General features: G+C 70.1%; 115 protein-coding genes, 3 tRNA genes, 2 pseudogenes and 1 riboswitch (2 of these 121 only partly in view). Of the genes and pseudogenes, 62 read left to right on the top strand and 58 right to left on the bottom strand.

The window, feature by feature from the left end; genetic code table 11:
- Positions 1-232 carry the 3' end of a MarR family transcriptional regulator gene (locus AB0C28_RS03525; protein ID WP_357839092.1) on the top strand. The gene continues 302 nt to the left of window position 1, outside the view, so only the last 232 of its 534 coding nucleotides appear in the window; its start codon lies beyond the left edge, outside the window; it ends in the stop codon at positions 230-232.
- A gap of 29 nt (positions 233-261) precedes the next feature.
- Here the strand turns inward: AB0C28_RS03525 and AB0C28_RS03520 are convergent, their stop codons facing one another.
- A complete protein-coding gene (locus AB0C28_RS03520; RefSeq protein WP_357839094.1) occupies positions 262-753 on the bottom strand; it encodes a SigE family RNA polymerase sigma factor in 492 nt (163 codons plus the stop codon).
- A 217-nt stretch (positions 754-970) separates the two neighbouring features.
- Here AB0C28_RS03520 and AB0C28_RS03515 point away from each other — a divergent pair, with 217 nt between their 5' ends.
- Both AB0C28_RS03515 and AB0C28_RS03510 read left to right on the top strand, forming a co-directional pair.
- Positions 971-1,918 carry a hypothetical protein gene (locus AB0C28_RS03515; RefSeq protein WP_357839097.1) on the top strand — a complete coding sequence of 316 codons (948 nt, stop codon included), beginning with the start codon at positions 971-973 and terminating at the stop codon, positions 1,916-1,918.
- A 5-nt stretch (positions 1,919-1,923) separates the two neighbouring features.
- The gene (locus tag AB0C28_RS03510) at positions 1,924-2,730 is read left to right on the top strand and encodes a MauE/DoxX family redox-associated membrane protein (RefSeq protein WP_357839100.1); all 807 of its coding nucleotides are present in this window, start codon (positions 1,924-1,926) and stop codon (positions 2,728-2,730) included.
- Between the two features lie 103 nt (positions 2,731-2,833).
- Here AB0C28_RS03510 and AB0C28_RS03505 read toward each other — a convergent pair whose 3' ends face one another.
- Positions 2,834-4,015: an ATP-binding protein gene (locus tag AB0C28_RS03505; protein ID WP_106247498.1), complete on the bottom strand. Its 1,182-nt coding sequence runs from the start codon at positions 4,013-4,015 to the stop codon at positions 2,834-2,836.
- 265 nt (positions 4,016-4,280) lie between these two features.
- Here AB0C28_RS03505 and AB0C28_RS03500 point away from each other — a divergent pair, with 265 nt between their 5' ends.
- The 3 genes from AB0C28_RS03500 to AB0C28_RS03490 all read left to right on the top strand — a co-directional run bounded on the left by AB0C28_RS03500 (position 4,281) and on the right by AB0C28_RS03490 (position 6,426).
- On the top strand, positions 4,281-4,739 hold the full coding sequence (locus AB0C28_RS03500) for a MaoC family dehydratase (protein ID WP_357839103.1): 459 nt from the start codon (positions 4,281-4,283) through the stop codon (positions 4,737-4,739).
- A gap of 71 nt (positions 4,740-4,810) precedes the next feature.
- Positions 4,811-5,296, top strand: a complete 486-nt coding sequence (locus AB0C28_RS03495) for a SigE family RNA polymerase sigma factor (RefSeq protein WP_358073180.1) — start codon at positions 4,811-4,813, stop codon at positions 5,294-5,296.
- Entirely contained in the window at positions 5,293-6,426 is a 1,134-nt protein-coding gene (locus AB0C28_RS03490; RefSeq protein ID WP_358072991.1) for a hypothetical protein, read from the top strand. The genes AB0C28_RS03495 and AB0C28_RS03490 overlap by 4 nt, the downstream gene beginning before the upstream one ends.
- Here AB0C28_RS03490 and AB0C28_RS03485 read toward each other — a convergent pair.
- The 5 genes from AB0C28_RS03485 to AB0C28_RS03465 all read right to left on the bottom strand — a co-directional run bounded on the left by AB0C28_RS03485 (position 6,407) and on the right by AB0C28_RS03465 (position 10,498).
- Positions 6,407-6,679: a hypothetical protein gene (locus tag AB0C28_RS03485; protein ID WP_358072990.1), complete on the bottom strand. Its 273-nt coding sequence runs from the start codon at positions 6,677-6,679 to the stop codon at positions 6,407-6,409. The genes AB0C28_RS03490 and AB0C28_RS03485 overlap by 20 nt on opposite strands.
- Positions 6,676-8,223, bottom strand: coding sequence for a radical SAM protein (locus tag AB0C28_RS03480; protein ID WP_358072989.1), 1,548 nt, complete (start codon positions 8,221-8,223; stop codon positions 6,676-6,678). Before AB0C28_RS03480 ends, AB0C28_RS03485 begins: the two co-directional genes overlap by 4 nt.
- Positions 8,220-8,951 carry a prolipoprotein diacylglyceryl transferase family protein gene (locus tag AB0C28_RS03475; protein WP_357839119.1) on the bottom strand — a complete coding sequence of 244 codons (732 nt, stop codon included), beginning with the start codon at positions 8,949-8,951 and terminating at the stop codon, positions 8,220-8,222. Before AB0C28_RS03475 ends, AB0C28_RS03480 begins: the two co-directional genes overlap by 4 nt.
- A 1-nt stretch (position 8,952) precedes the next feature.
- On the bottom strand, positions 8,953-9,159 hold the full coding sequence (locus AB0C28_RS03470; RefSeq protein ID WP_357839121.1) for a hypothetical protein: 207 nt from the start codon (positions 9,157-9,159) through the stop codon (positions 8,953-8,955).
- Between the two features lie 985 nt (positions 9,160-10,144).
- Complete coding sequence (locus AB0C28_RS03465) at positions 10,145-10,498, bottom strand: hypothetical protein (protein WP_358072988.1); 354 nt, start codon at positions 10,496-10,498, stop codon at positions 10,145-10,147.
- A 532-nt stretch (positions 10,499-11,030) separates the two neighbouring features.
- On the opposite strand from AB0C28_RS03465, the gene AB0C28_RS03460 reads away from it, so the two are divergent.
- From AB0C28_RS03460 to AB0C28_RS03440, 5 genes are all read left to right on the top strand, one after another.
- Positions 11,031-12,233, top strand: coding sequence for a histidine kinase (locus AB0C28_RS03460; RefSeq protein WP_358072987.1), 1,203 nt, complete (start codon positions 11,031-11,033; stop codon positions 12,231-12,233).
- Positions 12,230-12,862 carry a response regulator transcription factor gene (locus AB0C28_RS03455; RefSeq protein ID WP_357839130.1) on the top strand — a complete coding sequence of 211 codons (633 nt, stop codon included), beginning with the start codon at positions 12,230-12,232 and terminating at the stop codon, positions 12,860-12,862. The genes AB0C28_RS03460 and AB0C28_RS03455 overlap by 4 nt, the downstream gene beginning before the upstream one ends.
- A gap of 310 nt (positions 12,863-13,172) precedes the next feature.
- Positions 13,173-13,532 (top strand): hypothetical protein, encoded by a 360-nt coding sequence (locus AB0C28_RS03450; RefSeq protein WP_358072986.1) that lies wholly within the window; start codon positions 13,173-13,175, stop codon positions 13,530-13,532.
- Between the two features lie 147 nt (positions 13,533-13,679).
- Positions 13,680-13,752 (top strand) — tRNA-Arg (locus tag AB0C28_RS03445).
- 272 nt (positions 13,753-14,024) lie between these two features.
- On the top strand, positions 14,025-14,987 hold the full coding sequence (locus AB0C28_RS03440) for a metallophosphoesterase (protein WP_358072985.1): 963 nt from the start codon (positions 14,025-14,027) through the stop codon (positions 14,985-14,987).
- A gap of 10 nt (positions 14,988-14,997) precedes the next feature.
- Here the strand turns inward: AB0C28_RS03440 and AB0C28_RS03435 are convergent, their stop codons facing one another.
- On the bottom strand, positions 14,998-15,138 hold the full coding sequence (locus AB0C28_RS03435; RefSeq protein WP_358072984.1) for a hypothetical protein: 141 nt from the start codon (positions 15,136-15,138) through the stop codon (positions 14,998-15,000).
- A 179-nt stretch (positions 15,139-15,317) separates the two neighbouring features.
- Here AB0C28_RS03435 and AB0C28_RS03430 point away from each other — a divergent pair, with 179 nt between their 5' ends.
- Positions 15,318-16,397: a questin oxidase family protein gene (locus AB0C28_RS03430; protein WP_357839137.1), complete on the top strand. Its 1,080-nt coding sequence runs from the start codon at positions 15,318-15,320 to the stop codon at positions 16,395-16,397.
- On the opposite strand, the gene AB0C28_RS03425 is transcribed toward AB0C28_RS03430, so the two are convergent.
- Positions 16,381-17,217, bottom strand: a complete 837-nt coding sequence (locus AB0C28_RS03425; protein WP_357839140.1) for an LLM class flavin-dependent oxidoreductase — start codon at positions 17,215-17,217, stop codon at positions 16,381-16,383. The genes AB0C28_RS03430 and AB0C28_RS03425 overlap by 17 nt on opposite strands.
- 107 nt (positions 17,218-17,324) lie before the next feature.
- Here AB0C28_RS03425 and AB0C28_RS03420 point away from each other — a divergent pair, with 107 nt between their 5' ends.
- Positions 17,325-18,191: a LysR family transcriptional regulator gene (locus tag AB0C28_RS03420; protein WP_357839143.1), complete on the top strand. Its 867-nt coding sequence runs from the start codon at positions 17,325-17,327 to the stop codon at positions 18,189-18,191.
- Between the two features lie 9 nt (positions 18,192-18,200).
- Here AB0C28_RS03420 and AB0C28_RS03415 read toward each other — a convergent pair whose 3' ends face one another.
- Positions 18,201-18,536, bottom strand: a complete 336-nt coding sequence (locus AB0C28_RS03415; RefSeq protein ID WP_357839146.1) for a helix-turn-helix domain-containing protein — start codon at positions 18,534-18,536, stop codon at positions 18,201-18,203.
- 86 nt (positions 18,537-18,622) lie between these two features.
- Between AB0C28_RS03415 and AB0C28_RS03410 the strand changes: the two genes are divergently transcribed.
- From AB0C28_RS03410 to AB0C28_RS03395, 4 genes are all read left to right on the top strand, one after another.
- The gene (locus AB0C28_RS03410; RefSeq protein ID WP_357839149.1) at positions 18,623-19,504 is read left to right on the top strand and encodes a pirin family protein; all 882 of its coding nucleotides are present in this window, start codon (positions 18,623-18,625) and stop codon (positions 19,502-19,504) included.
- 191 nt (positions 19,505-19,695) lie between these two features.
- Positions 19,696-22,449 (top strand): BTAD domain-containing putative transcriptional regulator, encoded by a 2,754-nt coding sequence (locus AB0C28_RS03405; RefSeq protein WP_358072983.1) that lies wholly within the window; start codon positions 19,696-19,698, stop codon positions 22,447-22,449.
- 180 nt (positions 22,450-22,629) lie between these two features.
- The gene (locus AB0C28_RS03400) at positions 22,630-22,947 is read left to right on the top strand and encodes a hypothetical protein (RefSeq protein WP_358072982.1); all 318 of its coding nucleotides are present in this window, start codon (positions 22,630-22,632) and stop codon (positions 22,945-22,947) included.
- Positions 22,948-23,249: 302 nt separating this feature from the next.
- The gene (locus AB0C28_RS03395; protein WP_358072981.1) at positions 23,250-23,633 is read left to right on the top strand and encodes a VOC family protein; all 384 of its coding nucleotides are present in this window, start codon (positions 23,250-23,252) and stop codon (positions 23,631-23,633) included.
- A 73-nt stretch (positions 23,634-23,706) separates the two neighbouring features.
- Here the strand turns inward: AB0C28_RS03395 and AB0C28_RS03390 are convergent, their stop codons facing one another.
- Positions 23,707-24,840 (bottom strand): hypothetical protein, encoded by a 1,134-nt coding sequence (locus AB0C28_RS03390; RefSeq protein ID WP_358072980.1) that lies wholly within the window; start codon positions 24,838-24,840, stop codon positions 23,707-23,709.
- 267 nt (positions 24,841-25,107) lie between these two features.
- On the opposite strand from AB0C28_RS03390, the gene AB0C28_RS03385 reads away from it, so the two are divergent.
- The 3 genes and pseudogenes from AB0C28_RS03385 to AB0C28_RS03375 form a co-directional block, all read left to right on the top strand.
- The gene (locus AB0C28_RS03385) at positions 25,108-25,308 is read left to right on the top strand and encodes a DUF3037 domain-containing protein (protein ID WP_358072979.1); all 201 of its coding nucleotides are present in this window, start codon (positions 25,108-25,110) and stop codon (positions 25,306-25,308) included.
- The gene (locus AB0C28_RS03380) at positions 25,274-25,498 is read left to right on the top strand and encodes a hypothetical protein (protein WP_357840716.1); all 225 of its coding nucleotides are present in this window, start codon (positions 25,274-25,276) and stop codon (positions 25,496-25,498) included. Before AB0C28_RS03385 ends, AB0C28_RS03380 begins: the two co-directional genes overlap by 35 nt.
- A 93-nt stretch (positions 25,499-25,591) precedes the next feature.
- Positions 25,592-27,157 (top strand): annotated as a pseudogene (locus AB0C28_RS03375) (BTAD domain-containing putative transcriptional regulator); the annotation flags it as partial.
- A 1,683-nt stretch (positions 27,158-28,840) separates the two neighbouring features.
- Here the strand turns inward: AB0C28_RS03375 and AB0C28_RS03370 are convergent.
- Entirely contained in the window at positions 28,841-29,677 is an 837-nt protein-coding gene (locus tag AB0C28_RS03370; RefSeq protein ID WP_357839166.1) for an ABC transporter permease, read from the bottom strand.
- On the bottom strand, positions 29,674-30,672 hold the full coding sequence (locus AB0C28_RS03365; protein ID WP_357839168.1) for an ATP-binding cassette domain-containing protein: 999 nt from the start codon (positions 30,670-30,672) through the stop codon (positions 29,674-29,676). Before AB0C28_RS03365 ends, AB0C28_RS03370 begins: the two co-directional genes overlap by 4 nt.
- A 250-nt stretch (positions 30,673-30,922) precedes the next feature.
- Between AB0C28_RS03365 and AB0C28_RS03360 the strand changes: the two genes are divergently transcribed.
- Entirely contained in the window at positions 30,923-32,107 is a 1,185-nt protein-coding gene (locus tag AB0C28_RS03360; RefSeq protein WP_358072978.1) for a helix-turn-helix domain-containing protein, read from the top strand.
- A gap of 174 nt (positions 32,108-32,281) precedes the next feature.
- On the top strand, positions 32,282-32,671 hold the full coding sequence (locus tag AB0C28_RS03355) for a hypothetical protein (RefSeq protein ID WP_357839174.1): 390 nt from the start codon (positions 32,282-32,284) through the stop codon (positions 32,669-32,671).
- A 61-nt stretch (positions 32,672-32,732) separates the two neighbouring features.
- On the opposite strand, the gene AB0C28_RS03350 is transcribed toward AB0C28_RS03355, so the two are convergent.
- The 4 genes from AB0C28_RS03350 to AB0C28_RS03335 all read right to left on the bottom strand — a co-directional run bounded on the left by AB0C28_RS03350 (position 32,733) and on the right by AB0C28_RS03335 (position 34,734).
- A complete protein-coding gene (locus AB0C28_RS03350; protein WP_357839177.1) occupies positions 32,733-33,575 on the bottom strand; it encodes an alpha/beta hydrolase in 843 nt (280 codons plus the stop codon).
- A gap of 35 nt (positions 33,576-33,610) precedes the next feature.
- Positions 33,611-34,195 (bottom strand): TetR/AcrR family transcriptional regulator, encoded by a 585-nt coding sequence (locus AB0C28_RS03345; protein WP_358072977.1) that lies wholly within the window; start codon positions 34,193-34,195, stop codon positions 33,611-33,613.
- Between the two features lie 61 nt (positions 34,196-34,256).
- Positions 34,257-34,421: a hypothetical protein gene (locus tag AB0C28_RS03340; RefSeq protein WP_357839182.1), complete on the bottom strand. Its 165-nt coding sequence runs from the start codon at positions 34,419-34,421 to the stop codon at positions 34,257-34,259.
- 97 nt (positions 34,422-34,518) lie between these two features.
- Positions 34,519-34,734: a hypothetical protein gene (locus tag AB0C28_RS03335; RefSeq protein ID WP_346102210.1), complete on the bottom strand. Its 216-nt coding sequence runs from the start codon at positions 34,732-34,734 to the stop codon at positions 34,519-34,521.
- Positions 34,735-34,868: 134 nt separating this feature from the next.
- Here AB0C28_RS03335 and AB0C28_RS03330 point away from each other — a divergent pair, with 134 nt between their 5' ends.
- The 4 genes from AB0C28_RS03330 (at position 34,869) to AB0C28_RS03315 (ending at position 37,712) form a co-directional block, all read left to right on the top strand.
- Positions 34,869-35,663, top strand: coding sequence for a PAS domain S-box protein (locus AB0C28_RS03330; protein WP_358072976.1), 795 nt, complete (start codon positions 34,869-34,871; stop codon positions 35,661-35,663).
- Positions 35,647-36,102 (top strand): hypothetical protein, encoded by a 456-nt coding sequence (locus AB0C28_RS03325; RefSeq protein ID WP_357839187.1) that lies wholly within the window; start codon positions 35,647-35,649, stop codon positions 36,100-36,102. Before AB0C28_RS03330 ends, AB0C28_RS03325 begins: the two co-directional genes overlap by 17 nt.
- A gap of 104 nt (positions 36,103-36,206) precedes the next feature.
- Positions 36,207-37,265 (top strand): DUF6745 domain-containing protein, encoded by a 1,059-nt coding sequence (locus AB0C28_RS03320; protein WP_358072975.1) that lies wholly within the window; start codon positions 36,207-36,209, stop codon positions 37,263-37,265.
- A gap of 9 nt (positions 37,266-37,274) precedes the next feature.
- Positions 37,275-37,712 carry a hypothetical protein gene (locus AB0C28_RS03315; RefSeq protein ID WP_358072974.1) on the top strand — a complete coding sequence of 146 codons (438 nt, stop codon included), beginning with the start codon at positions 37,275-37,277 and terminating at the stop codon, positions 37,710-37,712.
- Positions 37,713-37,715: 3 nt separating this feature from the next.
- On the opposite strand, the gene AB0C28_RS03310 is transcribed toward AB0C28_RS03315, so the two are convergent.
- From AB0C28_RS03310 to AB0C28_RS03300, 3 genes are all read right to left on the bottom strand, one after another.
- Positions 37,716-38,696, bottom strand: coding sequence for an LLM class flavin-dependent oxidoreductase (locus AB0C28_RS03310; protein ID WP_358072973.1), 981 nt, complete (start codon positions 38,694-38,696; stop codon positions 37,716-37,718).
- A 111-nt stretch (positions 38,697-38,807) separates the two neighbouring features.
- A complete protein-coding gene (locus AB0C28_RS03305) occupies positions 38,808-40,136 on the bottom strand; it encodes a glycoside hydrolase family 6 protein (RefSeq protein WP_358072972.1) in 1,329 nt (442 codons plus the stop codon).
- A gap of 138 nt (positions 40,137-40,274) precedes the next feature.
- Positions 40,275-40,835: a TetR family transcriptional regulator gene (locus AB0C28_RS03300; protein ID WP_357839202.1), complete on the bottom strand. Its 561-nt coding sequence runs from the start codon at positions 40,833-40,835 to the stop codon at positions 40,275-40,277.
- Between the two features lie 89 nt (positions 40,836-40,924).
- On the opposite strand from AB0C28_RS03300, the gene AB0C28_RS03295 reads away from it, so the two are divergent.
- Genes AB0C28_RS03295 through AB0C28_RS03270 form a run of 6 tightly spaced genes read left to right on the top strand, consistent with a single transcriptional unit; the run spans position 40,925 to position 45,524 of the window.
- The gene (locus AB0C28_RS03295) at positions 40,925-42,742 is read left to right on the top strand and encodes an MDR family MFS transporter (RefSeq protein ID WP_357839205.1); all 1,818 of its coding nucleotides are present in this window, start codon (positions 40,925-40,927) and stop codon (positions 42,740-42,742) included.
- On the top strand, positions 42,739-43,170 hold the full coding sequence (locus AB0C28_RS03290; RefSeq protein WP_357839208.1) for a hypothetical protein: 432 nt from the start codon (positions 42,739-42,741) through the stop codon (positions 43,168-43,170). The genes AB0C28_RS03295 and AB0C28_RS03290 overlap by 4 nt, the downstream gene beginning before the upstream one ends.
- Positions 43,167-43,403 carry a hypothetical protein gene (locus tag AB0C28_RS03285; protein WP_358072971.1) on the top strand — a complete coding sequence of 79 codons (237 nt, stop codon included), beginning with the start codon at positions 43,167-43,169 and terminating at the stop codon, positions 43,401-43,403. Before AB0C28_RS03290 ends, AB0C28_RS03285 begins: the two co-directional genes overlap by 4 nt.
- Positions 43,404-43,416: 13 nt before the next feature.
- The gene (locus AB0C28_RS03280) at positions 43,417-43,893 is read left to right on the top strand and encodes a universal stress protein (RefSeq protein WP_357839214.1); all 477 of its coding nucleotides are present in this window, start codon (positions 43,417-43,419) and stop codon (positions 43,891-43,893) included.
- Between the two features lie 47 nt (positions 43,894-43,940).
- The gene (locus AB0C28_RS03275; protein WP_358072970.1) at positions 43,941-44,666 is read left to right on the top strand and encodes a M15 family metallopeptidase; all 726 of its coding nucleotides are present in this window, start codon (positions 43,941-43,943) and stop codon (positions 44,664-44,666) included.
- A 12-nt stretch (positions 44,667-44,678) separates the two neighbouring features.
- Positions 44,679-45,524: an NUDIX domain-containing protein gene (locus tag AB0C28_RS03270; protein WP_358072969.1), complete on the top strand. Its 846-nt coding sequence runs from the start codon at positions 44,679-44,681 to the stop codon at positions 45,522-45,524.
- A 99-nt stretch (positions 45,525-45,623) separates the two neighbouring features.
- On the opposite strand, the gene AB0C28_RS03265 is transcribed toward AB0C28_RS03270, so the two are convergent.
- Positions 45,624-45,950, bottom strand: a complete 327-nt coding sequence (locus tag AB0C28_RS03265) for an STAS domain-containing protein (protein WP_357839222.1) — start codon at positions 45,948-45,950, stop codon at positions 45,624-45,626.
- Between the two features lie 51 nt (positions 45,951-46,001).
- Between AB0C28_RS03265 and AB0C28_RS03260 the strand changes: the two genes are divergently transcribed.
- A tRNA-Ser gene (locus tag AB0C28_RS03260) sits at positions 46,002-46,088 on the top strand.
- Position 46,089: 1 nt separating this feature from the next.
- Here AB0C28_RS03260 and AB0C28_RS03255 read toward each other — a convergent pair.
- On the bottom strand, positions 46,090-48,495 hold the full coding sequence (locus AB0C28_RS03255; RefSeq protein WP_358072968.1) for an AAA family ATPase: 2,406 nt from the start codon (positions 48,493-48,495) through the stop codon (positions 46,090-46,092).
- A gap of 114 nt (positions 48,496-48,609) precedes the next feature.
- Between AB0C28_RS03255 and AB0C28_RS03250 the strand changes: the two genes are divergently transcribed.
- Entirely contained in the window at positions 48,610-49,566 is a 957-nt protein-coding gene (locus AB0C28_RS03250; RefSeq protein WP_357839228.1) for an NAD(P)H-quinone oxidoreductase, read from the top strand.
- A 5-nt stretch (positions 49,567-49,571) separates the two neighbouring features.
- A complete protein-coding gene (locus AB0C28_RS03245; protein WP_106247429.1) occupies positions 49,572-50,093 on the top strand; it encodes a bacterial proteasome activator family protein in 522 nt (173 codons plus the stop codon).
- A 62-nt stretch (positions 50,094-50,155) separates the two neighbouring features.
- Here AB0C28_RS03245 and AB0C28_RS03240 read toward each other — a convergent pair whose 3' ends face one another.
- The gene (locus AB0C28_RS03240; protein ID WP_358072967.1) at positions 50,156-50,926 is read right to left on the bottom strand and encodes an HAD family hydrolase; all 771 of its coding nucleotides are present in this window, start codon (positions 50,924-50,926) and stop codon (positions 50,156-50,158) included.
- Between the two features lie 250 nt (positions 50,927-51,176).
- Between AB0C28_RS03240 and AB0C28_RS03235 the strand changes: the two genes are divergently transcribed.
- Together AB0C28_RS03235 and AB0C28_RS03230 are read left to right on the top strand one after the other, a co-directional pair.
- Positions 51,177-51,380, top strand: coding sequence for a cold-shock protein (locus AB0C28_RS03235; protein ID WP_080043977.1), 204 nt, complete (start codon positions 51,177-51,179; stop codon positions 51,378-51,380).
- Positions 51,381-52,197: 817 nt separating this feature from the next.
- Positions 52,198-53,520 (top strand): hypothetical protein, encoded by a 1,323-nt coding sequence (locus AB0C28_RS03230; RefSeq protein WP_358072966.1) that lies wholly within the window; start codon positions 52,198-52,200, stop codon positions 53,518-53,520.
- A 242-nt stretch (positions 53,521-53,762) separates the two neighbouring features.
- On the opposite strand, the gene serS is transcribed toward AB0C28_RS03230, so the two are convergent.
- The 4 genes from serS to AB0C28_RS03210 all read right to left on the bottom strand — a co-directional run bounded on the left by serS (position 53,763) and on the right by AB0C28_RS03210 (position 58,298).
- The gene (gene serS / locus AB0C28_RS03225) at positions 53,763-55,025 is read right to left on the bottom strand and encodes a serine--tRNA ligase (protein ID WP_358072965.1); all 1,263 of its coding nucleotides are present in this window, start codon (positions 55,023-55,025) and stop codon (positions 53,763-53,765) included.
- Positions 55,026-55,468: 443 nt separating this feature from the next.
- Complete coding sequence (pheA, locus tag AB0C28_RS03220) at positions 55,469-56,389, bottom strand: prephenate dehydratase (RefSeq protein ID WP_357839240.1); 921 nt, start codon at positions 56,387-56,389, stop codon at positions 55,469-55,471.
- A 261-nt stretch (positions 56,390-56,650) separates the two neighbouring features.
- Entirely contained in the window at positions 56,651-57,070 is a 420-nt protein-coding gene (locus AB0C28_RS03215) for a DUF4446 family protein (protein ID WP_357839243.1), read from the bottom strand.
- A gap of 22 nt (positions 57,071-57,092) precedes the next feature.
- Complete coding sequence (locus tag AB0C28_RS03210; protein ID WP_357839246.1) at positions 57,093-58,298, bottom strand: glycosyltransferase 87 family protein; 1,206 nt, start codon at positions 58,296-58,298, stop codon at positions 57,093-57,095.
- A gap of 625 nt (positions 58,299-58,923) precedes the next feature.
- On the opposite strand from AB0C28_RS03210, the gene AB0C28_RS03205 reads away from it, so the two are divergent.
- Positions 58,924-61,239, top strand: coding sequence for a hypothetical protein (locus tag AB0C28_RS03205; protein ID WP_358072964.1), 2,316 nt, complete (start codon positions 58,924-58,926; stop codon positions 61,237-61,239).
- A 328-nt stretch (positions 61,240-61,567) separates the two neighbouring features.
- Here AB0C28_RS03205 and mptB read toward each other — a convergent pair.
- From mptB to AB0C28_RS03185, 4 genes and pseudogenes are all read right to left on the bottom strand, one after another.
- A pseudogene (gene mptB / locus AB0C28_RS03200) lies at positions 61,568-62,671 on the bottom strand (polyprenol phosphomannose-dependent alpha 1,6 mannosyltransferase MptB); the annotation flags it as partial.
- Between the two features lie 607 nt (positions 62,672-63,278).
- Complete coding sequence (locus AB0C28_RS03195; protein WP_357839252.1) at positions 63,279-63,821, bottom strand: DinB family protein; 543 nt, start codon at positions 63,819-63,821, stop codon at positions 63,279-63,281.
- A gap of 41 nt (positions 63,822-63,862) precedes the next feature.
- Positions 63,863-64,594, bottom strand: a complete 732-nt coding sequence (locus AB0C28_RS03190) for a glycosyltransferase (RefSeq protein WP_357839254.1) — start codon at positions 64,592-64,594, stop codon at positions 63,863-63,865.
- 169 nt (positions 64,595-64,763) lie between these two features.
- On the bottom strand, positions 64,764-65,111 hold the full coding sequence (locus AB0C28_RS03185; RefSeq protein ID WP_106247413.1) for an STAS domain-containing protein: 348 nt from the start codon (positions 65,109-65,111) through the stop codon (positions 64,764-64,766).
- A 187-nt stretch (positions 65,112-65,298) separates the two neighbouring features.
- Here AB0C28_RS03185 and AB0C28_RS03180 point away from each other — a divergent pair, with 187 nt between their 5' ends.
- Positions 65,299-65,694, top strand: coding sequence for a hypothetical protein (locus AB0C28_RS03180; protein WP_357839258.1), 396 nt, complete (start codon positions 65,299-65,301; stop codon positions 65,692-65,694).
- A gap of 7 nt (positions 65,695-65,701) precedes the next feature.
- Here the strand turns inward: AB0C28_RS03180 and AB0C28_RS03175 are convergent, their stop codons facing one another.
- Positions 65,702-66,835, bottom strand: a complete 1,134-nt coding sequence (locus AB0C28_RS03175; RefSeq protein ID WP_357839260.1) for a HAMP domain-containing sensor histidine kinase — start codon at positions 66,833-66,835, stop codon at positions 65,702-65,704.
- The gene (locus tag AB0C28_RS03170; protein WP_346102159.1) at positions 66,835-67,530 is read right to left on the bottom strand and encodes a response regulator transcription factor; all 696 of its coding nucleotides are present in this window, start codon (positions 67,528-67,530) and stop codon (positions 66,835-66,837) included. Before AB0C28_RS03170 ends, AB0C28_RS03175 begins: the two co-directional genes overlap by 1 nt.
- Before the next feature lie 152 nt (positions 67,531-67,682).
- Between AB0C28_RS03170 and AB0C28_RS03165 the strand changes: the two genes are divergently transcribed.
- The 3 genes from AB0C28_RS03165 to yidC all read left to right on the top strand — a co-directional run bounded on the left by AB0C28_RS03165 (position 67,683) and on the right by yidC (position 68,813).
- Entirely contained in the window at positions 67,683-67,856 is a 174-nt protein-coding gene (locus AB0C28_RS03165) for a hypothetical protein (RefSeq protein ID WP_181308202.1), read from the top strand.
- On the top strand, positions 67,856-68,053 hold the full coding sequence (locus AB0C28_RS03160; RefSeq protein WP_357839265.1) for a DUF6412 domain-containing protein: 198 nt from the start codon (positions 67,856-67,858) through the stop codon (positions 68,051-68,053). Before AB0C28_RS03165 ends, AB0C28_RS03160 begins: the two co-directional genes overlap by 1 nt.
- 94 nt (positions 68,054-68,147) lie before the next feature.
- Positions 68,148-68,813, top strand: a complete 666-nt coding sequence (gene yidC, locus AB0C28_RS03155) for a membrane protein insertase YidC (protein WP_358072963.1) — start codon at positions 68,148-68,150, stop codon at positions 68,811-68,813.
- On the opposite strand, the gene AB0C28_RS03150 is transcribed toward yidC, so the two are convergent.
- Together AB0C28_RS03150 and AB0C28_RS03145 are read right to left on the bottom strand one after the other, a co-directional pair.
- Complete coding sequence (locus AB0C28_RS03150; protein ID WP_357839270.1) at positions 68,797-69,228, bottom strand: ATP-binding protein; 432 nt, start codon at positions 69,226-69,228, stop codon at positions 68,797-68,799. The two genes, yidC and AB0C28_RS03150, sit on opposite strands and share 17 nt — an antisense overlap.
- A 142-nt stretch (positions 69,229-69,370) precedes the next feature.
- A complete protein-coding gene (locus AB0C28_RS03145) occupies positions 69,371-71,239 on the bottom strand; it encodes a PAS domain S-box protein (RefSeq protein ID WP_358072962.1) in 1,869 nt (622 codons plus the stop codon).
- Between the two features lie 191 nt (positions 71,240-71,430).
- Here AB0C28_RS03145 and AB0C28_RS03140 point away from each other — a divergent pair, with 191 nt between their 5' ends.
- Complete coding sequence (locus AB0C28_RS03140; RefSeq protein WP_358072961.1) at positions 71,431-71,910, top strand: methylated-DNA--[protein]-cysteine S-methyltransferase; 480 nt, start codon at positions 71,431-71,433, stop codon at positions 71,908-71,910.
- Here AB0C28_RS03140 and AB0C28_RS03135 read toward each other — a convergent pair.
- From AB0C28_RS03135 to AB0C28_RS03125, 3 genes are all read right to left on the bottom strand, one after another.
- Positions 71,870-73,207, bottom strand: coding sequence for a cytosine permease (locus tag AB0C28_RS03135; protein ID WP_358072960.1), 1,338 nt, complete (start codon positions 73,205-73,207; stop codon positions 71,870-71,872). The genes AB0C28_RS03140 and AB0C28_RS03135 overlap by 41 nt on opposite strands.
- Positions 73,197-73,309, bottom strand: a riboswitch (TPP riboswitch). Its footprint overlaps the gene before it by 11 nt.
- 64 nt (positions 73,310-73,373) lie before the next feature.
- Positions 73,374-73,697 (bottom strand): rhodanese-like domain-containing protein, encoded by a 324-nt coding sequence (locus AB0C28_RS03130; protein WP_357839282.1) that lies wholly within the window; start codon positions 73,695-73,697, stop codon positions 73,374-73,376.
- Positions 73,694-74,125: a helix-turn-helix domain-containing protein gene (locus AB0C28_RS03125; protein ID WP_346102144.1), complete on the bottom strand. Its 432-nt coding sequence runs from the start codon at positions 74,123-74,125 to the stop codon at positions 73,694-73,696. Before AB0C28_RS03125 ends, AB0C28_RS03130 begins: the two co-directional genes overlap by 4 nt.
- 77 nt (positions 74,126-74,202) lie before the next feature.
- Here AB0C28_RS03125 and AB0C28_RS03120 point away from each other — a divergent pair, with 77 nt between their 5' ends.
- Positions 74,203-75,606 (top strand): MFS transporter, encoded by a 1,404-nt coding sequence (locus tag AB0C28_RS03120; protein WP_357839286.1) that lies wholly within the window; start codon positions 74,203-74,205, stop codon positions 75,604-75,606.
- A 42-nt stretch (positions 75,607-75,648) separates the two neighbouring features.
- Here AB0C28_RS03120 and AB0C28_RS03115 read toward each other — a convergent pair whose 3' ends face one another.
- From AB0C28_RS03115 to AB0C28_RS03105, 3 genes are read right to left on the bottom strand one after another with little or no spacing between them, the layout of a single operon-like run.
- Positions 75,649-76,527 carry a DNA-formamidopyrimidine glycosylase family protein gene (locus AB0C28_RS03115; RefSeq protein WP_358072959.1) on the bottom strand — a complete coding sequence of 293 codons (879 nt, stop codon included), beginning with the start codon at positions 76,525-76,527 and terminating at the stop codon, positions 75,649-75,651.
- A 31-nt stretch (positions 76,528-76,558) separates the two neighbouring features.
- A complete protein-coding gene (locus tag AB0C28_RS03110; RefSeq protein WP_358072958.1) occupies positions 76,559-77,164 on the bottom strand; it encodes a TenA family protein in 606 nt (201 codons plus the stop codon).
- 42 nt (positions 77,165-77,206) lie between these two features.
- Entirely contained in the window at positions 77,207-78,136 is a 930-nt protein-coding gene (locus AB0C28_RS03105; protein WP_357839295.1) for an LCP family protein, read from the bottom strand.
- Positions 78,137-78,800: 664 nt separating this feature from the next.
- Here AB0C28_RS03105 and AB0C28_RS03100 point away from each other — a divergent pair.
- Both AB0C28_RS03100 and AB0C28_RS03095 read left to right on the top strand, forming a co-directional pair.
- Entirely contained in the window at positions 78,801-80,153 is a 1,353-nt protein-coding gene (locus AB0C28_RS03100) for a hemolysin family protein (protein ID WP_357839298.1), read from the top strand.
- Positions 80,150-81,160 carry a hemolysin family protein gene (locus tag AB0C28_RS03095; RefSeq protein WP_357839301.1) on the top strand — a complete coding sequence of 337 codons (1,011 nt, stop codon included), beginning with the start codon at positions 80,150-80,152 and terminating at the stop codon, positions 81,158-81,160. Before AB0C28_RS03100 ends, AB0C28_RS03095 begins: the two co-directional genes overlap by 4 nt.
- 423 nt (positions 81,161-81,583) lie before the next feature.
- Here the strand turns inward: AB0C28_RS03095 and AB0C28_RS03090 are convergent.
- Positions 81,584-81,666, bottom strand: a tRNA-Leu gene (locus tag AB0C28_RS03090).
- A 199-nt stretch (positions 81,667-81,865) separates the two neighbouring features.
- Here AB0C28_RS03090 and AB0C28_RS03085 point away from each other — a divergent pair.
- The 7 genes from AB0C28_RS03085 to pknB all read left to right on the top strand — a co-directional run bounded on the left by AB0C28_RS03085 (position 81,866) and on the right by pknB (position 90,600).
- Positions 81,866-82,606 carry a DUF3662 and FHA domain-containing protein gene (locus AB0C28_RS03085; RefSeq protein WP_106247387.1) on the top strand — a complete coding sequence of 247 codons (741 nt, stop codon included), beginning with the start codon at positions 81,866-81,868 and terminating at the stop codon, positions 82,604-82,606.
- Between the two features lie 17 nt (positions 82,607-82,623).
- Positions 82,624-83,094: an FHA domain-containing protein gene (locus AB0C28_RS03080; RefSeq protein ID WP_346102131.1), complete on the top strand. Its 471-nt coding sequence runs from the start codon at positions 82,624-82,626 to the stop codon at positions 83,092-83,094.
- Positions 83,091-84,392, top strand: a complete 1,302-nt coding sequence (locus AB0C28_RS03075; RefSeq protein ID WP_357839305.1) for a Stp1/IreP family PP2C-type Ser/Thr phosphatase — start codon at positions 83,091-83,093, stop codon at positions 84,390-84,392. Before AB0C28_RS03080 ends, AB0C28_RS03075 begins: the two co-directional genes overlap by 4 nt.
- Entirely contained in the window at positions 84,393-85,811 is a 1,419-nt protein-coding gene (locus AB0C28_RS03070) for an FtsW/RodA/SpoVE family cell cycle protein (RefSeq protein WP_357839307.1), read from the top strand.
- Positions 85,808-87,268: a penicillin-binding protein 2 gene (locus tag AB0C28_RS03065; protein ID WP_357839311.1), complete on the top strand. Its 1,461-nt coding sequence runs from the start codon at positions 85,808-85,810 to the stop codon at positions 87,266-87,268. Before AB0C28_RS03070 ends, AB0C28_RS03065 begins: the two co-directional genes overlap by 4 nt.
- A 21-nt stretch (positions 87,269-87,289) precedes the next feature.
- On the top strand, positions 87,290-88,654 hold the full coding sequence (locus AB0C28_RS03060) for a serine/threonine-protein kinase (protein ID WP_357839314.1): 1,365 nt from the start codon (positions 87,290-87,292) through the stop codon (positions 88,652-88,654).
- Positions 88,655-88,737: 83 nt separating this feature from the next.
- Positions 88,738-90,600, top strand: a complete 1,863-nt coding sequence (gene pknB / locus AB0C28_RS03055; protein ID WP_357839317.1) for a Stk1 family PASTA domain-containing Ser/Thr kinase — start codon at positions 88,738-88,740, stop codon at positions 90,598-90,600.
- A gap of 161 nt (positions 90,601-90,761) precedes the next feature.
- Here the strand turns inward: pknB and AB0C28_RS03050 are convergent, their stop codons facing one another.
- From AB0C28_RS03050 to AB0C28_RS03040, 3 genes are read right to left on the bottom strand one after another with little or no spacing between them, the layout of a single operon-like run.
- Positions 90,762-91,334, bottom strand: coding sequence for a gamma-glutamyl-gamma-aminobutyrate hydrolase family protein (locus tag AB0C28_RS03050; protein ID WP_346102121.1), 573 nt, complete (start codon positions 91,332-91,334; stop codon positions 90,762-90,764).
- The gene (locus AB0C28_RS03045; protein WP_358072957.1) at positions 91,331-91,489 is read right to left on the bottom strand and encodes a hypothetical protein; all 159 of its coding nucleotides are present in this window, start codon (positions 91,487-91,489) and stop codon (positions 91,331-91,333) included. Before AB0C28_RS03045 ends, AB0C28_RS03050 begins: the two co-directional genes overlap by 4 nt.
- Position 91,490: 1 nt before the next feature.
- A complete protein-coding gene (locus tag AB0C28_RS03040; RefSeq protein WP_357839324.1) occupies positions 91,491-92,156 on the bottom strand; it encodes a class E sortase in 666 nt (221 codons plus the stop codon).
- Between the two features lie 99 nt (positions 92,157-92,255).
- On the opposite strand from AB0C28_RS03040, the gene AB0C28_RS03035 reads away from it, so the two are divergent.
- Complete coding sequence (locus AB0C28_RS03035) at positions 92,256-92,501, top strand: cell division protein CrgA (RefSeq protein ID WP_106247376.1); 246 nt, start codon at positions 92,256-92,258, stop codon at positions 92,499-92,501.
- A 34-nt stretch (positions 92,502-92,535) separates the two neighbouring features.
- Here AB0C28_RS03035 and AB0C28_RS03030 read toward each other — a convergent pair whose 3' ends face one another.
- Together AB0C28_RS03030 and AB0C28_RS03025 are read right to left on the bottom strand one after the other, a co-directional pair.
- On the bottom strand, positions 92,536-93,402 hold the full coding sequence (locus AB0C28_RS03030) for a rhomboid family intramembrane serine protease (RefSeq protein ID WP_357839327.1): 867 nt from the start codon (positions 93,400-93,402) through the stop codon (positions 92,536-92,538).
- Positions 93,403-93,502: 100 nt separating this feature from the next.
- Positions 93,503-94,027 carry a peptidylprolyl isomerase gene (locus AB0C28_RS03025; protein WP_357840651.1) on the bottom strand — a complete coding sequence of 175 codons (525 nt, stop codon included), beginning with the start codon at positions 94,025-94,027 and terminating at the stop codon, positions 93,503-93,505.
- Between the two features lie 249 nt (positions 94,028-94,276).
- Between AB0C28_RS03025 and AB0C28_RS03020 the strand changes: the two genes are divergently transcribed.
- Both AB0C28_RS03020 and AB0C28_RS03015 read left to right on the top strand, forming a co-directional pair.
- On the top strand, positions 94,277-94,699 hold the full coding sequence (locus tag AB0C28_RS03020; protein ID WP_357839330.1) for a YtxH domain-containing protein: 423 nt from the start codon (positions 94,277-94,279) through the stop codon (positions 94,697-94,699).
- A gap of 116 nt (positions 94,700-94,815) precedes the next feature.
- Positions 94,816-95,895: a hypothetical protein gene (locus AB0C28_RS03015; protein ID WP_357839335.1), complete on the top strand. Its 1,080-nt coding sequence runs from the start codon at positions 94,816-94,818 to the stop codon at positions 95,893-95,895.
- 4 nt (positions 95,896-95,899) lie between these two features.
- On the opposite strand, the gene AB0C28_RS03010 is transcribed toward AB0C28_RS03015, so the two are convergent.
- The gene (locus tag AB0C28_RS03010; RefSeq protein WP_357839338.1) at positions 95,900-96,361 is read right to left on the bottom strand and encodes a hypothetical protein; all 462 of its coding nucleotides are present in this window, start codon (positions 96,359-96,361) and stop codon (positions 95,900-95,902) included.
- A gap of 125 nt (positions 96,362-96,486) precedes the next feature.
- On the opposite strand from AB0C28_RS03010, the gene AB0C28_RS03005 reads away from it, so the two are divergent.
- Entirely contained in the window at positions 96,487-97,158 is a 672-nt protein-coding gene (locus tag AB0C28_RS03005) for a response regulator transcription factor (RefSeq protein ID WP_346102107.1), read from the top strand.
- The gene (locus tag AB0C28_RS03000; RefSeq protein WP_357839341.1) at positions 97,155-98,708 is read left to right on the top strand and encodes an ATP-binding protein; all 1,554 of its coding nucleotides are present in this window, start codon (positions 97,155-97,157) and stop codon (positions 98,706-98,708) included. The genes AB0C28_RS03005 and AB0C28_RS03000 overlap by 4 nt, the downstream gene beginning before the upstream one ends.
- On the opposite strand, the gene AB0C28_RS02995 is transcribed toward AB0C28_RS03000, so the two are convergent.
- From AB0C28_RS02995 to AB0C28_RS02965, 7 genes are all read right to left on the bottom strand, one after another.
- Entirely contained in the window at positions 98,652-99,650 is a 999-nt protein-coding gene (locus AB0C28_RS02995) for a GNAT family N-acetyltransferase (RefSeq protein ID WP_358072956.1), read from the bottom strand. The genes AB0C28_RS03000 and AB0C28_RS02995 overlap by 57 nt on opposite strands.
- A gap of 105 nt (positions 99,651-99,755) precedes the next feature.
- Positions 99,756-100,133, bottom strand: coding sequence for an SgcJ/EcaC family oxidoreductase (locus AB0C28_RS02990; protein WP_358072955.1), 378 nt, complete (start codon positions 100,131-100,133; stop codon positions 99,756-99,758).
- Positions 100,134-100,249: 116 nt separating this feature from the next.
- On the bottom strand, positions 100,250-101,044 hold the full coding sequence (locus tag AB0C28_RS02985; protein WP_358072953.1) for an MBL fold metallo-hydrolase: 795 nt from the start codon (positions 101,042-101,044) through the stop codon (positions 100,250-100,252).
- 59 nt (positions 101,045-101,103) lie between these two features.
- Positions 101,104-101,739, bottom strand: a complete 636-nt coding sequence (locus tag AB0C28_RS02980; protein ID WP_358072951.1) for a response regulator transcription factor — start codon at positions 101,737-101,739, stop codon at positions 101,104-101,106.
- A gap of 109 nt (positions 101,740-101,848) precedes the next feature.
- Positions 101,849-103,015: a sensor histidine kinase gene (locus AB0C28_RS02975; RefSeq protein WP_358072949.1), complete on the bottom strand. Its 1,167-nt coding sequence runs from the start codon at positions 103,013-103,015 to the stop codon at positions 101,849-101,851.
- A gap of 136 nt (positions 103,016-103,151) precedes the next feature.
- Positions 103,152-103,604, bottom strand: a complete 453-nt coding sequence (locus tag AB0C28_RS02970; protein WP_358072947.1) for a hypothetical protein — start codon at positions 103,602-103,604, stop codon at positions 103,152-103,154.
- 35 nt (positions 103,605-103,639) lie between these two features.
- Positions 103,640-105,439, bottom strand: coding sequence for an NAD(P)/FAD-dependent oxidoreductase (locus tag AB0C28_RS02965; protein WP_358072945.1), 1,800 nt, complete (start codon positions 105,437-105,439; stop codon positions 103,640-103,642).
- Between the two features lie 217 nt (positions 105,440-105,656).
- On the opposite strand from AB0C28_RS02965, the gene AB0C28_RS02960 reads away from it, so the two are divergent.
- The 3 genes from AB0C28_RS02960 (at position 105,657) to AB0C28_RS02950 (ending at position 107,709) form a co-directional block, all read left to right on the top strand.
- Positions 105,657-107,003, top strand: a complete 1,347-nt coding sequence (locus AB0C28_RS02960; RefSeq protein WP_358072943.1) for a hypothetical protein — start codon at positions 105,657-105,659, stop codon at positions 107,001-107,003.
- 89 nt (positions 107,004-107,092) lie between these two features.
- Positions 107,093-107,431, top strand: a complete 339-nt coding sequence (locus AB0C28_RS02955) for a winged helix-turn-helix domain-containing protein (protein WP_357839368.1) — start codon at positions 107,093-107,095, stop codon at positions 107,429-107,431.
- 17 nt (positions 107,432-107,448) lie between these two features.
- On the top strand, positions 107,449-107,709 hold the full coding sequence (locus tag AB0C28_RS02950) for a hypothetical protein (protein WP_358072941.1): 261 nt from the start codon (positions 107,449-107,451) through the stop codon (positions 107,707-107,709).
- 15 nt (positions 107,710-107,724) lie between these two features.
- Here the strand turns inward: AB0C28_RS02950 and AB0C28_RS02945 are convergent, their stop codons facing one another.
- The 3 genes from AB0C28_RS02945 to AB0C28_RS02935 all read right to left on the bottom strand — a co-directional run bounded on the left by AB0C28_RS02945 (position 107,725) and on the right by AB0C28_RS02935 (position 109,576).
- Positions 107,725-108,168, bottom strand: coding sequence for a protein-tyrosine phosphatase family protein (locus AB0C28_RS02945; RefSeq protein ID WP_357839374.1), 444 nt, complete (start codon positions 108,166-108,168; stop codon positions 107,725-107,727).
- Between the two features lie 181 nt (positions 108,169-108,349).
- A complete protein-coding gene (locus AB0C28_RS02940; protein ID WP_357839376.1) occupies positions 108,350-108,577 on the bottom strand; it encodes a hypothetical protein in 228 nt (75 codons plus the stop codon).
- 123 nt (positions 108,578-108,700) lie between these two features.
- Complete coding sequence (locus AB0C28_RS02935) at positions 108,701-109,576, bottom strand: alpha/beta hydrolase (protein ID WP_357839379.1); 876 nt, start codon at positions 109,574-109,576, stop codon at positions 108,701-108,703.
- A gap of 522 nt (positions 109,577-110,098) precedes the next feature.
- Here AB0C28_RS02935 and AB0C28_RS02930 point away from each other — a divergent pair.
- Positions 110,099-110,245, top strand: the 5' end (the start) of a protein-coding gene (locus AB0C28_RS02930; protein WP_358072939.1) for a class I SAM-dependent methyltransferase. It continues 639 nt past the right edge of the window; only the first 147 of its 786 coding nucleotides appear in the window; its start codon is at positions 110,099-110,101; the stop codon falls past the right edge of the window.

Below are 110,245 nucleotides of genomic sequence, written 5' to 3'. Positions count from 1 at the left end.
CGCGACCGATCGGCGGACGTCCTACACCGTGCTCACCGCGGCGGGCGCCGAGCGCCTGGAGCGCGTGCTGCCGCAGCACCTCCAGGACATCGAGGACCTCTTCACCGGGCTGCTGAGCCCCGACGAGCTGGAGGCGTTCCTGGGCACGCTGCGCAAGATCAGGACCATCGTACGGCCGTGCGCCACCGCCGGGGCGGAGACCCCGCCGGAGACGTCCCCCTGCGAGTCCTAGGATCCCCCGTCTGGTCCCCCTGTGCAGCCCTAGGAGAGGCCCAGTGACGTCCGCAGTTTGGCCATGGCGCGCGACACCGTGCTCTTGACCGTCCCCACGCTGATCCCCAGCGTCCTCGCGATCTCCGGCTCCGTCATGTCCTCGTAGTACCGCAGCACGATCGCCGCCCGCATCCGCTCCGGCAGCTCGCGCAGGGCCTGTTCGAGCGCCTCGTGGATCTCCGGGGCCGGCAGCGCCTCGCGGGCGGCCGGCTCGGGCAGCTCGTCCGACGGGTACTCCTCCAGCTTCCGCCGCCGCCACTGCGAGATGTTGATGTTGACCATGGCCCGCCGCACGTATCCGTCCAGCGCGTTGCGGTCCTCGATGCGGTCCCAGGCCAGGTACGTCTTGGCCAGCGCGCTCTGCAGCAGGTCCTCGGCGTCGAGCGGATGGCCGGTGAGCTGATGGGCCGCGCGCAGCAGCGCGGGACCGCGCGCCGTGACGTACTCGCGGAACTCGTCTTCCCAGCTCGTGGTCTGCATCGTGGCCAGAATCGCAGCCTGATGCCCGTTTGTGCCGGAACCGCAATTCAGGTTTCGGCCCGCCGACGATAAAGGTCCGTATAGGTCGGTGGCGGTTTGTACGACGCCGTAGGTGAACTCCCTTCCCCGGGGATGGGTATTTTGCTCCCATCTGAACTACTACGGTGTGGCCCGCCCCCAAGTCATGTGAATCTAGTACCCGACGAGGGAGGGGTTCATGGGTCATCCGAGCGTCGAGCGCCGCCGGGTGCTCGCCGCGGCCGTGCTCGGCCGCGAGGGCCGCGTCCCCGGTGCCGATCCCGGCGACGCGGAGCCCCTGCGGGCCGTCGTCGGCGAGGTCCTGGACATCAGCCCGCACCTGATCACCATCGAGACTCCCGGCGGCGCCCAGGAGCGGCTCGTGATCGCGCCGTGGGCGACCGCGTGGAACGGCTCCGACACGACGCCGGGCGATCTGGACGTGGGCTCCATGGTGCTGATGCGAACGTTGCGCGACGGCCGCGTGGTCGAGCGCATCTGGGCCGACACCACCCGCATCACCGGGACGATCATCTCCATAGCCGGCAAGAAGGACCTGACGGTCGAGCTCGACTGCGGGCCCCATCGCGGCCACCGCTCGGTCGTCATCCCCTACCGCGCGTCGGGACGGCTCCAGGTGCGCCATCCCCAGTTCGAACCCGGCTACCTCTTCGACGCGATCGGCATCAGGCGCGACGGCGCCAGCCTGGCCCTGCTGCCCGCGACCTCGCAGCCGCCCTACCCGGCGCGGTCCGTGCCGCCCCCGCCACCCGCCTACGCGGGCACGCAGGCGCGCATCGCCGGCACCGCGACCTGGTCGGACACGTTCGACGAGGAAGAGCGGGGCGCGGCGTACCCCATGCTGGAACGTACCGACACCGGCTGTCCCATGACCGGCGTCTCGTGCGCCGGCCTGCCGTATCTGGCCGTCGGCTCGCTGCTCCAGGTCAGGAACGTCTGCTCCAACCGCTCCGCCAACGTGCCCGTGGTCGCCTGCGGATGCATGGCCGGGCGCTTCTGCGACCGCTGCGTCGAATGCGACACCTCGCCGCGCGGGCGGATCGCGGAGCTGTCGCCGTCCTCCTACGTGGAGCTCGGCGGCGAGTTGATCAAAGGGTGCTTCAACGCGCAGATCGGATTAGGGTGACGCTCGTGCTGGAATCGCAGCTCCCGCTCCTGATCGTCATGCTCATCCTGGGCACGGTGGCGAAGGTGCGCACCGTCGGCTCGGGAGGCGAACCGGGAGCGCTGTCCAGGCTGGGGCCCGCGGTGCTGGTGCCCGGGCGCATGCAGGCTCCCGCGCTGCTGGTGTGCGCGGCCGGCGAACTGATGCTGGCGGCGGGGTTGCTGTTCAGCACGCATCCGTTCTTCCGCTGGGGCACGGTCGCGTTCTTCGCGATGTCCACGTACGTGCTGCTGGAGCTGCGCCGGCGCGTGCCCGACGCGGGCTGCGGCTGCTTCGGCGAGGTGAGCTCGGCGCCGGTCGGGTGGCGTTCGATCGGCCGGACTGTCGCGCTGACCGGCCTGGCCGGCGTGTCGGTGTGGTCGCCGGTGACGGGGTGGGCGGCCGCGACCGGGTGGGTGGAGGCGGGGCCGCCGTGGTACGCCGCCGCGGGGGTGGCCCTGCTCGCGCTGCTCTCGCCCGAGATCGAGGAGCTGATCGACCGGGTACGGTATCGCGCCCCCTGCGAGCAGCGCCGCGGCCCGGCGGAGTCGGTGACCCTGTCGAGGCTGAGGTCGAGCGGCGCCTGGCGGGCCCACCGGCAGGAGCTGGCCTCGGCGGAGCCGTATGACAGCTGGCGGGAGCTGTGCTGGCGCTTCTTCGCCTTCAGAAACCACGAGGACGACGACGTGGTCTTCGCCGTCTATCTGAGCGGGCGCCGCCCGGCGGTGCGGATGGCCGTGGTCAGCAGGGAGGGCAGCGACTCTCTGCCGGACTATATCCCCGTATCGGCCTGACGCTAGAGAGCACTAGATTTCCCTCGACAGGCATGGCGATATAGCTCTATTGGGCTGTCTAGCTTCCCCACTAGACAGCCCAATAGAGGTCTAGGGGCGTCGCTCAGATCGGCTGAGCGCGCAGGAATCTCCCGAAATGCGGCACCGTGAACGCGATCAGGCCGCGCTCGGCGCTGTAGATGAGCCCTTTCTTGATCAGGCTGTCACGGGCGGGTGAGAGGCTGGACGGCTTACGCCCGAGGGCGTCGGCCACCTCGGCGGTCGCGACCGGCTCGTCGCCGATCTGCGCCATGGCGTGCATGTAGTCGCGCTCGGCCGGGGTGGCCCGCTCGTAGCGGCTTCCGAAGAAGCCGACCGCGAGCTCCTCCTCGGCCTCCGGCGCGGAGACCTTGACGTCGTCGATGGTGATCGGGCTGCGCGGGGCGAGGTCCCAGGCGACCTTGCCGTACGCCTGCACGAAGTAGGGGTAGCCGTCGGCCGCCTCGTAGAGGGCGTCGAGCGCCTCCTGGGTGAACTCCACCTCTTCCTCCCGCGCGGGAAGGATGAGCGCGAGGTCGGCCGCGTCACGGTCGAGCTTGTCGATGCGCGCGTAGCGGAAGAGCCGTTCGGAATAGCTCTTGCTGGCCGACAGCACGCTCGGCAGGTGCGGCAGGCCGGCCCCCACCACGATCAGCGGGCCGCCCGACTGCGACAGCTCGTGGCAGGCCGCGCAGAGCGCCGAGACATCGGCGGCCTGCACGTCCTGCATCTCGTCGATGAACAGTGCGATGCCCACCGCCAGGTCGGTGGCCACGCTCGCCGCGTCGACGAACAACTCGGTGAGGTCGATCTCCAGATCGCCGGAGTCGGCGCGCCCGCGGCTGGCGGGCACCTCGATGCCGGGCGACCAGTGGGAGGTGCCCTTGGCCGCGGCCGGATCGCGCATGGCGAACGCCTTGAGCACGCCGAGGAACTCCTCGATGCGCTCGGGCGCGCGATGACGCGGCGCCAGCTCGCGGATGGCCATGTGAAGGGCGGCCGCCACCGGCCGTCTGATCGACTGGTCGGGCCGGGCCTCGATCTTGCCCGTGCCCCACAGCCGCTGCATGGCCATGGACTTGAACGTGTTGAGCAGAACGGTCTTGCCGACGCCCCGCAGGCCGGTCACGACCATGCTGCGCTCGGGACGGCCGCGGGCCACCCGCTCCAGCACGACCTCGAACTGCTGCAGCTCGCGATCACGCCCGGCGAGCTCCGGCGGGCGCTGCCCGGCGCCGGGAGCGTAGGGGTTTCGCACAGGGTCCACGCTCTCGGACTTTATTGCCGGATATAGCGGCCGTCTTAGATTTGGGAAGAAAGTGCTACGGCGTGTCCGAGCAGGGGCGAGCGCGAGCACCGTCATCCGGACACACCCCCTCTCACCAGGCCGAACCTCTGTTCGATTGCGGTACCTAAGACTGTAGCGCGGACTCGAACACCTATGCGATGGTTTCGAGTAAAGATCTTCGTGACGAGTCCGGAAGAGACCCGAACTTGGCAGCCGTCCCGCGCGCGCAATAGCGTTCGACACCATGCGGACCTTCGCGAACGTTCAGGAGCTCAAGGCGGCCGTCGGCGAGTCGTTCGGCCCGACCGAGTGGCGCACCGTCACCCAGGATCAGGTCAACCTCTTCGCCGACGCCACCGACGACCATCAGTGGATCCACATCGACGTGGAGAAGGCCAAGGAGGGGCCGTTCGGCGGCACGATCGCCCACGGCTACCTGACGCTGTCGCTGCTGCCGTCGTTCATGTTCGCCCTGCTCAAGGTGGAGGGCATCGCGATGGGGGTCAACTACGGCCTCAACAAGGTCCGCTTCCCGCGGCCGGTGCCGGTCGGCGGGCGGATCAGGGCGCTCGGCGAGCTCACCGACGTCAAGGGCACGCCGGCCGGCTACCTGGCCAACCTCAAGGTGACGGTCGAGATCGAGGGCGAGAAGCGGCCCGCCTGCATCGCCGAGACGCTCAGCCTGTACGTCCCCGCCCCGTAACCTCGCCTGGGCAATCTCTCTCCCGCGCAATCTCTCGCCCGCGTGCAACAGAAGCCCGCGTGACGTGATCCCTGGGTTCGTGGAGGATTTCGACGAGTTCGTCCGGACCCGGGGCGACGCGCTTCTCCGGTACGGCTACGTGCTGGCCGGCCAACACGGAGGACGCGGCCGATCTCGTACAGGAGGCCCTGGCCCGGCTGGGTGACGCCTGGCCCCGCGTGCGCAACAAACACGACCCCGAGGGGTACGTGCGCACGACCATGGTCAGGCTGCACATCAGGTCGTGGCGCCGGCGGCGCCGGGAGGACCTGGTCGCCGCCGTGCCGGAGCGGGGCGAACCCGACCGCTACGGCGACGCGGACCTCTGGGCCGAACTCCAGGAGCTCCCCCGCAAGCAGCGGGCCGTCCTCGTGCTGCGGTACTACGAGGACCTGCCGGACCACGACATCGCCGAGATTCTCGGCGTTTCACGTGGAACCGTACGCAGCCAGGCGGCCCGCGCCCTGGACAAGCTCCGGATCAAGCGAGAGACACCTGTGCTGCGGGAGGCGCGATGAGAAGCGAAGAGGACCTGGTCCAGACCCTGCGGACGGCCGCCGCGCAGGCCGGTCCCGCGAACCTCGCGGACGGGGTGGCCGGACGGCGGCGGGCCCGGCGTACCAGGAGAAGGCTGGGGGCGGCGCTGGCGGCCGCCGCGGTGGTGATCGTCGCGGGCGGCACGACGGCGGTCCTGCGGGAGCCCCCACCGGTGGCGTCGCCGGTTCCCGGCGCCATCGAGCCGGTCGCCTCAGTGTGGCCGCGGGCGCTGTTCCAGGTGCCCACCGTGGACGCCGACGGCTGGCGGACGACGCCGGTGACCGCCGTCAGTGCCACCGAGCTGCTCATGTACGCCATGCCCGGGGAGGGCAAGGCCGAGCGGCTGGAGGTGTACGACGCGGCGACCGGCAGGACCCGGGTGCTGGGCGACGTGCCGTACCCGGAGAAGGACTACTACCCGCAGTCCCTCGACGTCGGCGAGAAGTACATCGCCTGGCACGCCGAGAAGGGCGCGAACGGCGACCGGGCCGACTTCTGGATCATGCCGAGGGAGGGCGGCCCGGCGCGGCGTGTCGGCGAGGTCGCCGCAGACGTGGACAGGACCGGCATCGCGGGCGACCACCTCGTCTGGTCGCTGGAGAAGGGCGGCGGCGTCTACCGGATGCCACTGACCGGCGGGACGCCTGAGCGGCTGCCGGGCAGCGACGGACTGCATCTGTCGGCCTGGCCCTGGGCCCATGAAGGTGAAACCGGGCTGAACATGACCAAGATGGTCAACCTGGAGACCGGCCTGGCCACCACCGTGCCGATCCCGCAGGGTGTCGACATGATGCAGTGCCATCCACAGTGGTGCGCGGGGATGCGGGACAGCCGGCTGGTCGTGCAGCGGGTGGACGGATCGGCACGGCGCACGCTGCCCGGCACGCTCGTCCGGGTCGGGTTCCGGTGGTTGTACGGTGACCGTTTCGCGCTCTTCCTGCTGAACATGCCCGGCCGGCAGCAGCCCGTTCTGTACGACCTGAGCACCGGGACGATGGCCGCGATCGGGCCCGTCCAGTCGCACGACACCTCCTCCAGGCCGTCGAGCGTGCTCTTCTGGGGGGACGGGAAGCAGCAGACGGTGCTCAACCTCAAAGCCATCCCAGGATGATCGCGGTCAGTGCGGCGAGGCCGATGAGGCCGAGGTAGGCCAGCACGAGCCGGGTGTCGCGCAGGAAGCACTTGCTCCTGGTCAGCCCGGCTCGCCGCGCCCGCCAGTACCCGGCGAACCCGAGCGCCGCGAACCCCAGCACCGCCCACGGCCCGAGCAGCCAGGCGAGCAGCGCGACGGTCGCGTACACGCACAGGCGGAGCGGATCGTACGGCTCCTTCGCAGCACCACCTCGAACGGCCCCCTCCTTCACAGCACCACCTCGAACGGCCCCCTCGACTTGGAGGCCACCGCCGACAGCCGCTGCCCGGACAGCTGCGGCCACGCCTGCACGGCGCAGAACGGCGCGCACTGGTCCTGCTCGGCCCGCGTGCCCACGTGCACGCAGCACTGCGTGAGCCGTTCCTCGATCATGGTGGACAGGTCCATGAACGGTTTGACCGTGATGCGCACGACCCGCTCCCCGAGCATCGCGCGCAGCTTCCTGCGCCGGCCCGGCAGGGCCGAGGAGGCGAGGGTGAGCAGGGTGGAGACGCCGAGGTCGCAGTTCTCGCAGATGGTCCGCCACAGGTCTCCGACCTGCGGATGCGACAGCGACGACTGCTCGGACAGCAGGCCGAGCAGCGACTCCTGTACGGCCATGCGCAGCTCGCGCGGGATCTCGCTGTCGGCGATGCGGTTGGAGACCAGGCCGAGGTTCGCCTTGAGCCGGTCGTGGCCGATCAGCTCGGTGAGCGAGCGCCAGCGGGCGGAGTCGTCGCGGATGAGGTAGCCGACCGAGCAGCAGTGGGGGTGTGAGCAGGGCAGCGCGGTCAGGTCGCGCCAGGTCACCAAGCCGTCGGTCTGCGGGCCGAGGCGCTTGAGCACGCCGGTGTGGGTCAGCCGGTCCCGCTCGTCGATGGCGGCCGACCGGCCCGAGCCGAACTGGGGCTGCAGGGAGACGCCGCCGACGTACGGGGTGTCCAGGGCCAGGCGGACGACGTCGCCGATCTCGTCGTCGTTCACGCCGAGCGCGGCGGTCATGACGAGCGTGGTGAAGATCTCGCGCTCGGACAGGCGGCGTACGGCGCTCGCCTTGATCCTGGTCAGGTCGCCGCCCCGGTGGTGTCGCGACGCGTCGGCCGAGCTGCCGTCGTACTGGAGATAGACCTCGACCCGCTCCCTGTGCGCGGTGAGCAGGTCGAGCAGGGCGTCGTCCCTGGCGACGCGGACGCCGTTGGTGTTGATCAGGATGCGGGTGATCGGGCGTTCGGCCAGCTCGGCGAGGAGTCTGTCGAGCTCGGGGTGGAGGGTGGGCTCGCCGCCGCTCAGCATGAGGACGTCGAGCTTGCCGTTCTCCCTGGACAGGCGCTGGTCGACGTTCGCCAGGACGTCTTCGACGGGGACGATTCCGGTCAGGTCGGGCGAGCTGTCGGCGAAGCAGGTGGGGCAGCGCAGGTTGCAGGCTTCGGCGATGTCCTCAAGGAGGATGCAGGTGTGCTGGGTCTGGAGCTCGGGGAGGCCGCGCAGGTAGGCGGCGGGGACGGGGTCAAAATTTCCGGATATATCCGGTACGTGCTGCTTTGTCGGGGCGGTCCATTCCTCCAGGTACGCCAGGATCTCCGGGTCCTCGTCGTACAACGTGCTGATGAGACCGTGCTCGCGGCACCCGCGCTCCAGCCACACGAGTCCGTCGCGTTCGGCCAGATAGCCGCTCAGCCGCTCCACCTGCGACAGCTCGCGGTCGTGGCAGCGCGGGCAGAACGCGTTGACGTACCTGAGGATGCGGTCACCCCGCAATCCCATGCCTGCACTCATGTCATGACCTTCCGCTCGAAAAGGGGATCGTAGTAGCCGCGCCGCCAGCCGTACGCGAGCCGAGCGCCGAGCAGCAGCAGCCCCGGGATCAGGAACCACTGAGGCCTGGTCAGGTCGAGCCAGACCGTCTCGTTGGCCCGGGTGAACTCGACGAGGAAGCGGAAGGCGGCGTACCCGGCCAGGTAGAGCGTGAACAGCTCGCCCGGCTGCGTGAGCCGCTTGCGGGCCCAGAGCAGCGCGGCGAAGGCGGCCAACTGGAAGACGATCTCGTAGATGAACGACGGGTGCATGGCCTGCCCGGTGAGGCAGCCCGGGCACTCCGGGGTGGCCGGCGAGGCGTGCACGCCCCAGGGCAGGTCGGTGGGCCGGCCCGGCGCCTCCGTCAGATGGCAGCCGATCCTGCCCACGGCCATGCCCAGCGCCACCGCCGGGGCGAACAGGTCGCCGGTGCGCTCCTTGTAGCCGATGATCCGCTTGGCGACCAGGACGCCGACGTACGCGCCGGTCAGGCCGCCGAGGATGCTGCGGGAGCCGTACAGCCAGAGGTCGCGCAGCTCCAGCGTCTCCAGCCAGCCGGCCAGCCGCATCCCGATCGCGCCGCCGACCAGGGCGCCGGCCACCGCGATCAGGGACTGCTCGTTGAGCGCGCCACGCCTCCTGGCCTCCTTGACGAAGACGACGGAGGCCACGAAGACGCCCAGGCCGACGAAGATCTCGTGGTAGGGCATGTCAGCCGTACAGGCCCGGGTTGATGCCGGTGCAGAAGCCGGCGGACAGGATCGACCAGAGCGCCCAGCCGATCATCAGCCCCAGCCCCAGTCCTCGGCTCCAGGTCTTACGGACGAAGCACAGCCCGATCCCCGCGCCCAGTCCGGCCAGGGCCAGGGCTATGGCGCCGATGGCCAGGTAGGGGGTGGAGTTGGCGGGGGTGCTCATGGCGGCGAAGAAGACGAAGAAGCCTATGACGATGTTGAGGGCACTGTAGGCGGCGAGGCCCGCGAACAGGAAGCCGATCAGGGCGCCCGTGCCGCCGCCGCTTCCTGAGGAGGGGGCGGGGTGCGGGCCTGGAGGCGGGGGGCCGTACTGCGGGGGGCCTTGAGGAGGCGGGCCGCCGGACGGGCCGCCTTGAGCGGACGGGCCACCGTAAGGGGACGAACCGCCATGAGGCGGGCCACCGTAAGAAGGCTGGCCGCCGTGAGGAGGTGGGCCACCGTAACCGGCCGAGGGGCCGTAACCAGGCGGGGGACCATACTCCGGCGGGCCTCCGTGCCCGGGCGGCGGCCCCTGCGGCGATTGCCCCTGGCCTCCTGCGACATTTCCGGAATATCCGTACGGCGACTGCCCGTGCTGCGGACCTGCCTGGCCCGGCGTCTGCCCGCCCGAACCCGGCTGCCCCGCAGACGCGGGCTTCACCACGGGCGCGATGAAGGACGGCCGCCCCGCACCAGGCGGAACACCGGGCCCCTGCGCGGCCGACGAGGAACCACCCGACCGCCCGACCGACGGTGACGCTTCACCCGACTCCCCTCCACCCGCCGGCAACAGCTTCGTCGGGTCGGCAGGCGGCGGCAGGGACACCGGCCGTCCCGTCGGAGGCGGCGGCAGCAGCGACGGCTCACCGCTGGGAGGCGGCGCCGGCGCAGGAGCCCGCTCACCGGCCACAGGCGGCGCCACCCTCTCCCCGGTCGGAGGCGGCAGAAACTCCGGCTCCCCCTCCAGCTCCGACCCCGCTCCTTGGCCCGACTCCTCCGGATCCCCGGACGACGACGGTGGTGGTGGTGGTGTCGGTGGGGTCGGCGGCGTCGGTGGTCTCGTACTCATTCGTTTGCTCTACCCCCTAGTCGCGATCAGACCAGGAGCCGAGCCCTCGACCGACATCCGCTCAACACCGTCATCATCACACGCACAACAGTTCGTAGGCCTACGTATACATCTCAGGGTTGAGCCCCGTACAGAAGCCCGCCGACACGATCGACGCCAGCCCCCACCCGATCATCAACCCCAGCCCCAATCCCACCGACCACGACCTCCGCAGCCCGAGCAGCACCACCCCGGCCCCGATCCCCAGAACCGCCAGCACCCCCGCCCCCACCCCGATCGCCACCGTCGACTCCAGGCTCAGAACGACGACCCCCACGAATACGTTGACCACGAGATAGCCGAGAATCCCGACCAGCGCCAGCCCGACCACCACCCCCGTCCGCCGAGGCGGCGGCTCACCGCCCGACGACGAGGGAAAGGACGGCGGACCCGGCGGAGGCGGCAATTCGCTCACCCCCACACAGTACGACGCGCTCGCCCCCAAACCCCGAACAAACGCCATCGCGCTCGCACCAGACATACCAGAACGACTCTTCCCGAGACGCCAGCACACACAGATCCTCAACCTGTGGATACATCGAACGGTGTATCCACAGGCGGACCCACGCAGGAGGAAAACGCTGGCCAGAGGTGATGGGATGAAGCCTTGACGTCCTCCCCCCTCCTGAAGGAGGGGATCCCCACGGTCGCCCGTGAGGTTTCCTGCTTCATCGCCGGCCGCCCGCCCGAGAAAAGGATCTCTCGTTGAGGTCTTACACCAGCTCCACAGGCGTTTCACCTCTCCGCCAGCCCGGCGGCGAGGATATTTCCGATCGTTGCTCCGGCGGCTTGGTCATCGCCGCCGCCGAACACACTATCGAACCTCGCGGCATCGCACCGCGTTTCGACGACGGTCCGCCTGACGGCGAACCGCCTGCCCCTGTCCTGCCCCGCAGGGGCCCGATTCCTCCCCCGCCTGAAGGCGAGGGCTTCCTCGGAGATTTCTGATGAACCGGGTGACGCTGGGAGCGGCGCTGGCCTTCGCGGTGGGCGCGCTGCTCATCGCGGGCGGGTCGTACGTCCATCGTGGCACGCCCACCTGGCTCCTGTTCGTGCCGCTGGCGCTCACCTGCGCGGGAGTCGTGGTGCGCACGCGCGCCCCGCTGCTCTGCCTGGGCCTGGGCATCGTCGGGATCACGATCGACGGGTTCGTGGGCCCGTCCCTGGGGGCGGTGCTGATCTTCACCGACAACCTGTACGCGGCCGCGCTCTACGGCCCGGCCGGCCTGACCCGGATCCTGCTGGGCACCACCTCCGTGCTCGCGGTCGGGGCGGGGGCCACGGCCGGGTTCCTCGCCGCCGACTGGCGCGCGCTGGCCGTGATGGGAGTGCAGGCGGGGCTGGTGCTCGTCACGCCCGTTCTCACCGCGGTCTACCTGCGAGAGCAGCGAGATCGGGCGGCGGCCGAGCGGGCGCGGGCCGAGCAGGTGGCGCGCCTGGCGGAGCTCGACCGGCAGGCCGCCATCACCGCCGAACGCACCCGGATGGCCCGCGAGCTGCACGACATGATCGCCAACCACTTCAGCGCCATCGCCATCCAGTCCACCGCCGCCCTGTCCCGCCAGGATCTCGATCGGCAGACGGTGCGGAAGGTCATGGAGTCCGTACGGGAGAACAGTGTGGCGGGCATGTCCGAGATGCGAGCCATGATCGGCCTGCTGAGACAGGAAGGCGACGAGGCCGAGAGCGAGACGACCCGGCCCCGCCTTGGAGACGCCGATCCCCTGGTCGAGCGCGTACGGCAAGCAGGAATGGACGTACGGAGCCGAATCGAGGGCGAGCCACGCGAGCTGCCCCCGTCCGTCGATCTCGCCGGCTACCGCATTCTGCAGGAGGCCCTCACCAACGCCATGAAACACGGCGAGTCCCCGGTCTCCGTGGTGGTCGGCTACGAGCGTGACCAGGTCGTGCTCCGCGTCGACAACACGCTCAGCGCCGACCGGCGAGGCGGACTGCCCGGAGCCGGCGCCGGCCTGATCGGCATGCGTGAACGCGCCGCCCTGGTCGGAGGCCGGTTCGAGGCCGGAGCGGTCGACGGGCAAGGCTGGCGCGTCTCAGCAGCCCTCCCGACGACCGAACTGAACGCGAGCCCGAGCCGGGCCTGGTCCGACTCGGCCGCCGAGAAGAAGAACGCTGGAGGCGGACGGTGACCATCAGGGTGCTCGTGGCCGACGACCACGCCGCGGTCAGGACCGGAATCGTGCTGATCCTGGACGGGGCCGACGACATCGAGGTCGTGGGCGAGGCCGAGGACGGCGAACGCGCCGTCGCCATGGCGTCGGAGCTACGCCCCGACGTGGTCCTGATGGACGTACGCATGCCCCGGCTCGACGGCATCTCCGCCACGCGCGCACTGGCGGGAGTCTGCGACGTGCTCATCCTGACGACGTTCGACGTCGACGAATACGTCTTCGGCGCCCTGCGCGCCGGCGCGGCCGGCTTCCTGCTGAAGAACACCGACGCCCAGTCCCTGCTGGAGGCGGTCCGCGTGGTGGCCCGCGGCGAGGGGCTCATCTCCCCAGGCGTCACCCGCCGCCTGATAGCGGCCTTCGCCGAACAACTCCCCGCCCGCAGAGACCCGGCCACCGACCCAGCCGGGCTGACCCCCCGCGAACAAGAAGTCCTGGCCTGCATCGGACGGGGCCTGTCCAACGCCGAGATCGCCCGAGAACTCGACATGGCAGAAGCCACCACGAAGACCCACGTAAGCCGCGTACTCCACAAACTCGGCCTGAAAAGCCGCGTCCAAGCCGCCATCTACTACTCAGAGGGCACGTAGAAACGCCGCCCGAGGGCACGTAGGGATGCCCGACAAGCACCACCACCGGCGACGTCCAAGTCCTAGGCCTGAACCGGCGTTTTGCCAGCTCTCACCACAGATGCCACCTTCGCCACCCACCCCTCGAGCAGAGAACCAACCCCCACGGTGATCTCCACTACACCCCCAGGGGAAAGTCCTCACCCCGCCACACGCAGCTTGATTTCCCACCTCCCCCACTCCTTGCCACCATGTGCTCACAGAACGTGGGACCACTGGCAGACCGCCCTCGCAAGCGGATCCCTTCCAACGACCGCGAAGGTAGAGGTACGTGGATATAGAGACGGAGATTCGCCAACTGAAACTCCGCGCAGATGCCCTTGAGGCAAGCGTACGTACCGGCGACCCGGCCTCCACCCGCCTGAGAGCCCGCCGCCGACGCAGACACCCCCGAACACCGGCAGGAGACCCGCACCTCGACACCAAGACCCAGGTCAGATGCCTACAAGCGGAGCTCAACCAAGACTTCTCCGCACTCAACGACGAGATCGAAAGCTTCAGAAGGCACACGGCCGACGAGCTCACCAAGATCCGCATCCAGACTCACGACCAGTACGCCTTCATCCTCCGCAGACTGACCGACATGGCCATCCTGCTGGACGTCCTCCTGAATCAGACGGACACCACATAACGGCAAGGGAGCCCACACCCGGGCTCCCCAGCTCAAACCCCCACACACCACCCCACATCCACCCCCACCCCGGAACCAACCTCACCCCTGAGCCCGTATCCGGTTCGAGGCACTGCAGAAAACCCGCTATGCTTGCTTACGCAGCGAGCGGCCGTAGCTCAATGGATAGAGCATCTGACTACGGATCAGAAGGTTACGGGTTCGACTCCTGTCGGCCGCGCACAGCATGAAAGGCCCGCCACCAGGGATCCTCTGGAGCGGGCCTTTGTGCTTGTCAGGACAATTTCGCGATCTTGCCGGCACCCCTGCTTAACGCGGGTCCGCCTCACTCACCGATCGCCTCCGCGAAGACGCCGACGGCTGAGCCGCGCGGGCCAAGGTACTTTCCACCTCCCATCGAGCTGGGTCGACGTTGGAAATCGTCAGCCAAGGTTCGTCAGGGTGTCGGTTGGTTGTCGCCGGGTGGAGGCCGGAGGGGCAGGAAATGGTTACATGCGTAACGTCGTTCTCACTGCCACCATGGTTGCCGCGTCCCTCGCCGCCGGGCTCGTCTCACCTGGCCTGGCCTCTGCGGCTGACCGGGGTCCTTCCTTCACCTTCGCGTTGCTCGGTGACACGCCCTACGGTGAGGCGCAGGAGGCGGTGTTCCCCCAGCTGGTCAAGGACGTCAACGCCGCCAAGGACGTTCGGCTCGTCCTGCATGCGGGTGACGTCAAGAGCGGCTCCACCTCGTGCGAAGACGCCCACCTGACCGCGACAAAAGAGCTCTACCAGACCTTCGACGACCCCTTCGTGCTGACCCCGGGCGACAACGACTGGACCGACTGCCACCGTGCCGCGGCCGGTGGTTTCCTGCCCACGGAGCGGCTCGAAGCGATGCGCCGCATCTTCTACCCGGTGGCCGGGCGCACCATCGGCGGCCACCCGATGAAGGTCGAGACCCAGGCGCGCGACCGCAAGCACAGCGACTATGTGGAGAACACGCGCTTCACCGAGAAGCGTGTCGTCTTCGCCACCGCGCACGTGGTGGGCAGCGCCAACGGCCTGGCCCCGTGGAACGAGCTGCCCGGCGGCGACCGGCCCGAGCTCCGGCTCGCGGAGTATGAGGCGCGCAAGGCCGCCGCGCTCGATTGGATCGACGGCACCTTCGACGCGGCCGAACGTACCCATGCCCCCGGTGTGCTGCTCATGCTGCAGGCCGAGCCGACGGCGAGTGACGGCTTCACCGAGATCCGCGAGCGGATCGTCGAGCGGTCCCGTGCGTACGGCAAGCCGGTGCTGCTCGTGCACGGCGACGAGCACGTCCAGGAGGCGGAGCCCAACTACGCCGGCGTGCCCAATCTGACCCGTCTGGAGACGTTCGGCGACACCGCGAGCCAGTGGCTGCGCGTCACCGTCAAGCCGAAGTCACCCACGGTCTTCTCGTGGGAGCAGCGGACCGTACCTGCGGCCTGAACCGCTACCTCTACGAAAGTGCCAGGAAGGCGCAGAACAGCGCGAAGAGGGCCAGAACCAAGCTGCGGCCCCGCCACGACAGGCGTGGCGAGCTCATCAGGGTGGCCACTCGGTAGGCGAACGGTGAGACGCTCGTCTTGGCCGTATCCACACTTGCCAGCATCGGATCCGGCCGTCTCGCGACGCACACGCATTGATCACGATCTGTGGCCACAGCAGGTAGGTACGCCACCTCGACTACTAGGGACGGTGCGTAGGTCCAAAGCAGTAGGGCCGGTCGGTCGGACGGCCGAGGTGCTCGTCGGCGATCGGCGGTTAGCGTCCCTTGTCATGAATGACACTGGGACTTTGGACGAAGCGTACGTACGGCTGCACACGACAGGACCCGAGTTCGACGGATGGCTGTCCAACCACGGTCCGATGGCGGTCGAATCCATGGTCAGGCACGGCTACGGCCGGGAAGTGCACCGTTGGCTCGACACGTACGTCAGCCGCCTGGACGATCTCCCCCGCGGCAGCTCGCCGATCGAGGCCGCCGAATGGCGGGAGGCGCTCGGCGATCCGACCCGGCTGGGCGACTGGCTGGCGTACTTCGACAGGGAGCTCAGGGAGCAGCCGTGGCGGGCCGTGCTGGGAACCTGGTGGCCGCGGCTGCTGCCCGGTATCGCGGCCGGAGCCACGCACGGGGTGATTCGCACGGGACATGCGATCCATGCGTTGCTGGGGCAGGAGGACGAGCCGCGGATCGCGGAGCTGGGGCAGGCGCTCGGGTACTGGGCGGCGCGGTGGCAGGTCATCGCGGGGGTCGGCGCGCCGGACGGTACGGCCGGGCCCGAACGCGCCGGCGCGCCGGCCGGTACGGACGGGCCGGAGCGGGCCTTGGCCGGAGTGCCCCGGGTGCCGGACCAGAGTGCGGGCATCAATCATCGCCTCGGACAACTGGCCGACCTCCCGGGGTGGGGCTCCTCGCTCGCCGCGCTCAAGCCGGCCGCCGACCCCGAGCAGGCTCGGGCGTACCTCACCGAGCTCGCGGACGCGGCGACCCTGCGGTACGCCACGCACGCGCACGGCAACGCCATCATGCTGGTCCACACCGCGACGGCGCCGACGGCCGTGCTGCGGGCCCTGCCCGCGCTGCCTGCCGAGGTGTGGGTGGCCAGCTTCAACGCGGCCTGGGCGGCGGGTGCCGCGGTGACGGCCGCCTACGCGCCGGACGAGCCCGCTCCCCGCGGCGATCTGCCCGTCGGATCGGCGGAGGCGGAGGAGGTGTTCGAGCTCGCGATCCGGCACGGGAACGAGCATGTGATCAAGCTCGCCGACACGGCCCTGGACGTCCACCGGCGCACCGGCGATCCCGATGCCCTCACCGCGGTGGTCCGCTCGGCCGGCCTGATCAAGCCCTTGCGATGAGGTCCAAGGTACGGCTCCTTTCGTTGAGGGGTGTGACGACCAGGTCGGTCACCCCGGCGTCCGCGTAGCGCTTCAGCGCGTCCGTGATGGTCGATTCGTCCCCGATGACGATGGTGTCGGCGGGATTGGCGAGCCCGGCGCGGTCGAGCGAGGCGCGGTACGCGGGCAACTGGCCGACCGCGGCGAGTCGTTCGGCGTAGCCGGCTCGGGCGGCGTCGGGGTCCGGGCTCAGCACCGTGATGGCCTGGGCCACGATGCGGGCGCCGGGAGCCGTACGGGGCGCGATGTCCTTGGCGATCATCTCCGGCGTGATCCAGGTGACGACCACCCCGTCCGCGAGATCGCGGGCCACTTCGAGCATGCGCGGGCCGAGTGCCGACATCAGCAGGCTGGGAGGCGGGGCGGAGATGTCAAGGCGGGTGTCGACGGTGAAGAACTCGCCCGCGTACCGGACATGCTCGCCGGCCAGCAGGGGGCGCAGCACGGTCAGATATTCGCGGGTGTGCCGCAGCGGTGAGGTGTAGGGGAGGCCGAGCTGGTCCTGGACGTACCAGGCGTGGCTCGGGCCGACGCCCAGGGCGAGACCGCCGCCCAAGGCGGCCTGCAAGGTCAGCGCCTCGGTCGCGGTGGTCACCGGATGACGGGGGTAGGTGGCGACGATCGCCGTGCCCACCTCGGCCGGTCGGCGGCCGAGGGACGCCAGCAGGGTGAGCGGGTCCCATCCGCCGGGGTTCTGGTTGGTCCAGAAGCTGTCGAGCCCGCGCTCGGCGGCGTCGGCCGCGGCGGCCACCACCTCGGCGGGGGACGTGGGAGTGATCAAACTAGTGCCATAGTGCATGCCTCCATCCCAGCGGCCGGATGCCCGGCGGAACCAGCCCCAGTTAGACTGTCCAGCGATTACTTTTTGTCATCGTAGGAGCGTGAGACGTGGAGCTGCGTGCGTTGCGGTACTTCGTGACCGTCGCCGAGGAGCTTCACTTCGGCCGGGCGGCCGAGCGGCTGAACATCGTGCAGCCGGCCGTGAGCCACCAGATCGCCCGGCTCGAACGGGAGCTCGGCACCCGGCTGTTCGACCGGTCCCCGCGCCATGTCCGGCTCACCCCCGCCGGCCGGCGCGTGCTGGAGGCGGCACAGGAGACGCTCGCCGCAGCGGCCCGCGTCCGCGTGGTCGCCGGGGAAGAGGAAGCCCGCGTGCGGATCGGCGTCGCCCCCGGCCTGACCGCGCGCCTGGAGCGCGCTGCCGAGCTCCTGCACGACGGCGAACGGCCCGCCGAGGCGGTGCTCGTGGACATGCCGGTGCCCGCGCGGCTCGCCGCGGTCCGTGACGGTGAGCTGGATCTCGCGCTGGTACGCGGCCGGGTGGAGGCCACCGGTGTCCGCGTCGTACGCGCATGGTCGGAGCCGCTGCTGGCCGTGGTGTCCGACCGGCACCCCATGGCCGGCCTCCCCGTCGCGACGCTCGCGGACCTGGACCGCGCCGCGCTGCGCCTGCCCGCGCGCGAGGAGGACCCGGCGCTGCACGACGCGGTCACCTCGTCGTTGCACCAGGCCGGAGGGGGTTCGACGGGCCGGTCGGGCGGCTCGCTGCTGACCGTCCTGATCGAGATCGGCGCGGGGCACGGCGCGTGGACGCTGCTGACCGCCGAGCAATTGTCCGGGTTCGCGGCCCGCCGGATCCGCGCGTTGCCGCTCGATCCGCCGTTGAGCATCGACGGGCACATCGTCGCGTCGCTGGTGGCTCCGGACGTCTGCGTGTCCTCGTTCGTCCGGGCGTTCACCGACCTGCCGCAATAAGACGCACCGTCAGGTGAGGAGGTGTCGCTCGCTCCAGTGCGCCAGCGGCTGCAGCGCGGAGATCAGCTCCTCGGCTTCGGCTGTGAGGGCGTACGTGATCTGGACCGGCGTGCTGGGGATCACCGTACGTTCGACGAGCCCCCGTTCCTGCAGTTGCTTGAGCCGCAGCGTGAGCTGTGGATCGGAGATGCCCGGCACCATGGCCCGGTACTCCTTGAACCGGCGGGCGCCGCGGGCCCCGGCGAGAAGGATCGGCCCGACCCAGCGGACCCCGATGATGTCGATCGCGCGCAGGATGCGGTGGCAGCTCTCCTCGTCCACCGGACTGTCGGACGGCGTAGTCACTTTCCAAAAGTAAGTAACTTCGCCGACGTTTGTCAACGCTGGTCAGCGGACCGATACTTCCCTTGACCGACGAAAGGGAGGTCATCATGACCGCGTCAGTGAGCCGGAGGGTGGACCGGGTTCTCGACAAGACGGACCTCGGTCCGACCCCGATGTCCGACCACAGTTCGATGATCATCGCGCCGGGAAGCGACGCCTGGACCGATCCGTTCCTGGTGATGGGCGAGGAACTCGTCAACCAGCCGGGGTTCGACTGGCATCCGCACCGTGGGATGGAGACGGTGACCCTGATCCTGGACGGGGCGCTGGAGCACGGCGACAGCCTGGGCAACGCCGGTGTGCTCGGCCCGTGGGACGTGCAGTGGATGACCGCGGGGCGGGGCATCATCCACCGGGAGGTCGCCGCCAGGTCGGAGCGGGCGCACGTGATCCAGATGTGGGTCAACCTGCCGGCGGATCGCAAGCTCGTACCCACGCGCTATCAGGACCTGCGGGCCGGCACGCACGCCGTGCACACCGAGCCCGGCGTGCTGGTCCAGTTGATCTCGGGAGAGACCGGGCGGGCGCGTGGACTGGCGCTCAATCACTGGCCGATCCTGGGAATGGTGATCACACTCGATCCGAGGACCGCGTACCGGCAGGTGCTCGACGGTGACCAGCGCGCGTTCGCGTACGTGCTCTCGGGACAGCTCACGATCGCCGGCCGGACCGTGCACACCGGGCAGATCGCCTGGTCGGATCCGGTGTCGCGGCCGGGCGACCCGACCACGCTGACCCTGGCCACCGGTGACGGCGACGAGCGGACCAAGGTGCTGCTGTTCGCCGGGCGGCCCATCGGTGAGTCCGTGTACGCCAGCGGCCCCTTCGTGATGAACACCCGCGCCGAGATCGAGCAGGCCTACCGCGACTTCCACTCGGGCAAGTTCGGCAGCATCCCCCGGCACACCCGCCTGCCCTCCGGCGCGTGATCCACCGAGGGGTTTCCCGCATCCGCCACTCCGGATGATCTACTCCGGCTAAGGTGACGGATGACCGCCGAGCGAGTGGGGGCTCCTTCCGGCGGGCGTTTCCGGTGTCCTCTCTGAGCGTTCCGCCATGACGTCGCCGTTGCCGTCATGCGCGGGTGCTGCCATACGCGACACGCGGAGGGAGCGTGATCGTGGAGTTCGAGGTTCTGGGTCCGCTGCGGGTCAGGTCCGGCGACGTCGTCCCGGTCCTGGGGCCGCGCAAGCAGCGGCTCCTGCTCGCGGTGCTGCTCGGCCACCCGCACGGCAGCTTCTCCGCCGACTACCTGGTCGACGCGCTGTGGGGCTCCGAGCCTCCGCCTTCGGCGGGGGCCAACCTGCGGCTGTACACGCGGGGCCTGCGCGTGATCCTCGGGCCCGATCGGGTCGTGCGCGAGCGGGGCGCCGGCTACCGGCTCGACGTCGACTGCGCCGAGGTCGACGCCTGCCGGTTCGTCGCTTCCGTACGGGAAGGTCAGGAGGCCCTGGCGGCCGACAACCCCGCCAGGGCCCGGCGGGAGCTGGGCGCGGCGCTGGAGCTGTGGCAGGGACCCCCGTTCGTGGACCTCTCGGCCACGTCCGCGCTGAGCGAGGAGCGGTCCCGCCTGGAGGAGTGGCACCTGGTCGCCCTGGAGCAGCGGATCGAGGCGGACCTGCGCCTGGGGCAGGACGCCTCGCTGGTGGCCGAGCTGTCCGCCCTGGTGAACCGGCATGCCTTCCGTGAGCGGCTGTGGTCACACCTGATGCTCGCGCTCTACCGGTCCGGCCGCCGGGCGGACGCGCTGGAGACCTATCGGCGGGCGCGTGGCGTCCTCGTCGACGAGCTGGGGCTGGAGCCGGGCCCGGAGCTGCGTTCCCTGGAGCGGGCCATCCTCACCTCCGACCCGGAGCTTCGCCGGACGGACGCTACGGAGGTCCCGGCCAGAGGGCCGGTGCCGGCCCAGTTGCCGGGGAGCCCCCTCGGGTTCGTGGGACGCGACGCCGAGATCAACAGGCTGAACGAGATCACCGAGGGCGCCGGGGTCGTCGCCGTGGTGGGGCCGGCGGGGGTGGGGAAGACGGCGCTGGCAGTCCGGTGGGCTCAGCTCTCCCGCCATCTGTTCCCCGACGGGCAGCTCTTCGCGGACCTGCGGGGATTCGGGGCCGAGGCGCCGCTGCATCCCGGGCTGGTGCTGGAGCGTTTCCTGCGTGCCCTGGACGTTCCGCCCTGGCGGATCCCCGCCGAGACGGAGGAGCGGGGAGCGGTGTTCCGTTCGCTGATGGCCGATCGGCGGATGCTGGTCGTGCTGGACAACGCCGCCTCGGCCGCGCAGGTGCGCGCGCTGCTCCCGGGGGCCGCGCGGGGACTGACGCTGGTGACCAGCCGGCTCCGCCTCGACGGTCTGGCCACCACGCACGGCGTGCCGCGATTATCGCTCGGGCCGCTGCCGATGGCCGACGCCGTCGCCCTCATCCGCGAACGGCTCCCATACCACGGGAAAGGCGCTGAGCGGCTGGCCGAGTTGTGCGACCGCATCCCCCTGGCCCTGCGGATCGCCGCCTCCCGCCTGGAGATGTCGACCTACGACTCGGCCGTCGCGGAGCTGGTGGCGGAGATGGCCGACGAACGCGTACGCCTGGACCGGCTCGCCGTCGACGAGGACGAGATCTCGGTCCGCGCGGTGCTGCGCGCCTCGCTCCGCCCGCTGAGCGAGGCCGCCCGCAGGACGTTCCACCTGCTCGGGCTCCACCCCGGCCCGAAGCCGTCCCTGTCCGTCGCCGTCGCCCTGGCGGGCGGATCGGCCGGCGAGACCAGGGAGCTCCTCGGCCGCCTCGTCTCCGCCCACCTGCTCCAGCCGGTCTCCGGCGACCACTATGTGATGCACGATCTGGTACGGATCTACGCCCACGAACGCGGCCTGGCCGAGGAGAGCGCGGAGCGGCGTGACCAGGCCATGACCGCGATGCTGACCTGGTACCGCGACGCCGCGAACGCGGCCGACCGGGTGCTCCGGCCGAAAGAACGCCCCAACTTCACCTCCCCGGCAGGCCCCGTGGAGTTCGCCGACGAGAACGCGGCCCTGGCCTGGTTCGACGCCGACGCCGCGAACCTGAACGCCGCCGTACGGGCCGCGGCGCACACGCATCCGGCGCCGGCCTGGCAGATCGCGGCGGCCATGTACGGCTGGCTGCAACGGCGCCACCACACCAAGCAGTGGGCCGACCTCTACACCGTCGCGGCGGAGGCGGCCGTGCGGGCCGGGGATCCCGGGGGCGAGGCGATGATCACGGGCCGGCTCGCCGTCGCCCACAGCCTGCTGGGCGACACCGACAGCGCCGTGGCGGCGTGCCTGCGGGCGCACCGGCTCCGGCTCGGGCTCGGAGACACCCTGGGCGCGGCCACGGCTCTGCTCAATCTCGCCGCCGTGTACGTCAACGCCCGCCGCCCCGAGGAGGCCATCCGCCGGCTCGACGAGGCGGCCGCCCTGGGCACGTCCCTGCCGGACGCCCACCACTTCCACGCCCTGCTGCACAGCAATCTGGGCGAGGCGCACCACCTCGTCGGGCGGCTCGACCAGGCGATGAGCCACTATCGCACGTCGCTGGAGATCAGCGAGACGGGCTGCGGTGACCGGGACATCGCCCAGATCCTGGTCAGCATGAGTGCGCTGCACCGCGACATGGGCGCGTACGAGAGCTCGGTGTCGTGCGGCCGGCGCGCCCTGGCGCTGGCCACCCGGGCGGGTGACACCGTGCTGCGCGCGGAGTCCCACGAGGCGCTCGGTCTCGCGCACGTCGCACGGGAGCGCGTCAAGGAGGCGGCGGCCCACCTCGAAGCGGCGCTGGCCGTCTACGAAGAGCTCGGGCACGACAAGGCCGGTGTGGTGCGCGATCACCTCGACCGGCTCGGTGGCGCGCCCGTCCGGTAGGTCATGCGGCCGGGCGCATATACGGGACGTATACGACGCCTATCTGCGCCGATGCCACGATCTCCGTGGCCGAAAGCGTCGCCTGACCGAATCACGGAACGGCGATCGAGCCCTGGTCGCCGTCCGCTGAATTGCCGCAGGCAGCACGTCATCCCATCTCATTTCGAAGAAAGAACATCCATGTCCTTCTCTGACATCGCCCGTCCCGCCGCTCTGTTCGTCGCCGCCCTGTCCCTCGCCTCGGGCCTCGCCGCCTGCGGCGGGACGGGCGGGAGCGGGGTCGACAAGGCGAGCCTTCTCGCCAAGTTCAAGACGGAGAAGGACGCTCAGGGCGTCCCCGAGGCGGCCCTGAACTGTCTGGTCGACGTCATGCTCAAGCACGGCGACCAGGCCGGTCTCCAGGACTACATCGACGGGAAGATCAAGGTCGACGACGTCAAGGGCATCGGCCCGTCCAACAAGCAGTCCAACGAGGACGGCGCCAAGTGCGTCTCCTGACCTGACCCCGGTGCTGCGGCGCCCGTAGTCGGAACGGACGGTGATCAGACCATGGTCACCGTCCGGTTCGCTTCGAGCAGCCGTACGTGCTCGCGGCCCTCAACCTGCCGCCACCGCCTTCGCGGTCACGGCGTTCCCATGCTCACGGTCGTCGACGGGGACACGACCGTGGTCGGCGGGACGACGCCGGAGGTGATCGATTCTCGGGCGAGCGACCCAATGGTGCACCTTTCCGGAAGTAGATCGTCCGCAACCGGCGGTAGCGTGCCTCCACGACCGACGCCTACGTGGAAGGTGCACCCGTGCGATCTCGGACCAAGGGCATGTGGTGGGGCACTGCCATCGAGGCACCCGACCCCGCTGCTTTGGCGAAGTTCTACTCCGAACTGCTCGGGTGGCCCATCGGCCATCAGGAGCCGGGAACAACGATTCTCGCAGCTCCCGAGGGATCCGTTTATGTCGTGTTCCAGCAGGCGACCGATTACCAGGCTCCTGTCTGGCCACCTGCCGCCGGGCAGCAGCGCCCAATGATGCACTTCGACTTCCAGGTCGGTGACTTGGACTCCGCGGTCGCCGAGGCGGTCACCCTCGGAGCCTCGGTCGCCGCCGAACAGCCACAGGACAACGTCCGGGTGCTCTTCGACCCGGCCGGCCACCCCTTCTGCCTGTGCCGCGACGACGGCTGATCACGCGATGCCCCTCATCGTCGAACGAACACCTCAGGCCAGAACAGATCACCTACCTGGCCGGCCTCGCCCGTCAGTTGCCGCCGCGAAGGGCGTTCAAGGCTCGACGGCAGACGGCGTGCCACGTCTCTCCGCCTTTGTCCCGGGTCAGGACGCTGGCGACCACAGGGTCTTCGCAGGTACTGCCGTGCCAGGAACATCCGCCCTCGGCAGCGCGGCGCCCGCGGTGCAGGGCCGGTTCGTACGGGTGTTCCTCGACCAGTTCGGTTGCCATGGGGCGTGATCCGACTCCTTCGGCTGTGATCCGCGGGTCGGTGAGGATCGCGTACACGTACGAAGGACCGATGATGTCCTTGCTGAGCTGCCCAGGGCCCGACAGCGGGCGCCGGTCCCATGCGCGGGCGAAGTTGGAGCGGTGAATGCCGATCTTCGTCCGGTCTGGGTAGATCTCGTTCTCGCTCAGCCGATAGGTGAAGGTGGCACCGCGGCGGAGCTGGAACGCCTCGCCCGCGTGCCGTCTGATTCGGCCCCAGACGGGGTCGAAGGAATGAGCGGCCGATCCGGTCTTCGCCGGACCGGCGCCCTGGGACCGCCTCGGCCGGGGCTGGGAGGAGACGGGTCTCGCCGGACCGGCGTCCGTGGCCGGACGAGCGGTGACGGAGGCCGCGACCTTCCAGAGCAGCGGGATACGGGGGTTCCGGCCAGTGAGCGCCAGGATGGTCAGGAGAAGGTGCAGGGCCGGCGGTCCGAGCAGGGATGCGAGCGTCCAGGTCCACATGACGATGTCGCTCGGTGGGATCTCAGCGCCCTGATATCGAATTGCAATATAGACGACCACCAACACCAGACTGACCAAGAAATACACGACGGAGACGATGTCGATGAGAATCGACTGCACGGCGTTAAAACGCACCTGAGGCCGGCGATTGCGGCAGAAGATCAATCCTCCGACGAACCCGAGAAGGTATGCGAGGGCCGAACGCCATGAGCTGCTGACAAGATCCGGATTCCAGGGCGCCTCTATGCTGAACGCCGCGGAGTCGACGCGAGGTGCCGCCTGGTTACCGGCCCCGCTGCTCCTGTCGTCCGATGTGGTTGTCTGCAGTTCTCGGCGCTTGCGCTCGGCCCGCTCGATGATGACGACCACGGTTTGGACAATTCCGGCGATCGACGCAACAACACCGAGCAACGCCAGAACAACGCTCATGCATCCACCTTTCTGGAGGGGAAACCCTTATTCCGGCGAAGGGTCCGATATTCAGTCGCCACGCTGGGCTGGGGATGCGGTAAGTCTCTCAGAGAGCCATGATCAATTCTCGGGGGAACTATTCACATATCGACGTCAAGATCCTGCGTGCCGTGCCGGCATCGTGGCCAGTGCCAGACGAAGCCCCTCGGCTGGTTCCTGATGCATCGGGCACCCGCCGTGACAGGCCATCTCCGAGCGCTGGTCCTGAAGGGAGCGTAAGACCCAGTGAGCGGGTATCTCTATTCCATCGTTCGCTGTCTCCCTGCCCCACGGACCGGGGAATTCGTCAACGTCGGCGCCATTGCCGGAAATCCTTCGACCGGCGACTGGGCCGTTCGGCGGGTGAGCAATCGGGAGCGCGTCAAGAGATTCGCCTCCAGCGCTGCCATCGATGTCACGCCGGTTCATCGTTCGGATAAGCAGTGAAATCGCCGAGGCTCGGGAAACTCTGGAGACCAGCGGCAACTTGGCGTTCGACGATCAGTGGCTATACCGGCTGCATCACGATCACCGCAACATCGTGCAGCTCAGCCCGCCTGCACCGATTGTCGCCGAGCACGCGGAAGCGGCGCTGGACCTCGTCTTCAAGCATATGATCATCGATCCGGCCACCTGATCCGGGCGATCGGGTGGGGGTTCGGGTGCGGTGGGGATCATGAGGCGGGCTCCGGGCCGCGCCTTGGCGGGCGGTCGTCCGTAAGCTGTGTGTATGTCCCCTGCCCTGGTCCTGCTGGACGGAGTTCGCTGGCGGGGTGCGCGCGTGGTCGGGGATCGCGCCCATACGCTGCTGGCCGTGCTCGCTCTGCACGGGCGCGCGGGGGTGAGTGACGAGCGGCTGGTCGAGGAGTTGTGGCCCGAGGAGGCGCCGGCCAATCCGACGAAGGCGCTGCAGGTGGTCGTCTCGCGGACGAGGGCGGCGACCGGGGCCGATGTCGTGGTACGCATTCCGCGCGGGTATCGGCTCGGGCTGCCGGCTGACGAGGTGGACGCGTTGCTGCTCGGCGGGCTGGTGGAGCAGGCGCGGGAGGCGCTGGCCGAGGGTGACATGGTGCTGGCGCGCCGCCGTGCCGATGAGGCCATGATGATCATGGCTGATGGTGTGGGGAGTGCTTCGAGGGCTGGTAGTGCCGGTGGCGGTGCTCCGAGGGCCGGTGGTATCGGTGGTGGTGCTTCGAGGGCCGGTGATGCATATGGCGCCGTGGTCGCTGAGGAGGTCGGGGCGCTCGGTGAGTTGCGGGGGGTCGCGGCTGGGTGGGTGGGTGAGGCGCGGCGGATCGCGGCCGTCGCCCTGAGCCGGAGCGGTGCCCACGAGAGTGCGCTGCCCCTGCTGGAGCAGGTCGCGGCCGGGCGGTCGCAGGACGAGGAGCTGCTCGCCTGCCTGCTGCGCAGCGAGGCCGCCGTACGGGGTCCTGGGCCCGCGCTGGAGCGGTACGAGCGGTATCGCGCCGGGCTGGTCGCGCGGCTGGGTACGGAGCCGGGGCCCGAGCTGGCCCGCGTGCACGCCGAGCTGCTGGCCGCCGATCGGCCGGTGCGTCAGGGCATCCTGTACGACGGCTCGTCGCTGCTCGGCCGGGACGATGACATCCGCGCGGTGCACGCGCTGCTGCACACCCACCGGGTGGTGTCGATCATCGGCCCGGGTGGGCTGGGCAAGACGCGGCTGGCTCATGTGGTGGGCAGGAACGCGGCCCAGCCCGTCGCCCATTTCGTCGAGCTCGTGGGCGTCTCCTCGCCGGAGGGCGTGGTGGGCGAGGTGGGCTCGGTGCTGGGGGTACGCGACTCGGTCAGCAGCCGCCGGGTGATGACCGCCGAGCAGCGTACGGACGTCCGCGCCCGGATCGCGCGGCATCTCGACCAGGCTCCCGCGCTGCTGATCCTGGACAACTGCGAGCACCTGATCGAGGCCGTCGCCGACCTGGTGGCGTTCCTCACCGTGACGACCCGCGACCTGCGGGTGCTCGTCACCTCGCGGGCGCCGCTGTCGATCCCGGCCGAACGCGTCTACCTGCTCGGCGAGCTGCCGACCGGTGACGCGGTGGAGTTGTTCCGCCAGCGGGCCACGGCGGCCCGCCCCGACGTGCGGATCGACGAACAAGTCGTCGCGGAGATCGTGGCCCGGCTGGACGGGCTGCCGCTGGCGATCGAGCTGGCCGCGGCGCGGGTGCGGGTGATGTCGGTGGAGGAGATCGCGCGGCGGCTGGCGGACCGGTTCGCGCTGCTGCGCGGCGGTAACCGGACGGCCCCCGACCGGCATCAGACGCTGCTCGCGGTCATCGACTGGTCGTGGAACCTGCTGGACGAGCCGCAGCGGCGGGCGTTGCGCTGGTTGTCGCTGTTCGGCGACGGGTTCACGCTGGCCGCGGCCGAGGACGTCCTGGGCCCTGACGCCCTGCCCGCCGTGGCCGCGCTGACCGAGCAGTCGATGCTGAGCGTCCGCGAGACCGCGTACGGCCTGCGCTACCGGATGCTGGAGACCGTCAGGGAGTTCGGACGGATGCGGCTCAGGGAAGCCGGCGAGGAGGAGCCCGCCCGCGCGGCGCAGCGGGCGTGGGCGACGGCGTACGCGCTCGACCACGCTTCGCGGCTGTTCAGCCCGGAGGAGTTCGCGGCGGCCGACGCGCTGCGCGCGGAGGAGAGCAACCTCGCCGACCTGCTCAGACAGGCCCTCGGCGAGTCCGATCCGGTCATGACGGTGCGGCTGCTCACGGGTATCGGCGCGCTGTGGTCGATCCGCGGCGACCACACGCGGGTCCTCGCCCATCGGGACGCGATCAATCAGGTGCTCGCCGGCTGGACACCACCGCCTCACCTGGTCGAGGTGACCAGGAGCGCGCTGCTGATCGCGCTGGTCAACATCATGATCATCGTGGACGATCACGGGGTGGTGCTGCGCGAGCTGCTCCGTTCGCTGCCCATCACGGAGACGACGGATCCGCGCGTCGCGGCGCTGGGGTGGGTGATGCTCGAGTGCGACGGGCTCGGCGGCCCCGAGATGCTGGAGCGGCTGTCGGCGCTGGCCGAGAGCCCCGACAGGAACGTGGCGTTCGCGGCCGCGCGGCAGATCGCCCACATCCTGGAGAACGCGGGCGACGTGCGCGGAGCCATCGCGGCCGCCGAGCGGACCCTGGAGCTGGTCCGCGGCGACGAGGGTCCGTGGCTGGTCGCGATCCTGCACGCCATGCTGGCCCACCTGGCCCTGAACCTCGGCGAGCGCCATCGGGCGGTCGAGTACGCCCGGCTCGCCATCCCGGTGCTGAGCCGGCTCGGCGCCGGCGACGACGAGGCGCAGCTGCGTGCGGTGCTGGTGGCCTGCGCCATCGCCGAGGGCGACCTGGACGGCGCGGAGGCGGAGCTGGCGGCGGTCTCCAGGATCAACGACAGCGAGGCGGTGATCGGCGGGATGGCGATCGTCTCGTTGTGCGCCGCCGAGCTCTCGCTGGCCCGCGGCCGGACGTCCGCCGCGCTCGCGGAGTACCGGCTGGCCGTCGAACGGGCGCGCGACCTGCGCATGCCTGAAGTGCCGCGTATGGAGCACGCGCCGTGGACGGTGATCGCCGAGTCGATCGCGCTGACGGCGTACGCCTACCACGCGACGCCGGAGGACGTCCCGTACGGCGAGGAGTTGTTCGCCGTCGTCAGGAGCTACGACCTGCTGCTCCCCGACAACCCCGTCCTCGACTACCCGATGTGCGGTTCGATGCTCTTCGGGCTCGGCGCCTGGGGGCTGCTGCGGGGGGCCATGGATCCCGGTGACGCGATCAGGTTGCTGCTGCTGGCCGAGCGGTTCGCGTACAACGGCACCATGCCGAGCATGTCCATCGAGCGGATCGAGCCGTGCGCGGAGCGGATCGCGCCGGGGACGTTCGCCGCGGTGCGGGCCGAGTACGGCGCCCGGCGCGGCTCCGACCTGCTGGCCGAGGCGATGCGGCTCGTGAAGCGGGCCGCCCCGAGGCCCGGGTCACATGTGCCGCTTGTAGCTGCGTACCGACAGGGGCGCGAAGACCGCGATGAAGATCAGGCCGGCGAGCAGCGTCCAGGCCACCTCCCCGGTGACGACCGCGCTGTTGGCGAGGTCACGAGCGGCCGTGACCAGATGTGAGACCGGATTGATCCGGACGAACGCCGCCAGCCAGTCCGGCAGGGTCTCGACCGGGACGAACGCGTTCGACAGGAACGTCAGCGGGAACAGGATCATCATCGAGATGCCCTGCACGGCCTGGGCGCTCCTGGCGATGGTGCCGATCCAGGTGAAGATCCACGCCAGCGACCAGCCCGTGAAGATGGACAGCAGGATCGCGGCGAGCACGCCGACCGCTCCGCCTCCCGGGCGATAGCCGATCACGATCCCCATGCCGAAGGTCAACGTGGCCGCGATCGTGTACCGCAGCAGGTCGGCGACCATGGGGCCGGCGAGTGGCGCGATCCTGGCGATCGGCAGCGACTTGAACCGGTCAAAAACGCCCTTCTCCATGTCCTCGCGCAGTTGCGTGCCCGTGGCCATGCAGGTCGTCAGCACGGTCTGGGCGAGGATGCCGGGGATCATCAGGGGCAGGTAGCTCTCGACGTCGCCGGCGATGGCGCCGCCGAAGATGTAGGCGAACATCGCGGTGAACAGGATGGGCTGCAACGCCACGTCGAAGAACTGCTCCGGGTTGCGCCGCATCCGCTTCAGCGCCCGCCAGGCCAGCGTCATGGTCTGGCCGAACGTCTCGGCGACGGTGACACGCCGACGGGCGGCGGCCACGCGGTCGGTGGCGCGGACCGCCTCGCGGGCGGGTGCGATCGTGGTGCTCATCGGTTCTCCTCCGTGGGGCCGGTCGTGCCGTCTTCCGTCTCGTGGCCGGTGAGGGCGAGGAAGACCTCGTCCAGGCTGGGCTTGGCCACGCTCACCGAGGTGATCGACAATCCGGCGGTGCGCAGCGCGATCAGCACCTCCGCCGCCAGGTCGGCCTGGTCCAGCGCGACGTTGAGCCGCCCCTGCTCCGGGCTGAGCACGGGGTCTGAGCCGAGCACGCGCCGCACCACCTGCACGGCGGCGGGTACGTCGTCCGGCCGGGCGAGCAGCAGTTGCAGGGTCGAGTTGCCGACCGCGGTCTTCAGCTCGTCGGGCGTGCCCTCGGCGACCTTGCGGCCGTGGTCGATGACGGCGACGCGGTCGGCGAGCTGGTCGGCCTCGTCCAGGTACTGGGTGGTCAGCAGCACGGTGCAGCCGTCGGCGACCAGGCCGCGGATGGTCTCCCACATCTGGCCGCGGGTACGCGGGTCGAGCCCGGTGGTCGGCTCGTCCAGGAAGATCAGCGGCGGCCTGGTGATCAGGCTGGCCGCCAGGTCGAGGCGGCGCCGCATACCGCCGGAGAACTGCGCGATCGGCTTGTCGGCGGCCTCCTCCAGACCGAACTGGGCCAGCAGCTCGGCGGCGATGCTCCGGGCGCGCGGGCTGGCGACGCCTTGGAGCCGGCCGAAGAGCCAGAGGTTCTCGCGGGCGGTCAGGCTCTCGTCGACGGAGGCGTACTGTCCGGTGACACCGACGAGCTGGCGGATGACGTGCGGCTGATCGACCACGTCGACCCCGAAGATCTCGGCCCGGCCCGCGTCGATCTTCAGCAGGGTGGCCAGCATCCGCAGCATGGTGGTCTTCCCGGCGCCGTTCGGGCCGAGCACGCCGAAGATCTCGCCGGTCCGCACGTCCAGGTCGATGCCGTCGACCGCGCGGTGGCCGCCGAACGTCTTCGCCAAGCCCCGCGCACGTACGGCCACGTCGGGGGGCGGGTCGAGTTCTGTGATGCTCATGGCGCCACTCTCGGCGGCGCCGGTTTCACGGCACCCTCGGCCGGGTTTCACGGGGCGCCGGCGTCGTGAAACTTTCACCGTGGAACGGCCGGCCGAAATTCGGGATCGGGCTCATTCTCCTGGTCCCGCGCCGCGTTCCGACACGTTGTCAGTGGCGCCGGAAAATTCCTTTGATACGCGGGCGTCGCTCCGGCGAATACGGAACTGCGCGTTTCATGGAGACACGGCGACGTCACGGGGAGAATTCGACATGGGGGACCTCTTCGGCATGCTCAAAAGCCGGGCCGACGACAATGCCAGGAAAGTGGTGGACGCCTGCGCCAGGGAGATCGCCGGCTTCCAGGCGGCCGAGCCCAGGGCGCGGGCGTCGATGATGGAGTTCGCGGTCGTCGTACGGAGGCGTACGGCCGAGCTGGCCGCGTCCGGCGAGCCGCTGCTGGACAGCGACCTGGCCTTCATCGAGTCCGTCGGCGAGCAGCGCGGCGCGCAGGGCGTGGCGCCCGCCTGCCAGCGCGGCGCGCTCGCGCTGCACGCCGCCTTCACGCTGCGGGAGATCTCGGAGGCGGCCGGGCCGGGCGATCTGGCCGACACGATGCGCCTGATCGACTGGCTGGGCCGCAACGGCACGACGGCGCAGGCGGCCTACACGCGCGGCTATTTCCGCGGGTACGAACGGTATTTGCCGATGGCCTCGCGCGTGCACCTCCTGGCCACCATGGTGCTGCACGACGACCCGATGGCCGCCGAGCTGGCCGATCACCTCGGGGTGCCGACGGCCGAGCACTACCTGGTCACGGTCGTCCGGGTGGCCGCGGCGCCGCCGCCGAAGCACAGGGAGGAGGTGGTGTCCGCCCTGCTGCGGCGGCACCGGGTGCCGTTCGGGTGGCAGGAGCCGGACGAGTTGGTGGCGCTGGTGCCGTACCACGGGACGCGGCCCGAGCACCGTACGGCGGCCGAGGGGGCGGGGCTGGCGCTGGCGCGGACGGTGGCCGAGATCGTGGGGCGGCCGTGCTCGACCGGCACCGCGCACGGGCGCCGCCACGCCCTAGCCCAGGCGGCCGCGCTGGCTCGGAAGGTCAGCCGGGTGGCGCCGATGGAGCGGGTGCCGCGCCGCTCGTACGGGGTGGCGGACGTGTTCGCCGAGCTCGGCGCGGTGGAGACGCCGCAGGTGGACCAGTGGCTGCGGGAGACGGCGCGCCGGCTCGGCGACGGGCCCGACCTGGTCCCGACGCTGGACGCCTACTACCGCCACGACATGAACCGCCTGCGTACGGCCGAGTCGCTGCACATCCATCCGCGCACGCTCGACTACCGGCTGCGGCGGGTGCGGGAACTGGTGGGGATCGAGCCCGGCTCCACCCACGGCGTCCGGGTGCTGAGCACCACCGTGGCCAGACTGCTGGCGGGCGCGTGGAACGAACACACCCTTATCTGACCCTGTCCGGTTCCTTTACCGGGCCTGTTTTGGCACGAGTGACAATCGCCGCCCAGTCGCCACGACGGCGTTTCTCGCGAAGTGACGATGACCGGGAGTCCCGGGCTCGGCGAAAGTAACGGCGCAGGGCTCGGCCGGGCCGGAAAAGGGAAACCAGCGAAAGGTTTCGACGACATGGCAGTACATGCAAGAAGAATGCTCATCGGCGTGCTCGGCGCGATCGCGGCGTTGCTGTTCTCCGTCGCGCTGCACACCGGTACGGCCACCGCGGCGCCGGAACGCGGCTTCACCGACCAGTCGACCTCGGAGCTCGCGGACGTGCCGGGCAAGGACGGCGGGGCGTCGCTGAACGCCCAGTACTCGTGCTCGCGCAGAGTCCCCATCCCCGCGTACTACATCGACATCGACTGCTCGGTGTTCAGCGGGGCGATCAGGATCGTGGTGACCTGCTCCGACGGTTACACGTTCGCCAGCCCGATCATCTTCGCCGGTAACCGGTTCACCGGGCGCGGCACGTGCGGGCCGCCGTGGACCGTGCGCTCCGCCAACGTCCAGGAGGTCTGACCGGCCCGGTCCGTCCTGAGCCACCCGGGTGCGTCCCGGGTGGCTCGTCCGCGTACCGGCCTCAGGCGCGCAGGGTCTTCCTGAGCAGTTCGGCGAACTCGGCGGGATGCGTGGTCAGGCCCGTGTGCCCGCCGGGGAAGTGCACGAGCTCGGCGCCGAAGCGCTCGGCCAGGCAGGCGGCCGGGCGGTAGGGCAGCTCGCCGCGCGAGTCCTGGCCGGCGGCGAGCACGAGCCGGTCCGACAGCGCCGCCAGCCGGTCGACGTCCGGGACGTAGGACATGAAAGCGGGCACGATGCGGCCGACGAAGAACGGCAGGCCGGCCATGGTCTGCTCGGCCCGCGCCGCCGCCTGCGGCGGAAGCCGCGCCTCAGCCGGCTCGGGCGGCTCAACCGGCTCGGCCGACGGCTCGCCGTCCTTGCTCAGCCCGGCGGCGAACACGGCCATCGCGGGCATGAGCCCTTCCGTACGGAACGTCTCGCGTACGCGGGCGACGAGGGCGCGGTGGACCGCGGCGTCCGGAAGCACCTCCACCACCGGCGGCTCGTGCGCGACCACCCGTTCGAGGCGTTCCTGGTGGGCGGTGAGCAGGTGCAGGGCGACGATCGCGCCCGAGCTGGAGCCGAAGACGCGGGCCGGTTCGCCGGGCGCCACCAGGTCCAGCAGGCGCAGCGCGTCGTCGGCGTGCTCGGCCACCCGCTGCTCGGCCTCCGGGTCGTCGAGCGGGCTGCGGCCGAGGCCGCGCGGGTCGTAGGTCACGACCGTGTACTCGGCGGCCAGGTCCGCGGCGACGGCCTCCAGAGAGGCGGCGCCGCCTGTCCCGCCGGGGATCAGCAGCAGCGGCGGCCCCTCGCCGCACACCTCGTAGTGCAGGGTGGCACCGCGCACACGCAGGCTGTCGTTCATGCGAGCTCCTCTCGGCCGGTTGTCCAGGAGACCGCTCATGCGGGCTCTCCTTCCGGCCAGTTCTCCAGGAGGACGTGCAGGGCGTCGAGCGTGCGGGTCCAGGTCTGCTGCGGGGTGCGCGCGTGGGCGAACCCGCCCGCGGCCTCCAGGGCGACGAATCCGTGGAAGGTGCTGCGCAGCACCCGTACGGCGTCGGTCAGATCGGGCTCGCCCAGCCCGTACGCCCGCAGCATGCTGTATGTCAGCTCGACCGCGCGCCGCGGCCCCGTCGCCTTGGCGGCCAGCTCGGGATCGATCTTGATCGGCACCTGCGTCGCCATGTAGCGCCCAGGATGCTCGTGGGCGAACTCCCGCCACGCGTTCGCGTACGCGACCAGCGCCTCCTTGCCCGCCAGCCCGGCGGTCGCCTCCGCGATGCGCACGGTCTTCTCGTCGGCGGCCAGCAGCGCGATCCGCCCGCGCAGGTCCTCGACGTTGCGGACGTGCGTGTAGAGGCTGGCGTCCTTCACGCCGAGCCGCCGCGCGACCTCCGACATCGTCACCCGGTCGAGCCCGACCTCGTCGGCGAGATCGGCGCCCGCGACCGTCACCCGCTCCGCCGTCAGCCCGGCCCGCGCCATGCGCCCTCCTCATTTCCAAGACTTCCTAGGTATATCCTAGGACATCTCGGAAAGGAAGCCGCTAACAGGACTCGATCGTGTCCCAGTTGTCGTCGTAGTTGCCGTGGGACCAGCCGGTGCACGTGCCGCCCGGAGCGCTCGCCTGGGCGGGCGTCCCGCCCAGGGTGGCGCCGAGAAGGGCCATCGCGGCGACGGTGGTGCCCAGACGTACGATCGCCTGCCTCATGCTGTGCCTCTTTCCCTCGTCGTCCATCACTGGCGCGAATCGTCCGCCGGCGGAGGTCGAGGATCCGTTGAGAGGCCGTTGAGAGGGGCGCGGCAGGTCAGGCGGCCTCGACGCGCTGCTGGTCCTGGAGCAGGTCGACGACCGTCTCGATGTCGTTGGCGCTCACCGTCTGATGCAGGCCGCGGTGTATCTCGTCGTCATCCAGCCGGACACCGCGCCTGGTCGCGTACAGGACACCCTCGTCGCTGTAGAAGAAGGACCAGCCGGGGAACGCACTACGCAGCGCATCAATGTCGTAACCCAGAGTAGTCATACGGGTACTCTAACGAGCCATACGGCGACCGGTCCAGCCCTCGATGTCCTGACCTCGGCCCCAGCGGAAAACCCGCCGAGCAGAGGTTACGATAAAGCCATCTAGGACTAACTATATGTATTAATCTAGCGACCGTGAGTAACGGAGTCGCCGTCAGGGCGACCTTAATCCGCCGCGTCCTGCACCGCATCGGTCGGCGCGGCGCGTCGCTCGCCTTCGTCGGCCTGCTGGGGCAGGTGATCGCCGTCTCGCTGGCGTTCGCCCCGGCCTCCCAGCGGAACACCTCGGCCTACACCACGCTCACCGCCGTCGTCCCGCTGAACGTCTGGGCGCTGGCCTGGTTCCTCGTCGGCACCCTGTGCCTGGTGCAGATGTTCATGCGCTCCGACCGGATGGCGTTCGCCGCCGCCACCGCGCTGCTCCTGCTGTACGGGCTGGTGCACATGGTCTCCACCCTGACCGGGGCCAACCAGCGCGGCTGGGTCGCCGGGGCGGTCTGGCTGGCGTTCGGGAGCTGGATCGCGCTGATCGCCACCTGGCCGGAGGCGCCTCGGCCGCCCGGACGGCTGCCCGGCGCCCTGCAGCCGGCGGCGGCCGTGGTGGTCGCCGACGCCGCCGGGATCATCCAGTCGTGGAACCTCCAGGCGGCCGACCTGTTCGGCTGGAGCACCGAGGAGGCCGTGGGGCGGCCGCTGACGATGCTGATGCCGCGCCGCCTGCGCGAGCAGCACTCCGCCGGGCTGGTCCGGGTGAGCACGTCCGGCCGCTCCGAGCTGTCCGGGCGCATCATCCCTCTGGTGGGCCTGCGGCGCGACGGCACCGAGTTTCCGATCGCGCTGACCGTGAACGCCTGGCATCACGAGGACGGGATCGCCTACACGGGCGTGATCCGGCCCGTCGGAGGAGGTGGCGATGCCGAGCCTGACTGACATTCTCATTCAGATCGCCGTGGGCGCCGTCCCGCTCGGAGTGGCGTACATGGCCTTCCGGTCGGCCACCGACGCCAACAAGAAGACCCACGAGACCTCGCTGCTCCAGGTCGAGCGCCAGGCCGAGCTGGAGCGTTCCAAGGTGGACGCCGAGGCTTTCATCAGGGCCAAGACGATCTACGAGGACGCGCTCAGCCAGCTGGAGAAACAGCTGGTCCGGATGCAGACGCACACCTCCCAGGTGAGCACCGACCTGGCCACCGAGCAGAGTGCGTCCACCGCGATGCGCGACCAGATCAACCGGCTCCAGGCACAGATCAGGGCGCTGGAACGCACGGTCGTCACGTTGCGTGCGCAGCTCATCTCGGCGGGCCTGGCCCCGGCGCCCGCGTCCGAGACGACCGGGCCCTACCAGCGCCGGCACCCCCGGATGGAATGACCCGAGCGGCTCGCCGAAGCGAGGGGTGGTGGACAAGAGTTGCCAGCGTCTGTCACCATTTATCGCATGATCATGCGAAAGGAGGGCGCTTCCGCCCTCAACCGGTGAGCGTGCTCGTGCAGCGGGAAGCTGCCGCGATTCGCCACGAATGGCTGAGCCGGGCGCTGTCGACGCTCCCCACCGACCGCCCGGCCGTCGAAGCCGCCGTCTCCGCCCTCTACCGTCTGGCGGGGCTGTCCCCACCCCGGTTCCACTGGGTCGCCTCACCGCTGGCGGCCCTGGCGACCGTTCCCCCCGGCCTGTCGCATTCCATCGAGCATCCGGACAAGTGGCCGCTCCTGACCCGGTTCGCCAAGCTCAGGGACGAATGGTGCCGGTCCGTCGAGGCGGGCATGCGCAAGCAACACTGGGCGTTCGACCGGATCGTCCAGCAGGAGGTGTTCTTCCCGCTCCAGCGCTCGATCAGCAGTTGCCTGATCCCGCCGCTGCGGCGGGCGCACAGCTGGGGGCCGCCCGGCCGGATGCGCTGGGAGCAGGCCCAGTACGTCTCCTGGCTCGCCCGCTACGACGCGCTGCGCCGCATCGCCGGCCTGGCGCTCGACGCCCGGTTCGAGGTGTGGGCGACCGCGCTCGGCTCGTCCCACTGGTGGTGGCCTGACCGGCACGTGTGCGTCGTCTCCGAACGGCCGGTCGACCTGCGCACCGAGGTCATCGGCGACGACGACGAGGTCAGGCTGCACCACGCGCGCGGCCCGGCCGTCCGGTACGCGGACGGATGGACCGTGCACGCCTGGCACGGCACGCAGGTGCCGTCCTGGGTGATCGAGAACCCGACCGCCGAACGCATCGCCGACGAGGTCAACGTCGAGGTCAGGCGGTGCGCGATCGAGCATCTCGGCTGGGGCGCCTACATCGAGCAGGCCGGTCTGAGATTGGTCTCAGGGGCGCCCGACCCGGGCAATCCCGGCTCCGAGCTGCGGCTCTACGACGTGCGCCGGGGCACGAGGGTGCTCCTCGCGGTCAACGGCTCGGTCGAGCGCGACGGCCACCGACGCAGGTACGGGCTCACCGTGCCCGCCTATCTCAACGATCCGATCGAGGCCGCCGGATGGACGTACGGGCTGTCCGGCGAGCAGTACGCCACACTCCTCCGCAGAACCTAGGTGATGCCCATGACTGTCACACTCGCCTCTCTCACTCAGCGAACCGGACTCGCCGTGCTCGACCACCTTGAGCAGTCGGTCCGCATCCCCGTCGTCGACGGCCTCCAGGCCCAGGGCGACCTCATCGTCATCCCGCTCCCGCTCGTCGCCACGTCGGTGACCCTGATTCCAGAAGACCGATGGGAGCCGGTGCGGGCCGAAGGCGTCGAGCTGCTGCGCGGCGCGGCCGGCGGCAACCCGCACACCCTCGTCGCCGACCCCCGCACCTGCCGCTGGACCACGAACGTCATGGACTCCCACGGCCTGGCGATCGGCGTCTTCACCGCCTCGGCCCCGGTCTACCTGCTCCATCCTGAGCACGGGGGCTCGGGCTGCGCGCCGGGCACGTACGTGGTCAGACGCCAGCGCGAACACGAGGGCACCAGGGCCCGGCTGGTCGCGGACTGAACCTCAGTCCCCGTACGCCTGCGCCAGCAGCTCGGCCGACCGCATCCACGCCTTCCTGTCGGGCGCGGAGAAGGCCACGATGAGCTCGTCGGCGCGGGCGTGCTCGGCGAACCAGTCGACGTACGCCTTCACCTCGGCCGGGTCGCCGACGGCCGAGTACTTGGCCATCTGCACGAGCTGCTGACCCGCGGGCGATTGGAGGATCATGTCGGCCTCCTCGGTCGTGAACGTGCGCCCCCTGCCGAGGAACCTGGTGACCCGCAGCCGCTTGGAGTCGAGGAACTGCTCCTGCGCCTCCTCCGTCGTCTCGGCCGCGATCACGTTGAGCGCCGCGATGACGTGGGGGTGGTCGAGCTGTGCGGAGGGCTTGAACTCCTGGCGGTAGATGGCCACGGCCTCCTCAAGCGCGGCGGGCGCGAAGTGGGAGGCGAACGCGTACGGAAGGCCCAGCGCCGCGGCGAGTTGCGCGCCGAACAGCGAGGACCCGAGGATGTAGAGCGGCACGTTCGTGCCCTTGCCCGGGGTGGCGTCCACGCCGGGGATGCGGGACTCCCCCGTCAGGTAGCCCTGCAGCTCCAGCACGTCCTGCGGGAACGAGTCCGCCGAGGAGTGCGTGCGCCGCAGGGCCCGCATGGTCTGCTGGTCGCTGCCCGGCGCCCGGCCGAGCCCGAGGTCGATGCGTCCCGGGTGCAGCGTCTCCAGCGTGCCGAACTGCTCGGCGATGGTCAGCGGCGAGTGGTTGGGCAGCATGACGCCACCCGCCCCGAGGCGGATCGTGCTGGTGTGGGCGGCCACGTGGGCGATGAGGACGCTGGTCGCGGAGGAGGCGATGCTGGCCATGTTGTGGTGCTCGGCGTACCAGACCCGCTGATATCCGAGCTCTTCCGCCCGCTGTGCCAGGGCGACGCTGGCGGCGAAGCTGTCACCCGCCGTCTCGCCCTCGCCGATGTGCGCCAGATCGAGGATGGACAGCGGCAGAGCCATGAGTACGCGCCTTTCGCAGAGCGGTGTGACCAGCTCTATGCAACAGCATCTAATGCGGCGTTATTTCATGACTGATCCCCCACGGCGCGGCCGTGGGGGATCGGAAGGCGTTCAGGAGGCGGTGCAGGAGAGCGTGGCGGGGGTGCCGTTCTGTCCGGAGTGTCCGCCGAGGAAGCCGAACGTGGCCGTCGCGCCGGCGCCGACCGCGCCGTTCCAGTCGAGGTTGGTGACGGTGACGGAGCCGCCGCCCGTCGACAGGTTGCCGTTCCAGAGCTGGGAGATCGTCTGGTTGTTCGGGAACGTCCAGCCGACCCGCCAGCCGTTCAGCGGCGACGTGCCGGTGTTCCGCACGGTGACCTCGGCCTGGAAGCCGTTGTTCCACTGACTGGTCACGCTGTACGTCGCCGTACAGCCGCCGGGTCCGCCCGTCGGGGTCACAGTCGGGGTCACAGTGGGCGTCACCGTAGGAGTGGTGGGAGGCGGCGCGGCGATGGCCAGGTCGTACGCCCGCTGCGGCACGAACTGCCCCGCCTGCGCGATGCACCCGTCGGCCTCACCGGGCGGCTTGACCCACAGGTAGGCGTCGATCGCGGAGTCGCCCGTGTCCGTGGTGCTCCAGGTGCCCGTGGCGCGCCCGGCCGGGTCGCACCACTCGCTGCCGGCGGGGCCGTTGCCGTTGCGGCTGGTGTCGATGACCGCCTTGAGCCGGGAGACGCCGGTCGCCGCGATGATGTTCTTCGCGTACGACACCAGCCCCGCCGTGGCGCGGTAGTTCGAGGTGTTGACCGCGATGCCGTCGGCGCTGTTGGCCACGTCCGCCCCGGTCAGCCGGGAGGCGGCCTCCGAGGGTGACAGCCAGGCGTCGTGCCCGATGTCGAAGTACACCTTCACCTGCGGCGACGTCGCCCTGAACCGCTTGCCGGCGTAGGCCATGGAGGCTTTCACCTCGGCCTGCTCGGAGGAGTTCATGCAGTTGGTCATGATCGCCAGGGCGTCGGGTTCGAGGACGACGGTGGCCGGCCGGCCGCCGAGCCCGGCCGCGATCTGGTCGATCCAGGCCCGGTAGGCCGCGTGGTCGGGCGCGCCGCCCGCGCTGGGGCCGCCGCAGTCGCGGTTCGGCATGGCGTACACGGCCATGATCGGGATCTTGCCGGCCGCCGCGGCGGCGCCGACGTAGGCGTCCACCTGGCCGCGCACGGTCGCGGGGTTGTAGGTGGCGAACCACCGGCCCTGCGGCACCGCGGCGATCCTGTCCCTGATCACTCCGGTACGGCTGTCGTTCGGGTTGGCCGCCACCCACTTGGCGGCGTTCGTCTGGGGATCCACGTAGAAAGCGGAGTCGGCGGCCTGGGCGGTGGAGGAGGAGAGGACGACCGCCCCCACCACGGCCGAGGCGGCCGCCGCGAGGAGCACCGCCAGCACGGACCTGCTGCGAGACATGTGGATAACTCCGTCCGTCGTGTGGGAGCGCTCCCACCGGCACCCCGGATGCTAGGGAGCCGGGCTCGCCGGACAAAGACATCGGATCGATCCTTTAGCCGTCACCGCAGGTCAAACCCGAGGAAGCGGGTGAAACTTTCACTCCGTCAGGCAGGCCTCGAAGACGGCGGTCAGCCGGTCGACGTCGGCCGGCGTAGGTTGCTCGGGGCCGACCCTGCGGCGCATGACCCCGATGCCGAGGAAGACCGACGCGGCCATGCGGGCCCTTGACCGGGCGTCGGGCCCGGAGAGTTTGGCCTCCAGTGGGATCAGCACCGCCGAGATCAGCCGCTCCCTGGCCACTGCCTGCACCTCGGGGTGGCGGGCCGAGCGTTCGAGCGTGCGCAGGATCGGGCTGTCCGGCGGCTGCCGCATGCGCTCGGCCGCGTATTCGGCCAGCCGCCTGGGCAGCCCCCGCTCGTCGCCCTCGAACAGCGCGCTGAAGGCCGGCTCGCCCTCAAGGACTGCCGCGAAGAGGCCGGCCTTCGAGCCGAAATACCGGCCCACCAGGGCGATGTTGGCATCGGCCGCCGCCGCGATCATGCGTACGGTCACCTGCTCATAGCCCTGCTCGCCGAACAACATGCGGGCGGCCCGCAAAATCCGCTCCCGGGTGGCCTCGCGATCGCGTGGCCTGACCTCAGTCACCTGGGGACTCATGCCCGCACTCTACTCAACCCACACCCCACTAACCGCGCGGCTAGTAAACATGCGTATACTCAAGTGGTTTATGTCTGTAAGAAGGGGATGTGGGTGTCTTGGTAGCCCAGGCGCAGGCCGCATCTCCCGCGAAGCGGCACTATTCCCACCGCGAGATCCTCGAGATCATGTCCGGGCTCATGCTCGCGATGCTCACGTCGATGATCTCGACCTCTGTGGTGGGCACCGCGCTGCCGACGATCGTGGGGGAACTAGGCGGTCAGGACCAGTACTCATGGGTCGCGAGCGCGACCATGCTGACGATGACGGTGTCCACGCCGTTGTGGGGCAAGCTGTCCGACGTCTTCGGACGCAAGCTCCTGTTCCAGACCGCGCTGGGGCTGTTCGTCGCGGCCTCGCTGGTGGCCGGCCTGTCGCAGGACATCGGACAGCTCATCGCGGCGCGGGCCATCCAGGGCCTGGGTGTGGGCGGATTGTCGGCCTTGTCGCAGGTGATCCTGGGGGACATCGTCTCCCCCAGGGAGCGCGGCCGCTACTCCGGCTACATGGGCGCCGTCTTCGGCATCTCCACGGTCGCGGGCCCCTTGCTGGGCGGATTCATCGTGGACGCCGACTGGCTGGGCTGGCGCTGGTGCTTCTACGTGGTGGTGCCGTTCGCGGTGGTGGCCTTCGTGGTCATCCAGAAGGTGCTGAAGCTGGAGCGGATCAAGCGCAGCACGTCGATCGACATCTGGGGCGCCACCACGATCACGGCGAGCGCGAGCGCGCTCATGCTGCTGCTGACGCTCGGCGGCGTCGAGTTCGAGTGGAACTCGTTCTGGACCTACGCCCTGTCCGCGATCGCGCTGCTCAGTCTGGCTCTGGCGGTGCTGTCGGAGCGCACCGCGCGTAACCCGATCCTGCCGCCGCGGCTGTTCCGCAACCCGACGTTCGTGCTCACCAGCCTGGCCTCGCTGTTCGTCGGCATGGCGATGTTCGGCGCGATGATCTATCTGCCGCAGTACCTGCAGATCGTCAAGGGGCTCAGCCCGACCAACTCGGGCCTGATGACGCTGCCCATGGTGGTGGCGCTGTTCCTGTCGGGCGTGATCTCCGGCAAGATCGTCACCCAGACCGGCAGGTGGAAGATCTTCCCGGTCATGGGCCTGCTCATCGTGGCGGCCGGCCTGTTCCTGCTGTCCAGGCTGCACGTCGACTCCAGCGAGTGGCTCATCGGGGCCGACGTGGCGGTGCTGGGCACCGGTCTCGGCCTGTCCATGCAGATGCTCATCCTGGCCGCGCAGAACGGCTCCGAGCTGCGCGACATGGCCGCGACCACGTCGGGCGTGTCGTTCTTCAGGTCGCTGGGCGGCGCCGTCGGCGTCTCCGCGTTCGGCGCGATCCTGACCGGCCGGCTCAAGGACGAGATGGCCGAGATGCTGCAGGCCGCGCACATCTCGCTGCCGGGCGGCGGGGACGTCAAGCTCGGCAGCCCCGACGCCATCCAGCTGTTGCCCACGCCGATCAAGAACATCGTGCTGGAGTCGTTCACCCGCGGCCTGGAGACCGTGTTCCTGGTGGGCGTGCCCATCGCCCTGCTCGGGTTCCTGGCCACGCTCTTCCTCAAGGAACTGCCGCTGCGGGGCTCGAGCCTGCCGCCCGAGCCCGCAGCCAAGCCGCTCAGCAAGGACGACCTGGTCCTGGCGGGCCTCCTGCTCGAACTCATCTCCCAGCGCATCGAACGGGTGAACGGCGAGCGCTCGGCGCTGCTGAGCGCGGTCGCCAGGCTGGCGCCACCCGACGAGCGCTCCGAGCGCGAACGGGCCAGGGCGGTCGTGCACGACGTGCTGCGGCCCACCTCGCGCACCCTGATCGCGCAGGCCACGCCGCCACAGAAGGACCTCGTAACAGGAGGAATCTCGCAATGATTCGCAAGTTCGTGGGCGCCGTCGCCGCGGCCCTGGCCGTGCCGGCCGGGCTGTGGCTGATGATCGCGCCCTTCGCCCTCGGCGGCCAGCCGGAGGACGCCGACTGGACGAACGCCACCCAGTCCGAGTTCTTCACCGGGCTCGGCGTGGCGGTCGTGGGACTGATCGGCGCCATCGCCTTCGTGCTGGCCATCCGCGAGGAGCTCGTACTGCGCGGGCTGGTGGAGCCCAAGCCGCGCAAGGCCGAGCCTGAGCCCGAGCCGGTGCCGGTCCCCGCGCCGCAGGCGTCCTCCGCGGAGCTGGCCAGCCTGCTGGCGCCGCTCGTCGAGGCGCTGCGTGAGGACCTGAGCACCGGATCCCGTCCCGGCGGCGGCGAGCACCGCCACAACGGCAAGACGTCCCTCGTTGGAGTGGAGGAGAACCGATGACGGCGAAGCTGGGCGTGTCCGCCCTCGTCCTGCTGTTCCTCGGCGGTCTGTGGCTGGTCGCCGCGCCGTTCGCGGTCGGCTACCAGCCCCGCGGCGCCACCTACGCGGACGCGACGGTCAACGACCTGTGGCTCGGCGGCGGGATCGCCGCGGTGTCGTTCGTGACCCTCGTCGTCTACGCCGCCGATGCCCTGCGCGAGCTGGCCTCGCGCGGCAGGCACACCGAGTCCTGACGCGAGACATGCCGTGTTCGGCAATGGCGCGGACCCTCGGTGGGAGCCGCTGGAAGGCGAGCTCCCCGAAGGGCGCTTCGAGATCGGCAAGGACGGCGCCGGCCTGCTCGTCGTGGGCTTCGACGGATCGGGCCCGAGCCGCAACGCACTCGCGTACGCGGCCGGGCTCGCCCGCAGGGACGACGCCGCGCTGCTCATCGCCTTCGTCGAGGCGCTCTACGCCACCCCCCTCTGGTTCTGGGCCGGGTCGCCGATCATCCCCGACTCGGCCTGCGACCTGACCGAGGAACTCAGGGACGAGCTGCGCGGCGCCGGGGTGCCGTGGCAGTTCGTCAGCGTGCGGGGTGACGCGGCGCGCGAGCTGGAGACGCTGGCCAGCGCGTACCGGGCCGACGCGATCGTCGTGGGCCGCTCGCGCAGGTCGTGGCTGGGCTCGGTTTCCTCCGGGCTGGCGAAGCGGGCTCGCCGTACTGTGCTGATAGTGCCCTGACCAGGGCGGATGTCGCATATGGTGGCGAGATGAAACGTGCTGCCGCCATGGCGTTCGTGGTGCTCGCGTCCGTTTCGTGCGGCGCGGGAGAGCCGGTCGCCTCGCCCGCGACCTCGGATTCCGTCCACGAGACGCCCGAATCACCCATGTCCGTGCCCGCCTCCGCCGGGCAGAAGTCCACTCCGGCCCCCAGCCCGACCGGGCCGCCGCCGTTCAGCGCGAAGGTCTCCCGGGTCGCGCGCGACCAGCTCCCGTACTCCTGGCGTCCCGGCTGCCCGGTCCACTACCGGGACCTGCGGCTGGTCACGCTGACGTACTGGGGCTTCGACGACAAGGCGCACACCGGGCAGCTGGTCGTGCGTAAGACGGTGACCGGCGACATCGTGACGGTCTTCAAGAGGTTGTACGGATGGCGTTGGCCCATCAAGCAGATGAAGCTGGTGGACGCGTACAAGGGCGACGACTACGACTCGATCGACGCCGACAACACCTCGGCCTTCAACTGCCGCCCGGCGACCGGGTCGAGCAACTGGTCGAATCACGCCTATGGGGAAGCGATAGACATCAATCCCCGCGAGAACCCATATGTCACCGCAAGTGGCAGCACGGCACACCAGAATGCGAAAAAGTTCGCTAAACGGCCTGTAAGCGGTAAAGGTGTAGTAAACCCCGGTGACAAGGTCGTCAAGGCCTTCTCCCGCGTCGGCTGGGAGTGGGGCGGCTACTGGTCGGGCACCAAGGACTACCAGCATTTCTCCAAGAGCGGAGGCTGAGACAATCCCCTCATGGCAGCTAAGGACGGCGACGGCTGGACCGAGTGCGCGCAGGGCCATCGGCATTGGGGCGTCCATGGGGCCTCCGGGCTGCTGGTCGTCCACCACGACGAGCTCGGCGTGCCGTACGTGCTCATGCAGAAGCGCGCGTTGTGGAGTCACCACGGCGGCACCTGGGGGCTGCCTGGCGGCGCCCGCGACAGCCACGAGGACGCCGTCACCAGCGCGCTGCGCGAGGCCCGCGAGGAGGCGGCGCTCGGCGGCGAAGGGCTGCGCGTGCAGGGCGTCTACCTCGACGACCACGGCGGGTGGACGTTCGAGACGGTGATCGCCGCCTCGGCCGAGCTGCTGGCCGCCGCGCCGGCCAACGGCGAGAGCACCGAGCTGCGCTGGCTGGCGCTGCCCGAGATCGCCGACCGTGAGCTGCATCCCGGCTTCGCCGCCACGTGGAGCGACATCCAGGGCGCGATCCACCCCGAGACCCTGGTGCTCGACGTGGCCAACATCGTCGGGGCGCGGGCCGAGCGCGGCTGGTGGAACGACCGGCTGGGGGCGGCGACGCGGCTGCTGAACGACGTGTCGGGGCTGCGGCTGACTCATCCGGTGCTGGCGCAGTGGTATCCGCGGATGGTGGCGGTCGTGGAGGGGGCGGCCCGTGAGGCTCCTGCCGTACCGGGGATCCAGGTGGTCGCGGCTACGGGGAGCGGCGACGACGCCATCGTGGACGTCGTGCGTCAGGCCAAGCCGTGGGAGCGGGTGCTCGTCGTGACGGCGGACCGGGGGCTGAAGGAGCGGGTCGGGGAGCTGGGCGCGGAAACCGTGGGCCCCAAGTGGCTGCTCACGCAGCTCGGCGGCTGAGCTCGCGCCGGTCGGACGGGCTCGCGCGGTCTTCGCTTCGTGCGGTCTTCGCGCGGTCTTCGCTTCATGTGGTCTTCGTGCGGTCAGGTCTCCGGCGGGTCAGAGCTCTGCGGGGACCACGCGGTCGAAGGCGGCCTTGAGCCCTGTGACGTCGAGCACCCGCTGTAAGACGCCGTGCACGCCGACGAGGCCCAGGCTCCCGGCGTGCGCGGAGATCCTGCGCTGGTGCTCGACCAGCACCCACAGGCCGCTGGAGTCGCAGAACTCCAGCTCGGCCGCGTCGATCACGATCTCCACGCGCCCCTCGGTGAACAGCGTCACCAGGCAGTCCTTCAGCAGCGGAGCCGTGAGCTTGTCGAGGTCACCGCTCAGGCGCACGAGCGCTCGGCAGGCGCCGCGCTGCACCTCGACGTCGAGATCCGCCACCACCTGAACGTACACCCCTGCCACCACAGCCGCTATCGTGGTTTCCGCACGGGAGGGTTCGCATAGTGGACGAGTGCAGCCGCCTTGAAAGCGGCCAGGTCAGCGATGGCCTCGTGGGTTCGAATCCCACACCCTCCGCTCACTCGCGGGTCCCCGCGAAGGCATCGCCCACGCTGGCGGCGAGCTGCAGGTAGGCCTCCCTCGTCGCATCCTGGAGCCGGTCCAGGTCGATCTCCGCGCCCTCCTCCAGATGCGGGTCATAGGGCACCCTGATCACCGCACGACACCGTGCGGCGAAGTGGGCCTCCAGCTTCCTGATGTCGACGGCCGACTTCGACCTGGGCCTGACGCTGCAGAGCACCACGGTGGCGTTCTTGACCAGGTCGGCGTAGTGGTGGGCCTCCAGCCAGTCGAGCGTCGCCGAGGCCGCCCTGGCGCCGTCGACCGACGGGGAGCTGACCAGCACGATCTGGTCGGCCAGCCCGAGCACGCCGCCCATGGCGGAGTGGAGCAGGCCGGTGCCGCAGTCGGTGATGCAGATCGAGTAGAAGTTCTCCAGGACCTGGGAGACGTCCTGGTAGTCGGAGCCGCTGAACGCCTCGGAGACCGCGGGGTCACGGTCGGAGGCCAGCACCTCAAGCCGCGAGGGCGCCTGCGAGGTGAACGCCCTGATGTCGACGTACCGCTTGACCTGGTCGCGCTCGTTGAGCAGGTCGCGCACGGTGGCCGAGGTCTCCAGGGCCAGCTTGTCGGACAGCGTGCCCCGGTCGGGGTTGGCGTCGACGGCGATGACGCGGTCACCGCGTACGGAGGCCAGCGTGGCGCCGAGGCCGACCGTGGTCGTGGTCTTGCCCACGCCGCCCTTCAGGCTCAGCACGGCCACCCGGTGGTGCCCGGCCGTCACCGGGGTGCGGGCCCTGGTGAGCAGCTCGCGGCGGCGGCGCACCTCCGGGGGCTCGCCCGGCTTGATCCAGCCGCCGGACGCCTTGTAGACGACACGGCGCCAGCCCTTGGAGGGCGCGTTACGCCGTCCGCGTAGCAGGGACTCCGGGTCGAGGCTCTCCGCCGTCGGGCGTCCGGTGACCGGGGGCCTGGGCGGGGCGGTGAAGACGGGGATGGGGGCCGGGCGGCGGCGAGGCTGAGTCGGCGGCGGGATCTCGCGTTCGGCGGGCCGCCATTCCTGCTGGTCGGCCCACTGCGGCTGGTCGGCCCACTGGGGGCGCTCGGACGGCTCGCTCCTGGCCGGGTTGTCGGGCTGTTGCGCCCGTCGCGAACGGCGCGGCTCGTCCCGCTGGGAACCCTGCGGCTCCTCGCGCTGGGACCGCTGCGGGTCGTCCCATGGGGAACGTTGTGGCTCGTCCCACGGAGAGCGCTGGGGCTCCTCCTGCTGGGGTCGTGCCTCGTCGCCGGCGGAACGCTCGTCGTCCCGCTGCGGACGCTCGTCCTTGTGCGCCCGCTCGTCATCCTGCTGGGAACGATCCTGGGACCACGCGGGGTGTTCGCCGGACCACGCGGACGGCTCATCGGACCAGGTGAGCCGCTGCTCGTCGCCCCACTTGGCGGGCTGCTCCGTGCTCCACGACAGCCGCTCGGGCTCCGCGGCCTCGTCACGCGACGGCTCCTGGGACCCGTGGAGCGGCGTCCGCAACGACGGGGACGACTCCTGGGAGCGCGGCTCGGGCTCGCCCCACTGCGGGCGCTCGCTGCGCGGCAGCGTCTCGGACGGCTCGGCCCACGGCGGCCGCTCCGCGGACGACGGCGCCTCCGCCGTACCCGCTGCTGCGCCCGGCTCCTCGTCGCGTTGTTCCTGGGCCCATGACGGGGCCTCGTTGCGCGGCTGGGTGTCCGCCCACGGGGACTTGGTCTCCGTCACGGCCGGCTCGTCGCGTACGGACTCGACATGAGCGGGCTCGACAGAAGCGGCCTCGGCACCCGCCGACTCGGCACCCGCCGACTCGTCGTCCGCGGGCTCCTTGACGGCCTCGGGACGCCCCGTCTCCTCGCTCTCCGTGGACTCCCGCGCCCAGTCGGGGATGTGCGGCCACGGCTCGTCCTGCGCCGCCTCGGCCCTGCTCCCCGACGTCTCGGTGCCGCTCCCGGCCGCCTCGGGCTTGCTCGCGGCCGGCTGGGGCTTGCTCTCAGCCGGCTGGGGCGGCGTGAGCGGCAGCGAGAAGGCGTCGGTGTCGTCGGGGCGCGGCAGCGGCTTCAGCGGCGCGTGGAAGGGATCCTCGACGCTCGGGGCGGGCTTGTCCTGAAGAGCGGCCCGGTCGAGCCACTGGGTGGCCTCGCTCTCCGCCTGGGGAAGGTCCTCGGCGGCCTCGGGGCCGTACACGGAGTCGACCGCCGCGCGGAACAGCGGCGGCGTCGGCGTGTCGTGCTGCTGCGGCACGTGCAGCCAGGGGTCCTTGGGGTACGGCGAAGCGACCGGCTCGTCGGCGACGGCGGCCGAGGCGCTGACCGGAACGGGCGCCTCCTCCGTCTCCTTGATCGCGTCGAGCCAGGCCAGCTGTTCCTCGAGAGATTCTTCTCGATCGTGTCTTGCCACCGTGTTCCCCCTCGGGTGGGTCTAAAGGGGCAGCAAATACATTGCAGGTTAACGCCACATGCTCCGGCACAGCCCGGCAACCCAGAACTTCTTTGCCCGGCTACCGTGGTTCGCATGCGAGCCATTGAGATCGTCAAGCCGGGCGGACCCGAGGTCCTGGAGTGGCACGAGGTGCCGGAGCCGAGCGTCGAGCGGGGCGACGTGCTCATCGAGACGACCGCCTCGGCGGTGAATCGGGCCGATGTCCTGCAGCGGCAGGGATTCTACGACCCTCCTCCCGGCTCGTCACCGTACCTGGGGCTGGAGGTCTCGGGCGTGGTGGCCGAGGTCGGGGCGGACGTGGAGCAGTTCAAGCCGGGGGACGAGGTGTGCGCGCTGCTCGGGGGCGGCGGTTACGCCGAGCGCGTAGCCGTACCGTGGCAGCAGGTCATGCCCGTGCCCGAAGGGGTGCCGCTGCACGCGGCCGCCGGGCTGCCTGAGGTGGCGTGCACGGTCTGGTCGAACGTGTTCATGCTCGGACGGCTGCGCAGGGGCGAGACGCTGCTCGTGCACGGCGGCGCCAGCGGCATCGGCAGCTTCGCGATCCAGCTCGCCAAGGCGCTCGGCTCGTACGTCGTCACCACGGTCGGCTCGGAGGCCAAGGCCGAGCGCGTCAGGGAGCTCGGCGCCGACGAGGTGATCAACTACCGCGAGGAGGACTTCGCGGACAAGGTTCACGCCGACGTCATCCTCGACATCATGGGCGCGAAATACCTGGCCGGAAACGTGCGCGCGCTCAAGACCGGCGGCCGGCTGGTGATCATCGGGCTGCAGGGCGGGCGCAAGGCCGAGCTCGACCTCGGCATGCTGCTCGCCAAGCGCGCCTCCGTGCACGCCACGGCGCTGCGCTCGCGTCCCGTGGACGAGAAGGGCGTCATCGTCCGCAGCGTCGTCGACAACGTCTGGCCCCTGGTCGGGGCCGGTGCCGTACGTCCGGTGATCTACGCGGAGGTGCCCATGTCGGATGCCGCCGAAGCTCACCGAATGTTGGATTCAGGGGAGCACGTCGGCAAGATCCTGCTAGTACGGTGAGTGTTATGAATGCTGAGGACAACAACACCCCCCACATCGTGGTGGTGGGTCCTGACTTCCAAGGTCAGGGCGATAGCGGCGAGGACGACCGCTCGGTCACCAACCTGGTCGAGCAGCCCGCCAAGGTGATGCGCATCGGCAGCATGATCCGCCAGCTTCTCGAGGAGGTCCGCGCGGCTCCCCTCGACGAGGCCAGCCGCAAGCGCCTGAAGGAGATCCACGAGTCCTCCATCAAGGAGCTTGAGGACGGCCTCGCGCCCGAGCTGGTCGACGAGCTGGAGCGGCTGTCGCTCCCGTTCACCGACGAGAACGGCACGCCGCCGAGCGAGGCCGAGCTGCGCATCGCGCACGCCCAGCTGGTCGGATGGCTCGAAGGCCTGTTCCACGGCATCCAGACCACGCTGTTCGCGCAGCAGATGGCCGCGCGCGCCCAGCTGGAGCAGATGCGCAGAGCGCTGCCGGGCGTGCCGCAGGGCGACGACGGCGGCCCCCAGCGACCCCACGGCGGTTCCGGCCCCTACCTGTAGCCGCCGACCGCTGTGTAGCTGCCGTCCGCTTTGTAGCGGCCGGCTGTGTAGCGGCCGGGGGGCTACGCGTAGAGCTCCTCGATCACCTTCGCGACCCCGTCGTCGTCGTTGGTCGCGGTCACGTGATCGACCGCCGCCAGCACGGCCGGGTGCGCGTTGGCGACCGCGTACGACGTGCCTGCCCAGCTCAGCATGGGCAGGTCGTTCGGCATGTCACCGAAGGCCACGGTCTGCGAAGGCTTGATCTCGTGCTGCCCGGCGAGCGCCGCCAGGGCCGTCGCCTTCGTCACGCCCAGGGCGCTCATCTCGATCAGGCCCCTCCCGCTGGAGTGCGTGGCCGTCACCAGATGCCCCACCAGTTCCTCCACCGTGGCCTGAAGCTCGTCCGCGCCCATGACCGGATGCAGCGCCAGCAGCTTGGCGCACGGGCGCGAGGTCATCGAGGCGGCGCCGACGGCTCCCGGGCGCCTGTCCCGGTCACTCAGCAGGAAATCCGACTCATGCGCAAAACCCGCTTCATACTCGACCGAAAATACGAGATCCGACACGTTCGCTCTTAGCTGAGCGACGACTTCCTCGAGTACCTCGACCGTGATCAGGTGAGATTCCACTATCCGTTCGGTATGGAGATCGTAGATCAGCGCTCCGTTTGCACAGACGGCCAGCCCACGGTGACGTACCGCACTCGCCACACCGCCCATCCACCGGGGCGGACGCCCCGTCACGAACGCCAGCACGGCCCCGGATTCCTCGACTTTGGCGAAGGCGGCGACCGTGCGGGGAGACACGGTTCCGTCGGTGCGCAACGCGGTACCGTCGAGGTCGGTGGCCACTAGGCGCGGTGCGGGAAGGCTCTGCATAACAGGTTCCAGTTTGCCCGGTGATGCCGCCTGACAGAAATCTTCGTTGGGACGGGAACACCAACGCTCCAGAATGGTGTTAGATGTGATGGCGTTGTATTAGCTGATCCCGTAGTGAAAACCAGCATGACTTTGTCTGAGCCACCCCGGGTGCTTGCTGTACGACACACCGGGACCCACGAGGTGTGGGTCCCATAGATTCACATCCTGAGGGAGAGCTTTTATGGCTCAGGGAACCGTCAAGTGGTTCAACGCCGAGAAGGGCTTCGGCTTCATCGCCCCGGACGGCGGTGCGCCGGACGTGTTCGTGCACTTCTCCGAGATCGTCGGCAACGGCTACCGCAGCCTTGAAGACGGCCAGCGGGTCGAGTTCGAGATCACGCAGGGCCAGAAGGGGCCGCAGGCCTCACAGGTCCGAGCCCTCTAACCTGTAGCAGCGAGATAGACCGGAGTTCGCTTCCAGCGGGCTCCGGTCTTTTGCTTGTACGGGGCCTGCCCCGCCCGTGTGGGGCCGGCCCGCCCGTGTGGGGCCGGTTCCACGTGTATCCAGCCGGCCCCGCCTGCATCAGACAAGTCCGAGCGCATCCGTTGGTCCGCCCGTGTGGGGTCGGCTCCCGTGTGGGGTCGGCTCCCGTGTGGGGTCGGCTCCGGCCGTGTCGGTTCGATTCCGCCCTTGTGGGGTCGGTACCGCCCGGGTCGGGTTGGTTCCGCGTTCCGCCCGGGTCGGGTCGGTTCCGCCAGTGTCGGCCCGATCACGCCGATGTCGGGGGACCACGCTTGCGTCCGGCCGCGCCGCCGGCGGAGCGCCTGCGTCGGGGTGACCACGCGGGTGTCCGGCCAGTCCCACCTGCGTCGGGCCGATCACGCTGAGGTCGGGGCGATCACGCTTGCCTCAGACCGGTCCCGCTGGTGTAGTCGGGTCGGTCCCACTGGCATCGAGCCGGTTACGCCCGTGTCGGGTCAGCCTCGCCTGCGCCGAACCCCATCCCGCGTGCGTCGGACCCGGCCCCGCAGGTGCATCCGACTGGTTTCACCGACATCGGACCGGTCACGCTCACCCTCTGCGGGTACCCCGGCGGCGTCCACAAGTTCATCTGCCGGCCGGCCCGCTCCCTGGTTGTGCTGGTGTCGGGTTGGTCACGGCTGTGACTCGACTCACGTAACCCTTGAACCACCGGACGCCCGTAGCGGTCGTCCTGTTTATGAGGTACGCGTGGCTGTGTCACCCCGTGACCGTTGCCGGGGTGCTCGTGCTGTTGATCAACGACCACCTGCTCAAACACACCTGGCCGGGTTTCGTCACCGGCAAGCTCAGCGACGTCGCGGGGCTCGTCGTGGCGCCGGCCCTGCTGGCACCGCTGCTGCCGCGCCGGGCGGACCTGGCAGCGATCATGGTGACGGGGGTGGCCTTCGCGCTCGTGAAGACGACGGAGACGGGCGCTGAGCTCGCCTCCCAGGGTTGGACCCTCGTCGCGGGCCCTTCGCGCGTCCTGGCCGATCCTACGGACCTCCTGGCGCTGCCCGCCCTCGCCCTCGCCTGGTGGGTACGCGCCCGCAGCCTCAGACAGCCCTCCTCGTCCCGGTGGCGGATCATCGTGACGATGCCGCTGGCCCTGATCGCGGTCACCGCCACCTCCTCCGCGACGCCCCCGTTTTCGGCCGAGTCCGTCGAGGTGGATTCGGGCGGCCGGATCAGCGTGTTCACGTACGGCAGGACCACGTGGATCTCCGACGACGGAGGGCTCAGCTGGTCGCAGATCACCGGCGACCACGACCCCAGGCCGGGCCAGAGCGCCCAGTGCGTGCCCGGGCAGGCCACGAGGTGCTACCGGATCATCGGAAACCGGTTGGGCGTGGAGCAGTCGGACGACGGGGGACGTACGTGGCAGCCCTCCTGGGAGGTCACCGGCGACGCGCTGGAGCGCGTGTCCAGGCAGTACGGGGGCCTGCCCACCGACCTGCGTTCCAAGGCCCTGGCCGTCCAGGCGCGGCCCGGCGGGCACGTCGTCATCGTGGCGAACGGCATGGACGGGCTGGCGATCCGCGACACATCGGGCACCTGGCGCCGGATCGGCTGGCCGGGGCTCAGAACGGTCGAGGTGGACATGGATCCCGAATGGGGCGTGGCACTCTTCCTCGCCGCCTGCGTGCTGTTCGGCGGAGTGGGGGCTGGTCTGCGCCGGTACACCCACGCGTACACGGGCTCCGCGGTGGCCGCCTGTCTGGGCCTGCTGCTCCTGCTCAACGGCTGGCCGGTGGCATCCTCGGACGACTGGCTCCCGCTGCGGGTCCTCGGCTTCCTCGCCCTACTGACGGGCGGCGTGATCTGCGTCGTGCTGGCGGCGACGGGCCGGACACGACCCGCGGCGGCGGCCGTGGGGGTACTGGCGGCACCGCTGGTGTACGCGAGCGTCTACCTGCCGTTCGAGGGGTGGGCCCGGGGGACGCCCGAGTCGTACTCGGCCGCGGCCGCCCTCGCGACACTCCTGACCGCCGTCGTCGTCCTGACGAGCGCCGCCCTCATCAGACGCGACGCCCGCCACCCGAAGCACTTCCCGGACGAATAACCGCTTCCGGACCTACCGCCCACCTCGATCCGGTCCCCCAGATCCCGGTCTCACGCAGCCGGTCCCCGGAATCGGCCGCGCGAATCCGGTCTCCCGCAGTCTGCGACCGAAACCGGTGGCCGAAAGCAGTGCTCGGTGGTCAGCGGCCCGGCGGCCCGGAGCCGGCCACGCGCATACAGTCACCCTGTCCGGTCACTCGAAACTGAGTCACCCGTCACGCGAAGCCGGTCACGCGGCTCCGATCACTTGCCCGGGGTGAGCACGTCCAGCCCCACGTACGGGCGCAGCGCCTCAGGGACCATCACGGAGCCGTCAGCCTGCTGGTGGTTCTCCAGGATGGCGACGATCCAGCGGGTCGTGGCCAGCGTGCCGTTGAGGGTGGCCAGGTGCTGGGGCTTGCCGTCCTTGTCGCGATAGCGGACCGCCAGCCTGCGCGCCTGGAACTCGGTGCAGTTGGAGGTCGAGGTCAGCTCGCGGTAGCGGCCCTGGGTCGGGATCCACGCCTCGCAGTCGAACTTGCGCGCCGCCGACATGCCGAGGTCGCCCGCGGCCGTGTCGATGATCCGGTACGGCACCTCGATCTTGGCCAGCATCTCCTTCTCCCAGTCGAGCAGGCGCTTGTGCTCCTCCTGGGCGTCCTCAGGGCGCACGTAGGAGAACATCTCGACCTTGTCGAACTGGTGGACCCGGATGATGCCCCTGGTGTCCTTGCCGTACGAGCCGGCCTCGCGCCGGAAGCACGACGACCAGCCCGCGTAACGCAGCGGCAGCTCGTCGCCGCCGAGGATCTCCTGGGCGTGGTAGCCGGCCATCGACACCTCCGACGTGCCGACCAGGTAGAGGTCGTCCTCGGGGAGCCGGTAGATCTCCTTGTCGTGGGCGACGTGGAAGCCGGTGCCCTGCATGGTCTCCGGCTTGACCAGCACCGGAGTGATCATCGGGATGAACCCGGCCTCGATCGCCTGCTGCATGGCCATGTTGAGCAGGCCGAGCTGCAGCCGGGCGCCGACGCCCTTGAGGAAGAAGAACCGCGAGCCCGACACCTTGGCGCCGCGCTCCATGTCGATCGCGCCGAGCGCCTCGCCCAGCTCCAGATGGTCCTTCGGCTCGAAGTCGAACGTGCGGGGCTCGCCGTGGGTCTCAAGCACGACGTAGTCGTCCTCGCCGCCCTCCGGTGCGCCCTCCTCGACGATGTTGGGCACCGTCTGAAGCACGCCGTCCAGCTCGGCGGCCAGCTTCTCCGCCTCGGACTCGGCGGCCTTCACCTGACCCGCGAGCTCCTTGGCCCGCTGGAGCAGCGCGGCCTTCTCCTCACCCTGCGCCTTGGAGACCGACTTGCCCATACTCTTCTGCTCGGCACGCAGAGACTCGAACGAGGTCAGCGCGGATCGGCGGCGCTCATCGAGGTCGAGCAGCGTGTCGACGATCGAGTCGTCCTCACCGCGGGCACGCTGCGACGCCCGTAGCCGGTCGGGGTCCTCACGAAGGGTACGCAGGTCAATCACAAACAAAGGCTACCGGCGTACAGAGGCGTTCCGCCCCTGCTTTCCCACCCGCGCCACCGAACCACCCGATCCCGATCCCGCCATGGAACGACTCCCGGTGTTGGGGACTGGCTCTGGTCGGGAATGTGGTTCCGATTGCTGAGCTGGGCTCGTGGTGAGGAGTCTGTCTGACGGGCAGGTCGGACGAGGTCCGACGCGGCGGGCCGACGTCACTGAAGCAGCCTGGAGCCGGAAAGTCGTTCCGGCTGGCGGGTTGGTGAGTCGCTTGGTTGGCTGGGGGTCACGTCCCACGGGGTTGGTGAGCCGTTTGGTTGGCGGGTTGAATGCGGGCCAGCCGCCTTCCGCCCGAATCGCTCATGACCGGAGCCACGGGCCGGCATAAGGCATGTGCCGACGCGGAGCGCCGGCCCTGGCCCGAAGACCAGGCAGCCGACCGCCCTCGCTCAGACCTTGCCGGCTCGGATCCTGGTCAGCCAGTCGCCGGCCTCCGTGAACTCCAGGTTGGAGGTGCCCGGTTTGATCTGGGGTGCGATGCCGTCGGCGCGGGGGTAGCTGCCGAGGAAGCGGACCTCGCCGCAGATGCGGTGCAGGCCGGCGATGGCTTCCCCGACGCGGGCGTCGGCGACGTGGCCCTCGAAGTCGAAGTGGAAGAAGTAGCGCCCGATGCCGCCCCCGGTCGGTCGCGACTCGATGCGGGTCAGGTTGACCCCGCGCACCGAGAACTCGGTCAGCATCTCCAGCAGCGCGCCCGGGTGGTCGTCGGCCAGGAAGACCACGAGCGAGGTGCGGTCGGAGCCGGTCGGGTCGGGTAGCGCGCCTGGACGGCCGACTCGGACGAACCTCGTCACGGTGTCGGATCTGTCGCCGATGTCGGTGGCCAGCTCCACCAGCCCGTAGTGCTCGCCGGCGATGCGGGCGGCGATGGCGGCGTCATAGGGCGAGCCGGGCAGCGAGACCTCCTGCGCGGCGGCGGCGGTCGAGGGCGCGGCCACCACGACGGCGTCGGGCAGCTCACGCGCGAGGAAGGCGCGGGTCTGGGTGATGGCCGCGGGATGCGTGTAGACCCGTTTGATGTGCGGAATCTCGGTGCCCGGGGGCGCCAGCAGCGAGAACTGCACCGGCAGCAGCAGCTCGGCCGTGATCAGCAACGGCTCGCCCCAGGCGAACTCGTCGAGCGTCGTGGTGATCGCGCCCTCGATCGAGTTTTCCAGCGGCACCACCGCGCCGTCGGCGTCGCCCGCGCGGGCGGCGTTGAGCGCCGCGCTCACGGTGGCGCAGGGCAGCCGCTCGGCGGTGGGGTCGAGCAGGCGCAGGGCCTCTTCGGTGAAGGTCCCTTCCGGCCCGAGGTAGGCGAGTCTGGGCATGCGTCCAGGGTATCCGCAGGTGGAGAGCGCCTGCGGCCGTTTCTTCCCACGGCGTATCCGCAGGTCGAAGGCCCTGCGCAGGCGCTCTGCGGATCTGGGGAGGAGGTCGCTCGGCACCTCCAGGCGGCAACCTGCGCGGGCGTTCAGTAGGTCTCGGGAAGAGGCCGGTCGGCACTTCCAAGCGGCAACCTGCGCGGGTGGTCGACAGACCTCGGGAGGAGGTGTCGGTCGGCGTCGCCCGGCGGCAGCCTGGCCCGGCGGTCAGTAGGTCTCGGAAGGGCGGGGGGTGACGAAGGGGCCCAGGCCGAGTCGGGCGGCCCGTACCGCGTCCTCCTCCTCCGGCGACAGCGGCTGCTGCCCTCGCCCCCCGACCACAGGCCGTACGTACGTGCGCGTCTCGCTGCGTCCGTTGATGGACGTCAGCACGATCCCGTCGCCCAGCCCGTTGATCATCGCCACCGAGAACGACAGCCGCCCGGTCATCTCGGACAGCGCGTCGTACCGGCACACGGCCACGTCCCGAATGGCTCTGAGGTCGCCCGGGGCCTCGCTGCTCTGCCGGACGAGCATGCGCCGGCACTCCTCCATCGTGGCTCTGGCCTGCCGCAACGCCAGGAAGCCGATCGACACGCCGGTGACCCCGGCGACCACGCCCACGATCACCCAAGTGGTAACGAGCACGGCACAGAGGGTAATGGCTGTGTCAAGCCGGCTCACGGCGTTTCGGCAGCCAGGACACCAACAACCACACCAGGACCAGCGCTCCCAAGCCGAACCCGTTCTGCACGATCTTGCCCAGCACCAGGCTGACGCCCGGAATGTCGGCCGCCTTGAGCGAGACCCCCCACCACGGGACGGGCACCACGTAGTACAGCCACACCCCGGCGGCGACGCGCAGCCTGACCGGGTCGCGGCCGTCGCCCACGATCGCGGCCAGCACCACGACCACCCAGGCCAGGTGGTGGATCCACGCGACCGGCGACAGCAGCACGGCCATCAGCCCCACGAGCGCGACCGCCGTGAGCGAATCACCCGTCCGGTACGCCTCCCGCGCCCCCCTGAAGCCGTACCACCCGACGGCGGCCACGACCACCACCCAGATCACGGACGTGAGCAGGTCGGGCAGGTACAACCGGATCAACATGCCCCTGATCGACTGGTTGGTGGTGGCCGCGTTCGCGCCAAGCCGTTCGGGGTCGAGCAGCGCCGAGAACCAGAAGTCGGCCGCGTCCTGCGGAATCACCGCGAACGGCAGCAGCGTGAGCACCGCCGCCGCGAACGACGCCATGAAGAACGTCCGCCACTGCCTGGTGATCAGCAGGTAGATCAGGAAGACGCCGGGAGTCAGCTTGACCGCCGTGGCCAGCCCGATCAAGAACCCGCGCGGCCACCAGGGCCGCCTGGCCACGCAATCGGCCACGCACAGGGCGACCAGCAGGATGTCCACCTGCCCGAACCGCACCTGGTCCCTGATCGGCATCAGGTACGCGCACGCCACCATGAGCAGCCCGAACACCCACGGCGCGTACTTCCGCAGCCGCGGCCCCTCCAGCACCTGCCGGAACGAGAATCCGACCGTCACGGCCAGCGCCACGTAGATCCCGGCCGTCCACACCCACTGCGCCGTGACCCACGACATCCCGGCCAGCGCCACGGCCAGCATGGCCGCGACCGGCGGGTAGGTGAACGGCAGTAACTGCGGGGCGGGCGTGACGTAGTCGTACACCGGCCGGCCTTCGAGCAGCATCTGCCCGCCGGTACGGTAAACGTCCAGGTCGACCAGCCGTTGGTCGTCGGGATTGGTGAGCCAGGTGTGCACCAGAGGCGCCACGGCCGCCGCGACGGCGAGCGCCACGATCACCCACGCCCACCACTGCCGCTGCGTCACCCGCACCTCGCCACTTGTCACGGTGTGGCACGTTACCGTGGCTGTTGTTGATCGAGGGGCACACATGGGGAGTCCGTACATGCCGAACGCCACGCCGCACCCGCTCCAGGGCCGGCACGGAGCGCGCCACCACCCCGGCCCTCGCCTGCCTTCTCCCCTTCCTGGCCGCAGACTCGCCCGCTCCCTCACCACCGCCCTGCTCGCCCTCGCCCTCACCCCCCTCCTGGCCGCCCCCGCCGCAGCCACCCCGTCGTCCGACTCAGGCGCACATTCAGGCGCACATTCAGGCGCAGATTCCGGTACGCATTCAGGCGCGCACGCGGGCAACGCACCCAAATCCGCTGTCTCGGGCGCCCCTTCCATCTCCGACTCCTCCGCCGCCTCGGCTACCCCCTCCGGACTCGTCGCCTCCTCCGCCGCCTCGGCCGCCCTCATCGCTTCCGCTGCTGGCTCCTCCGCCGTCAGCTCCTCCGTTGTCAGCTCCTCCGTTGTCAGCTCCTCCGTTGTCGGCTCCTCCGTTGTCGGCTCCTCCGCGTCCGCCGCCTCAGTCGCGTCCCCCGGGCTTCCCGCCGTCGTCACTTCCTCTTCCGGCCCCCGTACGGCTCAGGCGCAGGCCGCGGTCGCCGGGCGGGTGGTCATCGTCGGCGTGCCGGGACTGGAGTGGAGCGACCTGGACGAGGCCAGGACCCCCAACCTGTGGCGTCTCGTCGACCAAGGCGCTTCGGCCTCGCTCTCGACCCGTGCCGTGCCGCCGCCTGACCGTGGCATCACCTGCCCCATCGCCGGGTGGCTGACCGTATCGGCAGGTCAGCGGGCCGGTACGGCGAGCAAGGGCTGCCCGGCACCTCCACAGCCCGAGCCCACCCCGCAGGGCGGCGCCACGGTGCCCGGCTGGAGTGCTCTGGCCGCGCACCAGGCGGAGACCGGTTACAACGCGCAGCTGGGCACGCTGGGGCAACTCGTGACGGACGGCGGCGGTAAGGTCGCCGCCATCGGCCCGGGTGCCGCACTGGCCGCAGCCGACAAGTCCGGAAATATCGCTAAATACGCCCCCACCCCTGCTGACCTCGGCGACCCCGCCCCGTACAACCTGATCGTCCTGGAAGCCGCCGACCTCGCGAACGCCTGGGCGAAGCAGCCGCTCGACGAGTACGGAGTCCCGGCCTCCCTCGCCCCCGCCGCTCGCCAGGAGGCGACGAAACGCGCGGACCAGCAGATCGGCGCCCTGCTCGGGCGGCTCCCCACCGACACCACCGTCCTGGTGGCCGGCATCTCCGACGTGACCCCGAACGCCCACCTCCACGTCGCCATCGCCACCGGCCCCGCCCCGGACGGCCTGCCGTACCCGCACGGCTTCCTCACCGCCACCTCCACCCGCCAGGACGGCCTCGTCGCCATCACCGACCTGACCGCCACCGCCATCGACCTCCTGGGCCTGCCCGCCCAGCGCGCGGTGGTCGGCCGCCCGTGGCGCCCCGGCGGCGCGGCTCCTGCGACGCCGTCCGGCACGGTGAGCGAGCTCGCCGACGAGGACCTCGCCAGCCAGGTCCTGCGTGAGGTACGCGGCCCGTTCTTCGCCGTCTTCGTCACGATCCAGCTCCTCTTCTACGCCTTCGCCGCCCTGGCCCTCCGCCGCCGCCGTACCACCGCTGACGGCGCCGCCCCCTCCAGCCCCGCCCACGCCTCATCACCCCTCGTCCAAGAAGCGGACTCCTCGCGAGCTTCAGCCGTACCGGCCTCCGAGCCCGTCCCGCGGACCCAGCCTGCGTCCACCCCGGATCGCGCGGCACAGGACGGAAGTGACGCGGACGGCACCGCCGCTCGGGCAGGGGATGATGACGTGGACGCCTCCGCGGGCGAGCTCGGGGGAGGTGGCCGGCCGCATGCGAGCACGTCCAAGCTTCTCGTCTCCGTGCAGATCGTCGCGGTCGTCAGCGGCGCCATCGCCGTCTCCACCTTCCTGGCCCAGCTCGTGCCCTGGTGGAGCCTGCCCGTGCCGATGGTGTCGGTGATCGTGACGATCCTGGCCATCGCCGGGCTCATCACCGCCGCCGCCTTCGCCGGTCCGTGGCGTGCGGACGTGCTCGGCCCGCTCACCGTCGTCTCCGCCGTCACCTCGGTCGCCCTCCTCCTCGATGTCATGACCGGCTCGAAACTGCAGGTCAATGCCGTGTCCGGTTACGAGCCTGTGACCGGGGGCCGCTTCTACGGCTTCAGCAACATCGCCTTCGCCATCTACGCCACGGGCACCGTTCTGGGGCTCGCGGGGGTGGCTCAGTGGTTGCTGCGCCGGGGGCTGCCCAGGGTCGTGGTCGTGGTTTTGTGTGGTCTGTACGGGGGATTCGCGGTGTTCGCGGACGGATGGCCCTCCTGGGGTGCGGACTTCGGTGGGGTGCCGGCGTTCGTGATCGGTCTGGCCGTCTTCCTGATCCTGCTGTCGGGCAAGCGAGTTTCCCTGCTCCGGCTCGCGCTCGTGGGCCTGGCCGGGGTGGCGTTGGTGGGCGCCCTTTCCGTGTTCGACTGGTTGCGGCCCGACGCGGAACGCACCCATCTGGGCACCTTCGTCCAGCAGGTCATCGACGGGCAGGCGTGGACCGTGGTCGGCCGCAAGTTCGGCGCCATGATCGGCGTAACCGTGGGGAACTGGTCACTGACTCTCCTTTCGCTGGTCGCTCTGGCCTTCCTGTTCCTGGTACTGGCCCGTCCTTCGCGCTGGGGAGCCCCCGCCCTCGGCCAGGCCTACCGCCTGGCCCCGACGCTCAGAGCCGGCCTCTTCGGGGCCCTGACGTCCGCCTTCGTCGGCTTCCTGATGAACGACTCGGGCATCGCCATCCCCGCTATGGCGTTGACCGTGGCCGTTCCGCTGACGCTGGCGGCGTGCGTTCGCGCCCTGCAACTCTCCAAGCCCACACCACCAGCGCCACGGTCAGAGCCAGCAGAGCCCAGGCGAGCTGAGGCCTGACCACCTCCCTGAGCCACAGCAGGTCGTCGGGCTGCCCGTCCACCCGCGCGGGGAGATAGGCCAGCGACAGGACCAGCAGGTGCGCGACCACGAACCCGTCGAGCGCCGAAACCCCGACCAGGGCCAGCAACCCGAAGGCCAGCCCGTCGTACCAGGGCAGGATGTACGGCGTCGCGAACAGGTAGGCCACCATCAGCCCGACCGCCACCACCGGCGCCTCCAGCCCCCCGCTGGGGGAAGGATGAGGGCCCTGCGCGAGGGAGCCCGTGCGGTAAGCGCCGGTGGGCGGGAGGGAGTCTGGGTGGGCGGGGGCGTGGTGGCGGAGGAGGGACCAGGCGATGAGGGCGAGCAGTAGGAGCGAGCCGATCTGGATCTCCCCCCGGTAGGCGCTGCCCAGGCCCACGATCGACTGCAACCACCCCTGGACGAGCTTCCAGAACGAGACGTGCGAGATGGACTTGCTCGTACGGGTCATCGGCTCGAACGCGTCCGGCCCGACGATCGCGTATCCCACCGCCACCACCGCGACCGCGCACCCCGCCATGACCGCCAGCCGGGCGGGGCGGCGCCGCAGCTCCCAGGCCGGGCCCAGCGCCACGAGGCCCGCGTTGACCTTGATCGCCACGCCTAGGCCGAGCAGGACGCCGGAGCCGACCGGCCGGGCCCTGGCCAGAAGTGCGGCGACCATGCAGGCGATGGCGAGGGTGTCGACGTGCATGCCCGCCACCAACTGGTAGAGCAGCAGCGGGTTGACAGTCCACAGCAGGGCTCCGCGCAGGCGTCTGGCCGGGTCGGCTCTGGTGAAGCGGTCGATGAGCAGGGCTGTCGCGATGAAGGCGGCGGCGTTGAACAGGGCCAGAACGAAGATCGTCAGCCGGAGCGAGTCGCCGCCGATCCAGCTCGCCACCGCTTGCAGGGCGGTGGCCACCGGGCCGTAGACGCTGGGCTCCTCTCGCCATGGATTTTCCACGGCGTCGGCGATCGGGTCGCCGGGCAGGTCGGCCGCTCCGTGGGTGTAGGGGCTGAGGCCCAGTGTCACCATGCGGCCGTACGCGGCGTAGTTGAGGTGGTCGCCGGAACCGGAGGGCGGCAGGAAGGCCAGGATCGCGGCGGCCGTGCAGCCGATGAGCACCAGTGTCTGGGCCCCACCGGAGAACAGCCCGATCCGTTGTCGGCCTGCGGTTTGGGACCCGACTTTCCCTTGTGGTTGGGAACGGCCTTTCCCTTGCGGCAGGGAGCGGGCCTTCCCTTGTGGTTGGGCACGGGGGGTCGGCAGGTGGGCGGGAGATCTTGTCGCGTACAGGGCTGTGAGGAGGCCGAGGCCGCCGAGGATGAGGGCGGCGGTCGCGAGGATGACCACCAGGTGGGGGTCAGGGGCGAGGGCGAGGGAGTAGGGCGGGTGCCAGGCCGGCCCTGGCAGGGCGGGGACCATCGGTGACGGGCCTATGAGGCCGATGATGATCGTCAGCAGGATCGAGACGCCGATCGCCGCCATGCCGATCGCCGCCATGGCCGGCCCGGCGAGCCGGTCTCTGACCCTTTCCTGCCACGTCTCCGAAGTCACCGGGAAATTCCAGCACACTCGCGGAAGGGTCACCGCCAGACCTGGCTCGCCTGTGGATAACGGCCCAACCTGTGGATGACTACGAGCGGGTTCCGTGCACTCCTGTGGATCCGTCGCCCATCTTCCGGTGGATCCGGCTCAGGCGCTCAAACAAAGAGTCCGATCCCGGACCCGGCGACCGGCACCGCCACGATGGCCGATTCCGTCAACGCGCGGGGCGAGATCACCGGATGGGCGTGGCCCCCGACGGTTCGCGGCGCGCTCTCGTGTGGCGGCCGGCGCCCGGGAACACGTGAGCCTCAGCAGGCCGGCTGTGGCGGGCCGCGTCCGGGAGTTCCTGAGCCTCACCCGGCCGGCGCGGCCGAGACCGGAGAGCAGGCCTCCTCCTGAACCCTCGGCCAGGTGGCCGAACCCTCGGAAGAGGCCGTCAACACCCGAAGAAGTCCGTCCGGGGCAGGAGGGGGCCGGCGGCCGGCTACTCGCCGACGAGCCCGTCCACCGACTCCCTGATGAGGTCGGCGTGGCCGTTGTGGCGCGCGTACTCCTCGATCATGTGCACCACGAGCCACCGCAGGCTCGGCGCCGTCCCGTCCGACCGGGTGCGCTGGGCGAGCTGGCCCATGCCGCCCCCGCCCGCCAGCGCCTCCTCCACGGCCGCCCGCGAGCGGGACACCGAATCGTCCCAGAGCGCGTAGATCTCCTCGGGGGAGTCGTCGGCGGCCGAGTGCCAGTCCCAGTCGACGTCGGCCTTCCAGTCGACCGTGCTCCACAGCGGCTGCCCCTCGCGATCGTGCAGCGTCCGGGAGAACCAGTAGTCCTCCACGTACGCCAGATGCTTGAGCATGCCGCCCAGCGTCATCGTCGACGCCCCGACGGTCGCCTTCAGGGCGGCCCGGTCCAGCCCGCCGCACTTCCATGCGAAGGTCGCGCGCTGGAATTCCAGGAAGCCCAGCAGGATCCCGGTCTCGTCGGCGGCGATGGGAGGTTCGGGACGGCCCTGCTCGTCCAGGTCTGTCATGGCCGGTGAGTCTAGATCACAGGGCCCTCGGCGCGACAGGGTCAGCGTTTGGGACGCAGCAGCTTGTCGAGGTTGTGGGCGACCAGATGCTCCCGTGCGGCCAGCGCCCGCGCCACGTCCCGCAACTGCTTGGCCCGGTGGAGCTGAGCCCGCCAGTCGGTGCCCGTCGCCCGATGGGCCATCTCCACCTCGACCTCGGTGATCCGGTATCCCCTGCGCAGCAGGTCGATCGTCAGCGCCGTCTCGACGCCGAACCCGTGGGCCAGCGGCCTGGCCGCCTCGAAGGCGGCCCTGGTGAGGCAGCGCTGCCCGTTGAGCGGCTGGGCGGCGTCGAAGCCGGTGGCCCGGCGGATGCCCTCTTTCGACAGGCGTACGACTAAGCCGTGGCCCCCGAGCTTCACCCGTGTGCTGAACACCGCGATCGTCATGTCGGCGGTGCCCGCGCGTACGGGCTCGATGAGCGGGGCCGCGGCCTGGGCGGTCTCGCCCAGGTCGGCGTCGAGGAAGAGGAGATGGCGCGGCTCGGCGTCCTCGTCGAGGAGGCGCACGGCCTCGGCTCCGGTCTCCATCGCCGCGGCCTTGCCCCGGTTTCGGCTGTGCCGCACCACCCGGGCTCCGGCCGCGCGCGCCACCCGTCCGGTCTGGTCGGACGAGCCGTCGTCGACGACCACGACGAGATCGACGCCGGGCAGGGCCGCGGCGGCCTTGACCGTCGAGGCGATGCGATCGGCCTCGTTGGCGGCCGGGATGACGACGGCGGTGTCGCCGCTCACGAGCCCTCACCTCCCTTGCACGAGATCTCGGAACGGACGCGCTCCGCACTCGCCGATCGCGGGACCCCGGAACGGCCGCGCTCCGACCGCGGGACCTCGGAACGACCGCGCTCCACGCCCGCCGACCGCGGGACCCTGGAGCGGCCGCGACCCGCGCCCGCCGATCCGGTCATGATCCCTCGGCGATGAGGAATTCCTGCGGCACCTCATCATGCACGGTGAACACCGAGTCGAGCCCGGTGACCTGCAGAATCTTGCGTACGGCAGGACGCGGCGCGGCGACTTCGAGCGACCCGCCCTGCTCTTTCATGCGTTTGAGTGCCGAAAGCAGCACGTTCATCCCCGTGGAGTCGCAGAAATCCACGGCGGACATGTCGATGACCACCCGGCTGGGCCCGTCCTGCAGCAGCCGAGTGAACTCGGACTGCAGGTGGGGCGCCGTATAGAGGTCGATTTCTCCGGTGATGGCGACGAGCGCGCACCCGGCATGTGATCGAGTCGAGACCTTGAGCTCCACATGGGCAGGCTAGCGGGGCGATGGCTTCCGGTCACGTTGTCACGCCGATAGGGGAACCACAGGTTTTTGTCCTCCGTTTGGGCTCCATGAAAACGGAGAGTACGCGAAGCTTGACAGCGTGACACCGGAAGCGGCACATCTTCGCGGCGAGGGAGGGGCTGGGGCGCGACCGACGGGCCCCGCATCGATGAACGCAGAGAAACCCGAAGATCCTCAGCGTCAGGGGCTCCGAGAACGTCTGGAAGCCATCCTCATCAACACAGAGAAGGCGACGCCATGGCATGACGAAGCCGACCGCCTGCGCGGCCTGGTGAACCACGAGGGCTACGTGCCGATCAGCACCCGGCTCGGGATCGAGGACCTCGACTTCCTCGGCGGGGCCCGCACCGAGCTGCTCAGGTTCTCCGAGCTCGGGCTCAGGCTGCTCGACCTGCACCAGCCGCGTGACGCGGGCGGGATCACGAGTGACACCGCGCATCCGATCCTGCGCTGCCGGAGCTGCATGTGGCGCTGGCCGTGCCCGACATTTCGCGCCATGTCGGAGTCGTTCGGTGCGACCCGCGACCTCCAGGAGAACGTCTGACCGGTGGTCAGCCGCCGATCTGGGGCAGCCGGATCTCGAACCGGCACCCCGGCCCGTCGTTGACCACGCCGATCATCCCGTCGTGCGCCTCCACGATCCCTTGCGCGATGGCGAGCCCCAGCCCGGCCCCGCCATCGGCGGTAGGGGTACGTGCGGCCTCCCCCCGGAAAGCCACCTCGAACACCCGGGGCAGGTCCTCCTCGGGAATGCCGCCGCAGCAGTCGGTGACCGACAGGCAGGCCATGCCCTCGTCGTCCACCCCGGCCCTGAGCACCACGCCGCGGTCGGACGGCGTGTGCCTGATGGCGTTGACCACCAGGTTCCCCAGGGCCCGCCCCAGGGCCCCCGCGTCGGCCTCCACGGGCACGGCCGCCGACGCCTCGGCGGTGAGGAGCACGCCCTTGGCCCTGGCGAGCGGCTCGGCGCCGGCCAGGGTGTCGGCGACGAGGTCGGCGAGCCCGATCCTGGCCCGCGAGAGCCGCAGCGCCCCCGCGTGGATCCTGGACAGCTCGAACAGGTCGTCCACCATGCCCGACAGCCGCTCGACCTCCAGCTTGATCTGCCCGTGGTAGCGGGCGACCGTCTCGGGGTCGGACACCACGCCGTCCTCCAGCGCCTCGGCCATGGCCCGCATCCCGGCCAGCGGCGTACGCAGGTCGTGGCTCACCCACGCCACCAGCTCCCGCCTGGCCTCCTCCAGGGCCCGCTCCCGCGCGTACGCCTCCTCAAGGGTGTTGGCGATCGTCTGGAGCTCGGCCGGCAGCCCCTGGGGCGCCACGAACGGCAGGTCGCGTACGGCGTCCATCAGCCTCTTGCTCTCCCCGACCACCCGCTTGGCCAGCACGAACGCCACCCCCAATCCCACGAGCCCGCCCACGGCGACGACGCTGAGCACGAAGTCCTTGATCTCCCCCTCGATGATCATCTTCTGGATGATCGCCACGACGCCTGCCAGTGTGGCCGCCACCGCGACCACCACGACCACGGCCAGCATCACCCCGATCGACCTGGTGCGCAGCCGCCACATCACCCAGATGCCGGCCAGCGCGATCAGCAGCCCGAACCCGGCGGTGACCGCCACGACCATCGGCAGCTCCCCGGCCGCCACGGCCGGGGCGACCGCCGCACGCGGACCGAGCATCAGGAGCCCTCCAACGGCTCGTACCGGTATCCGACCCCCCACACCGTGACGATCCTTCGCGGCTCGGTCGGATCGGGCTCGATCTTCTCCCGCAGCCGCCGCACGTGGACGGTCACGGTGGACGAGTCGCCGAACGACCAGCCCCACACCTGGTTGAGCAGCGCCGACCGGCTGAACGCCTGCCGGGGGTTGCGCATGAGGTAGGCGAGCAGATCGAACTCCCTGGCCGTCAGCATCACCTCGCCGCCCCGCAGCCGGGCCTCGTGGGCGCCCACGTCGACGACCAGGTCCCCGTCACGCAGCACGCCGGTGCCGCCGGTGACGGAGGCCCCGCGCGCCCGCCGCAGCACCGACTGCACCCGCAGCGCCAGCTCGCGCGGGCTGAACGGCTTGGTCACGTAGTCGTCGGCCCCGGTCTCCAGCCCGACCACCCGGTCGATCTCCTCGCCCAGCGCGGTCAGCATGATCACCGGCACGGGCCAGCGTTCCCTGAGCTTCCTGCACACCTGCAGCCCGTCGATCTTGGGCAGCATCAGGTCGAGCACCATGAGGTCCGGCGGGTGCGCCAGCGCCCTGCGCAGCGCCTCGGCGCCGTCGCCGACGCACTCGACCTCGTGCCCGTCGCGCTCCAGATAGCGCGCCACGACCTCGGAGACCGTGGGATCGTCGTCCACCACCAGGATGCGCGTGTTCACCACTTCACCGTACGGCCACAACCCAGGGAAGCCGCGTTCACGTCACCGGTTCGTAAGCCTCGCGAGGTCATCGGCGCGCGGGCCTCGCCGATCATCCGCGTCGTTGCTTCGTAAGCCTCGCAGATCATCCGCCGAGGACGTACGGTTGCCTCATGGGTAAAGTCGTCATGCTCGTCGTCGGGACTCTCCTGGGTCTCTTCGTGCTCTTCAACTTCCTCCTGCCGATGCTGGTAGGCCTGGTCAAGCTGGCCCTGATCGTCGGCGTGATCGCCCTCGTCGCCTTCATCGCGGTCACCGTCGTGAGCAAGTCCTCCCGCTCACACTGATGCAGTTCCTGTTCGATCCGTGGCTGGTCGGGATCACCATGATGGCGATCCTGCTGCTGGCCATGTGGGCGGCCACGCTGCTGCCCGTCCTCGGCGGAGAGCCACCGGGCTTCCCGCTGTCCTACGCGCGCCGCACCGCCTTCCAGCGGCAGCGCGATCCTGACGCGGCCGGTCGCTCGCGTCCACGAGCTCCTTAGGCGTGCCCCGCTTCCCGTCAAGCGGGGCTCCCTCGTACGGGTGAGCCCTCGACTCTGCACGAGTCCACGAGACACCTACGAGAAAACAGGGCTCATGATCGATTCTCTTGTCACGTTCGTCATCGGCATGTCCGGCGGCAGTGCCGCCCTCGGCATCGTGCTGTTCACTCTGGCCGTACGGCTGCTTCTGCTCCCGCTGAACGTGCGCCAGGCCCGCACGACGAAGATCCGTGAACGGCTCGCACCCAAGCAGCAGGAGCTGCGCAAGCGCTGGAGCCGCAATCCCGAGCGCCTGGCCAAGGAGCTCAACGCCCTCTACGCGAAGGAGGGCAGCTCACCGTTCGCCGGGATTCTGCCGATGCTGGCGCAGTTGCCGTTCATGTGGCTGATGTTCCGGGTCGCCACGCATCCGACCGCACTGGCCGGTCATTCGTTGCTGGGGGCTCCGCTGGGTCAGCAGGTGGCGGGCATTGTGGCCAATTACGGTCTGGTCAGCCTGCCGTTTTCGGTCTTCATACTGGTCATCGTGCTGGTCGCGGCGGTGGCATGGTGGTCTTCACGGCAGATCGCGGCGAACGCCGCCAGGCAAGGCGAGATCGCGGGCGGGCAGCCCGAGGTGATGCGGAAGATCATGCGGTTGATGCCGTACGGCTCCGTGCTGGCCGCGCTGGTGCTCCCCCTGGCCGCCGGGCTCTATCTGCTCGTCTCCACGGCGTGGGCCACAGGCGAGCGCGGGGTGCTCGCTAGCCGGCCTCTCTGAGTGCCGCCACCTGCCCGTTCACCGTCTGGCTGGGGGCGGGCAGGATGGCCCAGACCGTCGTCGTGTCACCGTCGTGCCTGACCCCCCAGCTCTCCGCCACGTATTCCACGATGCCGAGCCCCCGGCCCCCGAGCGATGACAGGGTCGGGCGGCCCGCGCGCGGCTCGGTCGCCGCACCTCCGTCGCTCACCGCCACCTCTACGTGTTCGTCGCTTCGCAGCCACGCCACTCTCACCATGCCGGACGGAAGCGGATGCGCGTGACGCAGCGCGTTGCTCAGCAACTCGCTCACCACGAGCACCGCGTCGTCGATCGCGGCGGTGAAGACCCCACTGTCCTGCAGATCTGTGCTCAGACGCTGGCGGGCGACGGCGACGCTGGACGGCGCGTACGGCAGCAGCACCACGCTTGACACACCCACCTCCCCGTTACCTGTGCCCCCCGCGGGAACACTCCCCGGTACGACCGAAATGCCCCGTTACTCGATCCCAGAAACCGCATTGCGATCACAGCTTGTACTCATTGGACGATAGATCAGCTCAACCGTGACCACCTCGTTACCGCATCGGTGTGTCGGATCCGATAGGGGAAGCGCATCGCAGCACGAGTCGCATCCTGGTGCCCCCTTCCCGTCGCGGATGAGCGCTCACATCTCCTCCCTGTGCGCGCGCGAGACTGCGGACGATGTAGAGACCGAGCCCCACTCCACCAAACCGTCTCCGGTCGCCGCTGTCCACCTGGACGAAGCGCTCAAAGATCCGCTCCCGGTCACCAGGGGCGATACCGACGCCCTCGTCGTCCACGACGACGACCACGTTCTCACCGTCCGGCCAGGCGGCCACGCTGATGAGCCCGCCCTTCGGCGAGTACTTGAAGGCGTTCTCCAAGAGCTGACCGAGAATGATGTCCGTGGCCAGGGGATCACCGAGCACGTGCGGCAACCCCCGGGCGATGTCCACCTCCACGCGGTGCTTGTCCGACAGCGCCGGCAGGCCCAGCGTGGCCGCGTCGATCCGCTCGGCCAGATCGACCTCCTCGATCCGCACCTTGAGCTCCTCGGCCCCCGCCCTGGCCCCCAGCAGCAGGTGGTCCATGAGCTCGCCCAGCGACCTGGAGCGCTCAGCGATCGTGTGCACGGCGGCGCGGCGCTCGGCGTCGGCCATCTTGTCCCAGCGCGCGTCCAGCGTGCTGGCGAAGCCCCGCACGATCGTGATCGGCGTCCGCAGCTCGTGGCTGGTCGTGGCCAGGAAGAGGTCCTTGGCCTCCTCCAGCTCCTTGGCCGAGGTGACGTCGCGGAAGTCGACGACCACCTCGCCCGTCTCCTCGATCTGCGCGCTCACCACGTCCAGCCACCTGCCGTTCTCCATCTGGAAGGTGACCTTCTCGCCGGGCTTGGGCAGCGGGAACGGGGGCGGCGCGCCGATGACGGACTCGGGGGCCAGCGCGGTCAGGCCGGCCGCGGCCGGGTTCCAGCGCACCACCAGGCCGTCCTGGTCGAGCACGGCGATGCCGTCGGCGCTGGCGTCGAACACGGCCCGCTCGTGCGCCCGCTGTCGCACCGCCTCCTGGTAGGCCACCGCGTTGCCGACGGCGATGCCCGCGTGCCCGGCCAGCAGTTCCAGCAGCTCCAGCTCCAGGTGGCCGGGGTTGCGCCGGGCGAACAGCGCGTACAGCGCGCCGTACGGCCGCCCGCCCACGGCGGCCAGTCCCAGCGCGACCGTGTGCAGGCCGCGCAGCCGGGCCCACACCAGGTCGTCGAGCCCGTCGGACTCCAGCATGACGGTCTTGCCGGTGCGTAAGAGCCGGTCCACCAGGCTCGTACGCAGGTCGGTGGTGGTGCCTCTGATCGAGTCGGGCAGCTGGTACGTGCTCACCAGCCGCAGCCGGTCACCCTCGATGAGCACGAACCCGCCGGCGTCCGCCCCGGTCAGCTCGGTGAGGTTGGCCGAGATCCGGTCGAGCACGGCCGACAGCTCCAGCTCGGAGTTGATGTCGCCGACCACGTCGGTGAGCCGGCGCACGAGCCTGGCCCGGCGCGCCATCCGGTTCCTGGCCAGCTCGTCGGCCTGCGCCGGGTGGTAGACGCACACGTAGCCGCCCACGGCGCTGCCCAGCCGCAGCGCGCTGATGTCGACGCGCAGGTCGAGCAGGGCGCCGTCGTTGTGCAGCCGCTTGGTGCGCAGCGACACCGGCTCCCCGGTGCGTACGCGCTCCAGCACGGCGTTGTGCTCCGCGGTCAGCTCGTCGGGCACGATCGGCGCCCTGCGCCCGAGCACCTCCTCGGCCGCCCAGCCGAACACGCGCTCGGCGGCGGCGTTCCACACCAGGACGCTCTGGTCCCTGTCGAGCGCCACGACGGCGTTGGGCGAGCTGTCAAGCGCCGCGCGAGCGATCTCATCGTCACTACCGGCCCATTCGTCCCCCACTCCTCCATAGTGCACGTGGCGCGGTGGGTGCGTCGGGCGATCCGTCCGATACGCTGCGGTCACGGTGATTCCGGCGGGTGGAGGTTGAGGGTATGTCGAGCAACGATCTCGATGCCCTGCTGCGTGTGACCTCTAGCACCTATCGAGGTGATACGCCGCCTGACATCGCTTTCGGCACCTATGACGGCGCCGTGGGCCGATTGGTGCTGGCCGTGACGGGCAAGGGTGTCGCGGCGTGCAGCTTCGAGGCGGAAAACGACGTCTTCGAGCTGGTCAACAGGCATGTGGGCAGCTTCATCGGGCCCGAGGCGAGGCGGCTGGACCCGGTACGCAGAGAGCTGGACGCCTACTTCTCCGGGCGGCTGCGCGCGTTCACGCTGCCGGTGGATCTGGCGCTGGCGACGCCGTTCGCGCGTACGGTGCTGCAGAAGACGATGGCCGTCCCCTACGGCACGACCACGACGCTGGAGGAGATCGGCCAGAGCATCGGCCGGCCGCGCGCGCTGCGCGCGATCGGCAACGCGCTGTCCTCCAACCCCGTCTGCGTGATCGTGCCCTGCCACCGGGTGGTGCGCGAGGACGGCGCGCTCGGCGACTACGCGGGTGGGCCCGTCGCCAAGCAGCACCTGCTCAACGTCGAACAGCGGGCCGGCGCAGCGCCAGGCCGATGAGCAGCGTGACGAGCGCGGCCACCAAGGCCCCGCCGAGCGCGCCGTTCATCCACGTCTGCCGGGTGAAGCCGATGGCCTCGCGCAGGCTCGCCCAGATCCCGTCCCACGCTTCGACCGTCGGCGTCGAGGTGGTCAGCCAGTAGGCCACGAAGCCGAGCGCCCACGGCACCACCATCGACCAGCGTGAGGGCGCGTCCTCCGCGGTGTTCCAGCCGGCGCCGCGGCGCAGCACGAAGTAGTCCACGGCCAGCACGGCGAACATCGGCACGAACACGGCCCCGATCACGCCCAGGAACGCGCCGTAGGACGTGACGTCCACCAGCAGCGCGATCACCACGGTGAGCACGCCGATGAGCACGGAGAAGACGCGCCGGTCCATCCGCGGCAGCAGGTTCTGCAGCGACATCGTGGTCGAGTAGACGTTGGCGAAGGACTGGTCGGTCTCGCGCAGGACCAGGATGCCGAAGAACAGCGCGCCCAGCGGCATCGCCACGAACGGGCCGAACACCGCGGTCCCGTCGGCCTGCACCGCGGCGACGCCCGCCAGCGCCACCGCGTAGACGCCGAGCCCGAGGCAGGCGACCTGGGCCAGGGTGTAGCCGCCGACCACGCCGGTGAAGGCGGCCCTGCTGGAGCGCGAGTGGCGGGCGAAGTCCGCGGCCATGGGCACCCAGGACACCGACAGCGCGATCACGTAGTCGACCGCGGCGGGGAAGGCGGTCCACGTCCCGCCGGTCTGCGGGGGCGCCTCACGCAGGAAGAACACCGTGAACCAGACCATCGCGATGATCACGCCGACGGTGACGTACCGGCGCAGCAGCCGGATCGAGCCGAGCGGCCAGATGGTCAGCGCGGTGGTCAGCACCCCGGCCACGATCACCCACGCCTGGTACGGCACCGAGCCGAAGATCGCCGTGGCACCCTTGGCGATCACCCAGAGCTCGAAGGCGCCCCAGCCGAGCATCTGGACGATGTTCAGCACCGTCGGCACGTAGGAGATCCTGGCGCCGAACAGGCCGCGCAGCAGCACCATGGCCGGCTGCCCCGTACGGGTGCCGGGAATGGCCGACAGGCCCACCATGGCGGTGCCGATCAGGCTGCCCACCACCGTGGCGACGAGCGCGGCGCCCAGGGTGAGCGGGGCATCGCCCAGCGGGTTGATCAGGAACAGGGCGCCGGAGAAGCCGAGGAGGCTCACTCCGAGATTCGCCCAGAGCGCACCCTGATCGAGCACGCCCAGAGTCTTCGGCGCTTCGCCTTCGAGGGTCAGGGGGACTTCTTCGACGCCGTGCGACATCGCACACTCCCTACGCCGGCATTATCCGGACAGGTTCCGGCGGTCGGCAGCAGATGTGGCTGCCCTCTCAGCCCGGCACCCCGAGCTCCCGCGACGATATGTAATTTGCGCCCTCATCATGCCTTAATGACGGCAGAACCGCCATAGTGGGGGCCTTGTTACCGATTCAGGCGACGAACGGCTGTTGTCCCGTCTCGCTCACCATCGGCCGGCGGGAGAACTCCCACGACTGCATGCCGCCGCCGACGTTGATCGCTTCGCGCCCGAGCTGGTTGAGCCAGGCCGCGACCTGCATCGACCGGCCGCCCACGCGGCAGACGACGTAGACGGTCGTGTCGGCGGGGACCTCGTCGACCCGGCCCTGAATCTGGGTCATGGGGATGTGGACGGCCTGCGGCGCGTGGCCCGCCACCCATTCGTCCTGCTCGCGGACGTCGAGCAGGTAGGCATCGGCGGGAACGGCGCCCGCCTCGATCTCGGGAACGGTCATGACTCCATCATCTCGCGCCGCGCGTCGTAGGCGGCACGCGCCGCGGCGATCTCCTGTTGATGCGCCTCGGTCCACGTGACCAGGGACTTGATGGTCTCGTGCAGCGTACGGCCGAGCGGCGTCAGCGCGTAGTCCACCCGGGGCGGCACCACGGGGTGAACCGTGCGGCTGACCAGGCCGTCGCGTTCGAGCTGGCGCAGGGTGACGCTGAGCATGCGCTGGCTGACGCCGTCGATCTCGCGGCGCAACTGGGTGAAGCGCAGGCTCTGGCAGTCGAGCAGGGCGATGACCAGCAGCGACCACTTGTCCGCGATGCGGTCGAGGATCTGCCTGACCTCGCAGTCCTCCCGGGTGTCCCACTGCCAAACGTCGTAGTCGTCCATGGTGCCTTCGCGGTAACCGAGTGATTCGAAAGTGCCGTCTTCCATCGTCTTTCATGCTGACCCATGATGAGGACGGTTACAAGAGATAACCGATATGCAGAAAAGTAACCGGGGGTCTTGCGATGTCTGTTCCTGCCCGATCGTGGGGCGTGCTGATCGTTCTGTGCGGCGCCATCTTCCTTGAGGGCATCGACGTGGCCATGCTGAACATCGCCCTGCCGGCCATCAGGGCCGATCTGGGGCTGTCCACGGGCATGCTGAGCGGGGTCGTGAGCGCGTACGTGCTCGGCTACGGCGGTTTCATGCTGCTCGGCGGCCGGGCAGCCGACCTGCTGGGACGGCGGCGGATGTTCCTGCTCTGGCTGGTGGTGTTCCTGGTCTTCTCGGGGCTCGGCGGTTTCGCGAACGAGGGGTGGGTGCTGCTGCTGGCCAGGTTCGTCACGGGGGTGGCCGCCGCGTTCCTGACGCCGGCCGGGCTCTCGCTGATCACCACGACCTTTCCCGAGGGCCGGCTGCGCAACAAGGCCCTGCTCATCTACGCGGGCACGGCGGCGGGCGGCTTCGCGCTCGGGCTCGTGGCCGGCGGGCTGCTGACCGCGATCGGCTGGCGCTGGGTGTTCTTCGCGCCCGTGCTGATGTCGCTGCTCATCCTGATCGCCGCCGTCCCCCTGATCAGGGAGCCGGCCAGGGAGCACCGGCCGGCGGCCGGCGGGTTCGACGTGCTGGGCGCGGTGACGATCACGGGCGCGATGATGCTGCTGGCGTACGGCGTCGTACGTCTTGAGCACCCGGCCGACGGCTGGCCGCTCACGGTGGCGGCCTTCGCCGGCGGGCTCGCGCTGGTGGCGGCGTTCACCGCCGTCGAGCGCCGGTCGGCCAGCCCGCTCGTCCGGCTCGGCCTGCTGCGCTCGGCGCCGCTGATCCGGGCCAACGTGATGGCCGCCCTGCTCACGGCCTCGTTCTTCGGCTTCCAGTTCCTGGTCACGCTCTACCTCCAGGAGCTGCGCGGGTGGTCGACCGTGCAGACCGGCCTGGCCCTGCTGGCGGCGGCCATCGACGTGGTGCTCGCCCCGGTGCTCACGCCCTGGCTGGTCAACCGGTACGGCAGCGCCAGGGTCGTGCTCGGCGGCCTGCTGTCGGGCCTGCTGGCCTACGCGTTGTTCCTCGGGGTGGGGCTCGACTGGACGTACGCGGCCATGCTGCCCTCCATGCTGCTCATCGGCCTGATGTTCGCCTTCGTCTACGGCCCGGTGACCATCGTGGCCACGGACGGCGTCGCCGAGCACGAGCAGGGGCTGGCGGGCGGGCTGATCAACTCCTCGTTCCAGTTCGGGGCGGCGCTGGGCCTGTCGATGGTGACCGCGGTCAACGTGGCCGCCCTGGGCGGAGCCACAGACCCCGAGGCCGGGCTGGCCGCGATGCGGACGGCGCTGCTGGTGCCCGTCACGGCCACGCTGCTGGGCGCGCTCGTCGCCGTGAGCGGCCTGCGTACGCGAACGAGAGACTGCGCCCTCAGCGCCGCGTGAAGCCATCGGGGCACGCGGCCAGGAGGGGCCGGTCCGAACCGGCTATTTGAGAAGTTTGGACAGGCGGCGGTCGGCCAGCGGCTTGCCGCCTGTCTGGCACGTGGGGCAGTACTGGAGCGAGGAGTCGGCGAACGAGACCTCCCTGATCGTGTCGCCGCACACGTCGCACGGCTGCCCCGCCCGGTTGTGCACGCGCAGCCCCGACTTCTTCTCCGCCTTCAGGTCCTTGGCCGCCAGCCCGTGGGCCCGCTCGACCGCGTCGGCCAGCGTGGTGACGATGGCCTCGTGCAGGTCGGCGATCTGGGCGTCCGTCAGGCTCGCGGCGATCTTGAACGGGGACATCTTGGCGGCGTGCAGCACCTCGTCGGAGTAGGCGTTGCCGATGCCGGCGATGACCTTCTGGTCGCGCAGCAGCCCCTTGATCTGGGTGCGGTTGCCGCTCACGATGCGCTTGAGCGCCTCGACCGTGAAGGAGTCGGCGAGGGGGTCGGGGCCGAGGGCGGCGACGCCGGGCACTTGGTCCGGATTTTTCGTGACATAGACGGCGAGACGCTTCTGCGTCCCCGCCTCGGTCAGCTCGAACCCCGGCGCCAGGCCCTCGTCGTCGGGCGCCAGCCGCACCCGCACGGCCAGCGGCCCCTTGCCCGGCCGCACCGGCTTGGCCCCCGACAGGTCGTCACGCCAGCGCAGCCACCCCGCGCGGGCGAGATGGATGACCAGATGCAGACCGTCGCAGTCGAGGTCGAGGAACTTGCCGTGCCTGGTCACGCCGGTGACGGTCAGCCCGCCGAGCGCACTGACCGGCGGATCGAACGTCTTGAGCGCCTGGAAGGCGACCACGTCGACCCCCAGGACCGTGCGGCCCACCGCCCGCTCGCGCAGGAAGTGGGTGAGCGACTCCACCTCGGGAAGTTCGGGCATGCCCCCAGACTACGACGCGCCACCGACTGTTCTACGGCACGTCCCAGAAGGCCAGTTCATGCGCCATTCCCGTCCTGAACAGGGCCTCCGCCCGCGCCGGGTCCGGATCCACTTCGTCGATCATGCTCGCGATGCGCTCGGTCAGCGTCACGAACCCCGGGTCCGCGTACGTGTCCACCCAGGCCCGATATCTCGGCTCAGCAGGCGGATTCTCCGCCAATATCCGCCCGAGACTCGAATATCCCCACATGCACGGATAAAGGGCCACCAGCCCCTCCCCGTACGACGCCGCCGACTCCAGCAGGAACGTCGTGTACGCCGCGCACGCGGGGCCCTTCACCGCCCCCTCCAGATCGGCCCCGAACCCCGCCGACATAGACCGGTGCAGGCTCAGCTCGTCGTGGTAGGTGGCGTGCGCCAGATCCACCAGGTCGCCGAGATGCCCGTCGGGCGCCTGCCAGGCCAGCCGGACGAAGACCCGTACATAGTCCAGCAGGAACAGGTAGTCCTGCTCCAGCCACGACCGGAACACCTGCTCCGGCAGGTCGCCACGCCCGATCCCGGCCACGGTCGGATGCGCGAGCTGGTCCTGGAGCAGGGGCCGCCCGATGGCATGAAGCTTGTCGGAAATGCTCATGGTCAGGAGGTTAGTCGCGAAGCGCGGGCCCCTGACGAGGGCTCATCCGGCGTCCACGATCTCCTTCGGCACCGGCTTGTCCTCCTTCAGCGCGTTGAACAGCGCCAGCGCCTTGGTGCGATCCCACTTGACGGCCGTGCCGCCGCTCGGGACCGTCTCGTTGCCGCCGAACGGCACCACCGTGGTGACCGGGCTGTCGCCCATGGCCAGCCCCAGGGAGAGCATGTTGAACGCTCCCGTGCTGGAGTCGACCTCGACCGCGTCGGTGGCGCTCAACGCCAGCGGGATCGAGGTGAACGGGTTGATCAGCACGCCGGGGCTGGCGGCCTTCTTCACGACCGCGCCGAGGAACTGCCGCTGCCGCTTGGTGCGCTCGAAGTCGGGCAGCGCGCCGCCCTTGCGGGTGCGCACGTAGCCGAGGGCCTGGGAGCCGGTGAGCACCTGGGGGCCCTTCTTCAGCTTGAGCCCCGCCTTGGGGTCGTTGACGGCCGCGCGTACGTTGATCTCGACGCCGCCGACGGCGTCCACGATGTCCACGAAGCCCGCGAAGCCGATCTCCATGTAGTTGTCGACGTGCACCCCCGTCACCGTCTCCACGGTGCGGACCAGCAGCTTGGGACCGCCCAGCGCGTACGCCGAGTTGAGCTTGTCGCGGCCCCTGCCCGGGATGGTGACGGCGGAGTCGCGCGGCAGGCTGACCAGCGTCGGCTTGTCGCTGCCCTCGGGGATGTGCAGCAACATCATCGAGTCGGTGCGCTGCCCGGCGGCCCGCCCGGTGGCGAGCTTCTTGCGCTGGGCCGCGCTCAGCCCCTTGCGGCTGTCGGAGCCCACCAGCAGCCAGTTGGTGCCGGGGGTGTCGGCCGGGCGCCCCTCGTAGTCGTCGAGCACGCCGTCGATGCCGGCCAGCCGGGAGTCGATGTAGAAGAACATGCCGATCGCGGCCACCAGCAGCAGAACCAGTAACCCGGCCACGCCTCCCACGATGAGCTTCCAGGAGATCTTCCTGCGCGGCCGTCTCGGAGCCTGCTCGTCGGACTCGCCGGATTCGCTCCGCGACCCGAACGGCTTGACCGGGCTCCGGCCGGACCGCGCACGCCCGTAGACCCGCGACCGCGACCCCGGCGCGGAAGGCTCCTGGGAGCCCGGCTGCGCCCCGGACTGGGCCCCGGACTGGGCCCCGGGGGAGCCGGCGACGGGAAGCTTGTGCGTGGGCGCCGCGGCACCTCCGGCAGGCCCTCCCACGGGCCCTCCCACGGGCCCTCCCACTGGGCCTGCTCCGGGCATGCGATGCGCGGGCGCGCCACCGGAACGCGGCACGTCACCGGGCCGTGGTGGCAGCGGGCGGCCGTCGCCTGGTGAGCGCATCGCCCGCGTACGGTCGTCCTCAGTCACTTCGCCTACTTCCCTTCGCTTTGTCATAAACGCTACGTCGAACCCCTCAGCAGTGAAGACGTTCCGGCAAGGTTTTCCCACGGAAAAGTACGCGGAACTAGCTGAGAGTCACTGCGGAAACATAGATGCCGACAGCGTCGTTACGGTTATGGACGACGTCTATCGAAGGGATGATCGTGTCCGATCCGGACCCGTGGGATCTTCGCCCGTGCTCAGGCACGGGTTCCCCTGAGGGCTCACTCCGGTGAGCGCCTATCTCGGGCTGCTGGCCCTCCTGCTCCTCACCGCGGCGACCGGCTATTTCGTCGCCCAGGAGTTCGCCTTCGTCGCCGCCGACCGCTCCCTGCTGCGTGAGCAGGCCGCCGCCGGCGACGCCGCCGCCGAGAAGGCGCTGCAAGTGACCTCCCGCTTGTCCTTCATGCTCTCCGGCGCCCAGCTGGGCATCACGGTGACGGCGCTGCTGGTCGGCTTCCTGGCCGAGCCGGCGATCGCCGTCATCGTACGGCCGTGGCTGACCGACGCGGGCCTGCCCGACGCCATGATCACGGGTGTCTCCGTGGCCGCCGGCGTCTTCGTGGCGACGGTCGTGCAGATGGTCTTCGGCGAGCTGGCCCCGAAGAACCTGGGCATCGCCAGGCCGGAGCCGGTGGCCAAGTTCCTGGCCGGATCGACGCTGGCGTATCTCGCCGTCGTGGGCCCGGTGGTCAAGCTGTTCGACTCCGCCGCCACGGGCCTGCTCAAGCGGGTCGGCATCGAGCCGGTGGAGGAGGTGGAGCACGGCGCCACCCCCGAGGAGCTCTCCCGCATCATCGCGGAGTCGACGCAGGCGGGCGAGCTGCCGCCGCGGCTGTCGGACCTGCTGGAGCGGGCTCTAAAGTTCGGTGACCGCACGGCCGAGGAGATCATGGTCCCCCGCCCCAGGGTGGTGGCCCTGCGCAGCTCACAGCCCATCTCCGACCTGCTCGACGCCATGCGCACCTGCGGCCACTCCCGCTATCCGGTGGTGAGCGAGGACGGCGACGTCGCGGGCGTGACGGGCGTACGCGAACTGCTGGCCTCCGGCCTGGAGACCGGCGACGTCGCCCGCATCACCCGGCCCGCCCTCATGGTGCCGGACTCCGTCCCGCTGCCCGCCGTCCTCGACCGGATGCGGGTGGCGAAGGACGACATCGCCCTCGTCATCGACGAGTACGGCGGCCTGGCCGGCGTCATCACGATCGAGGACCTGGCGGAGGAGCTGGTGGGCGAGCTGGTCGACGAGAACGACCCGGAGCCCGCCGGAGCGGTGGAGCAGCCGGGCGGCGTCTGGGAGGTGCCGGGCACCCTCAGGCTCGACGAGGTCGAACGCGCGACGGGCCTCTCGCTGCCCGAGAGCGACGACTACGACACCCTCGCCGGCCTGGTGCTGGCCCGCCTGGGCCGAATGCCGAACCCCGGCGACACGGTAACGGTGCCGGTCACGCCGGACAACACAGATCCGTTCGCGGAAGAGGATCAGGAGCACCAGGCCGAGCTGACGGTCATGTCGCTGAACCGCCGGGTGCCCGAATGGGTGCGCCTGACTCCCATCCAGCACGCGGAGGCGACCCGCCGATGACCATGATCGTTCTCAGCCTCGCGCTGCTGGCGCTCAACGCCCTGTTCGTGGCCGCGGAGTTCGCCTTCGTCTCCTCAAGACGCCACCGTCTGGAGGAGATGGCGACGGGCGGCAACCGCCTGGTCAGGCTGGCGGCCAAGTCGGCGGCGGGCGGCAGCCGCCAGCTGTCCCTCATGCTCGCCGGCGCCCAGCTGGGCATCACCCTCTGCACCCTGGGCCTCGGCCAGGTGACGGAGCCGGCGATCGAGCACTATCTGGAGCCGGTCTTCGCGGCGGTCGGCATCCCCGAGGCGATGAGGCTCCCCATCGCCCTCACCCTGGCCCTGGCCTTGGTCACCTTCCTCCACATGGTGGTAGGCGAGATGGCCCCGAAGAGCTGGGCCCTCACCCATCCCGAGCGCGCGGCCCTGATCCTCACCTTCCCGTTCAGAGCCTTCACCACGGCCATGCGCCCCCTGCTCTCAGCGCTGAACGCGGTGACCAACCTGATCCTCCACCTCTTCGGCGTCCAGCCAAAAAACGAACTGGCAACGACCAGAACCCCCCGCCAACTGGCCCTGCTGGTAGGCGAATCAGGCCGAATGGGCCTCCTGGACCGAGCCGAGCACGACCTCCTCACCAGAGCCCTACGCCTGGACGACGAGGGCATAGAACGCCTCATGGTCCCCATAGACAGGGCGATCAAGGTCAAGGCAACAGCGACAGCGGCGGAAATCAGAAAGACAGCAGCAGGCAGCGCCCACCTCCGCCTCCTGGTGGAGAGCCCCACAGGCATAGACCACGCACTCCACGTAAGAGACGCCCTGCTGACCCCGGCAAGCACGGCAGGAGAGCTAGCCAGACCATTGCCCAAACTGCCCTGCACAACCCAGGTCCCGGAGGCGGTGACCACCCTCCAGGAGCAGCGATCCCACCTGGCCTTGGTAACGAATCAGGAGGGAACCGTCATAGGAATGGTCAGCCTCACCGACCTGGTGGGCGAACTCCTGGACACCAGAGCCGCTTAATTGTGACCTAACCCACAAAATGCCCGGGTGGCAGCAAGCAACCAGAAACCACCTTGCAACCACCCGGGCTCAAGCTCCGAAGGCGCCCACAGCCGTTACCAACAGGTGCCAGAAAAGAAAGACGCACCCTCTTGCCACCCTCCCCAACCTTCGCCAAGGTGGTGAAGCCAGCAACCGGCACATAGACGAAGACGCCCAGACGGGGGGCCAGGCATTCAAGCCGCGAGAGCTCTCCCAAGACCAGAAGGAAAGAACCACCCAATCCGGAACCCGAACGGGGTTGTGATGGGGGTCTGGGGCCTCCGGCCCCAGGAGCAAAGCGAAAACACTGGGGGTCCGGGGGTCACCCCCCGGTCAGACATGACGAGGGGACCCGAGGAAAGCCGACCAAAGGTCGGCGACCAAGGATCCCCAGTCACCGAGTGGGCGAGGAGGGATTTGAACCCTCACGTCCTTTCGGACACACGGACCTGAACCGTGCGCGTCTGCCGTTCCGCCACCCGCCCTTGTGGGTGCGGAAAGAACAGTAGCACGGAACAGTCACTGGTACTGAACCCGGATACGATCGCATAAGACACGGGAGCGGAGGAGCTGGGCGCGACAGCCGATGAGCGTCTGGAAGGCCGTGACGTGGGAACGAGCGGAAACCGGGCGCCGGAGCGTTTGGGGGCCGCGATCATATGCACGGAGGAAGGGAGGTACCCGGTGGGAGTCCTTCAGCGCTTCGAGCGAAGGCTCGAAGGCTTGGTTGAGGGAGCCTTTGCGCGGGCGTTCAAATCTGACCTTCAGCCGGTCGAGGTCGCCAGCGCGGTTCAGCGGGAGATGGATGAGCGTGCGGCGATCGTCGCCCAAGGTCGCACGCTCGTGCCCAACGACTTCGTGGTTGAGTTGTCCACGACCGACAGCGAACGGCTTGAGGTCTACGCCGACAGCATCAGCCACGAGCTGGCCAACCTCGCCAGGGAGTACGCCAAAGAACAGGGCTACTCTTTCGTGGGACCGGTCCGGGTCCGTTTCGAAACCGCAGGCGATCTGGCTGTGGGCTTGTTCCGCATCCGGTCTGGGGTCATCCGTGGCGCAACGGTGGAGCAGGACGAGATTCGCCAGCCGGCGAGCGACCTGCCTCCGTCGAGGCCGCACGCGTTCAACGGGCGGCCTCGGCTGCTCGTGTCCACCCAGGACGATCCGCAGGGTGACCGCTCTTACGAGCTCACCACTCCGGTGACCTTGCTCGGCAGGGGCACGGACTGCGATCTTCGTCTAGTCGATCCGGGCGTCTCTCGGCATCACGCGGAGCTACGTGTCGAGGGCCAACTGGTGGCCCTCGTGGATCTCGGATCGACGAACGGCACTTTCGTCAATGGCCAGCCGGTACGCAGGATCGAGCTTCAGAACGGCACGCGAGTGACTCTGGGGCGTACGACTCTGGTGTTCCGGCGCGATTAGGGGTAGACAGACGGTCCATGTCCGAGCTCACGCTGCTGCTGATCCGGCTCGCATTCCTGGCGGTGCTGTGGTTCTTCGTCATTGCCGCAGTCGGCGTGATCCGGACTGACTTGTTCGGTTCACGCACGGCCACCGCAGGCGCACTCAAAGCCGCGAAACCCGCCAAACCCGTGGCGAAGCCCAAGAGCAAGAAGGGCGAGCCACGCCAGCTCATCGTCACCGGTGGCCCCCTCCAAGGCACCACCATCACTCTCACGGAGACGCCCATCACCATTGGCCGGGCGAATGACGCCACGCTGGTAGTCACCGACGACTACGCTTCCAGCCGGCATGCCCGGCTCTTCCCTCAGGACGGTCAATGGATCGTGGAAGATCTTGGGTCCACCAACGGCACGTATCTCGACCGCTCGAAAGTCACCCGCCCGACCCCGGTGCCGCTCGGTGTTCCGATCCGCGTCGGCAAGACAGTCATTGAATTGCGCAAATGACCATCGCACTCCGCTACGCCGCCCGCTCGGACGTCGGCCTCCTCCGCGAAGGAAACGAGGACTCGGCGTACGCTAGCGGCCGCCTGCTCGCCGTCGCCGACGGCATGGGCGGGCACGCACACGGCGAGGTGGCGAGCTCAGTCGCCATCGCCGCCATGGCCTCTCTTGACGAGGCCCAACAGGGGGGTGACCTGCTCAACGCCATCGAGGCCGCGGTACGCGACGCCAATCGCAAGCTGCACGAGATGGTGGGGCGGGATCCCAGCCTCAAAGGCATGGGCACGACTCTCACGGCCATGCTCTGGCACGGCACCCAGGTCGCTCTGGTCCACGTGGGCGACTCGCGCGCCTATCTGCTGAGACGTGGTGAGCTGTACCAGATCACCCATGACCACACGCTGGTGCAGCAGCTCGTGGACGACGGGCGCATCACGCCGGAAGAGGCGGCCACCCATCCGCAGCGCTCGATCCTGCTGCGCGCTCTCGACGGCAGTGGCGAGGTCGATCCGGACCTCACGCTGCGCGAGGCGCAGATAGGCGATCGTTACCTGCTGTGCTCCGACGGCCTTTCCGGGGTGGTGAGCGCGGAGACGATGCACGCCACGCTCACCAACATCGACGATCCTGAAGAGGTCGTCCGCCAGCTCATCGATCTGGCGAACCGGGGTGGCGGGCCTGACAACATCACCTGCGTTCTGGCCGACGTGCTGGAGATCACCGACGGGCAGCAGGTGCCCGTGGAGGCCGCTGTGGTCGGCGCCGCGGGCATGACCAGGCTGCACGGAAGTCCGCAGGAAACCTCGCCGGGGCGAGCCGGCGCGGTGACCGCACCCCAGCCGGTGCTCACCGATGACGCGTTCGAGGAGCCGGTCGCCGAGGCGGCGCCCCGGCGCACCCGCAAACGTCGTCGGGTTTGGCCCGTGCTGGTCACCGTGCTCGGTGTGGGCGTCGTCGCGGTGGGCGTCGGCGGTTACTTTGGATATCAGTGGACTCAGGACCAGTTCTTCGTCGGCGCTAGGGGCGACGAGGTGGTCGTGTTCCAGGGGATACAGAAGGAGCTGGGCCCCTTCCCGCTCTTTCACGTCACCAAGGCCACTGGCAGGAAGATCTCCCAGCTGTCAGAGGCGGATCAGGCACTGATCAAGGGTGGCATCCCCGTCACCACCGAGGCCGAAGGCATCACGAAGATCAACGGTTTGAAGTTCACCGAAGAGCAGAAGGACAACGAGGAACCCCCACCCGAGGCGAGTGAGAGCCCGACTCCCACCGCCTCCGCCACCAAGACGAAACAGCGATAGATGAGCGAAGTCGCCGCCACCCCCGTAGCGATGCCCGCCAAGCGGCGCGTGGCCCAGTTGGTCATGCTCGCCCTGGCGGTCGTGGTCATCATGGGCGCCTACGCCAACGTGGGCCTGGCCGTCGACGGCCAGATCCCCGCCGGCATGCTCGCCTACGGGCTCGGGCTCGGCGCCCTGATGCTGGCCGCCTATCTCGTCCTGGCCAAGTTCGCCCCGTGGGCCGATCCGCTGATCCTGCCGCTGGTGACGCTGATCAACGGGCTCGGCCTGGTGATGATCTACCGGCTGGAGGCGGCCAAGATGGGCGGCGCCTCCACCAACAGCCAGATCATGTGGACCGCGCTCGGCGTCGTCATGTTCTCGATCACGCTGGTCGTGCTGCGTGACCATCGCATGCTGCAGCGCCTGACGTACACCGCGGGCGCGGTCGGACTGGTGCTGCTGGCGATTCCCGCGCTGCTGCCGGCCAGCCTGAGCGAGGTGCAGGGCGCGAAGATCTGGATCAGGATCGGCGGCTTCTCCATTCAGCCGGGCGAGTTCGCCAAGCTGGCGCTGGTGGTCTTCTTCGCCGGTTACCTGGTGGCCAAGCGCGACGTGCTGGCGCTGGCCGGGCGGCGGCTGCTCTTCATCGACCTGCCGCGGGCCAGAGACCTCGGCCCGGTGCTCGCCACGTGGGTGCTGAGCCTGCTGGTCCTGGTGTTCGAGAAAGACCTGGGCACCTCGCTGCTGCTGTTCGGCACGTTCATCGCGATGCTCTACATCGCCACGCAGCGCACCTCGTGGGTGCTGATCGGCGTCCTGCTGTTCGTCGGCGGCGCGTTCCTCGCCGGGCAGGTCTTCGACCACGTGGGGGCCCGCTTCGACTCCTGGCTCGACCCGACGAACGACGTCTACTACGGCAACGCCGACATCTGCCAGACCAGCCCGCCCGGCGACTCGATGTGCGGCAAGAGCTTCCAGATCATGCAGGGGCTCTACGGCTTCGGCGCCGGCGGCATCCTCGGCACGGGGCTCGGCCAGGGACACCCCTACCTGATCCCGCTAAGCTTCTCCGACTTCATCTTCGCCGCGACCGGCGAGGAGCTGGGCCTGACCGGCCTGATGGCGCTGCTCATGCTCTACGCGCTGCTGGTGCAGCGGGGCCTGCGCACCTCGCTGGCGGCCCGCGACCCGTTCTCCAAGCTGCTGGCGGGCGGCCTGTCGTTCATCCTGGCCTGGCAGGTCTTCATCATCGTCGGCGGCGTGACGAACCTGATCCCCCTGACCGGCCTGGTGACGCCGTTCATGTCGCAGGGCGGCTCGGCGCTGCTGGCTAACTGGATCCTTATCGCGCTCCTGGTACGCATGTCAGACGCGGCGCGCAGGCCCCCGCCCCAGGCGATCCAGAACGAAGGACTGACGCAGGTGTTCCAGCGATGAACCGGACATTGAAGCGCGCGGCCGTGGCCTGTCTGGCCATGTTCGCGCTCCTGATGGTCAACGTGAACATCATCCAGGCCGTACGTGCGGAGAACCTGCAGAGCGACGCCCGTAACCGGCGCAACTTCTTCGAGCGGTACGCGATCGAGCGGGGCCGCATCACGGCCGGCGGCAAGGTGATCGCCCAGTCGGTCGACACCGGCAACAAGGAGTTCCGCTTCGTCAGGAAATATCCTGACGCGAAGCTCTACGCCCACGTGACCGGCTTCTTCTCCCCCGAGAGCGCCGACGCGATCGAGTCGACCGAGAACAAGCTGCTCGACGGCTCCAGCGCCGACCTGCTGCTGCGGCGGAGCATCGACCTGTTCACGGGCGAGCCCACCAGGGGCGCCAACGTCGACCTGACGATCAATCCGAAGGCGCAGAAGGCGGCCTACGACGCGCTGCGGCAGAGCGGCAAGCGCGGCGCGCTGGTCGCGCTCGACCCGAAGACCGGCGGCATCCTGGCGATGGTCTCCCTGCCCACCTACGACCCCACCGAGCTGTCGGGCACGGACAAGGGCAAGGTGTTCTCCCGCTACGACGAGCTGGCCAAGGACAAGAGCCAGCCGCTGCTCAACCGGACCATCGCCCAGACGTACGCGCCGGGCTCGACGTTCAAGGTGGTGACGACGGCGGCGTACCTGGAGGACGACTCCTCGCGCGGCCCGGACACCACCGTGGAAGCCCCGCAGCGGCTGCCGCTGCCCAACACGAACATCAGCCTGCCCAACTACGGCGGTGCGGCCTGCGGCAGCGGCCAGGTCACCCTGGTCTACGCGCTGGAGAAGTCCTGCAACACGCCGTTCGGCTCGATCGGCATGGAGCTGGGCTACGACAAGATGAAGGAGCAGACCGAGAAGTTCGGCATGGGCGAGCCGGTCGCCGTGCCGATGCCGGTGGCCAAGAGCGACTTCGGGCCGAAGGAAGACCAGGCGGCCGTGGCCATGGCCTCCATCGGGCAGCGCAGCAACCGGATGACGCCGCTGCAGATGGCCATGATCGCCGCGGGCATCGCCAACGACGGCACCGTGATGAAGCCGTACCTCGTCAACAAGATCACCGACTCCAAGGGCGACGAGCTCGACGCGGCCGACCCCAAGGAGCTGACCACCGCCGTCAGCTCCGAGACGGCGGGCAAGCTGCGCGACATGATGGTGAGCGTCGTCTCCAACGGCACGGCCAACCTGGCGCAGGTGCCGGGCGTCCAAGTAGCGGGCAAGACGGGCACCGCGGAGACCAGTGACGGAAAGCCTCCGCACGCCTGGTTCATCTCCTTCGCGCCCGCGGAGGACCCGAAGGTGGCTCTGGCCGTCATCGTCGAGTCCGGGGCCGCCTCGGTCGGCGCGGAGGCGACCGGCGGTCACACCGCCGCGCCGATCGCAAAGGCTGTGCTGGAGGCGGTGCTGAACAAGTGAGTGACGGTAACCTGCTGCATCATGCGGCTCCGTAACCGCTATCTGCTGATCTCCCGCATCGCCACCGGCGGTATGGGAGAGGTCTGGCGTGCCCGCGACGAGCTGCTGGGCCGCGAGGTGGCGGTGAAGATCCTGCGCAGCCACATCTACGCCGACCTCACCTTCCGCGAGCGCTTCCGCAACGAGGCGCGCATCACCGCGGCGCTGGCCGACCCGGGCGTGGCGCAGATCTTCGACTACGGCGAGCAGGACGACCTGGCCTACCTCGTGATGGAGCTGGTGCACGGGGAGCCGCTGTCGGCCATCCTGGCACGCAACGGCGCCATCGGGCCCGAGGTGACCCTCGACGTCGTGCACCAGACGGCCAAGGCGCTGCACGCGGCGCACTCGGCCGGGATCATCCACCGCGACATCAAGCCCGGCAACCTGCTGGTCACGCCCGAGGGCACGATCAAGGTGACCGACTTCGGCATCGCGCGCGCCCTGGAAGCGGCGCCGGTGACGCAGACGGGCACCGTGCTCGGCACGGCCCAGTACGTCAGCCCCGAGCAGGCGCAGGGCTTCGCGCTCACGCCGTCGACCGACCTCTACTCGCTGGGCGTGGTGGCCTACGAGTGCCTGGCGGGGCGCACGCCGTTCCGGGCCGACAGCCAGGTGGCGATCGCGCTGCAGCACCTCAACGAGCAGCCGCCGCCGCTCGGGGTCGACGTGCCGGCGCCGGTGCGCGAGCTGGTCATGTCGCTGCTGGCCAAGGATCCCGCGCAGCGTCCCGCGACCGCTCTGGAGCTGGCCGACCGCGCCTACGTGCTGCGCGAGTCGCTGGCCAGCGTGGCACACGGCGCCGAGCTCAGCATGCTCACCGACCCGGGGGGCTTCCGCGTACGCGAGCCGGCCCCTGAGGACGAGCGGGCGACCGACAACCTCGAACCGGCCGCGACGATGCAGGAGCGTCCTGGCGGCCGCAGGAGGGGCGCCAGGACGCTGGCACTGGTCGCCGCGGCGGGCTGCGCCGCGGCGGTGGGGCTGACGGCGATCTCCTTCGCCAACCGGCAACCACCGGCGCCGCCCGAGGTGGCCGAGCCGTCGGTGACGGCACGCGTGACGACGAAGGCACCCTCGCCCCAGCGGGTGAAACCGTCGAAGGCGAAGCCGCGCACACGCCGGCCCACGGTGGTTCCGACGAAGACGCAGAGGCCTATAGCCTCACCTTCGGCTACGGTAAGCAAGACGGCTCCTAGTACCAAGAAGCCGACGCCGAAACCGACCCGGACCACCCCTACCCCTAAGCCCACCCCGACCCCAACGCCCACAGATACACCGACAAGTCCGACACCCACCGCCTCGCCGGACCCGGGTGAAACAAACCCGCCCAAAGAGGAGACGTGATGCGCTACGGGGTCGATGATGGACACCGGCGGCCCCCCGAGCCGGCCGGTACCCAAGATGAACGGTAAGGGACAGTGCAGGAAATGACTCAGCCTCGGCTACTCGGAGGTCGCTACGAGCTCGACGGTGTCGTCGGGCGCGGCGGCATGGCCGAGGTGTATCGCGCCCGAGACATCCGGCTGGACCGCATAGTCGCGATCAAGACCCTCCGCTCCGACCTGGCGCGCGACCACACCTTCCAGGCCCGCTTCCGCCGTGAGGCGCAGTCGGCGGCCTCACTCAACCACCCGGCCGTCGTCGCGGTCTACGACACCGGCGAAGACTCCACCGACGGCAACCCCGTGCCGTACATCGTGATGGAGTACGTCGACGGCCGGACGCTGCGCGACCTGCTGCGCCAGGATCGGCGGTTGCTGCCCGAGCGCGCGGTCGAGCTGGTCGACGGCATCCTGCGCGCCCTCGACTACAGCCACCGCGGCGGCATCGTGCACCGCGACATCAAGCCGGCCAACGTCATGATCACGCGCGCCGGCGACGTCAAGGTGATGGACTTCGGCATCGCCCGCGCGATGGCCGACTCGGCGGCCACGATGACGCAGACGGCCCAGGTGATCGGCACCGCCCAATACCTGTCGCCCGAGCAGGCTCGCGGCGAGCGGGTCGACGCGCGCAGCGACATCTACTCCACCGGCTGCCTGCTGTACGAGCTGCTCACCGGCCAGCCGCCGTTCACCGGCGACTCCCCCGTGGCCATCGCCTACCAGCACGTGCGCGAGGAGCCCATCCCGCCGTCGCAGATCGACCCCGAGATCCCGGCGTGGGCCGACGCGATCGTGCTCAAGGCCATGGCCAAGGACCCGGCGCACCGCTACCAGAACGCCGGCGAGATGCGGGCCGACATCCAGCGGGCGATGTCCGGCATGCCGGTCGACGCCCAGACGATGGCGATGAGCAACTACCAGGGCACGCGGATGATGACCGCGACCCAGACGGCCGGCGGCCCGGCCACGCAGCGCACGGGCGCGATCCCCGACTACCAGTACGACGAGGGCGGCCGCGGCGGCCGGCGCCGGGCCAACAACGGCGGCGGCAACACCGTGCTCAAGACCGCGTTGTGGATCATCATTCCGCTGCTCATCATCGGTGGCTTCATCACGGTCGGCTACGTGGTGTTCGCCGGCAAGGACTCGCCGTCCGACACGATGGTCACGATTCCGTCGCTCGCCTCCCAGGAGGGCTCCTACGCCAAGGGCGAGCTGGAAAAACTCGGGCTGACCGTCACGCTGGAGCAGAAGTTCAGCTCGGAGGTCGAGAAGGGCGCCGTCATCGCCACGGAGCCCGCCGAGGGCACCAAGGTCGAGAAGGAGTCGGGCGTCAAGCTCATCGTGTCCAAGGGCACGGAGAAGGTGAAGGTCCCCGACGGTCTCATCGGCAAGTCCAAGGAGGACGCCGAGGCGATCCTCACCGAGGCCAAGCTGCGCGCCGTCATCAAGACGAGAAACTCGACCAGGCCACAGAACACGGTCATCGCCACCGACCCGAAGGCCGGAGCCTCGGTCGAGCTCAACGGCACGGTCACGCTCTTCATCCCGAAGGAGCTCGGCGAGGTGCCCAGCGTGATCGGCCTCACCCAGGCCGACGCCACCGCGCAGCTCAAGTCCTCGGGCTTCAAGGTCAAGGTCAACCCGCAGCCCAGCAACGACGTGCCGGAGGGCACGGTCGTGCAGCAGAACCCGGGTGAGGGCGCCAAGTATCCGGCGAACACGACGGTCACGATCGTGGTGTCCACCGGTCCCGAGGAGAGCGCGCCGCCGCCCACCGACGAGGTCCCGACGGACGAGGTCCCGACGGACGAGCAGCCGAGCGACGGTTTCCCGGACCAGGACGAGCCGCCCAGCGACGGTGACACCGGCGACGACGGCCTCGGCGGCGGCCTGAACGGCTGAGGTCCCGCGTACGCGCCAAGGGCCGCTCTTCCCCGGCGAGGGGGAGGGCGGCCCTTCGGCTGTGCCTGGCATGAAGGCAGAGGCATGAAAAAAAGCGCCCCCGCCGCTCGGGGGCAACGGCGGGGACGCTCACATGTACCTCGCTCCGGGCGAGAGGTTCGTTACACGATTCCGCACAGCCAATTCCGGAGCAGGCGGTGACCGTGCTCCGACAGCACGGACTCGGGGTGGAACTGGATGCCCTCTATCGGGGCCTCACGGTGCCGCAGGCCCATGATGACGCCGTCCTCCGTGCGCGCGGTCACGTCGAGCGCCGCGGGCACCGTGTCGGGCAGCACGGCCAGCGAGTGGTAGCGGGTCATCCGCACGGGTGAGGGCAGCGTCTCGAACACGCCCTGCCCGTCGTGGGCGATGGCGCTGGTCCGGCCGTGGAAGAGCTCGGGGGCGCGGGTCACGGTGGCGCCGTACGCGATGGCGATGGCCTGGTGGCCGAGGCAGACGCCGAGCAGCGGCAGGCGCCTGCCGGCCGCGTGGTGGACCAGGGGGACGCTCACGCCGGCCGCCTCGGGGGTGCCGGGGCCGGGGCTGATCAGCACGCCGTCGAAGCCGTCGGCGTCGTGGACGCGTACGTCGTCGCGCGGGCGCACGTCGCAGTCGGCGCCCAGCTCGCGCAGGTATTGCACGATGGTGTGCACGAAGCTGTCGTGGTTGTCCACGACCAGCACGCGGCTCATTTCTCTACGGTCACCTCGTCCAGCGTCACCACGGGCTCCAGAAGCGGGAACACGACATACCAGAGTACGGGCACCGCCACACCGGCCAGGACGAGGGCCGTCAGGACCCGGGTGCGCGGGCGGCCGGGCAGCTTGCGCCAGAGCCAGGCGTACATGTCACTCCTCGCGTGGTTCGCTGTCCTTGAGGACGCCGTAGACGATGAGCCGCTCGGCGGCCGAGTATTCGGGGTGGCAGGTGGACAGCGTGATGAAGGCGCGGATGGGCCGGATGTCGGGCTTGCCGGGCACGGGGGCCAGCACGTCGACCTCGTCGGGCCGCACGATGTCCTGGGAGGTCACACGGTAGGTGTGGCGGGCGTCACGGGTCTCCACGATGATCTCGTCGTCGCGTTCGAGCTCGTCGATCTCGTTGAACGGCGCCGCGTACGTGGTGCGGTGGCCCGACAGCACGAAGTTGCCGACCTGGCCCGGCATGGCGGTGTCGGGGTAGTGACCAGGGCCCTTCCTGAGCTGGTCGGCGCCGACGCCCTCGACCACGGCGTAGCGATAGTCGCGGCCCAGCTTGGGGATGCGCAGCAGCGCGACGGCCTGGCCCGGCTCGACCGGCCGCTCGGGCCTGGGCTGCCCGGCCTTCTTCTCCGCGAGCTGGCGCTGGAGCAGCAGCTGCTGGCTCTCGGTGTAGGCGCCGGTGCCCCAGAGCAGGTAGGCGCAGAACAGCATGAGGATCAGGCCCGCGGTGATGCACATCTCCCCCACGGCCCGCAGCATGGCCCGCATCCGGTCAGCGTATTCGGCGGCGAAGAGGCCCAGGGGGATCGCCATGTCATGCGCGTGGCGACTATCCTGGGGCACGCTTCAACTACGCTTATCGAAGAGCCTGTGGACGATCCGGAAGCCCAGGCCCTCAGCAGGAGTTATCCAGTGCCCAAGTCCAAGGCTCGCAAGAAGGCGGTCTACACCCCGCCGCAGAGATCACAGCAGGTCAAGGTCAGCCCGCGCTGGCTGGCGCCCACGATGGTCGTCGCATGGATCGTCGGCATCCTGTGGATCTCGATCTATTACGTCGCACCGCAGGCGCCCTTCTTCAGCGACCTCCAGAACTGGAACCTGCTGATCGGGTTCGTTTTCATCATCTTCGGAGTGGTGCTTTCCACCCGCTGGCGTTAGTTCTTTCCACAGTCTTTTCCACAGGCTGGGGAAGTCAGACCGCGCCCAGGATGGCCGAGGTCCTGACCACCACGAGCACGGCCAGCACGGCCAGCGCTCCCGCGATCGCCAGCACCTGCCAGAGGGTCCTGTTGTTCTTGGGGGCGTAGGCCAGTGCTCCCGACAGCAGCGCTCCGGTGATCAGGCCGCCGATGTGGCCGGTCCAGCTGATGCCGGCGACCAGGAACGTGATGGCCAGGTTGATCACGATGAGCACGGCGATGCCGCGCACGTCGAGGTTGAGCTTGCGGCCCACCACGAAGACGGCGGCGAAGAGGCCGAAGATGGCGCCGGACGCGCCGACCGTCGGCTGGGTGAGCGGGTCGAGCCAGAGGCCGAGCACCGAGCCGCCGAGCGCGCTGACCAGGTAGAGCGCCGTGTAGCGGACGTGGCCGAAGGCGCGCTCCAGGTAGGGGCCGACGACGTAGAGGGCCCAGCAGTTGAACAGGATGTGGAAGACGCCGCCGTGCACGAAGGCCGCGGTGATCAGCCGGTAGTACTGGTCGTAGACGGCCACGCCGGCGGGCCACATGGCCAGCTCGGCCGTGACCTGGTCGCCGGTCAGGTATTGGGCGCCGAAGACCAGGACGTTCAGCGCGAGGATGGCGTACGTGACGATCGGCGTGCGCACGACGTTGCCGCCGAAGGTGGACCTGGCCTGGCGCAGACCCTTGTTGCCCTCGGCCACGCACTCGGGGCACTGGAAGCCGACCGCGGCGTCGCGCATGCAGTCGGGACAGATCGGACGCTCACATCGCTGGCAGCGTACCCACGTCTCCTTGTCGGGGTGTCGGTAGCACGTGGGCACCGCCTGCTCGGGCTGCTCGGGCTGCGGGGGCGGGCTGGGCGGCTGGCTGGTCATGACCGAAGCCTAAGGCTTGCCGAAGCGTGCTGCGCGGGCCCTGAAGGGCAGCGCGGACTCCCCCGGCTCAGGCGAGCCGGGGGTCCGCGATCGGGACAGGTCAGGCAGGAACCTGCTCGATGGTGACCGACTCGACGACGACGTCCTCGGCCGGGCGGTCGCGGTGGTCGGTGCGGGTCTTGGCGATGGCGTCGACCACGTCCTGACCCTCGATGACCTCACCGAAGATCGAGTGCTTGCCGTTGAGATGCGGCGTCGGCACGACCGTGATGAAGAACTGCGAGCCGTTGGTGCCCTTGCCGCCACGGACTCCTGCGTTGGCCATGGCCAGCAGGTAAGGGCGGTTGAAGTAGAGATCCGGGTGGATCTCGTCGTCGAACTCGTAGCCGGGGCCGCCGATGCCCTGGCCGAGCGGGTCTCCGCCCTGGATCATGAAACCGGGGATGACCCGGTGGAAGATCGTGCCGTCGTAGTAGCGGCCGGTGCTCTTCTCACCGGTGCCCGGGTGGGTCCACTCGCGCTGGCCTTCGGCCAGTTCCACGAAGTTTCGCACCGTTTTCGGGGCCTTGGTGGGGAAGAGTTCTACCTTGATATTGCCGCGGTTGGTCTTCAGATTTGCGATCAGCTTCTCAGCCACGAGACAGCTGCCCCCCTCTATGTACAGGGTTGGTTTTGTGGTGTTTTGACATTTATGGCCGTCTGGCCTTCTGAGCCATCCTCCCATGGACGGCCATGATTGAGCCGCCTTGTCCAGGGAAGGTCAGGCTCGGGGCCCCGATAGACAGGGGAGGTTGTCGTGTCCCTGACAATGAAGAGACGCCGCGTGGTCATAGAGGTTCCCGCCACGTGGATGGGCCGAATGAAGGCTCAGGCCGTGCGAACCGGCCACCGGATGCAGCCCATGGCGGACCAGGCCAAGGTGGTCGCCGCCCAGCGCATCGAAGACGCCCGATACTGGGCGGCGCCGCGGCTGGAGTCCGCGGCGCACGGATTCGAGGACCAGGTCGCGCCCAGGGTCAGCGAGATGCTGACCACCGCGGCCAGGAAGATCGACCCCACGCCGTCGCGGTCGCGGCGCTGGCCGATGCTGATGTTGCTCACCGGTCTCGCGGTGGGGGCGATCGGCTACATGTTCTACCGCCGCAACGCACAGCAGTGGACCGAGCACATGAAGGACTCCGCCTCCGATGCCTCACGATGGGTCAATGAGAAGGCGGAGCAGACTTCCGAGTCCACGGACCGGATGGCGACCGACGTGTCGAACAAGGCGGACGAGACGTCTCGCAAGATGTCCTGATCTCGCTGGAAGCGCGCCCCCGAATGCGAACGGGGGCGCGCTTCCGTCGTTCGCGGGGCGCTTCCGTCGCGTACGGGAGCGTTGACGTACGACCAAGCGCTTGCTACAACCCCGCTATGGCGCTGTCACCCCTCGACGACTTCCCGGTGCATCAGGCGGCCCAGGTCATGCGGCACGTGACCACCGGCGACCGCAACTTCTACGACCGCTACTACTTCAACTGCCACGCCGCCTCCGACGAGCTGATGCTGATCGTCGGCCTCGGCCAGTACCCCAACCTGGGCGTCACCGACGCCTTCGCCTGCCTGCGCACCCGCGACCTGCACCGCGTCGTCCGGGCCTCGCGCGAGCTGGGCGCCGACCGGATGGACACGAGCGTCGGCCCTTTCCGTGTCGAGGTGATCGAAGGGCTCAAGCGGCTCAGGGTGGTCCTGGAGCCGAACGAGCACGGCCTGTCCTTCGACCTCACCTGGGAGGGGACGATCCCGGCCGTGCTGGAGCCCCGGCACTTCCTGCGCTGGCAGGAGCGGATCGTCTTCGACTCCGTACGCATGGCGCAGACCGGCCGCTGGTCAGGACACATCAGGATCGGGGCGGACGAGGAGATACCGGTCACCTCCGACCGCTGGATGGGCACCAGGGACCGGAGCTGGGGCATCAGGCCCGTCGGCGAACCCGAGCCGCCCGGCATCCAGGCCAAGAACTCCGGCACGTTCTACTGGCTCTACACGCCGATGCGCTTCGACGACCACGCCATCCTCTGCATCATCCAGGAGGACGAGCGGGGCCGCCGGCTGCTGGAGGAGGCCGTACGCGTCTGGTCCGACGGACGCGAGGAGGAATACCTCGGCAGGCCGGAGTACCGTCCGGTCTACGCCCCCGGCACCCGCGACGTCGTCGAGGCCACGATCACGTTCGCGCCGCCCGGCGGCAAGCCGTTCGACGTGCGCTGCACGCCGCTGCTCCCCGTCCACCTCATGGTCGGCACCGGCTACGGGCTTGAGCAGGAGTGGCGCCACGGGATGTACCAGGGGCCCGAGCCCGTCGTGCAGGGCGTGACGCATCGGCTGCCCGACGACGCGGCCAGGATGTGGGGCCTGGTCGACGCCGTCGGGCGCTTCGAGTACGACGGCCTGGTCGGCCATGGACTCTACGAGTACTGGGCCCTGGGGCCGCACCCGTCGTTCACGGACTGAGCCGTTATTCGGCCTTCTTGCAGTGGATCGAGACGGTCTTGGCCACACCGTCCTTCGGCGGCTGACCCGCCTCGGTGTGGCTCGGCTCGGCCGGCTCGGCCGCCACGGCGTGGCCCGCCTCCGCCTCCACCGGGAGCATGGCGCCCTTCTCCGGGACCTCACCCGGCGCGAGCTTCCTGGCCTTGATGACCATCTGCGGCTCGCCCTCGGCCCCGTCGCCCGGCTCCACCACCCGCAGGGCCACCCCCTCGGCTCCGGCGGGCACCGCCTTGCCGTCGGGTACGGTCAGGACGTCCTTGGCCGGCAGCGCCGGCGTGAGCTCGATGGTCTTGCCGTCGCTCGTCGTGCAGACCACTTTCGAGCCGGCCGTGGGCGCGGGGGTCTGGTCGGCCATCGCGGATCCGGCCACACCGGTGATGGCGAGCACGGCGACCGCACCGAGCACCGCGAGACGTCTCTTGAACATGGGGGCTCCTCACTGGGAATCGATCGAACGTCTCCGAGATTGACCTGCCGTACCTGAAGTGATCCTGAAGAGGGCTCAAATGATCTTCAGCTTGGCTTTAGGTCCCGTGAGGCACCCTGGACGATGTGCGAGTGTTACTGGTGGAGGACGAGGAGCGGCTGGCCGACCTGGTCAAGGGCGGGCTGGCGGGCGAGGGCTTCGCGGTCGACGTGGCCCACGACGGGCGCGACGGGCTGTGGATGGCCACCGAGAACACCTACGACGTGATCGTCCTGGACGTGATGCTGCCCAGGATGAACGGCTACGCCGTCTGCTCCAAGCTGCGCGAGGCGGGCGACTGGACGCCGATCATGATGCTCACGGCCAAGGACGGCATCTACGACGAGGCCGAGGCGCTCGACAACGGGGCCGACGACTACCTGGCCAAGCCGTTCTCGTACGTGGTGCTGCTGGCCAGGCTGCGCGCGCTGGTCCGGCGGGGCGGGCGCGAGCGGCCCGTGTCGATCAGCGTCGGCGACCTCGTGATCGATCCGGCCGGGCTGCGCTGCCGCAGAGGCGAGGTGCAGATCGGGCTGACGCCGAAGGAGTTCGCGGTGCTGCACGCGCTCGCGCGCCGGCCCGGCGAGGTGGTCTCCAAGAGCGAACTGCTCTCCCAGGCGTGGGACTTCTCCTACGACGGCGACCCGAACATCGTCGAGGTCTACATCAGCGCTCTGCGGCGGAAGATCGACGTGCCCTTCGGCAGGGCGACTCTCATGACGGTCCGCGGGGCCGGCTACCGGCTGGAGGCGGCGTGAGCGCGGCTCGGCGGTTCACCTGGCGCGCACCGCTCCGGCTGGTCACCTGGCCCGCCTGGATGCGACGGGAGCAGTCATCGGGCGGGCTGGCGAGCGGACCCGCAGGCGGGTTCTCGTCGGTGCGGGTGCGGGCGACCGTCGCGGCCACGCTGGTCGTGGCGCTCGCCCTGGGAGTGGCGGCCCTGGTACTGATCACGGCGCTGCGGGGCACGCTGGAGAACAGCGCCGACGCCGCGGCGGCCAGGAAGGTCTCGGCGGTGCTGCCGTACGCGGAGACGATCGAGCTCTACTCCGCGGAGGCGCCGCCCAGCGGGATCTTCGAGCGGACCACCGAACCGACAGACGGGCGGGCCGGCGCGCGGACCAAGGAGCCGACCTCCGGGCGGACCGACGAGCCGGCCCCTGGGCGAACCGAGGAGCGGACCGCGGAGCCCCTGAGCCCACCCGTCAGAACACAACCCACGGAGGCGGGGATGACCGCTCCGATCAGGGTCTACCAGGCGAATCCGAAGGACGGCACGGTGGCGCGGATCGCCGACCCCGACGTCCTGCTGACCAGGCGGGCCGACGCGGCGGAGGGCTGGGCGAAGCCCGGCCAGTACGCCGTCGCCAGGGCCCAGGTGGCCACCGCCGCAGGCCCCGCCGTGGTGATCGGCCGGGCCTCGCTGGAGAGCGCGGAGGAGGCGCTGAACACGCTGTACGGTGCGCTGCTGCCCGGCGTGCCCGCGCTGCTGCTGGTGGTGGCCGGCATGACCTGGCTCTCGGTGGGCCGCGCGCTCGGCCCCGTGGCCGCGATCAGGGCCAAGGTGGCCGACATCACGGCCCGCGATCTGCACCAGCGGGTGCCCGTACCGAGCTCGAAGGACGAGATCGCGGCGCTGGCGACCACCGTGAACGGCACCCTCGACCGGCTGGAGACGGCCGTGGAGCGGCACAAGCGCTTCGTCGCCGACGCCGCGCACGAGCTGCGCAGCCCCATCGCGACCCTGCGGGCCCGGCTGGAGCTGGCCGAGTCGAGCGAGCTGACCGTGGAGGCCCTGGCCGACGTCGAACGCCTGCAGTCGCTGGCCGCCGACCTGCTCATGCTGGCCAAGCTGGACGCGGGCGAGCCGCTGCGGGCCGCCGAGCTGGACCTGGGCCAGGTGGCGGCGGAGGCGTCGCTGCGGGCCAGGCGGCGGCCGGAGGTGCGGGTCGAGCTGGACGTCGAGCCCGACGTGGTGATGCGGGGATCGAGCGCGCATCTCGACCGTCTGGTGACGAACCTGGCCGACAACGCCGTACGGCACGCGGCCTCGACCGTACGGGTGCGCGTGGCCGCCGAGGCGGGCCAGGCGGTGCTGGAGGTGTGCGACGACGGCCCGGGGATCCCGCCGGAGCACCGGGAGGCGGTGTTCGACCGCTTCACCCGGCTGGACGAGGCGCGGGCCAGGGACGCGGGCGGCGCGGGGCTCGGGCTGCCGATCGCGCGGGACATCGCGCTCCTGCACGAGGGCTCACTCGTGTACGCCGGCTCCGGCTTCGTCGCGCGCTTCCCCCTGTACGACGGGTAGCGCGTAGGTGATGTGCCGCCTGGCGATCGCGAACCCGGCGCGCGCGTAGACGCCGACGGCCCCCGTGGGGTTGTCGACGTCGACGCCCAGCCCGGCGCTGTGATAGCCCTGACGAGAGAGGACGGCCAGGGCGTGCGCCATCAGCGCGCCCGCCACGCCCTTGCCGCGCCACTCCTTGAGCGTGCCGACGATCTGGATCCACGCCTGGCGCTCCTCGCGACGGGCGTTCTGGGTCTCGAAGACGTGCGTGATCAGCACGCCCACGGCCCGGTCACCGGCCAGCGCCAGGAACGACGACTCCGGCCGGAAGTTCACGGAGCCGGTGATCTGGCTCCTCCAGCTCTCCGGCGTGTGCGCCACGTAGCCCCAGTGGTCGCGGAACGACTCGTCGCGCACGCGGCGGGCCCCGTCGTCCAGCTCGGGCGTCCAGGCGGCGATGCGCACGCCTTCCGGGGTCCTGAGCGGGGGCAGCTCGCCCGGCAGGCGGCGTTCCATGTCGGCGAAGGTGCGGGCGACGGCGAACCCGGTCCGCTCGGCCAGCGCCCGCAGGCCGTGGTTGTCGTGGTGGGCGAGGAGATGGAGCTCCGCCTCCGCGCCGGGGAACGCCCTGGCGCTCAGCCCCGGCGCCGTACGGACGGCCCAGTCCACGATCCGGCGGCCGAACCCCTGCCTGCGGTAGGCGGGGTGCACCCCGCCGGAGAAGCGCAGATAGTGCTTTCCGCCCTCGGCGGACTGCCGGACCGGCAGGTAGCCGAACGCCACGATGCGGTCGCCGTCCCTGGCCGCGATCGTGCCCTCGGCCAGGTCGATCAGGGGGTGGGCGAGTCGCTCGGCGGCCTCGTCCACGCCGTGCAACTCACCGGTCCTGTCCTCGGCCTCCACCGCGGCGTAGAGCTCGGCCAGCCTTCCGGCGTCCCCTGGTTCCAGCGATCCCCACCTCATGCCGGGCAGCCTAGGCGAGCCGGGCGGAACATCTGAACCGATCACCGATACGGACGAGCCCGTCGGCCGCGACCACGCCGGAGACCTCGGTGATGAGCTTCTTCGTCATGGCCGGCTCACCCGCGTGTTCTGGAAGGAGGCGAAGCGCCAGCCCTCGGGGGTGCGCAGGGCGGTCAGCGTGATGACGGAGGCTCGGCTGGGGTCGGGCTCGCCGTTCAGGGTGGAGGTGCCGCCGATGACGAGCACGGCGACGTCGTCGGTGAGTTGCCTGATCCGCGGCTCCCGGTCGCCGCCCGCGAGCTTGATCGGGGTCTCGAACAGCTTCCTGTGCACCTCCTCGATGGCCTCGCGGCCCTCCAGGTGCAGCCCGAAGTAGGTGATGTAGTCGGCGTCCTCGGTGAACAGGCCGGCGTAGCCCGCGGCGTCCCCGGCGTTCCAGGTCTCGGTCATGCGCTCGGTCAGTCGGATGATCTCGGCGGACATGTCATGACTCCTTCTGCCGCGGCGCGGTCGATGAGACCACGCCAGGTCGTCAGGGCATGACGCTATAGCGCTACTTCCTATATTGCAAGTTGCACTATTGAGTGTGGCGGACCGTCTCAGGCGTCCAGTTGCATGAAGGCGCGCTCGATGACCTGCCTGGTGACGTCCTCGGGATAGGGGAAGAGCTTGATCAGGTCCCGCAACCCCTCCACATGGGCCCGCTTGGCCAGCTCGGCCACCTGCACCAGCTCGTCGTGCTGCTCCTGCGCGAACGCCCGGTCCACCACCGCGCCGTGCCCCGGCACGATCACCGGCTCGGGCATCTCCGCCAGCATCGCGGCCGTCGTCGCGGGCCAGTCCAGCGGGTACGAGTCGCTGAACGCCGGCGGCGCCCCCTCCTCCACCAGGTCCCCGGCGAACACCACGCCCGCGTCCGGCACCTGCGCCACGATGTCGTTGCTGCTGTGCCCGAGCCCGAAGTGCCGCAGATGCACGATGCGCCCGCCGATGTCGAGGCTGGCCGCGGCCGTGAACGTGTGGTCGGGCGGAACGATCGTGACCTCCTCCATCTCCTCGCGCCGCTCGGGGTGATGCTTGATCACGCCGGCCCGGTTCTCCTCGCCGTACCGCTCGATCTCCTCGGCGCACCTGGCGTGGCCCCAGATCTCGGCGGGACGGAAGAGCGCGTTGCCGAAGTAGTGGTCGAAGTGGGAGTGGCTGTTGACGACCGTCCACGGGGCGGCGGTGATTCGCCTGACCGCCTCGACCAGATCCGCCGCCTCCTGGTGGGAACTGCGCGTGTCGAGCACCAGGCAGTGCCCGTCGCCCACGATCAGCCCCGTGTTCAGGTCGAACGACCGATGACGCCGGACGTATACCCGGTCGCCGACCTCATGCCATTGCTCGTTCATGCCAAGGAACCCTACTTTTAGCCGCGGTGAATGGCATATGCCTTGGCGACCTACCCGCGTCAGCCGCGCAGGTACGCCAGCACGGCCAGCACCCGCCGGTGCCCGTCGGCGGCGGGCGGGAGGTCGAGCTTGGCGAAGATGCCGGCGATGTGCTTGGCCACGGCGGCCTCGGTGACGTAGAGCTCCTTGGCGATCGAGGCGTTGGACCGGCCCTCGGCGATCAGGCCCAGCACCTCGTGCTCGCGCGGGGTCAGCCGGGCCAGCGGGTCGCGCCGCCGCCGCAGGAGCTGGCGCACCACCTCGGGGTCCACCACCGTGCCGCCCGCGGCCACCCGGTCGAGGGCCTCGACGAACTCGCGTACGTCGCCGATGCGGTCTTTCAGCAGGTAACCGATACCCGCTCCTGTTTCGAGCAGTTCGCCGGCGTACGTCTGCTCGACGTACTGGCTGAGCACCAGCACCGCCAGCGCCGGATCCCGTCGGCGCAGCTCCAGCGCGGCCCGCAGCCCCTCGTCGGCGAAGCCGGGCGGCATCCGCACGTCGGTCACCACCACGTCGGGGCGGTGTGCGGCGACGGCCTCGATCAGGGCGGGGGCGTCGCCGACGGCGGCGGCGACGGTGTGGCCGAAGCGTTCGAGCAGCCCGGCCAGGCCCTCGCGGAGCAGGACGGCGTCCTCGGCGATCACCACGCGCACGTGCTCTTCCTTCCCTTCGCGGTCTGCGGGTTCGCGCTCATTGACAGTCCGTCTGGTACAGGTTCGCGCTCACGGACAGGAAAACTCTGCCCGGCACGGGTTCGCGCGCTCATGGGCAGGGGATCTCCGCGCGGACCAGGGTCGGGCCGCCGGGCGGGCTGGACAGGGACAGTCTTCCGCCCACCACCGCCAGCCGGTCGGCCAGCCCGGTCAGCCCCGTCCCCTTCGCCTGATCGGCGCCGCCGACGCCGTCGTCGCGTACCTCGACGACCAGCGTGCCCGCCTCGATTCGGCCGGTGACGTGCCCTCTGGTGGCCCGGCCGTGCCTGGCCAGGTTCGTCAGGGCCTCGCTGACGACGTAGTACGCGGTCACCTCGACCGGCGCGGGCAGCCGGCCCGGCAGGGACACGTCCACGTCCACGGGCACCGGCGAGCGCCCCGCCACGTCGTGCACCGCCGCCGCCAGCCCTCGGTCGGTGAGCACCCGGGAGTGCACGCCCCTGATCAGCTCGCGCAGCTCGGCCAGCACCTGCTTGGCCTCCGCCTGGGCCGCCCCGACCAGCCGGGCCGCCTCGGAGTCCCCGGGCAGGTCCAGCCCGGCCATCCCGAGCGTCATGGTCAGGGCGACCAGCCGTTGCTGCGCGCCGTCGTGCAGGTCCCGCTCGATCCTGCGGCGTTCCGTCTCGTACGCGTCCACCAGCCGCGCCCGCGACCGCAGCACCTCGTTCAGCTCGGAGCCCTGCGGCGCCAGCACCGCACGCACCATGGCCCCTCTCGCCCCGGCCCAGGCGGTGATCGTGTACGCGGCCACGGGCAGCAGCAGGACACCCGCGACGAAGGCCAGCACCCCGGTGACCGGCGTCGCCTCCGGCTGGACGAACCAGGTGAGCGCCACGACCAGGGGGCCGCCGACCGTGACCGCCAGCATGACCAGGTCGATCCACCACAGCGCGAGCAGCGTCATGACGACCAGCCCGGCCTCGCGCCCGCGCCTGTCCTGGGTCACCGGCAGCGGGACGGCGTCCACCAGGCGCAGCCGGGCGCGTTCGAAGGGGGCGACGATCGGGACCGCCCCGGCCAGGGCGGCCAGGCCCGTCACGACGCCCAGGGCCGGGGTGACCAGCGTGCCGCCGTAGGCCGCCGCGGCGACGAGCCCGGCGGCCGTCCCTGGAACGACTCCGGCCACCAGGTACGCCGCGCCACGCCACGGCCAGGCGGAGGCCAGGAACGGGAGGGGGCGCCGCGTCAGGGCTTCGAGGGCGGTCCTGTTGAGCACCTTGTGACCGTATCCGCTGGTGGGAGGGCAGACAGTAGTGCTGGGTAGAGCATTTCGCCCACCCGAGCCCGCTCACGACACCCCGTTCAGCACGCCCGATCGTCGCGTCCGTTCACCGGGTACGGACCGCGCGTCGTCAGGCGGTCACGGTGCCCCGGCGGCCGTACCGGTCCGCCACGGCGTCGAACAGCTCCACCGCGCGTCCCAGATCCCCGACCTCCGCCGCCGGCTGCCCGAGCTGCGGGTCGAAGCACTCGAACCCCGACTCGCTCGTCACCACGGCCGCCACCTCGTACAGCAGCCCGACCACCCGGCGGGCCTCCTCGCCATGGGTCCGGTAGGGGACGCTCATCTCCCAGCCGCCCTCCCAGTGATTGACCGAGATGCCGGTGTCCTCGTGGTCGAGCTCCCAGTTCGGCGGGTACTCGACGATGCGCACCTCGCCCAGCAGCTCGCGGGTACGGCCGACGATGTTCTCCCATGCCTCCAGGTCGGGCCGCAGCGGCTCCGCCCGCGCGTCGGCGGCCTCCAGCGCCTCGTCCCATGACTGGCCGGGGGCGCGGCGGGTGAAGTAAAGGTCGTAGCTCATGGGGGACGAAGGTACTAGGTGCCGGATCTTGGTGGTTACGTGCGGAACGTCAGGCCCTCGAACGCACCCGACGTCCGCCATCGGTCGATGAAGGCGAAGTACGCCACCGCCCCGTGCGGGTGGCCGACGTTGAGCCGGTCCTTCATGCCGAGGTCCCGTCCCTCGTTGTTGTAGTAGCCGGGGGTGCAGTCGGGGGAGCCGAGCATGCGGCCTGCGCCCGACAGCAGCAGCTCGACCCAGCCCTGCTCGGCCTCCGCCGACGCCTCGACCTGGGCGTACCCGTGCTCGACCGCGTGCTTGACGGTCGCGGCGATGGTTCTGCCCGCCTCCGTCAGGTTGTGCGGGATGTTGGAGATGAGGTTGGCGCCCTGCGTCGGCTGCACGAGGAAGGCGTTCGGGAAGCCGTGCGCGTGGATGCCGTGCAGCGTGCGCATGCCCCGCTCCCAGCGCTCCGACAGCAGGACCCCGTCGCGCCCGGTCAGGTCGTAGCCGGCCCGGCGGGTGTAGTCGGTGCCGACCTCGAAGCCGGAGGCGTAGATCACGCAGTCGACCTCGTACTCCTTCCCCGCCGCCAGCACACCCTTCTCGGTGATCCGGGTCACGCCCTTGCCGTCGGTGTCCACGAGGTGGGTGCCGGGTACGTTGAACGCCTGCAGATATTCGTCGTGGAAGCAGGGCCGCTTGCAGAGCTGGCGGTACCACGCCTTCAGCCGCCGCGCGGTCTCCGGGTCACGCACGATGCTGTCGACGCGGGCGCGGATCTCCTCCATCTTCTCGAAGTCGGAGTCCTCGAACGCGGCCAGCATGTTCTCCTGGGTGAGCTCACTTCGCGGGATGGCGCTGATCTTGGAGCGGTAGCGGCGGGCGATGTCGGTCCAGCCGTCCATCACCAGGTCCTCGTCGGCCGCGCCGCCGGTCTGGTTCGCGGTGAAGTTCTCCAGCCAGCGCTGCTGCCAGCCGGGCGTGGCGATCGTGGCGAACCAGCCGGGGTCGGTCGGCCGGTTGTCGCGTACGTCGACCGAGGAGGGCGTGCGCTGGAAGACGTACAGCTCGGCGCAGGCCCGCGCCAGGTGCGGGACGCACTGCACGGCCGTGGCGCCGGTGCCGATGACGGCGACCCGCTTGTCCGCCAGCCGGTCCATGAGCGCGCCCGTGGGGTCGCCGCCGGTGTAGTCGTAGTCCCAGCGGCTGGTGTGGAACGAGTGGCCGCCGAACTCCTCGATCCCCGGGATCCCGGGCAGTTTCGGCACGTGCAGCGGGCCGATGCCCATGGCGACGAACTGGGCGGTGAACGCGTCGCCGCGGTTGGTTCTGATGATCCAGCGGGAGCGGGCCTCGTCCCAGGTCAGGTCCAGGACTTCGGTGTGGAACAGGGCGTTGTCGTACAGGCCGAAGTGTTTGCCGATGCGGCGGCAGTGTTCGAGGATCTCGGGGGCGTGCGCGTACTTCTCGGTCGGCATGTGGCCGGTCTCTTCGAGCAGCGGCATGTAGACGAACGACGCCGTGTCGCACTGGGCGCCGGGGTAGCGGTTCCAGTACCAGGTGCCGCCGAAGTCGCCGCCCTTCTCGACGATGCGCACGTCGTCGATGCCGGCCTCCTTCAGCCTGGCTCCGGTGACGAGCCCGGCGAAGCCGCCGCCGATGAAGGCAACGGTCACGTGGTCGGTCTTGGGGTCGCGCTCGGTCATCGGGGTGTAGGGGTCGTCGAGGTAGTGGGCGAAGCGACCGGTGAGGCGGAGGTACTGGTCGTTGCCGTCCGGCCGGAGCCGCTTGTCGCGCTCTTCGCGGTATTTGCGGCGAAGGGCGTCCCTGTCGATGGTCGGGCGCTCTGTCATGCATCCCTCCGGAGGCGGGGACGGGGCGACAACAATTCCAGAATGTCATTCGGAAATGGCCTCCGACAAGCTCCGCGCCGCGATTGCACGCAGCCGGCCGCCCCGGCGGTCGTGGCGAGGCGCGGTGAACGGTCGCGGAGGGGCGCAGTGAAACGCCCGATTACCTGAGCGAGATGTCCACTATTGTGGTGGCTCGGACACACGGAGGAAGCGGATCATGCTGGCCCATCGCGCCCTGATGATCACCATGTTGCCGGCGATCGGGCTGCGCGTGCTGGCCGTGCTCGGTTTCCCTCCCGCCATCCTCTTCTACGGCGACTCCTTCGCGTTCCTGCGCGAGGAGCTGACGCCCGGGACGACGCGACCGTCCGGATACTCGCTGCTCCTCGCCGTGCTGCGGCCCGCGCACAGCCTCACCCTGGTCACGGTCCTGCAGCACCTGCTCGGGCTGGCGCTCGCGGTCACGGTGTACGCGCTGCTGCGCCGCCGCGGCCTGCCGGGCTGGGGCGCCGCGCTGCTGGTCACCCCGCTGCTGTACGACGAGTTCCTCCTGCTGCTCGAACACATGATCATGGCCGACGCGGTCTTCGTCGTGCTCGTCACGGCGGCCGTCGCACTCATCGTCTGGCGCGTCTCGCCGACCACGGCGGCCGTGGGCGGGCTGCTGCTCGGGCTGGCCGGGATCACCAGGACGGTCGGCCTGCCGCTGCTCATCCTGACCGCCGCCTACCTGCTGATCAGGCGGTACGGCTGGCGCCCCCTCGTCGCGCTGCTGGTCGCCGGGGTGATTCCGCTGGGCGCGTACGCCACCTGGATGAAGGTGGAGAAGGGCAAGTTCGGCCTGACCGAGGCCGACGGCAACTTCCTGTGGTCCAGGACCATGAGCTTCGCCGACTGCGCGGTGATCAAGCCGCCGGAACGACTGGCCGTGCTCTGCCCCGATATGCCGGTGGCGCAGCGGCCCTATCCGCCGCACTGGCTGTGGGAGAGCTTCTCGCCCCTGCTCAAGGTGCCGGGGGCGGCCAACCGCAACCAGTTGGCCGGCGAGTTCGCCAGGCAGGCCATTCTCGCCCAGCCCGGGGGCTACCTCGGGGCCGTCGCGACGGATCTCACCCAGCTGCTGCGCTGGGAGCGGACGGCCGTGGACGAGAAGACGCCGTACAAGCTGCCCACCTCGGAGCGGCCCATCAGCGAGTCCGTCCGCGGCGTGGCCGAGTCGTACGAGGCCGGGCCGGCCGCGACGCGGGTGGTGGAGCCGTTCGCCGGGTGGCTGCGGGCGTACCAGCGGTTCGGGTACGTGCCGTTCCCACTGCTCATGCTGGCCCTGGTCGGCGCGCTGGTGGCGGCGCCGCTCCGGCGACGGTGGGACGCGCTCCTGCCCGGGGTCGCCGCGCTCGCCCTGGCCGTCTCGCCGCCGTTCCTGGCCGCGTTCGACGTCCGGTACGTGATCCCGGCGATCCCACTCGTGTGCCTGGCGGTGGGGCTGACCTTCGCCGGCACCAGGACCCCGTTCATCGGCCGACGGGCGGAGGCCGAGCAGCGAGAACCGGCCGAGGTCGCGTAGCCACAACGCGAAACGGCGTGCTGGCAGGCGCACGGCGGCCGGTGTTACCGTTGCACCTGTAACAGCGCACTTACACGTGATGGGAAGCTATGACGGAGGCCGGGCCGACAGGTGACGACCTGGTCGAGATGCTGGCGGCGCTGGCCAACCCCCTGCGGCTGCGCATCGTCGCGCAACTGGCCGCCGGACGCGACTACGTGAGCCACCTGGCTCGCGTGATCGGCATCAGCCGCCCGCTCCTGCACATGCACCTGCGCCGGCTGGAGGCCGCCGGTCTCATCGCCGGCAGCCTGGAACTGTCGGACGACGGCAAGGCCATGAAGTACTACCAGGTCACCGACTTCAGCCTGCACCTGACCGCGTCGACACTGGCCGAGGCGGCCAAGACACTCACCACCCCCGACCCCGCCGAGGGTCCCGGACGCTAGGAGCCCTCCCGATGCCCATGACCTGGCCCGAGGTGATCTTCTTTCTCGGTGTGCTGATCCTCGTCACATTCCTCATCAGCGTGGTCATCGTGGGCTTGTTCGAGTCCCGCAAGTCCAAGCTTCAAGCCGCTCAGGCGGACGACCTGCGCCGGCTCGTGCAGCGCTTCGAGCAGTTGGCCGAGAACACCATGGACGCCCAGCAACGGGTAGCCGCCGACCTGGCGGAACTTCGCGCACGCACCACCACGATCGAGCAGATCTTACGAACGGTGGAGTAAGCCGAAGGTCGGCGGTCAGGGGTGGTCGGGCCGGCCCGCGTCGAAGCGGGCTACCAAGCGGCGCTGCCAGGGGGTCTCGACGGCGTGTTTCGCGTAGTGCTCGCGGACGTAGGCCACCGCCTGGTCAGAGGGCACGCCGTCGAGCACGGCCAGGCAGGCCAGGGCGGTGCCGGTGCGGCCGCGCCCGCCGCCGCAGGCGACCTCGACGCGCTCGGACCCGGCCCGCTCCCACGCCTCGCGCAGGGCCTCGACGGTGGCCGCCCGGTCGGCGGGAAGCCAGAAGTCGGGCCAGCGTAACCACCGGTGCTCCCACTCGACCGGTGGCGGCGGCTTGCCCAGCAGGTAGAGGGCGAAGGCCGGCAGCGGCCCCGATGGCAGCGGATATCGCAGACCCCTGCCCCGGACGAGACGCCCCGAGGGCAGCCTCAGCACTCCCTCGGCAGCGGGTTCCCACGTCATGATCCGAGGCTAACCCGCCCGCTCGGCCCGCCCCCGGCCGTTCATCCCAGAGCGGACAGCGGACGGTCCCGTTCATCCCAGAGCGGAACCGACCCGTCCCAACTCATCCCAAAGCGGACACCGCGCCGCTCCGGCCGGTCAGCGGGTTCGACCGGTTGAGCCGGGCCGGTCAGCGGGCCGATCAGTGGGTACGACCGGCCCGTCCTCGGTTGCGGCGGAAGATGCCGAACTCGGCGACGAGCCCCAGCAGGGCGCCGCCGCCGAAGGCGATCAGCTCGTCCGCACCGAGGGCGGGGTTCCGGTCCATCAGCAGCGTGACGAGCACGTTGCCGACGACGATCCCCGCGATGAGCAGGGCGATGAGCCGGACGGCCGGGACGACGGATGCCGTGTGCTGGTCATCACTCATCGGGATGCCCCTTTCCGGTGGGTCGAAGACGTCTATATGTAGACAGCCTACTCGTCTCAAGTCCGGGGCGAGCACCCTGCCGGGAAACCAGTCCTGCCCGCCCTGCTCAGCGGAGGTTTTACGTCAGCGCCGTCCGGCCCACGTGGCCAGCCGGCTCAGGAAGGTCCTGGTCGTGGGCAGGTGCTCGCCCTCGGCGACCAGTACGGCCGCGTGGAAGGCATGCGGCATCCCCTCGTACACGTCGAGGTCCACCGGCGTTCCCGCCGCCGACGCCGCCTCGGCGAAGCGGCGTACATCCGGCAACAGGATCTCGTCGCCCCCGACCGACAGCAGAAGCGGTGCGAGCCCGCGCAGATCGCCGTAAGCGGGCGACTGCGGCGCCTCGTCGGGGCGGGCGCCGGCGAGGTACTGGGCGGCGATCGGCTCCATGATGGACGGGTCGATCGAGTCGCGCCCGCCGCCCTCGCCCGGCGCGGGGAACGAGGTCGCGAAGTCGGTGATCGGCGAGACGGGGACGGCTCCGCCGGGCATGGGGTCCCCGGCGGCGGCGAGCAGCAGCAGGGCCGAGAGGATCAGCGTGGCGCCGGCCGACTCGCCGACCAGCAGGATCCGGCCGGCCGGCACCCCCTGCCCGAGCAGCCCCCGGTACGCGGCCAGCACGTCCTCGATCGCGGCCGGGTACGGATGGGCGGGCGCCAGGCGGTAGTCCACCGCGTAGACAGGGCGGCCGGTGGCCTTGGACAGGCGGTGAGCCATGATCCGTTCCATCGGCGGGTTGCTCATGGAGAAGCCGCCGCCGTGCACGTACAGGGTGACGCCGGCCTCCGGAGTGACTCCGCCGGCCGTGACCCAGGCGCCGGGCACGCCGCCGACGGACGGCAGCACGGGGTCGAGGCTCGCGTCGCCGCCGAGAGACGGCGGGGCGGAGAACAGCCCGCCCATCTGGGCACGGACGCCGTCCGCTTCCTGCGGGGTGGCGGGGATGTGGGTGATGTTCATGAGAAGGAGGTCCTTTGATCGCCCGAGGCACGCAGGGGCACACGGGCACGCTGAGATGACCGCGAAGATTCGCGGTGGGAAGGCCGAAGCCGCGAAGACGCGGCGAAAGCCGGGCACCGCGCGGGCGCGGCGAAACAGCCGGACGCCGCGAAGACGCGGTGAAAGAGCCGGTAACCGGGAAAGTGCGGTTATAGCCGGAAACGGCGCATCATCATCGCCCGGACAGCACGCACCAACCTGATCGGTACGTCGACAAGACCTGATCGGTACGCCGACAAGACCTGATCAGTGCATCGGCAAGGAGCCGGTCAGCCGGGGATGACGCGCGGGCGCTGAGCGCTCAGGCGCGACCTGTGACGTGTGAGTCCACGATGATCATCCCCTTGGTGAACGGTGCCGCCCACCCGCCGACGTCCTCCCGATCGGCGTCACACGACACGCCCGGCCATTGAAGCGGCGCCCGCCCCCGGCTGTCAACAATGCGCTCGACCGCGTACCAAGAAGATCGCTACGCTGTCGGCCATGCGGGACGGTGTCTATCGTTACAACGAAGAGCGCTGGCAGGCCCTGGTCGCGGCGGACGCCCTGTTCACCAGGCCCATGCTCGACCTCGACCAGCACAGCGCCCGCGCCTATCTCGGCCTCGAACGGCTCGGCCTGCCCGGCGAC

Origin of the sequence: Nonomuraea sp. NPDC048892 (genome assembly GCF_040649735.1) — a bacterium.
Taxonomy (GTDB): domain Bacteria; phylum Actinomycetota; class Actinomycetes; order Streptosporangiales; family Streptosporangiaceae; genus Nonomuraea; species Nonomuraea maheshkhaliensis.
This window is presented reverse-complemented; position numbering and strand designations above follow the sequence as displayed.

What these genes read in the sequence shown, in the direction of transcription:
- AB0C28_RS03050 (WP_346102121.1), bottom strand. Translation starts at nt 91,334, where the DNA reads ATGAGCCGCGTGCTGGTCGTGGACAACCACGACAGCTTCGTGCACACC.
- AB0C28_RS03120 (WP_357839286.1), top strand. Translation starts at nt 74,203, where the DNA reads ATGTCTGTTCCTGCCCGATCGTGGGGCGTGCTGATCGTTCTGTGCGGC.
- AB0C28_RS02995 (WP_358072956.1), bottom strand. Translation starts at nt 99,650, where the DNA reads ATGAGGTGGGGATCGCTGGAACCAGGGGACGCCGGAAGGCTGGCCGAG.
- AB0C28_RS03290 (WP_357839208.1), top strand. Translation starts at nt 42,739, where the DNA reads ATGATTCGCAAGTTCGTGGGCGCCGTCGCCGCGGCCCTGGCCGTGCCG.
- AB0C28_RS03015 (WP_357839335.1), top strand. Translation starts at nt 94,816, where the DNA reads ATGGCGCTGTCACCCCTCGACGACTTCCCGGTGCATCAGGCGGCCCAG.
- AB0C28_RS03410 (WP_357839149.1), top strand. Translation starts at nt 18,623, where the DNA reads ATGACCGCGTCAGTGAGCCGGAGGGTGGACCGGGTTCTCGACAAGACG.
- AB0C28_RS03245 (WP_106247429.1), top strand. Translation starts at nt 49,572, where the DNA reads ATGAATGCTGAGGACAACAACACCCCCCACATCGTGGTGGTGGGTCCT.
- AB0C28_RS03490 (WP_358072991.1), top strand. Translation starts at nt 5,293, where the DNA reads ATGAGAAGCGAAGAGGACCTGGTCCAGACCCTGCGGACGGCCGCCGCG.
- AB0C28_RS03390 (WP_358072980.1), bottom strand. Translation starts at nt 24,840, where the DNA reads ATGAGCGTTGTTCTGGCGTTGCTCGGTGTTGTTGCGTCGATCGCCGGA.
- AB0C28_RS03345 (WP_358072977.1), bottom strand. Translation starts at nt 34,195, where the DNA reads ATGGCGCGGGCCGGGCTGACGGCGGAGCGGGTGACGGTCGCGGGCGCC.
- AB0C28_RS03300 (WP_357839202.1), bottom strand. Translation starts at nt 40,835, where the DNA reads ATGAGTCCCCAGGTGACTGAGGTCAGGCCACGCGATCGCGAGGCCACC.
- AB0C28_RS03350 (WP_357839177.1), bottom strand. Translation starts at nt 33,575, where the DNA reads ATGAACGACAGCCTGCGTGTGCGCGGTGCCACCCTGCACTACGAGGTG.
- pheA (WP_357839240.1), bottom strand. Translation starts at nt 56,389, where the DNA reads ATGCCCAGACTCGCCTACCTCGGGCCGGAAGGGACCTTCACCGAAGAG.
- AB0C28_RS03180 (WP_357839258.1), top strand. Translation starts at nt 65,299, where the DNA reads ATGAACGCAGAGAAACCCGAAGATCCTCAGCGTCAGGGGCTCCGAGAA.
- AB0C28_RS02955 (WP_357839368.1), top strand. Translation starts at nt 107,093, where the DNA reads ATGACGGAGGCCGGGCCGACAGGTGACGACCTGGTCGAGATGCTGGCG.
- AB0C28_RS02935 (WP_357839379.1), bottom strand. Translation starts at nt 109,576, where the DNA reads ATGAACATCACCCACATCCCCGCCACCCCGCAGGAAGCGGACGGCGTC.
- AB0C28_RS03270 (WP_358072969.1), top strand. Translation starts at nt 44,679, where the DNA reads ATGGCAGCTAAGGACGGCGACGGCTGGACCGAGTGCGCGCAGGGCCAT.
- AB0C28_RS03360 (WP_358072978.1), top strand. Translation starts at nt 30,923, where the DNA reads ATGGGGGACCTCTTCGGCATGCTCAAAAGCCGGGCCGACGACAATGCC.
- AB0C28_RS03400 (WP_358072982.1), top strand. Translation starts at nt 22,630, where the DNA reads ATGTCCTTCTCTGACATCGCCCGTCCCGCCGCTCTGTTCGTCGCCGCC.
- AB0C28_RS03470 (WP_357839121.1), bottom strand. Translation starts at nt 9,159, where the DNA reads ATGAGCACCCCCGCCAACTCCACCCCCTACCTGGCCATCGGCGCCATA.
- AB0C28_RS02950 (WP_358072941.1), top strand. Translation starts at nt 107,449, where the DNA reads ATGACCTGGCCCGAGGTGATCTTCTTTCTCGGTGTGCTGATCCTCGTC.
- AB0C28_RS02940 (WP_357839376.1), bottom strand. Translation starts at nt 108,577, where the DNA reads ATGAGTGATGACCAGCACACGGCATCCGTCGTCCCGGCCGTCCGGCTC.
- AB0C28_RS03500 (WP_357839103.1), top strand. Translation starts at nt 4,281, where the DNA reads ATGCGGACCTTCGCGAACGTTCAGGAGCTCAAGGCGGCCGTCGGCGAG.
- yidC (WP_358072963.1), top strand. Translation starts at nt 68,148, where the DNA reads ATGATCGATTCTCTTGTCACGTTCGTCATCGGCATGTCCGGCGGCAGT.
- AB0C28_RS03130 (WP_357839282.1), bottom strand. Translation starts at nt 73,697, where the DNA reads ATGACCGTTCCCGAGATCGAGGCGGGCGCCGTTCCCGCCGATGCCTAC.
- AB0C28_RS03315 (WP_358072974.1), top strand. Translation starts at nt 37,275, where the DNA reads ATGACTGTCACACTCGCCTCTCTCACTCAGCGAACCGGACTCGCCGTG.
- AB0C28_RS03440 (WP_358072985.1), top strand. Translation starts at nt 14,025, where the DNA reads ATGCGTAACGTCGTTCTCACTGCCACCATGGTTGCCGCGTCCCTCGCC.
- AB0C28_RS03305 (WP_358072972.1), bottom strand. Translation starts at nt 40,136, where the DNA reads ATGTCTCGCAGCAGGTCCGTGCTGGCGGTGCTCCTCGCGGCGGCCGCC.
- AB0C28_RS03325 (WP_357839187.1), top strand. Translation starts at nt 35,647, where the DNA reads ATGCCGAGCCTGACTGACATTCTCATTCAGATCGCCGTGGGCGCCGTC.
- AB0C28_RS03335 (WP_346102210.1), bottom strand. Translation starts at nt 34,734, where the DNA reads ATGACTACTCTGGGTTACGACATTGATGCGCTGCGTAGTGCGTTCCCC.
- AB0C28_RS03040 (WP_357839324.1), bottom strand. Translation starts at nt 92,156, where the DNA reads ATGGCGATCCCCCTGGGCCTCTTCGCCGCCGAATACGCTGACCGGATG.
- AB0C28_RS03095 (WP_357839301.1), top strand. Translation starts at nt 80,150, where the DNA reads ATGACCATGATCGTTCTCAGCCTCGCGCTGCTGGCGCTCAACGCCCTG.
- AB0C28_RS03045 (WP_358072957.1), bottom strand. Translation starts at nt 91,489, where the DNA reads ATGTACGCCTGGCTCTGGCGCAAGCTGCCCGGCCGCCCGCGCACCCGG.
- AB0C28_RS03355 (WP_357839174.1), top strand. Translation starts at nt 32,282, where the DNA reads ATGGCAGTACATGCAAGAAGAATGCTCATCGGCGTGCTCGGCGCGATC.
- AB0C28_RS03165 (WP_181308202.1), top strand. Translation starts at nt 67,683, where the DNA reads ATGGGTAAAGTCGTCATGCTCGTCGTCGGGACTCTCCTGGGTCTCTTC.
- pknB (WP_357839317.1), top strand. Translation starts at nt 88,738, where the DNA reads ATGACTCAGCCTCGGCTACTCGGAGGTCGCTACGAGCTCGACGGTGTC.
- AB0C28_RS03515 (WP_357839097.1), top strand. Translation starts at nt 971, where the DNA reads ATGGGTCATCCGAGCGTCGAGCGCCGCCGGGTGCTCGCCGCGGCCGTG.
- AB0C28_RS03480 (WP_358072989.1), bottom strand. Translation starts at nt 8,223, where the DNA reads ATGAGTGCAGGCATGGGATTGCGGGGTGACCGCATCCTCAGGTACGTC.
- AB0C28_RS02985 (WP_358072953.1), bottom strand. Translation starts at nt 101,044, where the DNA reads ATGAACGAGCAATGGCATGAGGTCGGCGACCGGGTATACGTCCGGCGT.
- AB0C28_RS03340 (WP_357839182.1), bottom strand. Translation starts at nt 34,421, where the DNA reads ATGAGGCAGGCGATCGTACGTCTGGGCACCACCGTCGCCGCGATGGCC.
- AB0C28_RS03380 (WP_357840716.1), top strand. Translation starts at nt 25,274, where the DNA reads ATGTCACGCCGGTTCATCGTTCGGATAAGCAGTGAAATCGCCGAGGCT.
- AB0C28_RS03235 (WP_080043977.1), top strand. Translation starts at nt 51,177, where the DNA reads ATGGCTCAGGGAACCGTCAAGTGGTTCAACGCCGAGAAGGGCTTCGGC.
- AB0C28_RS03070 (WP_357839307.1), top strand. Translation starts at nt 84,393, where the DNA reads ATGAGCGAAGTCGCCGCCACCCCCGTAGCGATGCCCGCCAAGCGGCGC.
- AB0C28_RS02945 (WP_357839374.1), bottom strand. Translation starts at nt 108,168, where the DNA reads ATGACGTGGGAACCCGCTGCCGAGGGAGTGCTGAGGCTGCCCTCGGGG.
- AB0C28_RS03310 (WP_358072973.1), bottom strand. Translation starts at nt 38,696, where the DNA reads ATGGCTCTGCCGCTGTCCATCCTCGATCTGGCGCACATCGGCGAGGGC.
- AB0C28_RS03475 (WP_357839119.1), bottom strand. Translation starts at nt 8,951, where the DNA reads ATGCCCTACCACGAGATCTTCGTCGGCCTGGGCGTCTTCGTGGCCTCC.
- AB0C28_RS03110 (WP_358072958.1), bottom strand. Translation starts at nt 77,164, where the DNA reads ATGAGCATTTCCGACAAGCTTCATGCCATCGGGCGGCCCCTGCTCCAG.
- AB0C28_RS02970 (WP_358072947.1), bottom strand. Translation starts at nt 103,604, where the DNA reads ATGAGCTACGACCTTTACTTCACCCGCCGCGCCCCCGGCCAGTCATGG.
- AB0C28_RS03430 (WP_357839137.1), top strand. Translation starts at nt 15,318, where the DNA reads ATGAATGACACTGGGACTTTGGACGAAGCGTACGTACGGCTGCACACG.
- AB0C28_RS03115 (WP_358072959.1), bottom strand. Translation starts at nt 76,527, where the DNA reads ATGCCCGAACTTCCCGAGGTGGAGTCGCTCACCCACTTCCTGCGCGAG.
- AB0C28_RS03285 (WP_358072971.1), top strand. Translation starts at nt 43,167, where the DNA reads ATGACGGCGAAGCTGGGCGTGTCCGCCCTCGTCCTGCTGTTCCTCGGC.
- AB0C28_RS03030 (WP_357839327.1), bottom strand. Translation starts at nt 93,402, where the DNA reads ATGACCAGCCAGCCGCCCAGCCCGCCCCCGCAGCCCGAGCAGCCCGAG.
- AB0C28_RS03160 (WP_357839265.1), top strand. Translation starts at nt 67,856, where the DNA reads ATGCAGTTCCTGTTCGATCCGTGGCTGGTCGGGATCACCATGATGGCG.
- AB0C28_RS03060 (WP_357839314.1), top strand. Translation starts at nt 87,290, where the DNA reads ATGCGGCTCCGTAACCGCTATCTGCTGATCTCCCGCATCGCCACCGGC.
- AB0C28_RS03125 (WP_346102144.1), bottom strand. Translation starts at nt 74,125, where the DNA reads ATGGAAGACGGCACTTTCGAATCACTCGGTTACCGCGAAGGCACCATG.
- AB0C28_RS03075 (WP_357839305.1), top strand. Translation starts at nt 83,091, where the DNA reads ATGACCATCGCACTCCGCTACGCCGCCCGCTCGGACGTCGGCCTCCTC.
- AB0C28_RS02965 (WP_358072945.1), bottom strand. Translation starts at nt 105,439, where the DNA reads ATGACAGAGCGCCCGACCATCGACAGGGACGCCCTTCGCCGCAAATAC.
- AB0C28_RS03135 (WP_358072960.1), bottom strand. Translation starts at nt 73,207, where the DNA reads ATGTCGCACGGCGTCGAAGAAGTCCCCCTGACCCTCGAAGGCGAAGCG.
- AB0C28_RS03250 (WP_357839228.1), top strand. Translation starts at nt 48,610, where the DNA reads ATGCGAGCCATTGAGATCGTCAAGCCGGGCGGACCCGAGGTCCTGGAG.
- AB0C28_RS03065 (WP_357839311.1), top strand. Translation starts at nt 85,808, where the DNA reads ATGAACCGGACATTGAAGCGCGCGGCCGTGGCCTGTCTGGCCATGTTC.
- AB0C28_RS03460 (WP_358072987.1), top strand. Translation starts at nt 11,031, where the DNA reads ATGAACCGGGTGACGCTGGGAGCGGCGCTGGCCTTCGCGGTGGGCGCG.
- AB0C28_RS02960 (WP_358072943.1), top strand. Translation starts at nt 105,657, where the DNA reads ATGCTGGCCCATCGCGCCCTGATGATCACCATGTTGCCGGCGATCGGG.
- AB0C28_RS03370 (WP_357839166.1), bottom strand. Translation starts at nt 29,677, where the DNA reads ATGAGCACCACGATCGCACCCGCCCGCGAGGCGGTCCGCGCCACCGAC.
- AB0C28_RS03080 (WP_346102131.1), top strand. Translation starts at nt 82,624, where the DNA reads ATGTCCGAGCTCACGCTGCTGCTGATCCGGCTCGCATTCCTGGCGGTG.
- AB0C28_RS03195 (WP_357839252.1), bottom strand. Translation starts at nt 63,821, where the DNA reads ATGACAGACCTGGACGAGCAGGGCCGTCCCGAACCTCCCATCGCCGCC.
- AB0C28_RS03010 (WP_357839338.1), bottom strand. Translation starts at nt 96,361, where the DNA reads ATGTTCAAGAGACGTCTCGCGGTGCTCGGTGCGGTCGCCGTGCTCGCC.
- AB0C28_RS03365 (WP_357839168.1), bottom strand. Translation starts at nt 30,672, where the DNA reads ATGAGCATCACAGAACTCGACCCGCCCCCCGACGTGGCCGTACGTGCG.
- AB0C28_RS03520 (WP_357839094.1), bottom strand. Translation starts at nt 753, where the DNA reads ATGCAGACCACGAGCTGGGAAGACGAGTTCCGCGAGTACGTCACGGCG.
- AB0C28_RS02990 (WP_358072955.1), bottom strand. Translation starts at nt 100,133, where the DNA reads ATGTCCGCCGAGATCATCCGACTGACCGAGCGCATGACCGAGACCTGG.
- AB0C28_RS03175 (WP_357839260.1), bottom strand. Translation starts at nt 66,835, where the DNA reads ATGCTCGGTCCGCGTGCGGCGGTCGCCCCGGCCGTGGCGGCCGGGGAG.
- AB0C28_RS03275 (WP_358072970.1), top strand. Translation starts at nt 43,941, where the DNA reads ATGGCGTTCGTGGTGCTCGCGTCCGTTTCGTGCGGCGCGGGAGAGCCG.